Raw genomic sequence first — 112,203 nt, 5'->3', positions numbered from 1 at the left:
CGAAGGGCAGTCCGAGTCCGAGGCCGAGCGCCTTGGAGTACGCCTCCTTCAGCGTCCACAGCCGCAGCACGCGCCGGTCGCGGGTGTGGCCCGGCGCCACCCGCGCGATCCACTGCTGTTCCTCGGGCGCGAACGTGCCGGTGATGGTGTCGATGCCGCGCGCGTCGCGGTCCAGGCCCTCGACGTCCACCCCGATGCGCCGGCTGCGGACGATGCCGAGCAGGTTGTAGCCGCCGGCGTGCGAGAGGTTGAAGTCGAGGTGGGTTCCGCCGCGCGGCAGTCCGCCCGCCACCGGCCGCAGGAAGGGACGTCCGCGCCGGGAGCGCCACATGACCAGCTCGGCCTCGGCCAGTCCGGCCTCCAGCGCCAGCGCCCGCCGGACCAGGATGTGCGCGACGAGGTACTGCCGCCGGTCACGTTCGAAGAGGAACTTGCCCGCCGTGTGCCGTTCCTGCTCGTCCAGCCAGTGCGCGGCGAGCAGGTCCCGGAGGGCGGGCGTCAGGTCGTCGTTGGGACACAGCCACAGCTTGACGGGCGGGGCCTGCTGCGGGGCCGGGAGCTGCCCGGGGTTGCGCGTGACGGGCTCGATGAGGGTCATGACGGCGTCGGCCCGTCCGTTGCCGGACACCCGGCCTCCCGCAGCGGCCGGCGCAGCAGCGCGCTCGTGGGCAGCGGCAGCACCGGCGCCGCACCGGCCGTGTCGGCGGCGGTCACGTCCACCCCGGCCAGCCACAGCCGGGCCAGGGCGTCGAGCCGGCGCCCCCGCCACAGCGCCGCCAGGTACGCGCGGGTCTCGGGCAGCTCGCCGAGGAGCACGGCGGGCCCTTGGGCGCCGCGCAGATCGGCGCACCGCACGCTGCCGCGCGCACCACCGGCTCCGGCACCGTCCCGGCCACCGGCACCGTCCTGGTCGTCGGCACGGTCCCGGTCGTCGGCTCCGTCCTGGTCGTCGGCACGGTCCCGGTCGTTGGCACCGGCCTGGTCGTCGGCACGGTCCCGGTCGTTGGCACCGTCCTGGTCGTCGGCACGGTCCCGGTCGTTGGCACCGGCCTGGTCGTCGGCACGGTCCCGGCCGTCGGCACCGTCCCGGCCGTCGGCACCGTCCCGGCCGTCGGCTCCGACCAGGTCGTCGGCTCCGGCCAGGTCGTCGGCACCGTCCCGGTCGTCGGCTCCGGCCAGGTCGTCGGCACCGTCCCGGTCGTCGGCTCCGGCCAGGTCGTCGGCGAACGCCCTCAGCGCGGCGCCCAGTTCGCCGGTGTCGCGCGCGACGACGGCGAGGCGGCAGTCCCGCACGGCCCGGCCCAGCCTGAGTTCACGCGCGAGAGCGGCGAGCAGCCGCCGGCCGTCCTGCGTACCGTCCTCCACCGCGTCGGCCGGCAGCACCCGGTCGGCGAGCCGCCGGGCCGTGGCGGCGAGGTGCTCCGGCGTCGGCGCGGACAGCAGGACCAGTTCCCCGGACGCGGCGGCCGGACCGGCCGGACCGGCCGCGATCGGCTCGGGACCGCGCCGCGGCGGCTCCTCGAGGAGCACATGGGCGGCCGGGCTCCCGGCCGCCGGGCGGACGGCCACGGTGGCGCGGCGCGGCAGTTCGCGTCCCGACTGATCGTGCGGCCGTGCCCACGGCACGGCCGAGGAGTCGCCGGGAGCGGGCAGCAGCGTGCCGTGGCGCAGTTGCAGCACCGCCCGCACCAGGGCCGCCAGTCCGGTCGCCGCGCCGGTGTCGCCGGTCGTGGCGGCCACGGTGGTTTCGGTCTCCCGCAGCCCGACACCGGCCGCCGTGACACCCGCAGCGGCCAGCGCCCGGCGGGCCAGCCGGTCGGCGGCGGCCTCCCGCGCGCGCCGTCCGGGATGGGCGACGGCCGTGGCCCGCACGACCGCGTGGACGGTGTCGCCGGCGGCCCGGGCGGCGGCGAGCGGCCGGAGCAGTACGGCCCCCACGCCCTGTCCTCCTTCGGCGCCTTGGGGGTGCCGGCGGGCGGGGCCGGGCCGCAGGCCGACGGCGCCGACCAGGGCGGCGCCGCACTCCCCGGCGCGCAGCGCGGACAGCGCCTGGTGCAGGGCTACGAGGAAGGCCGCCCCGCCACCGCCGACGCAGTGGCCGGGCCCGCGCAGGTCCAGCAGGGTGGACAGGCGGGCGGGCAGGGTGACACCGGCACCGGCGGCGGCCGGGGCGTCGCCCGCCGGTGCCGGGGCGACGGCGGCTCGGCCGAGGGGGTCGTGGGCGACGTACACGCCCACCGCGCGCGGTTCGCCGTCCGCCGCGGTGAGGGTGTCCAGGCGGGCGCCGGTGCAGCCGGCCGTCTCGAGGGTCTGCCAGAGCACTTCGAGCAGGAGCCGCTCCTGCGGGTCCATCAGCGCGGCGTCCTGTGGCGTCAGCCCGAAGAAGACGGCGTCGAAGTCGCCGGCGCCTGCGGGGGAGCCTGACGTGCGCCGCCCGGCGTCGCGTCCGCCGAGCACCGCGGTGTGCCAGAAGGCGTCGAGGCCGTCCGCGTCCGGGAAGCGCCCGTGAAGGGCCGTGATCGCGTAGCCGTCCGCCGGGAGGGGAGGTCCGCCGCCCGCCGGCGCGGTCGTCAGGGCACGCGCCGGCGGGGGCTGGGACACGGCGGCACGCGGTGGGGCCACCTCCGCCGTGAGCAGCGCGTGCCTTGCCGCGGAGCCGGGGTGCGCACCGGTCAGGAGGGCCGCCGCCTGCTCACGGCCCAGGTCACCGTTCTTGAAACGGGTCAGGATGTCCCTGTGGTCCATGGTCTGCACGTGCTGTCCTCGTTCACAGGGGCCGCGGCGTCAGCAGGGTGACCGCTTCGTCGACCGTGAGCATGTCGTCGCGCACCGCGTCGAGCAGCGCGTTCACCTCGTCCTTGGTGAGGTCGCTGCGTACCTCGCTGCGTATCGGGTCCGGCGCGGCGTCCGCCCGGGCGAGGCTCCCGGCCGCCCCCGGCGCGCCCGGCGCCGCACCGGCGATGTACTGCGCCATGGCCGCGAGGCTGGGGTGGTCGTAGAGCGTGACGGGGCGCTCGCTGAGGCCGTACGCACGGTTGACGGCGGCCACGAACTCGGCGGCCATGACGGAGTCGAGCCCGAGCAGCGGGAAGGCGGTCTGCGGGTCGAGTGCGGCGGGATCGCAGTGGACGGTCGCGGCCAGGTGACCGCGCAGCTCGTCCAGGACGGCGTCCGCGCCGGACACGGTGAGCCCGGCGGACGTGCCGGGCTGGCCGGCGGGGCCCTGGACGCCGGCCGAGGCGAGGTGGCGGGCGAGGTCGGCCGGGGCAGGGTGGTCGTGGAGCGCGGCAGCGGTGACGGCGGTGCCGAAGCGGGTGTTGAGGGCCGCCACGAACTCGGCGGCGAAGATGGAGTCGACCCCCAGCACCTGGAACGGCTGTCGCGGGTCGATCCGGCCGGGTTCGACGTGCAGCGTGTCCGCCAGCACGGCCGTCAGCCCGTCGAGGATGCCGGCCGCGGGGCCGTCGGGGTCCGGTGGCGAAGCGGTCTGCGGCTGGCTGCTCAAGGCGGGCGCCTCCTGTTCGGTGCCGGTCTCCCGGCAAGTGCGGTGCCGGCTCCCCGGAAGGTGCGGTGCCGGCTGCCGGGAAGGTGCGGGTGGTACGGGTCAGCCGGCCGGGGCCAGGCTGGGCTCCGGCGGGGACTGCGGGGAGGGCCCCGGCACCACCGGTACGGGCATGCCGTCCTGGGTGGCGGCCAGGATCGAGTGCTGCAGGCGGCGCAGCCGCGGGGAGGGTTCGATGCCGAGGTCGCGCACGAGGCTGGTGCGCAGCCGCTGGTAGACGCCGAGCGCCTCGCCGCGGCGGCCCGCGCGGTGCAGCGCCACCATGAACTGGGCGTGCAGGTTCTCGTGCGTGGGGTGACGGCTGGTCAGCACCGTCAGTTCGGCGAGCAGTTCCCGGTGGCGGCCGAGCCTGAGGCCGGCCTCGATGCGCTGTTCGAGGGCGCACAGGCGGCTCTCGTCGAGCCGCGCGGCCTCCATGGTCAGCTGCGGCCCCTTCGGCACGTCCGCGAAGGCCGTGCCGTTCCACAGCTTCAGCGCGCTGCCCAGCAGGCGGCAGGCGCCGGTGAAGTCGCCCGCGTCCATGGCCCGGTAGCCCTGGCCGGCCAGCTGGTCGAACTCCCGCACGTCGCTGGTGCCGCCGTTGCAGGCCAGCAGGTATCCCCCGGGCAGGGTGATCAGGACGTCCTTGGCGGTGCGGGGCTGCTCGCCCTCACGGGCGGGGTCCTTCGCCAGGGCCGCGGCGATGAGTTCGCGCAGCTGCAGGACGTAGGTCTGCAGGGTGGTGCGGGCGCTGCGCGGCGGCCGGTGCGACCACAGCTCCTCGACGAGCGAGTCGACCGGGACGATCCGGTCGGCGTGCAGGGCCAGCAGGGCCAGGACCTGGCGGGGCTTGGGCGCGGTGGGGGCGACGGACACCCCGTTCTCTCTCACGTCGAGTGCGCCCAGTACGTCGATGTCCACGCCGTCTCCCTCGTTCGCGTGCGCTGCGGGCCCTCCGATTAAAAAACAGCACATACGGTCTGTCAATAACAAACCGCATAAGCCGTTTTTATTGGCCCCTGCAAGAAACGCCCGCCGAGGCCATGACCCTTCAACTCCCGTGCGGCAACAGCATCACAGCCGACAGAGAGCCACTCGGCCGCCGGTGGACGCCCCCTCGAGTCGCACGCGAGTACGCCATCAAACCAACCGTCGCGGCAGGTGTACGGGGCAAGGAAAAAACCATACGGTCGGTTATGGTCGCTGGTCAGCGCGGGCCGCGGGGCGACACCCGGGCGGCGCCGGGGGCCCCGCCACCGGCCGGAGACGTCCGGTGGAGCCCGGCCTGCCCGTCCGCCCGCAGCGCGAGCAGCACGGCCAGGAGCGCGGCGATGTCCTCTTCGCCGGGCTGTCCGCGCACGATGCGCAGGGCGAACTCCCCCTGGCCGGCGAGGGCCCCGCGGTCCGGATCTCCCATGCCCCCTCCTGCGGCGTCCCGGTCACCGTCGGACACCGCGCTCGACGCGCGCTCTCACCCCGCTCGAGCAGGGGCACGGCGGCAGGCCGGTGCGGCCGCGGCCCGGCGGTGCGCGTCCAGCGCCGGGCCGCACCGCACGCGCCGTCACACGCGGCGCCGGTTCACACGGCGCGCGCGGACGGACTCCAGGCCCCGCAGCAGCGCGCGGGCGCTCCCGGCGGCGTCACCGGTCCCCGTCATGATCACGGCCGCCAGCCCGCCGGTGGCGTACGGGGCGTCCCGGGCGATCTCGTAGGCGGTCCGGCCCGCGGGCCCGCACCCGCACAGCACCAGCCGGCGGCCGGTGCCCGGCGGCTGCCTCGGACCCGGTTCCCGCAGGCCCAGTTCCCGCAGGCCCAAGGGCGGCGGCAGGCCGCCCGCGTCGTCGAGGGCGAGGGAGACGATCCGCTCCGGACCGTCGTACTGGCTCAGCAGCAGGTCGTAGGCGCCGGGCGGCACGCCCGGCACCTCGACCAGGCCGATGACGTCCGCCTGGGGCTCCCCGGCGCGCAGCACCGCGAGGGCGAAGCCGCGCGGCCCGGGCTCCTGCCGCGCCGCCGGCGCTACCTCGCCCGCCCGCAGCAGGCCGAGGACCTGGGCCACCGTGACCCGTTCGTCGTGGTGGTCGGGCAGCAGGCGCAGCAGGTGCATGCACTGCGACAGCGCCTTGGAGGCGTCGGCGTCGGACAGGCCGGCCCGGTCGTGGGTGGCGGTCAGCGTCAGTCCGCCCCGGCTGTCGTGCCGGGCGACGAGGGTCACCGGCAGACTCGTGTCACTGCTCACGCTCTGCGGCAGGTCCGCCCGGATGCCCTGCGCGTTCAGTTCGCAGCGCAGGGCCTGCGGCAGTTCGGGCCGGGTGTCGAAGCGGACGAGCGTGTCGGTGAGGCGGTCACCGGGGCTGCGGCCGCTCCACTGGCGGATCAGGTCGCCGGAGACCCAGGGATAGGCGCTCAGGTCGAGCGCGGCGTCGCGCACCTGCCGCAGCAGGTCCACCAGGGGGGCGGCGGGGTCGACCGTGACGGTCACGGGCAGCGGGTTGCCGAGCAGCCCGGGGATGTCGGCCGCGCCCCGCAGCATGAGGTCGCGCCCGGACAGGTGCATGCCGAAGCTGACCGGGGCCGGGCCGGGCACGCCCGCCGCCCGGTACAGCAGCAGGGCCCAGACCGCGTGCAGGGCGCTGCTCTCGCCGGCGCCCCGGGCCGCGGCCCAGGAGCGCAGGCGGGCGGTCTGGTGCGGGCGCAGGCGGCGCTGGATGCGTCCGGGGCCGGTGGCGGGTGTGCGGGTGCCGGGCCGGCCGGGGCTGACCGCGGCGTGCGCGGGCGGGGCGGCCGTGGCCCAGAACCGCCGCGCGGCGTCGGTGTCCTGGTCGCGGAGCCACTCCACGTGGTCGCGGATGTCGGGCCGCCGTTCACCGCCCGGTACGACGCCGTCGGCGAGGTAGGCCCGGTAGAACTCCCGTACCAGCAGCTGTGCGCCGCGCTCGTCGAGCAGTGCATGGGGGTAGCTCAGCAGGATCCGGGTCGTTGCCGCCGGGCCGGTCGCGCCGGGCCGCGGCGGGCCGTCGAGCAGGGTGAGGCGGAGCAGCCCGGGGCGGTGCAGGGCGAACTGTCTGGCCCGGTCGCGCCGCAGGAGGTCGTTCCAGGACGCGGTGGTGCGGCGGTGGTGGACGACCTCGACGGCCGCCCGCCCGTGCAGGACGAGCCGGGGGGCGCCGGTCCAGTCGAAGGAGGTGCGCAGGACGGCTTCGCGGTCGGTGACGGACTGCCAGGCCGCGGTGAACCGGCCGATGTCCAGCGGGCCGGTCCAGGACCAGTGGAGCTGCTCGATGTGGCGGCCGGCCGCGCCGGGCCGGTTCACGGCGGCGAGCACAAGCTCGCGCTGGTGCCCCGTCACCGCGACGGTGCCCAGGCACGGGGGCTGGAGCAGGTCGGCCAGCAGCTCGGCGGCGAGCGGCACCGGTTCCCGGCCCGCCGGCGCGCCGGCCCGGCTCAGCCGTACCAGGTGCCGGCCCGCCTCCTCCTCCAGGGCGACGGAGTACGCGCGGTGCCGGGTGGCGACCTGGGCCGCGACCGCCTCGGCCTGGGCGGTGCCGAGCGGCCCGCACAGCTCGAAGACCAGCGCGGAGCCGGGGGCCGCGCCGTCCGGCTCGTGAACCACGGTGAGGACGGTCCCGGCCTGCGCGTCATGGGCCATGGCTGCTCATCCGCTCTCCCGGGCCGCTCAGACCACCGTCGCGGCGCGACGGTGCGGCCCTTTCGTCTCCGGCCTCTCCCCCGGTACGGCCGGCCCTGTCTCCCGCCTTCCTCTCCCCTCGCTCGCGCACCCCGCCCCCTGCCCTGTGCCGCGCGGTCCGCAGCGCTTGCCGGCTGTTGCGCCCACCGCCCCGATGCATCGCCGACCGGGGCTGCGAGCCTTCAAGACCGTACTGTTTGCGCAGGTGGGAGCCCCGTGCCCGCGAGCGGGCCTGGATCGTCACGCAAGCGGTCCTCGACCTGGCCCGCGGCCTGGCCCGCGACGTGGCCTGTGCCTTGTCCCCTGCCCCGGGCCGTGTCCCGGGCCGTGTCCCGGCCTGTGTCCCGGCAGGCCTCGCTGACCAGGTAGCGGTCCCGGACCAGGCAGGTGGTGAAGGACCAGGCGCGGGCCGCGGGCGAGTCGTCGGCGAGCACCGCGCGCCCGTCGCCGTCCCAGCAGAAGCCGACGGTGGCGAAACTGCGCCGCATCCCCTGCCCGAGCGCCTTGGTGTACGCCTCCTTCAGCGTCCACAGCCGCAAAAACCGCGCCGCCCTGCGGTCCTCGGGCAGCGCGGCGAGCAGTTCGGCCTCCTGCGGGGTGCACACCTGCCCCTGGAGCGCCTCGAAGGACACCCGTCGGGTGACCGCCTCGGCGTCCACGCCCACCGGTCCGCCGCGGCTCACGGCGACGACGATCAGCTCCTCGGTGTGGGCCAGGCTCAGCCACAGTTCGCCCCCGAAGCCGCGCAGGGCGGGCTGTCCGCCGGGCAGGTAGGCGATGTCCAGGGCGGCCGGGGCGGTGCCGAGGACCGCGGCGGCCGTGTGCTTCATGACCACGCGCGACACGGCGAAGGCCAGACGTCCGGCCGCGGCGGGGCTGTGCCGGTAGCGCGGCCGGTCCCGGCCGAGCAGGGCGCGCAGTTCCGGGTCGAGCAGGGCGGCGGTCAGCCACTCGCCCCAGGTCGTGTGGACGACGGCCCGCCCCACGGACTCGAACCGGTCGCACACCTCGTCCCAGGGCCCTTCGGGCCCGGCCACGTGCAGCGGCGCCCCGAAGGCCTGCGTACCGCTCATGTCCCGCCCCCGCCCCGCCGCCGGCCGGCCCCTGCCGTCCCCCCAGCCCCTGCCCCTGTCCCTGTCCCTGCTCCTGCTCCTGTCCCTGCCTCTGTCCCTGCCTCTGTCCCTGTCCCTGTCCACAGCAGCTCCGAGCCGTAGACGTCGCAGTCGATGCCCTGCCGCGTCCGCCCGGCGAGTTCCGCCCACACGTCACCGGCCGGGTCGAGGGAGGGCTCGGGCAGCGGGGCGCCGAGCCGCCGGGTGACACGGGTGAGCGCGAGCAGCGCCCAGTGCGGGCGGCCGAGGAACCCCCCGGCCTCCTGGCCGACGCCCAGCACCGCCGCGGCCAGCAGCAGCAGGGCCTGACGGTCCGCCAGGGCCCGGGCTGCCGCATCGGCCGGGCCGGTGTGCCCGGCCGCCGGGTACGGCAGGCGCAGCGTGCGCTGTTCGCCCGCCAGCCGGCGGGCGACGCGGATGAGCGCGGCGAGGGCCGGGTCGTCGTCGGTGCGCTCGGCTAGGCGGGCGGCGGCAGCGGGCAGGGCCGCCGCGACGTCGGCGGTGGACAGCGCGCCCACGCCCGTACCGGTGGGTGCCGTACCTGCCTGCCCGAGCCGGAACACCTCGCGTGAAGCGAGGTCCCCCTGCTCCTGCCCCGCCCGGACGGCGCGGCCGGCCGGGTCGGCCAGTGAGGGCAGCGCGCGGATGAGCCGTGCCCGGCCGTCGGCCGCGGCAGCGGGGTCCGCCCCGCTCGCCACACGGTCGGCGGCCAGCTCGGCGAGGGCCCGGCGTTCGGCGCGGTCCGGCCCCAGCCCGGCCTCGCTGAGCACGAGTTCGAGGTCGTCCAGCACCTGGCCGACGAGCTGCGGCACGACGTAACCGGCCGCGGCGGTCAGGGCCGGCGTCCCGCCCGCGGTCAGGTCCGCGGCCCGCAGCGCCACCGCGGTCAGGCTCTCGCAGGCCAGCAGGTCTGCGAAGTCCGCGGCCAGCACGGGCTGCCACCGACCTGCGCCCGGTGCGCGCGCGGCGAGGCGGTCCACGAGCCGCGCGGTCGTGTGCAGCGCGCCGCCCGCCGCCCCGACCAGCGCCGCCGGGCCGAGCAGCGCGCCCAGCTGCCTACCCGCCGCGCCCGCCTGCGCACCGGCCAGGGCTCCGGACAGCGGGCGTACGGCCCAGGCGTGGCCGAGACCCAGGCCGCGGCGGAAGAGCGGGCGCAGCACGCGCACGACCCCTTCGGCGCCCAGGCGGCGCACGTCGGCCGGCCCGGGGAGCACGGCGCCGAGGGCACCCGAGGGGGCCACAGCCTCCCGGCCGGCCGCCGACGCCGCAGGGCCGCGGGGACCTGGGGGCCGCAGGGGGTCGCCGAGCAGCACCTCCAGCCACCGCGCGCGCAGCACGACGTCGGCGGAACGCGGCCCGTCGCCGAGGGGCGGCATGCCGGCGCACGAAGGCGCCGCGGCCTGCTCCGGCCCGGGCGGACCCGGTCGGGTGAGTGTCATCGCCCGCTTCCTCCTCGTCCTTGGCGCAGCCGGCGCACGGGGCTCTCGGCATGCCACTTGGCCAGGAGCAGCGTCTGCCGGCTCTCCCGCCCCAGCCGCTCGCGCACCTGCCTGCGGGCATCCACCGGCAGGGCGCCCGCCCCCAGGGCCGCCTCGAGCGACTCCTCCCCCAGCAGCACCCGGTGCGCGCACACCACCGTCAGCCCCGACTCGTCCGGTACGAGGCTCCACTCACCGCTGTGCGCGGTGAGCGGCGCGGGCGGGGCCGTCTCCTTGAAGACGATGCGCCCGGCGTGCGGGAAGCACAGCCGTACGGTCTCAAAGCCGGCCGCCCCGTCGTCGGGGCCTGCCGTGAAACCGGCCCCGGCCGCACCCGTGTCGAGCACCACGACCTGCGTGCCCGGCCGGTCCTCGCGCACGCTGCTGCCGTCCACGTGGGGGAGCAGCTCGGGCCAGTCCTCGACGCGGTACAGGAAGTCGTAGACGAGTTCGGCGGGGCCCTCGATGCGCATCCGCTCCTCGAAGGCCAGCAGCAGTTCGTCCAGCCGGTCCCACCGCTCGGCCGCCTCCCGCAGCCGGGCCAGCCGCCCGGCCGCGTCCGCGTCGAGGCCGTCCGGCCCGGCGGGCGCGTTGGCGGGCGCGTTGGGCGTCTGCTGCCACAAGGTCACCAGCGACCGTCCGGCCCCGTCGGGTTCGACACTCCAGGAGCCGGCGACCGTGTCACCGGGCCAGGCGGGGTCGTCCTGCTCGAAGTCGACGCGGTGCGCCTGCGGCCGCAGCGTGCGCCGCAGCCGCGAGGAGCACACACGGCCGTCCTGGAACTCCCAGGCCAGCAGCGTCTCCCGGGCACCGTCGAAGTCCATCCGCTCGACGTGGACGTAGGAGGGCAGGAGTACCGGCCAGCGCGGGGCGTCGGCGAGCATGCCGTAGACGACGTGGGCGGGTGCGGCCACACGGACGGTCCGCCGGACGGAGCGCACTGGCTGGGACGGCATGAGTGACCCCCTTCTTTTCTCGCAGTGCGCCGCCAGGCTGTCCCGCGCGCCTCGAGCGCCGCTCGAGGCGCGGCCTGGTCCGGCCGCCGGAGCCGGCCGGACCAGGCCGGGGCGATGCGGACCAGGCGATGCGGACCAGGCGATGCGGACCGGGCGATGCGACCGGGCGATGCGGACCAGGCGACCCGACCGGGCGATGCGGACCGGGCGGCAGGACCAGGCGACCCGACCGGGCGATGCGGACCGGGCGGCAGGACCAAGCGACCCGACCGGGCGATGCGGACCGGGCGGCAGGATCAGCCGGCCGGGGCGAGGCGGCCGGCGGCGGACATGCCGGCGGGCGCGGGGGCGCCGGCGGCGGACATGCCGGGGGGCGCGGGGGCGCCGGCCGGACCGGACACCAGGATGGAACGCTGGAGCTTGGCCAGTGCGGCCGACGGCTCCAGGCCAAGACCGCGCACCAGCCGGGCGCGCAGCTGCCGGTAGGCGTTGAGCGCCTCGCCCCGGCGCCCCGAGCGGTGCAGGGCCAGCATGTACTGACCGCACAGGCTCTCGTGGGTGGGGTACCTGCTGACCAGCACGGTCAGTTCGGCGAGCAGCTCGCGGTGCCGGCCGAGCCTCAAGTCGGCCTCGATGCGCTGGTCGAGGGCGCACAGCCGGCTCTCCTCGAGCCGCCTGATCTCGGTGGCCAGGTGGACGCCCGCGTGCACGTCGGCCAGCGCGGGCCCGGTCCACAGCTCGAGCGCCTCGGACAGCCGGGCGGCTGCCCCGGCGTAGTCCCCCGCGTCCATGGCCCGGTAGCCGAGCCCGGCCAGCCGCTCGAAGTCCCGCAGGTCACTGGCGCCCTGCCCGCCCTTGAGCAGGTAGCCGCCGGGGACGGTCAGCAGGACGTCCTTGGCGCAGCGCTGCCCCGCCCCGCCGCCCCCGCCCTGCCGGAGCGCGCAGGCGATGTGCTCGCGCAGCTGGAGGATGTACGTCTGCAGGGTGGGCCGCGCGCTGCGGGGCGGCGCTGCGCCCCAGAGCTCCTCGGTCAGCGTGCCCACGGTCACGACCTGATCGGCGTGCAGGGCCAGCAGGGCGAGCACCTGCCGTGGTTTGGGGGCGGTCGGCGTGATCGAAACGCCCCTCTCCCCTACGGCCAGTGAGCCGAGTATGCCGATGTCCACGCTGTCTCCCCCGTCTGCTGCAGGCTTCGTGAAACGCCGTGCCAGAAGCCCGAGTAAAAAACAGCGCATGCGGTTTGTCAACGCGCTTCAGCGGCCCCACCGCACACCCCCTCCCCGCTCGAGCCGCTCTCCAGCCACCGCCGGGACCACGCCACCGCCACGCGGCCCGCCGGGGACGCGGCGGGCCCGGCGGGCCTTTAAGGCAGCCCCTCCCCCTCACCGCCGGGGGCCGGTCCGGGCGGTGCCGCCAGACGCGGCAGGACGAAGGCCCACAACCGTTGCGCACGCCCGGCCGAGAGCCAGTCCTCGTCCCACCCGGCGAGTGTCCCGGAACCGACCGTGGCGGCCACGATCACCGCCGCCGCGTCGTCGGGCGAGACGTCGCGGGCCAGTTCCCCCGCGTCCCGCGCGTGCCGGACCAGTTCACACACCGAGGCGTTCCACCACGTGAACAGCTGCGCCGGGCCCTTGCGGGAAGGGTCGCCGCTCAGCCGGAACCCGGCCCTGACCACGGGATCGGCGGCCATCGCGAGCATGAGGGCGCTGGCGGTGTCCACCAGCGACTCAAGCGCGGTCGCGGCCGCGGCCCGACAGCGGCCGGCGAGCTCCTGCGCCGAGTCCACGGCCGCGCCCTCCACCGTCGCGGCCAGGGCGTCCTTGCTGGCGAAGTGGAAATGCAGGGCCCCCGGACTCACGCCGGCCCGTCTGCAGATCAAGGGCAGGGAGGCTTTGACGTAGCCCTCGTCGGCGAAGACCTCGGCCGCCGCGACGATGAGCGCCCGGCGCGTGCGCGCCGCCCGTACCTGCATGACCATCACGCTTCACCCTCCTGGGCCGGACCGGTCCGCTCCCGCCGCGGGCACGTCCGCCGTGCACGCGCACCCCCGCAGGCCGGCCGGACGCCGAGCCCCTCTCAGAAAACAGCATGATAGGTCTGTTTTACGGGGCGGAAGTGCCCCGCTCACGCGATCAGGCCTTCCTCGAGCCGCCTTCGAGCCGCCCTCGAGCCCGGATGCGCCCTTCCCGGCGCCCGCCCGGCCGGCGCACGGCAGGCGTCCGCCCGCCCGCCCTCGCCCGCCCCCTTCGGCGCCCCGCCCCGCCGCGGCGCGGGGGAACGGGGCACCCAGGGCAGCCGCGCGCTCCCGTCGCCCGCTCCCGCGCGAACCGCCGTCCACGGCAGCGGAAAATCGTCCGGGAACCCCTGGAGAACCCCTGGGGGAACCGGCGTTGTCCGCCGGGGCCCGCACGAGCGGACGGGCCGTCACCACAATTCCCCCGGCGCGCCGCGGACACCTTCCGGACCACCCGCCCGCAGGGAGGGAGCCGGCCCGGAGCGCCTCTTCGGCCGCCGAAGCGGGCGGCCGGCAAAACGGTATAGATCACTCCGGAAAACCCGGACAGCGGAGTCCCTCATACCGCTAGAAATTAAACCGGCTGGTATGTATCTTCTCGGCCTGAGCGACCCACACAAAACCTCCGCACCACGCGGCCAAGGGGGAACAAGCGATGTCTGCGAACACGCTCCGCGTCGAGCCCGCGACACTCGGCACCCAGTACGCGGAGACCGATCACCGGGCGGCGGCGAGACCCGCCGCACCGCGCCATCCGTCTCTGACCACCACCGTCCCCAAGGAGTTCGTCCATCGCGCCGGCGTCGCCGAGGTCATGCTCACCGGCTGGGAGCGCGCGGACGAGTGCCGGTTCGCCGTGAGCGCCCAGTGGCCTCGCGGTCACATCTTCTTCACCAGCGTGAACGGCTGCCACGACCCGCTGATCGCGGCGGAGACGCTCCGCCAGATCGGTTCGCTGCTGGCCCACGCGGAGTACGGGGTTCCGCTCGGTCACCACTTCCTGATGTGGGACCTGTCGCTCACGGTGCGGCCCGAACACCTCCTCGTCGGCGGCGCGCCGGCCTCCCTCGACATCGACGTCGTCTGCGAGGACGTCAAGATGCGCCGGGAGAGCCTGGCCGGGCTGCGCTACACGACGGTGATGCGCCGCGCCGGGCAGGTGGTCGCGACCGGCGGCGCTTCCTTCACCTGCATGACGTCCAAGGTCTACCAGCGGCTGCGTGCCGACCGGCTGGACGGCGCCGGCCCCCAGCTCGCCCTCACCGCTCCGGCGGCGCCCCAGAACGTCGGCCGCGTCTCGCCGACGGACGTCGTCCTGACACCCGTGGGCCGGCCGGGCCGCTGGCAGCTGCGGGTGGACACCCGCCACCCCGTCCTCTTCGAGCACCCGGTGGACCACATACCGGGCATGATGCTGCTCGAGGCCGCCCGGCAGGCCGCGGTGGCGGCCGTCGGCGAGGACGCCATGCCCCTGTCCATCACCGGGGAGTTCAGCCGCTACGCCGAGCTGGACACGCCCTGCGTGATCGAGGCCCGCCGCCTCCCGCGCACGGATCAGGGGGACGTCGTCCAGGTGAGCGGCCGTCAGGACGGGGAGGCGGTCTTCTGCTCCACCGTGACCGTGGCGGCGCCCGGCACCTGACCCCGCCACGGCCGCGGGCCGGCCGGAAGGGCGCGGACGGCGCCTTCCGGCCGGCCCGCACGTGTGTCCGCGGCCTGGTCCGCGCGATTCCGGCCGGGGGTCCCCTCCTCCGGACGGCGGCCATCACCGGCAGACGGAGACGGGCTGTTAAAATACAGACTGGATGGTTTGCAATCGGGGGTACGCCCGGGCACGTGGAACGACTGGAGGACAGCATGGCTGAGCAAGAGCGGGCCATCCGCACACGCAGGACGATCCTGTTCGCCGCGGCCAAGGTCTTCCAGGAGCACGGGTACCAGGCGGCGACGATCTCCCAGATCCTCGCGGAGGCCGGCGTCACCAAGGGCGCGCTCTACTTCCACTTCCCCTCCAAGGAGGACCTGGCCCAGGAGGTGCTCCTCTCCCAGAACCAGGACTTCTTCGTGCCGGACCGCCCGTCCAAGATCCAGGAGATCGTGGACATGGTGCTGCTGCACACCTACCGCCTGCAGACCGACCCCCTGGTCCAGGCGGCGGTCCGGCTGTCCCTGGACGAGCTGGCCCACGGCGTCAACCGCGGCGAGTCGTTCATCCACTGGGACAACCTGCTCCAGGAACGGCTGGAAAAGGCCCAGGCCCAGGGCGAGCTGCTCCCCCACATCGTGCCGGCCGAGACCTCGGGCGTCCTCGTCGGCGCCTACACAGGCATCCAGTCCCTCTCCCAGGCCCTCAGCAAGCACCAGGACCTCAGCACAAGGGTCACCGCCCTGCTGCGCCACCTGCTGCCCAGCATCGCGGTCCCCTCCATCCTCGCCTCGGTGGACATGAGCCAGGACCGCATGCTGAAGCTGCACGCCGACATGACAGCCCAAGCCCAGGCACAGACCCAGTAGCCTCCCCCGCCCGGCCGGCGGCTCAGGCAGCCGGGCCGCCCGGCCCGGCTCCCCGCCCCGCCCGGGACCGGCCCCGGCCGGCGAGACGAGCCGCGTACCAGTGCGCCGCCTCGGCGAAGCGGGCCTCGAAACCCGGTCCCGGATCCTCGCCGATCCGGGACCACAGACGGTCGGCACGGTACCAGTGGTCCTGGGTGAGCAAGGCGTACTGGTGGTCGGAGAGCTCGGGCACCGCACGCGCGAGAAGGCCGCGGTGCTCCCCGGGCGACACATCCCCGCGGGGCACGGGAAACCCGAGGTGGCGCCCGAGCGCCGACAGGAGCCGGTCCGCCGCCACCGGCCGGGGGTGGGCCGCGTGGTACACCGCGGAACGGTCCGCGGCGCTCGGCGCGCACGCCAGACCCGCCACACCGCGCGCCAGATCACCCACCGCGATCAGGGAACTGCGCGAGGCCCGGCCGGCCGGCCACGCCGGCACCTCGGTGAGGAGCCGGGCCAGAGCCGGGATGAACCACTCGTCGCCCACGCCGTACACCAGATGCGGGCGCAGCACGGTACCGCCCGCGTCCAGCACCGCCCGCTCCGCCCGCAGCCGTGACATGCTCGCCGGAGAGGCAGGACGCGGCACCAGCGCGTGTTCGTCCGCGCCCCGGTGCGGCCCCACACCATAGACGGACGCCGTGCTGACATAAACGACGTGCCCCACACCCGCGCGCCGGGCCTCCTCCAGCAGAGCAAGAGTGCCGCCATGGTTGACCGCCTCGCACCGGGCGGCATCACGCCCCACATAGGCGGCAGCATGCACCACTACCTCCACCCCCGCCAACGCCCCCCGCAGCGACCCGGGCCGGGTCAGATCAGCACGCACATGACCCACCACGCCATCACGCGACGACGGCGCCCGGCGCGCCAGCACCCGCACCGCGGGCCCGCCGCGGGCGGCGGCGCGCGCGGCCAGCTCACCCACCACCGCGCTTCCGATGAAGCCGCTGCCGCCGACGACCAGAACGGTGCCCCTAACAGGTGACGGCCAACTCGACACGATGTTTTCCCCACTTCGCTCGAACGGCGACACCGAGGCGGGCCGGCCCGCACGAGGCAGAATATACCGGCTGGACGGTTCTTCGGGGCGGTCCGGTGTGGGCGGACGGGGGCGGGGGTGCCGAGCGGCCGGGCCTACGCGCGCCTGGCCGCCCCGGCGTGCCCGCCGCCGCAAGCGGACGGTCAAGACCGCCGGTGTCCGCGGCACGGGCCAGGCCCTGACGCACGGATCAATGGACCTCGACACACACGCCGACACGCTGGACACCCCACGGCCGGGCTCGCACGGAAACCCCGCTCAGGCCCTGACGCGCGAACAGATAGACCTCGACGCAGACGCCGACACACTGGACACACGCCACGGCCGGGCTCGGGCGGAAACCCCGCAGGGACGCTCTGCGGCGAAGAGCCGCAGCCGGAGAGCCGAACCGCGCGGCGCACAGCCCCGCCGACGACACCACACGCGTGTCCGCACCCCCTGCTCTCCCCGCCCCCCTGCGGCGGGCCGGCGCGAGAGCTGCGACCACGCCAGAGGGGAAAGCGCGGCCGCCGGCGGACAGCCGGCCACATTCGCTGCCACCGGGGGTGCCGCCCCGCTGCGGTGGAGGACAGCGTGTTCGTGCAGCCGCCTGCCGGGGCCGTTGTGAAGCCGCCGCGTCCCACCCGCTCGCCCCGGCATCTGCCGCGGCCGGCGCGTACGTGCGCTTTCCGCCCGCCGCGGCAGCACGCGGCGGCGTCGCCGGGTGTGCTCCGCCGGATCGGGCAGACCCATGGCCCTGAAGGGCACCTTCCCTTCAGTCCGCGGGCCCGTGGCCGGCGCCGGCGCCGGCCGGGGGCCCGCCTCAGTTCGCCCGGGCCCCCGGCAGCAGGCTCCTGCCGGGGCCCGCACGGGATGTGCGGGAGGCGCCCGGGCGGACCGCCACCTGCGGATCGACGGTGATCGTGGTGCACCCCAGCGGGGCGGTGAGGGCGCGGAGCGCGGTGACGGAGAGCCTGATCCACGGGTGGTCCTGACCCAGGGCCGCCAGCAGCCGTGCGCAGGAGGTGAAGGCGACGGCGGTACGGCGGCCGCCGGGAGTGCGGAAGAAGCACGTCACACAGCAGCGGCGGTGCGGCCGGACGGGTACGTACAGCAGGTCGGCCGGCGGATGTCCACCGGGCGTGGGGTCCGCGTCGCGCCGGGCATCAGCCATGGTGGTCTCCGCTCACGGCTTGCGGCCGTCACCTCACCGGGGTGAAGTCACGCGCCGCGACGAACGCGGGCCGGCGGGCCGGTGCCGCGAAGGGTTCGCCCGCGGTGTTCTCGACGCTGTTGAACACGATGAACACGTTGCTGCGCGGGTAGGGCGTGATGTTGTCGCCGGAGCCGTGCATGCAGTTGCAGTCGAACCAGGTCGCCGAACCGGCCTTGCCGGTGATCAGCCGGATGCCGCCCGCCTCGCACAGCGCGGTGACGGCCTCGTTCGACGGCGTCCCCGCGTCCTGCATCTGCAGGGACTTCTTGTAGTTGTCCTTCGGGGTGGCGCCCGCGCAGCCCAGGAACGTCCTGTGCGACCCCGGAATGATCATCAGGCTTCCGTTGGTGGCGTGGTTGTCGGTGAGCGCGATCGACACCGACACGGCGCGCATGCGGGGCAGGCCGTCCTCGGCGTGCCAGGTCTCGAAGTCGGAGTGCCAGTAGAAGCCGCTCGCCCCGAAGCCGGGTTTGACGTTGATGCGGGACTGGTGGACGTACACGTCCGAGCCGAGGATCTGGCGGGCCGTTCCCACCACGCGTTCGTCACGCACGAGCGAGGCGAACACCTCGCTGATCCGGTGCACTTCGAACACCGACCGGATGGCACGGGAGGCGGGCTCGACGACGGCGCGCTCGTCGCAGCCAACTGCCGGGTCACGGACCAGCCTGTCCAGCTCGCCGCGGAACAAGGCCACCTCGCCGGGGCTCAGCAGTGCCTCGACGGTCGTGAAGCCGGCGCGGTCGACATCCGCCAGTCCGGCCCCTCCCAGCGGGCCGGACATGCCGGGTGCGGACCACACCACGGGGTCACGGCGCGGCATCATCGCCTCGGCCGTGCCGCGGGTCGGGTACACATCGGTGGTCGGACGGTGGTGGTGCATCGTCGTCATGGTCGTCCCCATGCCTGGTCGACTTTCGGATCCCTTTTCCCGGTTCGCAGTCCCCTTTCAGGCACCCGGCCCGGGCGGCGGGTAGGCGCCGTCGGCGTCGTGATCCTCCCGGCCGGTCAGGGGCGGGTTGAACACACACACGCAGCGCACGTCGGTCTTGGGCCGCATGGTGTGCCGCTCGTGGCCGTCCAGCAGATACACCGTCCCCGGCGTGATCCAGTGCTTCTCACCACTCTCCTCATCGGTCAGCTCCGCCTCGCCCTCGACGCAGAACACCGCCTCGACGTGGTGGGTGTACCGCATCGTCGTCTGCGTACCGGCGTAGAGCGTCGTCACGTGCAAGGAGAAACCCGCCTGCTCCCGGGCCAGCACGAGCCGTTTGCTCTCCCAGGTGCCGGACGCGGCCCTGACATGCCGGACGGTGTCCTCGATCTCCTCAAGGGAACGGATGATCACAGCTCATCCCACCTTCTGTGTGCGCCCGGGGCGGCCACGCCTGCGCCCGCCTCCGTGTTCGTGTTCGTGTGCGTGTGCGTGTTCGTGTGCTCAACGGGGGCCGGCCGACCGCGTGGGCCGTTCGGTTCCCCGCACCGCGGACGCGAACAGCGCGAGGCCTTCCTCCAGTTCCTGCTCCTCGATGGTCAACGGCGGGAACAGCTTGACGACTTCGTCCCTCGGGCCGGACGTCTCCAGCAGCAGGCCCAGCTCGAAGGCACGGGCACACACGGCGGCAGCCCGCGACGGATCGGCGAACTCCATCCCCCATGCCAACCCACGGCCACGCACCTCGGGCGCGGGACCGGGCCGGCCGGCGGCGACAGCCCGCAAGCCCTGCTCCATCTGCTCCCCGCGGGCCAGGGTCTGCTTCTGCAGCCGGCCGTCGCGCCAGTACTCCTCCAGCGCGGCGGTGGCGGTGACGAAAGCCGGGTTGAAACCACGGAAAGTGCCGTTGTGCTCGCCGGGCCGCCAGATGTCCAGCTCGGGACGCAACAGGGTGAGCGCCATCGGCAGTCCGTATCCGCTGACGGACTTCGACAGCGTCACGATGTCCGGGACGATGCCGGCCTGTTCGAAGGAGAAGAACGCACCCGTGCGGCCGCACCCCATCTGGATGTCGTCGACGATCAGCAGCATGTCCCGGCGCCGGCACAGCTCGGCGAGGCCGCGCAACCACTCCGAGCGGGCCACATTGATCCCGCCCTCACCCTGCACGGTCTCCACGATCACGGCCGCCGGCGTGTCCAGCCCGGACCCCTCACCCGCCAGCAGCCGCTCCAACCAGGAAAACGCCCCCTCCCCGCCGCACGGCCCCCCGTCGTACGGCATGGGCATCGCGTGCGCCAGGGGCACACCCGCGCCCGCACGCTTGAAAGCGTTGCCGGTGACAGCCAGCGAGCCCAGCGACATGCCGTGAAAGGCGTTGGTGAAGAAGACGACGGCTTCCCTGCCCTTCACCTTACGGGCCAGTTTCAGGGCGGCCTCCACGGCGTTGGTGCCGGCCGGCCCCGGGAACATCACCTTGTACGGCAGTTCACGCGGCTGAAGCACAACCTCCTGGAAAGTCTCCAGAAAAGTACGCTTCGCGGCCGTCGACATGTCCAGAGCATGCGTGACACCGTCACCTTCGATGTAGTCGACAAGCGCACGCTTGAGCACCGGGTTGTTGTGCCCGTAATTCAGCGCCCCGGCACCGGAGAAGAAATCCAGGAAAGGGCGGCCGTCCTCACCGTACATGCGACTGCCGAGTGCACGGTCGAACACGGTGGGCCAGCCCCGGCAATAGGAACGGACCTCGGACTCGAGCCTCTCGAACACATGAGAGGCGGGATGGGGAACCGTCATGATGCTCGCTCCTCACGGCAGACCAACAAACCGTCTACGTCAGGCGTCTTCGCGGCCGCCGTCTCATCGAAGCAGCGGCCCGATACGGTACAGGAACTCGGCATCGTGCGCGTCGGGGAAGAACTCCGCCGGAAACAGAAGGTCCCTTTCGAGCGGTGCCGCGTGCCGTCGGGCGAAAGACCGGAACAGTCGGTGCGACGCGGCGTTGTCCGCGCTGATGGTGGTCTCCAGGTGCCGCAGGGTGCCGCCCGCCGCAAGCCGGGCGGTGAGATGGTCCAGCATCGCACCGGCCGTGCCCCGTCCCCGTTGCCCCCGGTCCACGGCTATCTGCCAGACGACGAGGGTGTCGGGCTGCTCGGGGCGGCGGAATCCCGTGACGAACCCCACCGGCACATCACCGGACTGGGAGGCCACCACGGAAGTACGGGCGAAATCCCTGAACCACAGCAGATAACTGTAGGAAGAATTCACATCCAGCACCCCAGAATCGCGGGCGATACGCCACACCGCAGCCCCGTCCTTAACCGTGGGAACCGCCATAACCAGTGTGTCCACCGAACACACCTCACTCTCGCTGCGCGAACCACCGCGCGCACGCGCCAACCACCACGCGCATGCGTCAACCCGCATGTGAACGGACCCCGTCCGATCCATTCTCCGCGCCCCCGAAAGACGACCGTTCAACCAGCGGATCACCGACTACGGTGTCTGCCGCTTCAGGGTTCAGTTGTCCACACGGACGTACCACCGTGACACATCGCTACGATGCTACGCCCCCCACACCACACACGCCCACACGAAAAACCCTGTTTAAAAAAGAAGAAAGGTGAAACGAACCGGCAACGTTCCCCCGCAGCCAGGCAATCCAGCAACGCGGACTCGACCCCTGCACGTCATCCCAAGCAATATCCAGCGCCGCAACCCGGGACTGCTGCAGTCCCACTCTCGTAGTTGGCGAGGGATGAGAGTCTGTCAACGCGGCTTGATGGCCCAGATCAAGCCGCGTTCACAGACCTATCTGCCGTGATCAGAGTGAACGCCTGCCCTCTTCTGCACGGCGGGCGGGCTACCACCAGCATTATCCTGACTGGAGCATCAACGGTCACGACAGGACCGCGTCTCCTGTCCTATCGATGTGGCTCCAGCCACGGGGGAGTCTCGTCATCGACCCTGATCTCCTGGCGGCTCTGTGGAGAGAACGGCATCCGTCGGCCCCTCCGGTCGCTCACACGTTTCGCACCAGGTACGCGGATCGCCGGGTTCGCTTCCACAGCCTCCCCGGCTCGAAGCGCTATCCGCAGTCCGGAGACGAGTACGCGATCGTGCTGGACCGGTACAACACGATCCTCGACGAGTTGTTCACGGACACCGATGTGTTCGCGGTGACGATGGACTGGTCAGACACACCGACCGGGCCCCCGGGCTACTCGACCCCACGACCGACACTGCACCCGGGCAGCATCCGCTGGTGGACCGAGTCGGACCAGGATGACCCTGACCCGGAATTCCACACCCACACGCGCCTGTACGCCGACCGGCGCCGGTCGAGTCACGGCTGTGCCGACGGGCTGCTGCGAGCAGTCGCGGACGAAGCGCTCGCGGAAGTCTTCATCACCGACACGAAACTACGCCATATCCACCATCCCTACGACGGCGGCGCAGACGTCATCCTTGCCACCCCCGTTCGCGGCTCGCCGTCGGCGTCGCCGAGTACGTGCCGGCCCCTCAGCCAGGACCGGCCCACCGCGTGCAGGAACGCGTCGCCGTGCTGGAGGACCTGGACCGCGATGGTCGGGTCGTTCACCGCCGAGGACAGTGCCTGGGCTGCGACGCCGGCCAGGACCCGCGGTGCGAAGGCGGGGTCCCGCTCGACGGTCCGCTCGGCGCCCAGCGCGACCGTCCCGGCCAGTCGGCGCGGTTCGGGCGGGGTGCGGGGCTCCCCGTGGACCACGAGCAGTACGGTGCTGCGAGGAAGGGGCTCGTCACGCAGCAGCCCTCAGACGACGAGCAGGCGCATGGGCCAGGTACGCGGACCCGGGAGCGCGGCGGAGGCGCAGCGCGGGCTGCGCTTCTCGAAACTGCCCGACAGGATCCGTCCGGATCGAGGGCACCGTGGAGGAGCGCTTCGCCGATACCCACCCTTCGGCGGCCGCCGCCGTCACCCCGGACTGGTGGCTCATACGCATGGGCGGCATCTGACCCCGCGCCCCGGCCCGTCCGTCCGGGGTGCGCCCGGCCGGGGTGGCCCGTCCCCGCGCCCTCACGGAAGGCCCCCCGTGCTCCACTGCAAGACACTCGACCGCCTGACATCGCTCGCGGCCGCCGGAGCGGTCACCATCGGATGCTTCCTGGGCGTGTTCCAGCCCGCCCGCCGCCGCCTCACGAGGACGCCTGGTCGTCCGCCACCATCGGACGATCGGGCGCGCCAAAGCCTTCACAGCGCACCTTTTCGGAGCCGGACGGGGAAGCGCCGGGTACGGGACGCTCGCCGACCCGGCGCTGCCGCCCCGAGAACAACGCATGAAGACCGCCGGCAGGGACGGCGTCCGGTGGCGCGCTGGAACGGAAGTGATCTCTCCGGCTGTCCGATCGGTCACGCGAACGACGCCGCGCGGAGATTGTCACGCGGAGGAGCGGGGGTGGTGCTGGTCGCGCCAGGTTCGAGGCGAGATTCCGTATGCCTGTTTGAACACTTTGCTGAAGTGGGTCGCGTCCACGAAGCCCCATCTCCGTCCTATCGCCGCGATGGTCTGCAGTCGCCCGTTCGGGCCGGCCAGTTCCCGCCTGCATGCGGCCAGGCGGCGTGCACGGACCCAGTCGCCGAGACTGATGCCCGACCGGGACAGCACAGCGTAGAGGTGGCGTACGGACATGTTGTGTGCGGCGGCGATCCGTGCCGCCGTCAGATCGGCATCAGCCAGGTGGGACAGGATGTATTGAGTGATCCGCAGGCCGAGTGTCGCTTCCAGCGGTTCCTTGGCCAGGCCGGAGTTGCCGTGCTGGGACGTCAGGACGGCACGGAGGAGTTCGATGCTGGGTTCCACGACGGCGTCGGCATGCTCGCCCTGGTGCAATTCGTCGCTGACGGCCAGCTGGGAGAAGTAGGGGAAGGCGAGGCGCGCAACGGGGTTGTCGGATCCCAGAGGGCGCGCGGTGACGTCTCGTAGTAAACGGTCGGGGAGCGCGAGTGCCGCGCGGGGGAAACGGATGAAGCGGTAGTCGACTCCCTCGTCGAAGAGATGTGTGTAGGGGGCGATCGATTGGTAGACGGCCAGTTCCCCCGGCCTCAGCAGGCACTCGCGACCGTTCTGCACCACCACGCTGCTGCCCTTCATCTGCACACCGAGAGTGACAGCCGGCTCCTCGTCCTCCCGTGCCAGCCGCTCGGTGCGACGGAGAGCGACCGCGGTCGCCCGCGCCGAACAGATCTTGATGGGCCCCACGGTGCCGAGCCCTATGCGGACGGAGATGTCCTCAGCCGCGGGACGGTGGTCTATGTCGACCGCCACCATGGATTTCCACACCGCGTTGCGGACCACTTCCTCCCGGTCCCGCGGCGGTATGAACGCTGTGTCGAGGACCGGGCTCATGAGGCCGGCCCTTCTCTGCGTCGGTCACAAGGTCGGCTTGCCAGTGCAGCGGCCCGTTCCCCCACAAGTCACCCCTCGCACGCACGGTCCCCGCCGTCAGTCTGGCTGGATTCTCTCTCGGTGCGCAACGGTTTCGAAGGGCTCGCACGCGCCTGATCCGGCGTCAGCCCGAGGCGGTGCACCACTGACAAAGTTCCCTGCACGATCGACAAAGTCGGAGACCCACGATGACCCTAGGGTCCGTGGGAGAGGCCGGGGGACGGCACCCTGGCCTGGCCGGCAGTTTGCGGATCGTCGAGAGGGCTGAGAATGTTCCTGCGCACGCGTAAAGGCGTCACATCACTTGTTACTTCCGGGCTGTTGGCTGCTTCACTGGGAGGGGCCGTCGCTGCCGCGCCCTCTGCTGCAGCCGCGGCCTATCCGTGGTGCACCTCGTCCGCCTGGACGCAGAGTGCGGACACCACCTGGACCACCAGGCCGTCGACGAGCAGCACCGACACGACGTGCGTCATGGCCCGGGGAAGCACCGGTGCGGGTGTCACCTCCCTGCAGAAGGCCTTGCGGGACTGCTACGGCAGAAACATCGCGGTTGACGGGGTGTTCGGGCCCGCCACCAAGGCGGCACTCGAATACGCGCAGGGCAGGGCCGGCGTGAACCAGGACGGCGAGTACGGTCCGGTGACACGCAACGCAATCCTCTGGGGCCGGTACAGCATCGAGACGGGTGCCAAGGTCCGTTGCGCATGAAGCTAGGCGGCGTCTGAGTGGACAGGTGATGAGTCTCTGAGGACCCGGCCACCAGAGGTTCCGACCCTGGTCGTGCCGGACACCGGAATGTCCACGCGGCCGCGGTGTCCCTCGCCGACACGGTCGGCCCGGGTCTTCTCCCCTCCAGGTAGGAACGCCTCAGCATCGCGCGGACGAGGCGTAGACATACCAAGAAATGCAAACGCCGAGATTTCTGATCAAGATCTGCTGCCTGTCCGACACCCTCCCACTAGGAGCATGATGTCTTTCCGTTCGTCCCGCAGCACGTCTCGCGTCCTTACTGCCCTGGGCGCCATGGCGGCCCTGCTCGCCTGCGGCGTCGCTGTCTCCCCCACCGCGAGCGCGGCTGTATACCCTACCTGCAACACCACCAAGGCCGTCTCCATCACCTCAGGCCACTCCGTCACCGTTCCCGCCTACGGCAGCTCCAAGACCTTGACATGCAAACTGGTCCTCAACCAGAGCACGGAGAACCCGGCCGTGAAGGCGCTGCAGCGGAGCCTGAAGAATTGCGAGGGCTACTCCTACCTTGGCGTCGACGGTTTCTACGGCCCTCAGACGTTCCTCGCCGTAGAGGCTCTCCAAAAGAAGTACGGGCTCTTCCAGGACGGCATCTACGGCCCGGACACCCGCGACAGCATGAAGCACTACAGTTCCACGCTGGGCTGCGCCCGCCTTTGACATCGCGGTTCAGCGGCGCCGGCACTCCCTGCCGCTTCGGCCGGGATCAGCCGAAGCGGCGAGGCCGCTCGACTCCCCCGCGCGAGCAAGCCGACGGTCCCCCGGCCAGCGCCGGTCCTGCCAGGGTTCTCGGCGTCGTCGGGCAGCAGGCCGGCAGGCGCGGCCGCGGTCTCGGGCAGCAACGGGGGGCACCGGCCGGTCGAAGGGGTCGTCGCCTCTCCGACCGGCCCCCTACCGGCCCCCGAAGGCGGCGCCCCCGACCGGTACTTCGACGCGCGTCACCGGCCCGCCCACCGAGGCCTGACCGCACCACCACCCCAACCGGGCGCCGCCTGCCCTGGCCTCGGCCCCGGAACCGCCCCGTCAAGTGGGCAACGCCGCTGCCGATGGGCTTCGCCACCATGCTCATGGGCGTGCTTCCCACCTACGAGGCGATCGGAGTCGTCGCCCCCGTCCTGCTGACGCTGCTACGCCTCGTTCAGGGCCTCGCGCTGGGGGGAGAGTGGGGCGGCGGCCTGCTGCTCGCGGTCGAGTATGCGCCGAGCAACCGGCGTGGCTTCTACGGCGCCGTGCCTCAGGTCGGCGCGCTCGCGGGACTGGCGCTCGGACCGTCCGCTCCCCCGCAGGCGGCCGCCACGCCCGGCGCGGTGGCGACCCGGACGGCGGAGTCCAGCAGGGCAAGCCTCTGGGGGCCGTTCTCCACAGCATCCGAAGGAAGGTGCGGGAGCGGATCGACCACAGCCGCTACTCGGACGGCTGTGCGACGGCACTCGTCCGCAGGACGGTGGTGCGGAACGAGGTCACCAGGGGCCGAAGGTCGACCCGGTGCCACGCGGCCCACAACTGGACGCTTGTCTCGTTCCAGGGAAGCTCGCGCACCGCGACCTCCTCGGTGGTGGCGCGGACCATGCTCTTTTGTACGAGTGCGAGTCCGAGCCCAGCAGCGACCAGGCCGAGCGCTGTCAGTGGCTCGGCCGCGTCGAAGCGGATGTCGGGCGTGAACCCGGCCACTGTGCATGAGGCGACGAAGGTGTCCCGCCAGGCGGGGTCCTGAGCGTTCTCGACGGCGATCCACGGCTGGCCATCGAGGTCCCCGGGGGCCACTTTTTCCTGTTCGGCGAGTGGATGACCCGCAGGGAGAACGAGCAGCAGCGGATCTTGGAGCAGGGGCGCGGCCAGTAGGTCAGGATCACCCGCGGACGGAGGTTCATGGACGAGCGCGATGTCGAGGCTGCGCTGCCGCAGGCCTTCGAACTGCTCGCTCGGCGGAAGGTTGTACAGAGCGATGTGAACGCCGGGGCGTTCACTGTGCACAGCGCGTAGCGCGCCGGGCAGGATGCCGGTGTGCATGGCGTCCGCCACGTAGCCGATACACAGTCCGCCCTCATCTCCGCGGCCCAGCCGACGGCCCAGGTTCTCCAGGCGCTCCGCATGCTGCAGCAGTGCGCGGACTTCGGCCAGGAAGACCTTGCCGTCCCGGGTCAGCCGGATTCTTTGCTGGCCGCGCTCGAACAGGGTGAGGCCGAGGTTCTGTTCGAGTTGAGCGATCTGCCGACTGAGCGGCGACTGGGACATGTGCAGCCGCTCGGCGGCTTGGCCGACGTGTTCGGTCTCGGCGACGGCTACGAAGTAACGGAGTTGCCGCAGGTCAAGCATGTAAGACCTCTAAGGACTCAAGTGCGTCCAAGTAAGTCTTGGACAGTCTCAAGTGTAGATCCTAGCCTCGAACACGTCAGTCGACGGACCGCGCACAAAGCGCGAAGAGAACACATCCGTCGCCGTCCGCCACAGCAAGGATCTGCACCATGTCCATCAAGTCCTTCCTGCCCGGCCGTCTGGGCTTCGGCACCGCACCGCTGGGCAACATGTTCCGGGCCATTCCCGACGAGGAAGCCGCGGCCACCGTGGACGCCGCCTGGGACAGCGGCATCCGTTACTTCGACACCGCGCCCTTCTACGGCGCGGGGCTCTCCGAGATCCGGCTCGGAGAAGCGCTGGCCCATCGCCCCCGCGAGGAATTCGTCCTGAGCACGAAGGTCGGCCGCGTCATCCTCGACGAGATCGAAGATCCGTCCGCCCGCGAATTGGGCGAGAAGGGCGGACTGTTCGAGCACGGACGCCCCAATAAGATCATCAACGACTACTCGGCCGACGCCACGCTGCGCTCCGTCGAGGACAGCCTCAAGCGGCTGAGGACGGACCGCCTCGACATCGTGTGGGTACACGACGTCGCACAGGACTTCTACGGCGACGAGTGGCTCGCCGCCTACGAGACGGCCCGCACCGGTGCGTTCCGGGTGCTGCAGAGGCTGCGCGACGAAGGCGTCATCAAGGCCTGGGGTCTTGGCGTCAACCGGGTCGAGCCCCTGGAGCTGACGCTCGACCTCGAGGAGCCCGAGCCGGACGCGTTCCTCCTTGCCGGCCGCTACACGCTGCTCGACCACGAGCGCGCCCTGCAGCGCCTGCTGCCCGCCGCGAAGGCCCGGAACGTCGACATCGTCGTCGGTGGACCGTACAGCTCCGGCGTGCTGGCCGGCGGACAGCACTTCGAGTACCAGAAGGCCCCCGCCTCGGTCGTCACCAAGGTGGAGCGCATCAAGGCACTCGCAGGGCAGCACGGCGTGGGCATCAAGGCGGCAGCGCTGCAGTTCTCCCTTGCTCACCCCGCGGTCGCCGCGGCCATCCCCGGCGCCTCCCGGCCCAGCCGCATCGCTGAGGACGTCGCCGCACTCGGCGAGAAGGTCCCGGCGGCCTTCTGGGCGGCTCTGCGCACGGAAGGACTGATCGCGCAGGACGCTCCCGTACCCAACGCCTGACCCCTACCTCACCCGAACAGGAGACGACCATGGCGACTACGACCGCAACCACCGACATCCCGGTGCCCGCCGACCGCGTCTGGCAGCTCATCGGCGGCTTCGACTCCCTGCCCGACTGGCTGCCCTACATTCCCGCGAGCACGCTGAGCGAAGGCGGCCGCGTCCGCAGCCTCACGAACGAGGAAGGCGGTGTCATCGTCGAACGCCTCGAAGCGTTCGACAACCAGGCGCGTAGCTACAGCTACTCCATTGTGCGGGCCCCCTTCCCTGTCACCGACTACCGCTCCACCCTCACCGTGCACGAGAAGCCCGGCGGGCAGAGCCGTGTGGAGTGGGCCGGCACCTTCACACCGGCAGGTTCGAGCGAACAAGAAGCGATCGCTCTGTTCCACGGCATCTACACCGAAGGGCTGGCCGCACTGAGGAAGACACTCGAGGCGTGAACACGGAGACGGGACGCCCGGTGGCGCCGTCCGGCTCCGCGAGGACTCTGTCCGGCGCCAACGGGCCCTGTGCTGGGAGATCTTGCAGCTTTCGGCCGCCACCTGTCGCGCTGGCCCTGCCCATCTGATGCTGCGGGTTCCCCACAGCTGACCCGCCGGCCACCGTTTCCGTCGGCCCAATCACCGATCCGCTCGCGCTGCGGCCGAGGCGGCTCGGACCCGCGAAGCCGCACGTCGACATGAGCCACGGCTCATGGCTGCGTGCGGCGTGGGCCGCGGTCTGAGACGTCCCTCAACACCCTGGATGACCAAGGAGAACCATCCGTGCAACGATGGCACCTGCAGCGGTGAGCCACGCCGTCTGCGGGGTCGGGCCGGGGGAACGTGCCCGGCCGGCCGGGCAGGCGATGGCCCCGCGTAGGGACGCCGCGCCGGTTCAGCGCGTCCCGCGCCCGCCACGCATCACGATCGCGTCTGCGGTGGTTCCCAGATCGAGCAGTCGTGGGCGAAGAGCACGCGTCGGGGATCGAAGTCCATCATCCGGTCCAGCCAGGGCCGATACGGGGGAACGGGCTCTTCCACACCGTCAAGGGCGGCGCGGCGGGCCAGTTGCTCGGAGTCGAAGTGGGAAGCGACGTCGTGTGCCTGGCCCGCGAGGACCACAGTGCCGTCGTCCTGCCGGAGGACCAGCGACTGGTGTCCTTGAGTGTGCCCAGGCGTCGGAATGATCCAGACCCCCGGCCACACTTCGGCCTCCCCGGCGGCTACTTCGTACGTCGCGCCGGGGAAGTCGATCAGGTGGTCGAAGGTATGGCCTCCCCCGCGGGCGGCCTCCAGTTCGGCCTCCTGGACGAAGACGGGCCTGCCGCCCAGGAAGGGGTTTCCGCCGCAGTGGTCGAAGTGCAGATGGCAGTTCACCACCACGGAGATGTCGTCCAGACCGACTCCGGCCGCGGACAGGGCGTCCTTCAGGGCGCGGCGTCGCGGCCGGTAGTGGGCTTCGGTTTCGGCGTCCGCGTCACCGACGCCGGTGTCGAAGAGGATCAGCCCCTTGCCGTGTCGCACGAGGTAGGCGAGGACAGGCTCCACCCGTGGCTGCGAGGTGCCCGTCTCCGACGCCGGCCGGACGAAGTACCCGAGATCCAGCCGCCGCACCGTCACGTTCCCCATCGTGTTCCCCACGGCGTCATCCTGACAGCCCGCCGCCCGACCCCCGAGCCGGCCTGCCGACAGCAGACCCCCCGGCTCACGAGCCGCAGAGGGCGGGGGCGAAAGGCGAGGCGCGGGAGGGCGGAGCGCAGTGGGGCGCAGTGGGGCGCAGGGACCTGAGGCATCGACGGATCGCCGCGCGGGGGCGACGTCACACCGTGCCCGCGCTCGCGCATGCCGCCGCCGCTCGTGCCGCGCCCGCCTGACCGCGCGCCCGTCACGCCGGTCACGCCCGTCACGCCCGTCACGCCCGTCACGCCCCAGGGTGCGGCGCCGTCAGGTAATGCTGCACGGTCGGCGCCAGCCACGCCGTGATCTCCTCCGGATGCAGGTGCACCGCGGGTGGGAAGCACAGGACGTAGCGGGTGAGGGCCAGGCCCAAAAGCTGAGAGGACACCAGCGCGGCGCGTGCCGGCGCCTGCTCGGGGTCGGGGCACAGCCGCCGGGCCAGCGGGAGAAGCTGGTCGCTGAAGATGCCCCGCATCCGCTCGGCGCCGGCGTCGTTGGTCACGCCGACCCTCAGCAGTGCGGTGAGCACCTCGTTCTCCTCCCACTGGTGCAGAAAGTGCGTCACCAGCGCACGGCCGGCCTCCCCGCGGGGCAGCGAGCCCGCATCCGGAAGCTTCAGATCGATGGCGACGGCCGCCGCGAACAGCCCCTCCTTGTTGCCGTAGTAGCGCATCACCATGGAAGGGTCGATCTTCGCCTGCTGGGCGATGGCACGGATGGTGGCGCGCTCGTAACCGTCGGCGGCGAACCGCTCGCGAGCCGCCTCCAGGATGGCCTGTCGGGTGGCATCGGAGCGACGGGCGGGGGTGGCGGACGTGCTCTTGTTCATGCCAACGATCGTAGGCCAACACGCATTGGCCAACAAGCGTTGACGCGCACGTAGGCACTCATCTACTTTTACCAGCAGACATTTGCCAACAGCCGTTGGCCCACAATCGTTGGCTACCGGAGGTCACCATGAACGGCACCAGCACGGGCAAGGGCAACGACCCCACCCCGGGCGCCACGCCCCCCGTGATCGTCGTGGGCGCCGGACCCACCGGCCTCATCCTGGCGGGCGACCTCGCCGAGGCCGGCATCGCCGTCACCCTGCTGGAGAAACGCCCCCGCCAAATCAGCAGCCTCTCCCGCGCGTTCGGCGTCCACGCCCGCACACTGGAACAGCTTGACGCCCGCGGCCTCGCCGACGACCTGCTCGCCACCGGCAGCACCATCACGCAACTGCGGCTCTTCCGCCGCCTCTCACTCGACCTGACCACGCTGCCCTCCCGCTTCCCCTTCCTGCTGATCACCCCCCAGTACGAGGTCGAGCGCCTCCTGGAGCAGCGGGCCCGGCGGCTCGGCGTCCGGTTCCGGTACGAGACCGAACTCCTCGCGCTGCGCCAGGACGCCGACGGCGTGGACATCGACGTCCGCACCGGGGAGGGGACGACCACCACCCACCGTGCCGCCTACGTCGTCGGCGCAGACGGCCATCGCAGCACCGTGCGCCAGGCGATCGGGCAGCCCTTCCCCGGCGACTCCGTCATCACCTCCCTGTTCCTCGCCGACGTCCGGCTCGGCCAGAAGCCCGACAGCGTTCTCACCGTCGACGGCACCGGTGACGTCTTCGCGATGATCGCCTCCTTCGGCGACGGCTGGTACCGCGTCATGGGCTGGAACCGCCGCAACGAAGTCCCGGACGACCACCCCCTCGACCTCGACGAGGTCAAGGACGTCACCCGTCGCGCCCTGGGCACCGACTACGGCATGCACGACGCCCGCTGGCTCTCCCGCTTCCACAGCGACGAACGCCAGGCACCCGAGTACCGGGCCGGCCGCGTCTTCCTCGCCGGCGACGCCGCCCACATCCACTCCCCCGCCGGCGGCCAGGGCATGAACACCGGGATGCAGGACGCCGCCAACCTCAGCTGGAAGCTCGCCGCCGTCGTCACAGGACAGGCCCCCGACAACCTCCTGGACACCTACCAGACCGAACGCCACCCGGTCGGCAAGGCGGTCCTGCGCAGCAGCGGCGGCCTCCTCCGGCTGGCCCGCGCCAAGAACCCGGCCCTGCGTGCCCTGCGCGCCGTCGTCTCCGCCCTCGTCAACGCCGCCGCGCCCGCCCGGACCAAGGCCCTGGCTCAGATCACCGGCATCGGCTACCGCTACCCCGCCCCACGCGGTGCCCACCCCCTCGTCGGCACCCGCGTCCAGGACGTCACCCTCAAAAGCGGCAAGCGCCTCCACGAAGCCCTCCGCGGCGGACACTTCGTCCTCATCACCCCGCCCACCGTTCAACTCCCCCACCACACCACCCCGGACGACAAGCCCGCCACACCCCCCGCCGTCGAACACTGGGCAGACGACCGGCGCACCACCATCCTCGTGCGCCCCGACGGATACACAGCCTGGGCACAGGACGACGCCGACACCACAGCCATCGAGGCCGCAGTCTCCGCGCGTTTCAACGCCCCCGGCCGACATTGACGTCCAAGGCCCTTGCCCGGCGAGCTGACTCGCTCACAGGACGCCGGTGCACGACCGTCACCGTCGGCAGTGCGAGCGCCGCGCAGACCCCCGGTACCGGCGGATGAACCCGCCACCAGCCGCCACCTGCCCAGAAGGCAGCCGACCGTATGCAAAGGCACCGTGCGAGGGTGCGGGAGGCTCGTGGGACCGTCGTCGCACCAGCCTCCGGCGCTTCGCCCGTGTGTCCCACAAGGCGCGGCGCGCCGTGACGGTCGGTCACAACGGCGGGTTGGAGCAGGCCACGAACCCGATGCTGCCGCCGGAAGGGTCGCGCCAGCAGTCCGGCCCCGGCCGCCGCTGTTACCACGGCTCCGGCACGGGAACCCGGCCACCCGGACAGCGACATCCAAGGAGGCGAGTGACATGCCGGGACGCGAGGAAATGCCGTCGACCTTGGAGCGATCGTCCAAGGACGCCCAGCGAACATGGATCAAGGCGCACGACTCGGCCGTCGAGCAGTACGGCGAAGGCGAGCGAGCGCACCGGGTGGCATACGGCGCGCTGAAACACACATACGAGAAGGTCGGTGATCACTGGGAGCGCAAGGAGGGCGGGCGCAAGGGGCCCTCGGACCCGCGGTCGGCGAAGCCCCGGCAGCAGGGCGGCCGCAGCGGGGAAGGTGTCGACGAGAACGCGTCGAAAGAGCATCTCTATGCTCTCGCTCAGCGACTGGGTATCGACGGAAGGTCACGAATGTCGAAGTCCGAGCTGCGCGACGCGATCCGCAAGGCGAACCGCTCGGAGACGCGCGCAGCCCGTTCGAGCTGACCGGACATGGGTGGTGACGGGCTCATCAGGGAATGCACAGCTGGTCATGTGAGGTGAGGCTGTGCAGGAACGTGGCCGCGTTCTTCGCGAGATTCTGGTGGACCGGCAGGTCTCCGAGCATCTCCTGCTCGTCGCAAGTCACGTGCAGCCCGGTGCCGGGCAGGGTGTCCCCCATGGCTTCAGGACGAGCGAAGACCTGGCTGTCCGCCTTGACGATGCCGGGGCTGAACGTCGCCGAACGCGAGACGACCACACTCATCCGACTGGACCGTAGCCGCGGGCCGTGACGAGGTGCACGTCGGCGAGAACGTCCAGACCGTCTTCGCCTCCATGCCCCTGGACCTCGCGGGCGACCTGCTGGCGAAGCCGCTCACGCTGGATATCACCATCGGCGAGTGGTTCGGCCACGCGTCCGTCATCCCCGCCCTCACCGAGGCCGTCACGGCGGGGATGCGGTAGGTCTGGTTCACCCGTCACAGGTGCTCGATCAGCTTGTCGAGGGTGATGGGTACGTCGCGTACCCGGATGCCGGTGGCGTTGTGGACGGCGTTCCCGATCGCGGCCGCCGAGCCGACTGTGCCGATCTCCCCGAGCCCGCGAGCGCCGAGGCTCCTGGTCCCGACCTCCTCACTGCCGTCGCCCAGCGGCCCGGTGAGGACGGGGTCGGGCCGTCCGAGCAGGTGCACGTCGATGTCGGGAACGTCGGCGCTCACGGGCACGAGATAGTCGGCGAGCGTGCTGGATGCCAGGCGCCCGGTGTCGGGCTCCAGCGGGTTCTCCTCCAGCAGGGCGTGCCCGATACCGAAGATGACACCGCCGACGAGTTGGCTCCGCGCGGCCCGGGAGTTGATGACGCGGCCGACGTCCGCGACCGTGGTGAACCGGGTGACGCGGGTTTCGCCGGTGAACCGGTTGACCCGTACCTCGCAGAAGTGGGCGCCGAAGCTGTGGTGGACATACCGCGGGTCGGGGTCGCCGGCTGACTCGGCGAGGGCCGTGATGCCTGGTGAATCGACGGCGGCCAGCAGGCTGCCGAAGGTCATCGACCGCCCTTGACCGTGCAGGACGCCGCGTTCGTAGCGCAGGTCGTCGCCGCTCGCTCCGCGCCACGGCGACCTGTCGTCGGTGACGGCGAGCCGCTTGAGCTCGTTGATCGCGTCGCGGGCGGCCCTCACGATCAACGGCACGGTGGCGTGCGTGGCGCTTGATCCTGCCGCGGGCGCGCCCTGCGGCAGCAGGGTGTCGCCGATCTCGGGCGTCACTCGCGTCAGCGGGATCCCGAGGGCGTCGGCGCCGGAGATGCCCACCATGGTCGCCCCGCCGGTGCCGAAGTCCGAGATGCCGGTCGAGACGACGGCGGTGTCGTCCTCGAGCAACCGGATCCGCACGCTCGCGGCCCGGCGGTGCGCCGGGTAGATGGCGGTGGCCATGCCGGTGCCGTACAGCCACTGCCCGTCGACGCGTGAGCGGGGCTTGGCGCTGCGGCCCGACCAGCCGAATCGCCGCGCGCCGACGCGGTAGCACTCCTCGAGGTGCTTGCTCGACCACGGCAAGCCTGTGGAAGGGCTCTTGGTGGCGTAGTTGCGCAGCCGGAGCTCCACCGGGTCTACGCCGGTGGCGACGGCCAGCTCGTCCATCGCCGTCTCCAGGGCGAAGGACCCGGGTGCCTCGTTGGGGCCGCGCATCGCCCGGCTCCCCGGGATGTCGAGGACGGCCAGCTGTGCGTCGACGTGCAGGTTCGGCGTGCGGTAGAGCGCGTCCGTGGTGGCGTGCGCCGGGGTCATGGGGAAGGTGACGGTGGTCGGGCGCTCGGAGACGCTCTGGTGGCTGATGGCGTTGAGGACGCCGTCGCGGGAGGCGCCCAGCCGGACGGTCTGTGTGAGCTGGGGCCGGTGGCCGGTGAGCGTGAACATCTGCTCGCGGGTGAGCACGAGGCGGACCGGGCGGCCGATCTCCCGGGCCGCGGCGGCGGCGAGCGGGGTGTCGCTCCACAGGATGACGCGGGCACCGAAGGCGCCGCCCACGTACTTCGTGATCAGCCGGACGTTCTGAGGCGGAACACCGATCCGCTGGGCCGTCCCGAGGGCGTACGCCGAGGGAACCTGCGCGCCGGCATGGATGGTGACCTGGTCCCCCTTCCAGACGGCGAGAACGGCGTGGGGCTCCATCGCCGCGTGGTGTTGCATCTGCTGGTGGAACTCGGCCTCCACGACGACGTCGCTGGCGGCGAGCGCGGCGTCGATGGAGGCGACGCCGGGCGCAAGGATGTTGAGGCTGCTCGGTGACCCGCTGATGGTGGGGCCGGCCGGAACGTGGGGCTCGTCCGCGAGCGAGGTGCGCGGTGGCCGGGTGTCGTAGGTCGCGGTGACCCTCGCGGCGGCGTCGCGTGCCTGTTCGGGGGTCTCGGCGACGACCATCGCGATGGCCTGGCCGTGGAAGTGGACCTCCGCGTCGCGCAGCGGGACGTAGTTCTCGACGAAGCCGGCGAGCGGACCGGTGATGGGATACAGGCCCAAGCGGGTGTCGGGCGCGGCATACACGCGCAGGACGCCGGGTGAGGCCAGTGCTGCCGCCGTGTCGATGCCGGTGAGGGTGCCTCGCGCAATGGTGCTGGTGACGAGATGGGCGTGCGCGAGGCCGGGGGCGCGGTAGTCACCGGAGTACTCGGCCGCGCCGGTGACTTTCAGCCTGCCGTCGACGCGCTCGGTCTCGCGTCCGACTGGGGAACGGGACATCGTGAATCCTTCAGCTGCTGAATGCGAGTGCGCCGGTCGACGGAGCACTGTGGTGGATGGGGACCCCGGTGCTCAGGGGTGCCCCCGAGCCGCCGTGCCGGTGGGCGACGACCTCCGCCGCGATCGACAGCGCCGTCTCCTGCGGGGTTCGTGCCCCGAGGTCGAGGCCGATGGGCGAATGCAGGCGATCGAGCTCGCCTTGGGTGAGACCGGCCTCACGGAGCCGGGTCAGGCGTTCCTCGTGGGTGCGGCGGGACCCCATGGCACCCACGTACGCGACTGGCATGCGTAGCGCGGCGGTCAGGAGGGGCAGGTCGAACTTGGGGTCGTGGGTGAGCACGCACACGACGGTGCGCCGGTCCAGCAGGCCGGCCTCGGCCTGGGACCCGAGATAGCGGTGCGGCCACTCGACGACGACCTCCGCGTCCGGGAACCGTTCCGGGGTGGCGAACGTGGCCCTGGCGTCGCAGACGGTCACCCGACAGCCGAGGAAGGAGCCGAGCCGGGCCAGCGCGGCTGCGTGGTCGATGGCGCCGAAGACCAGCATGCGAGGCGGTGGGGAGCTGCTCTCCACCAGCAAAGTCATCGGCTCCCGGCAGTAGCTGTCGGCCACCCCGAGCTCGAGCGTGCCGGTCCGCCCTGCGTGCAGGGCACCGATGGTCCGTGCCTCGGCGACCTGGTCGAGCAGTTCGTCCCCGAGCGTTCCCGCGACGGATCGCCCGGGCCTGACGACGATCGCTCGACCGAGGTGGGTCTCCGGGCCGCGCACGATCGTGGCCACGGCCACCGCCCGGCCGCCCGCGGCATCGGCCAGAGCCGATGCGAGCCATGGTTCGGTGGTCGGGTCGTGGTGGCGCAGGAGGAGTTCGATGGTGCCGCCGCAGGTAAGACCTACGTCGAACGCGTCGGCGTCGCTGTATCCGAAGCGCAGGGCGCGGGCTTGGCGGTCCCCGGCCAGCATGTCCCGACACGTGTCGTGGACCGCGGCGTCGACGCACCCGCCCGACACGTTGCCCAGCACAGTGCCGTCCGCGTCCACGACCAGGGACGAGCCGGGCTGCCGCGGAGCGCTGCCGGCGACACTCGTGACGGTGGCGGCCACGAACGGGATCCCACGACGGACAGGTCCGACCAGGTCAGCGGCGATCTCAAGCATGTGGGCCGCCAGATCCGGGGCCGCCTGCCTGGACGGAGTCAGACCGGCCGGGGCCACGTCGGCCGCTCACCTCTTGTCCCGCAGTTCGGTCAGTGCCCGTATTACGGTGCGACGCAGCAGCGCGGGCTTGAACCGGTTGTGCTCCCGTGGTCGGGCGCCGTCCGCGGCACTGGCGGCGGCCGCCTCGAACGTTGCGGACGTGGCGGGCCGGCCCGTCAGGGCGTGTTCGACGGCCGTCAGCCTCCACGGCCTGGTCCCTACCCCGCCCGCGGCGATCCGGGCGTTCACGATGGTGCGTCCACGCAGTTGGAGGGCGACGGCGGCCGACGTGAGCGCGAACTCGTACGACTGACGGTCGCGGATCTTCAGGTAGAGCGAGTGCGCCGCCCAGGGCGAACGGGGCACGGTGATCCCGGTGATGAGCTCGTCCGGCCGCAGCACGTTCTCGACGTCCGGGGTGGCACCGGGCAGGGTGTAGAACGTCTCCATGGGTACGGTGCGCGTGCCGCGTGCGGAGGCCAGGTGCACGGTCGCGCTCAACGCCACCAGCGGGACGGCGAGGTCACTGGGATGGGCGGCGATGCACGCGTCGCTGGTGCCCAGCACGGCGTGGCTGCGGTTGATCCCGTCCAGGGCTGAGCAGCCGCTGCCCGGCTCACGCTTGTTGCACGGAGTCGTGACGTCGCGGAAGTAGCTGCACCGCGTGCGCTGCAGCAGGTTGCCGCCGATGCTCGCCATGTTGCGCAGCTGGGCCGAGGCACTCAGCTCCAGCGCCTGCGCGATCATCGGGTAGTGCTGGCGCACGGCGCGTGCGGCAGCCACGTCGCTCATTCGTTCAAGCGCACCGACGTGGAGACCCTCGTGGTCCAAGGTGATGCCGTCCAGTGGCAGCCGGTTGATGTCCACGAGACGGTCGGGTGACATCACCTCGAGCTTCATGAGGTCTACCAGGGTGGTGCCACCGGCGAGGAACGCGGTGTCCGGCCCGGCGGCCCGCACGGCCTCACGGACCGTCCGCGCCTGGGCGTAGGTGTAGGGCCGCATCAGCGCATCACCCGCTGCGCGTCCCGAATGGCGTCGACGATGCGCGGGTAGGCGCTGCAGCGGCAGATGTTGCCCGACATGCGCTCACGTATCTCGTCGTCGGAGCGGGCGGGGCCCTCGTTCTCGACCATGGCGACCGCGGACATGATCTGCCCCGGGGTGCAGAAGCCGCACTGCAGACCGTCGTGGTCGACGAAGGCCTGCTGCATGGGGTGCAGCCGGTCGCCGTCGGCCAGCCCCTCGATCGTGGTGACCTGGTGGCCGCTCGCCGTGGCGGCCAGCGTGAGGCACGACAGCACGCGCCGGCCGTCGATGTGCACGGTGCAGGCGCCGCACTGTCCCCGGTCGCAGCCCTTCTTGGTGCCCTTGAGGTCGAGCCGCTCGCGGAGAGTGTCCAGCAGGGTCGCCCGCGGGTCCACCCGCAGGGTGACCGGATCGCCGTTGACGGCGGCCCGTACCGTCACCGACGTCACGCCCTCGGCATCGGCTGCCGGGGCAGCCTCTGCCGTCTCGGCCTGTCCGGTCAGCAGCGGCGCCACGGTGACGGCGACCAGGCTCCCCCCTACGAAGCTGCGCCGGGACACACCCGGACCGGCGCCTCCCACATCGTTCTGTTGGTTCATCAATGCCTCCTGGCTGTTCGCGAGTTCGGAGTGGGGAAGGCCGGCGCCGCGACCACGCGTGTGGTCTCCGGGTCAAGCGCTGCTCCAAGGCTGGCCGCCGGGAGCAGGATCATCCAGGCTCTGCCGATCCCAGGCTGAGGTCGAGCTGAAGGAGCCGGAGCGGGCATCGATCCGGGCCCGCGGGACGGTGCGGGATCCGATCGGCCGCATGTGACGCACCACGCGTCGGGACGGCAGAGGTCCGGCCGGTTCGGTGAACACAGAGGACGGCGCACGACGACCGACCGCGCGAGGTCGGGCCGGGCCGGGCCGACCGGTTTCCTCCGACGGCGACAGGCGGCACTGCAGCCGGAGGACGTCATGCCCGTACGTGGTGCGCCACGAGGACCAGCGAGCTGTGGGCGGGAGAAGGTGGCTCGGCCGTGCAGCATGTCGACCGACCACTACGACAGTCGGTGCCGGCCTCGGGCGCCGTCAGGACGGCATCCGGCGGAGTCGGTCTTCGGTTCGCCGGTTTCAGTGCAGTGTCTGCGTGCCGATCACGGACAGGACCTGCAGCTTCTCGTAGCTCTCCGTGCCCGGAACGGCGGTGTAGACCATCAAGGAATGGGCCTGGTCGGGATCGATCAGGCGCTGGCAGTTCAGCTCCAGGGCACCGACCTCGGGGTGAACGAAATGCTTGACCTCGCGCGGACGGATCCCGATCTCATGGTCGTCCCACACCCGCCGGAACTCTTCGCTGGAGTCCAGGAGCAGATCCGCCAGATATGCGGCTCGGGAGTCGGGACCCCGGAGGGTGACGATCGCGCGCAGGCCTGCGGCGTACATCCGGGTCATGAACGCGTGCTGCTCCGGAGCGTACAGGTCCCGGGCACCGGGTTCGGTGAACCACCGGTAGCCACTGCTGCGAGCAGGACCCGTGTACTGCGTCGTGTCGCCGGTGAGGGCGACGCCCATCGGTGTCTGCCGCAAGGTCTCGCCGAGCTCGGTCACGATCTCCGCGGGCGTGTCGTGCAGCCGGTCCAGAACACGCAGCAACCCCGGGCTGATGTGCTCACTGGAGCTGTCACGCGGCGGCGGGTTGTGCCCGGCCAGCCGGAACAGATGGTCACGCTCGTCTATGGACAGGTGGAGTCCCTGGGCGATCGAGGCGAGCATCTGCGGTGACGGCTGCGGACCGCGCTCGCGCTCCAGACGGGAGTAGTAGTCGGCCGACATGTTGCACAGCGTCGCCACCTCCTCCCGCCGTAGCCCGGTAGTCCGGCGGCGCCGTCCCCGAGGCATTCCGACGTCCTCCGGCTGCAGCGCCTCACGACGGTTGCGGAGAAAGCCCGCCAGCCCTGCGCGATCGATCACGGCGCTCCCCTTCCGAGAGTTCTGCCTCGTTTCCCCGTGCTGTTTCAGTTCTATCGCCCGTGCATTCGCGCATCCACGGCTTGTCGATCCCCCCTTACCGGCTCCGACAGGGGCTGGTTGACGAGCGGACGGTCTCCTGGCCGCACGGCTTCCGCCGCCCACGGATCCGCTGGGAACGACGCGACGACATCCACGAAGCCTTCCTCGGACCCGCTGTCTGCCTGATCACCCGCCGGCACGTCCTGAGGCGTTGCCCCTCCTGGACCACGCAGAGGGACGGATCGGCGAGCCCTGGACCGGTGAGTCCTGGATGCGTGGCCGACGACCGCCCAGCATGGACGCACACGCCGAACGCGGCTGACGCGTCACTGAACGAAAGAGACCACTGATGGCTCGGAACATCGACATCACCCTCCCCGATCTGTCCGGGAAGCTCGCCCTCGTCACCGGGGCGAGCGACGGGATCGGGTTCATCATCGCCTCCCGCCTCGCCCGAGCGGGCGCAGAGGTGATCATGCCGGTCCGCAACCCCGCCAAGGGTGAGCAGGCCGCCGACCGTATCCGTGACCTCGTTCCGGAGGCGAGAGTCACCACCCGGGCCCTGGACCTGGCCTCGCTCGACTCCGTGACCGCCCTCACCCAGCAGCTCGAGGGCGAGGGCCGCCCGATCAACCTGCTCATCAACAACGCCGGCGTGATGCAACCCCCGAGCCGCCTGACCACCCAGGACGGGTTCGAGCTGCAGTTCGGCACCAACCACCTCGGCCACTTCGCCCTCACCCAGGGCCTCCTGCCCCTGCTCATCAAGGGCAAGGCCCGAGTCACCCACCAGACCAGCATCGCCGCCCGCAGCGGCGCGATCAACTGGGACGACCTGAACTGGGACCGGGACTACGACGTCACGAAGGCCTACCGACAGTCCAAGATCGCCGTGGGCCTGTTCTCCCGCGAACTCGACGTCCGCAGCGCCGCGGCCGGCTGGGGCATCACCAGCAACCTCTCCCACCCCGGCATCTCCCCCACCAACCTTCTCTCCGCCCAGCCCGGCATGGGACGGAAGAAGGACACCGGCGCCGTCCGGATGATCCGCATGCTCTCCCGCGTCCGCATCCTCGGCACCCCCGCCACCGCCGCCCTCCCCGCACTCCTGGCCGCCACCGGCCCCGACGCGCGGGGAGGCCAGTTCTACGGCCCCGACCGAGCCGACGTCGGCGGCGCTCCCGCCGAGCAGATGCTGTGGCCTCCGCTGCGCGACATGGACGAGGCCCGCAAGATCTGGGAGGCGTCCGAGCGGCTGATCGGTGCCCGATTCCCCGCCTGACGTCCCGGCACCGCCGCCGTCGTCGGCGCACCTACCATGCCTGGCTCGTGTGGCACCTGGCGCAGGTGGAGGACGACGCCGCCGGTGCCGATCAGTCGTGGACGGCGGCGGGCCGGCACGGGGCGCCCGGCCTGCCTCGCGAACGCAATGGGAGCAGCCGGAACATGGAGAACGGTCAGGAACGGGGCAGCAGTCACCCGCGCGAATGTTACGACCGCGCCGCGTCGATGTCCGGCAGGTCCCGGCACGCCCCGCGCCCCTGCTCCATGCGCGACGGCGAGGAACTCGTCGGCCGGGGCATGGCCACGTCCGCCACACCGCCGGCGGCCGACCTGGCTCCGGCGCCCGGATGACCATCGGTGCCGACGGCAAGGTGCTCGTCCAGGTCGGCACCCAGGACATCGGCAGCGGCATGTACACGATCATGACGCAGTTCGCCGATGAGGTCCTCGGGATGCCTCTCTCCGCCGTCACGTGCGAACTCGGGGACAGCAACTTCCCTCAGAGCTGCACCTCATCGATCTGCTGGTGCTCGTACCGTTCCAGGCACTCAGGGGAAGCGCAAAGCCACGGCGAGTCCGCCCTCGACGCCCGGTCGCGCCGTCAGCGTGGCGTGGTGGGCCTCGGCAATGGAAGAGGCGATGGACAGTCCCAGGCCGTGGCCGGTAGTGGCGGTTCGGTCCGCGTCGAGGCGGCGGAAGGGCTCGAACAGGCCCGGGACCAGTTCGGCAGGCACACGGACGCCTGTGTTGGTCACCGTCACGGTGGCGACGTCGAGTCGCACGCAGACCTGGCCTCCGGGGTGGTTGTACTGGATGGCGTTGCGCATCAGGTTCGTCAGCAGGTGGCGCAGCAGGACGCCGTCGCCGCGAACGACCAGCGGGGTGTCCGCGCACAGGTCGATGTGCACGCCGTGGGCCGATGCCTGTGGGGTGAGCTCGGCCGTCACGAGTCGGGCGGTGACCGTGAGGTCCACGCTCTCGGTCTCGTCCAGACCGCCGTCGCTACGTGCCAGCAGCAGGAGCGCGTTGATGAGTTGTTCGGCTTCGCGGTTGGTCGTGAGCAGGTCCTCGCGGACGTCGGCGAGACTCTCGGGGAGGGGGTCGGCGAGACCGACCTGGAGGGTGGTGCGCTGGGCGGCCAGGGGGGTCTTGAGCTCGTGGGACGCGTTGGCAACGAAGCGGCGCTGACTCTCGAAGGCTCGCTCCAGCCGGTCGAGCATGGTGTCGAAGGTGTCGGCGAGGCGGTGCAGCTCGTCGTCGGGACCGGTGAGCGCCAGGCGCTGGTGCAGGTTCTGTTCGCTGATCCGGCGGGCGGCTTCGGTCATGGAGGCGACGGGACGCAATGCCCTTCCCGCGAGCCACCAGCCCAGCAGTCCCGCAAGCAGCGCCATCACGAGGATTGCGACAGCGGACCAGAGCACCATCTGACGCAGCGCTGTGTCCTGGACGGCCTGCACGGTCTGGTCGATCTTCTGGATCAGGGCGACGCCGCTCGGGGCCGAAGTCGTGCCTTCCGGCTGAGCGGGGCGCACGGGCTCAGAGGGCGTCGCAGGGCCGCTCGGTGCATCGCCGTACGTGACCGACAGTCCCTCGACCTGCTGGGCCGTCCCGTAGCGCGCGAGCAGCACCACCAAGGCGAGCAGGGCAATGCCTGCGAGCAGGAAGAGCCCGGAGATGGCCGCTGCCAGGCGGACGCGGAAGGGCAGCCTGCTCAACAGCGCCCGCCAGTTCATTCGCACAGCCGGTATCCCTCTCCTTTGTCGACGGCGATCAGGCCGGGGGCGCCGAGTTTGCCGCGCAGCCTGCTCACCGTGGCGCGCACCGCGCTGGTGCGCGGGTCGAGGTGCTCGTCCCAGACGGTGCGGACGAGCTCGTCGTGCGGCACAGGCGCACCACCGGCCACGAGCAGCAGGTGCAGGACCGCGTGCTCCTTAGGGGTGAGCTCCAGCAACCGGCCGTCCACGGACACCTCGCGCCGCGCCTCGTCCAGGGAGATGCTCCCGAAGCGCAGCACAGCGGGGGACGGCTTTGGCGCGCGACGGCTCAAGGCACGTACGCGGGCCACGAGTTCGGCGAACTCGAAGGGTTTGGCGAGGTAGTCGTCGGCGCCGAGCGTGGTGAGGCCGTAGATCTTGTCCATGAGCTCGCCGGCCGCTGTCAGCATCAGGATCCGCGGAGGGTCGTCGAGCTCCCGTAGTCGTGTGCACACCTCGTCGCCGGTCATGACCGGCATGTCCCGGTCGAGGATCAGCACGTCGTAGGCAGTGAGCTGACACATCCGCTCGGCCTCGTCCCCGCTGGCGGCGACGTCCACCGCCATCGCCTGCCGACGCAGACCGGCGGCGATCGTGCGGGCGAGAACACGATGGTCCTCGGCTACCAGAACTCTCATGTCCCCATAACACCAAGTTCACGATTGCAGCCGGATAAAGAGGTGGGGCGGTGTAAAGCCGGATGAGGTGGGGCGGTGTACGGCGAACCAGCCGGTGAAAGACGGCCACAGGCGCAGCCTGCGCCCTCGACCAAGACCAGGACCAGGACCAGGACCAGGCGGGTCTTTATGCCGCTGTAACACGCTTATCCTGCTGCAAACAGCGGGCTGCTTGTGTCTGGGGCATGAACTTCGTCAAGCGCGCCGGAATGAGCCTTGGTGCCAGAAAGTCCAAGACTGCCGCCCTGCTGGCGATTTTCATCGTCATCTGCACCCTGCTCCTTGGCGGTTTTCTGCTGCAGGCCGCCGCCGCCCGCCAGGAAGCCGACGCGCAACGCACCACCGGCGTCGACGTCACGGTCAAGCAGAAGGGCCTCACGTCGGCCTTGGCCGACCGGCTCGGCACCTCGGACATCGTGAACCGCTACACCCCACTGCTTCCGGTACGTGCCGCGGGGCATGGATTCAGACCCCTGGCATCGCATGCGTCGAAGCCTGACGGCGAAGCCAGGGACAAGGATCAGGGTCCGCTGGCGGTGAACGGCGTCCGCGACTCGGGCATGCTGCTGCCCTTCTCGTATGGCTCGACGAAGATCATGGCAGGGCGGGGCATCACCCCCGAGGACACGGACCAACGCGTCGCGCTGATCGAGCAGCGCCTGGCCGACGAGAACAACCTCGAGGTCGGCGGGACCGTCCAGGTGCGGTCGGGTGACGGCAAGCGCACAGCGCCCCTGACGATCGTCGGTGTCTTCAAGGACCCGACGCACGACCCGACAGTGTGGACGCCGCCGCACGAGCTGCCCGGCAACACGCTGTACGTACCGATGGGCACGGCGCAGGAGCTCGGTACCGGTAGCGCGACGGTCAGCGAGGCGGTGTACCGGATCGGCTCACCGGACCAGGCCGAGCAGCTGCACGCCGCCGCCGAGCGGCTGCTGGGGGCGGTCAGCTTCGGCTTCCGCGTCAACGACAAGGCGTACAACGACCAGATCCGCCCGATCCAGCAGGTCGGCACGTTCGCGGGACTGACCGTCTGGGTGATCGCTCTGGGCGGTGCGCTGATCCTCGGCCTCATCGTGACGTTGCAGATCCGCGAGCGGCGCGCCGAGCTGGGGGTGCTGCTCGCGATGGGCGAGAAGAAGTGGAAACTCATCGGCCAGCATGCCGTGGAGGTGGCGGCCGCGGCTCTGCCCGCCGCCGCGCTCGCTGCTCTGGCCGGCCAGCTTGTCGGACAGCCTGTGGGGGACGCGCTCCTTGGCCGACAGGACGACAAGCCGACCTCGGCGGCCCCTGCGCCACATGGCGAGATCGCTCCGCTCACGGTACGGGTCGAGCCGGCCACCGTCGTCGACGTCGCCGGTATCGGGCTCGGAATCTCCCTGGTCTCCACCGTCGTCCCGGGCATCGGAATTCTCCGCCTCCACCCCCGCTCCCTCCTCATCGACATCGAATAGCACCTGCCCGGCACGACTGCGAGTGCCAGAAAGTCGACCTCCATGAACTTCGTCAAACGCGCAGGGCTCAGCCTGTGGGCCCGCAAGGGCCGCACCCTGATCACCCTCGCCACATTCCTCGTCATCTCCGTGATGGTGCTGGCCGGTGTCCTGATCAGCGACCCGACGGCCCGGGCCGAGGAGAACGCCAAGCGCTCCGTGGGCGCCGAGATCAACCTCACCATGGACATGAACCAGTTGGTCGGTGGCGGCAGTATGCGAGCTCCACGTATCGACGCCGCGACCGTCGACAGGCTCGGGGCTCTGCCCCAGGTACAGAAGTACACCTACTCGATGTGGGACCGCGTCATCCTCAAGGGCAAGTTCACGCTGGTCGGCGGCGGGCCGGTCGATCCCATGGGCCCCGGCGGAACCGTGGGGACAGGCGTCCTCGACACCTCGCTGCTCCCCGACTTCCGCAGCGGCAAGTTCACCCTCCTGACCGGTGAGCACCTCACGGCCGCCGACAAGGACAGCAGGCAACTCCTGATCGAGGAACGACTGGCCGAGCAGAACGGCCTCGAGGTCGGCGACAAGGTCACCCTGGTGGGCAACGACGAAAGAACCATGGCCGACTTCACCCTGGCGGGCATCTACCGCGACCCGCGCCCCGCCACCGAACCCGACCTCCAGTACGGAATCAACCCCGCCAACATGCTGTACGGAGCGGTGGGCGGCCTCTCCGCGCTCGCCTCCGACGGGAACGGTGGGCTGCAGGTCGGCGAGGCGACCTTCCTCCTCGAGGACGCCGAGGTACAGGGTGCGTTCAAGGACGAGGCGAAGCGAGTGGCGGGCTCGGCGCTCGACGGATTCGAGCTGGACGCCAACGACAAGGCCATCCAGCAGATGACGGGTCCGCTCAAGAGCATCCGCTCCACCGCCACCCTCGCCATGTGGCTCATGGGCACCGCCGGCGCGGCCGTCCTGGCCCTCCTGGTCAACCTCGCGGTCAAGCAGCGCCGCACCGAGTACGGCGTCCTGCTGGCCATGGGCGAGAAGAAGAGCAACCTCATCGCCCAGCAGGCCCTGGAGATCGTCCTCGTCGCGGCCGTGGCCATCGGCCTGAGTTCCACGTTCGCCCCGGGTCTGACCCAGAGCGCCGCCCAGGCGCTGCTCGGCCAGGAGGCCACCGCCGCCCGGAAGAAGCTCGACTCCTGGCAGGCCCCGCCACCCGGCAGCACCGGCCTCGGTGAGGGCACCAACTGGGACGACAAGCCCGTCGAGAACGCCGATCCCATCGGCAAGATCGCGGTGGCGCTCGACCCGGCAGACCTCGCCACCGTCGGAGGCATCGGCCTCGGCATCAGCCTGCTTGCCACCGCCGTCCCGGCCGGCGCCGTGCTGCGCCTGAGCCCCCGCACCATCCTCACGAAGGGCATGTGATCCCACCATGAACGCCGTTACCGCCACACCGCCGGTCCTGCGACTGGCCGACGTCAGCCACACCTACTTCAGCCGGCGCCGCAGGACCACGGTGCTCAAGAACATCGACTACGCCTTCGAACGCGGCACCTTCTACACCGTCCTGGGCCCCTCAGGCAGCGGCAAGACCACCCTGCTCAGCCTCGCCAGCGGCCTCGACACCCCCAGCCGAGGCGCCATCAGCTTCCACGGGCGGAATCTCACCGAGATCGGCCTCGGCCGGTTCCGCAACCAGCACGTCGCCACGATCTTCCAGCAGTTCAACCTCCTCACCTACATGACCGCCCTGCAGAACGTCACCACCGCCATGGAGATCACCGGCGCAAAACCCGCCACCGGCAGCCGCCGGGCCCGCGCATTGCACCTGCTCGAACAGGTCGGTCTCGACAAGGCGACAGTCACCCGCAACGTGCTGCAGCTCTCCGGTGGCCAGCAGCAGCGCGTCGCCATCGCCCGCGCCCTCGCCTGCGACGTCGACATCCTCTTCGCCGACGAACCCACCGGAAACCTCGACGAGGACACCGCCCAGGGCATCATCGACACCTTCCGCGAACTCGCTCATGAGCAGGGCAAGTGCGTGGTCGTCGTCACCCACTCCCAGCAACTGGCCACCCAGTCCGACCGTGTTCTCCATCTACGCAAGGGCAAGCTCACGGAGCAGGTGAACGCCCGTTGAGGACCCCTGCGCAGCTGGTAGCGCCCGCTCCGGTACTTGCTCTGGCCCTGACCGCCTGCATCAGCGGCTCGTCCCCGATCACGCCGTGTCGACCCCGGCTGCGGTGCACACGAGACGCAACAGCGCCTGGGGCAGGAGCCGCCCGGTTACGCCCTTGAGCCGGGAACTGCGACGAACGACCTGGGCACCACCGACGGCAACCTCATCGCGGCCCCGTGCTGCACCAGGATCTCGCAGGCCACAGTCGCTGAACTGTTTCAGGAGGGAGGCCCGAAGCACGGATCGCAGCGCGGTGTTGAACGCACCTTCGAACTGGGGCCCGGTGCCAACGTGAGCTCGGAGATCCTCTGAGTGTTGCGCCGCAGAGCATCGTGTGCCTGACCCGTCCGCCGGCATCCGGTCCGTCCTGGCGCTCTCCGCATCCGGTGTGCTCAAGGGCGGATCGTCAGGCCCTGGATACGGACCTGCCGGACAACGAACAGGCGTGGACGGCCATGGCCAAAATGTAGCGTCTCCAAACAGATCTCACCCGGAGCAGGAACGACGCCAGCCCGACCGCCGCCTCGTAGGAGGTGGCGGTCCTGTCGTACCTGGTGGCGACGCCTCGGAAGTGCTTCAGGTCGTTGCGGCACCGCTTCACGGCGTTGCGTCGCGGTATGCCCTCGCGGTCGGAGCGATGGGCCAGACCGGCAACGCAGGAGCTGCGGATCAAGTGCGCGACGGAATACGAAGTGGATCGCATACGCGAAGTCCGGACGTTCACCGGCCCGTCCAGGCGGCGAGGGCCGCCTGGCCCTCCGCGCAGATCCTGGAGCGATGCCGTGAGCCGTACGCAGCATCGGCGTCGGCAACGCGTGCGATTTCGTCAGACTTTCACGTCTCTCCGTGATGAAACATGAGCAAGGCGCGATCAACGTGACGTGAAGTCCTCTTGAGCCGGCCCGGAGCCCGCAAAAGACTGCTGCGACAGCAAAACCGTGCTCCGGACCCGGAGCCCGCGGCACAGCAGTCGCAATCGCGATGCGAGGAGAACACCGATGCCCGACGCCGACCGTCGAGAGGACATGCACTCGATCTTGCTGAGCGACGGAACCGCCACCCGAACCCGGGAAGCGGCCCCTGTCGACCTGGCGCCAGTGCAGGAACTGCACCGCCGCTGCTCGCTGGGCAGTCGAGCCCTGCGGTACCACGCGGGCAAGAGTGGGATCTCCCCCGCCGAATGGCGCCAGTTGTCCTGTCCGGAACGCGGCACCACACTGGTGACCACACCAGCGGAACGTACGGAGCACATCATCGCCATGACGAACGTCATGCGCACCGGTCAGCGAGGAGTGGGAGAACTCGCCATCCTGATCGAGGACACATGGCAGGCCAGGGGCCTTGGCACCGCGCTGGCCGAACACGCGACTACCGTTGCCCGCCGCGACGGGCACCACGCACTGGCCGCCACCGTGACGGCGAGCAACAAGCCGATGCTCCACCTCCTCAAGAAGCTGAACGCCTCCCCCGTCGAAACCACCGGTCCCGTGCACGACCTCCGCATCCTGCTCTAGGCCTTGGCGGGCTGGTCCGGCGATCGCGCGGATGACACGGCTGCTGCGTGGGGAAGGGCTGGACCAGCTCCTCGCCGAGTACGCGACCGCGCAGGGGCGGCGCTGACGGGCGTCTGCAGTCCTTCCTCGCACTGGCCGCCGAGTGGCGGGCGATGCCATGCCCTCACGCCAGCGAGGCGACATTCGCCGACGGATACGCGCAGACCATGACGTTCACCCTGCTGCCTGCCCGCACGGAGGACATCATCGTCTTCGGCGAATCCCTGCACACCATCGGGGAGAAACTCCCGGCCGACCACTCCCTGATGGGACGGGCGCCACAGCTCCCCACCGACGTCGTGGCCGCGGACTTCAGGGCCACCCTCGATCTGCCGGCCCGCACGGTCGAAGCCGTCGACCGGAACCGGATCCGCCGCGGTGGCCGCGACACCTACCTGCACCTGTACGAGCACTCACTCGACGAGTACGACCCCGAGCCGCGCAAGCGGTCCGGCTCCTCCTGCACGCCGGTCGAGGCCGTCGAGCAGTTGGGTCGACCCACCGACGACGTCCTCGTCATCCACCTCGGCAAGCAGCGCGGATTTGCCGACCCGGGTGCCTTCACAGTCGATCCTGCCATGGGAAACGGGAACCCACCCGCACGCGGTACTCGAGCGCATCGCCGCGAACGCCGCCGCCCTGGGCGGGCCCGGCGCTGTCTCCGGCGCCGTCACCCGGGCCACCGAACGGGATCGTCGGTCTCGAACCGCAGAGGGCCCCTACGCCGTGGCCGGACTGCGGGCCGCCAAGCAGCTGAACAGCCACCAGGCCGTCCCGCCGAACGGCGGGCTCAAGCTGTTCGTCACCGGCACCCTCGAGCGGTGGTGGGAGCGCGGACGACCCCGCCGGACGCTGGGCACCGGTGGTCGGTGCGTGTGGGACTGGTCCGCTCGCTCGGCGATTCGCGCGGTACGTTCTCCTGGCCGCTCTCCGGCCTGGCCCATACCGCTGCTGGGACCGGTACTGCCCGGTTTGCTCGCGTGCGCCGCGACCGTGGTCGACCTCCGCCGACCGGACGGCGCCCGGCCGGCCGGTTGAGCCGTGGGTCAGGCAACCGGCCCGCCGCCCCGTGGGTTCACTCCCGGGCGGCGGACGGACCGGCTTTCGGCCGCATCGGACGCCACCGTCGGGGCCGGGCGTCGCCGCTCGTGGTGCCGGCGCGCCTTGAGCCGGTTGCCGCAGGTCTTCATGGAGCACCAGCGCGCGGTGTTCGCCCGGCTGCGGTCCAGCAGGAACAGGCGGCATTCGCTGTTCGCGCAGGGTCGCAGTCTGCTCGGGGACAACGTCTGGAGGCGCGCCCACTCGAGGACCAGCTCGACGGCCAGCCGGCGCTCCGCCTCGACCTCCACGGCCCATTCCAGTCGAGCGCCGACGACGCGGGGCACCTTGCGTACACCGCTCAGCAGCGGGAGGAGGGCGTCCGGGCCACTCTCACCGCGCACCACGGCCTGCAGCGTGTCACGGGTCGTCCTGAGCCACTCCCGCTCCGCAGCGGTGCCCTCTCCGCCGTGCCGTATCGCCCACCGGCTCAGCTCCGGCCCGTCCAGCCACAGGTCGACCGGAGCGCCGTCGCGCACCGGTGTGCTGTTGAGCGCCTCGAGAAGTGTTTCACCGGCTGTCATGACCCCTCCCTCCGATGTAACCCTATCAATGCCCTTGACAGGTTACACCTCGCGAGGCAGCCTTCGAAGGGAAGGATCTAACCAGCAAAACATACTGAAGGGGTTACTCATGGCCGAGGTGCGACACCGCTTCACCACCGTGCAAGGACACCGCGTCTTCTACCGGGAAGCCGGCCCCGCCGACGCTCCCACCGTCGTGCTGCTGCACGGCTACCCGACGAGTTCACGCATGTTCCGGCACTTGCTGCCCGCACTGGCCGACCGGTTCCACGTCATCGCCCCGGACCACTTGGGCTTCGGACAGTCCGCCACGCCACCGGCCACCGACTTCGACTACACCTTCGACGCTCTGGCCGAGGTGGCCGAGGACCTCCTGGGCCAGCTGGGCGTGGAGCGCTACGCGGTCTACGTGCAGGACTACGGAGCCCCGATCGGCTGGCGCCTGGCTCTCCGCAACCCCGACGCCATCACCGCGATCGTCTCCCAGAACGGCAACGCCTACGACGAGGGGTTCGTCCCCGAGTTCTGGGCTCCGGTCTGGGCATACGCGCAGTCACCGGGGCCCTCGACGGAAGCCGCTCTGCGGGGCGCCCTGAGCGAAGAGGCGATCCGCTGGCAGTACACACACGGTGTCGCCGAGCCGGAACTCGTGGACCCCGACACCTGGGCCACGGACCACCGCGAGATCTCACGCCCCGGTCTCGACCAGATTCAGCTCGACCTCTTCCGGGACTACGCCACCAATCCGCCGCTGTACCCCCGGCTGCACGAGTACTTCCGCGCCAGCCAGGTCCCGCTGCTGGCGATCTGGGGAGCGGAGGACGAGATCTTCGGTCCCGACGGGGCCCGGGCGTTCGCGAAGGACCTGGAGAACGCGCAGATCCAGCTGGTGCCGGGCGGGGGTCATTTCCTCCTGGAGAGCCACCTCGACACCGTGACCGATGCGATGCGCACCTTCCTCGGACAGCACCTGTCACCGCGAGAATGACCGCACGCACTCCGGCCTCCCCTATGCGGGTGAAGCCGGCCCGTGGGTGCTCTACCACACCGGCGTGCGCCCCACAGCCTCGAGCCCTCACGCCGCACCCAGCGCCTTGACCACGAGCCAGGCGGAAGCACAGGAGAGGTTGTCCGGCCGGCGCAGCCACTTCGGGTACCCCTAGCGTGTACTGCTGGTACACGCTAGGGGTACCGGCCCGCCGAGCGCCGGGAGTTCATCCTCGGGGTGGCGCGCCGGCACTTCGCCGAGCACGGCACCGAAGGCGCCTGCGGACGGGCACCCCACGAGACCGTCACGGACAAACCCACCACGGCCGGACCCGACGCAGTCAGCACCCTTCGCCCCTGTGCCACCACAAGGTGCGGCGCGTCGTGACCGGGTGGTCAGAACGGCGGGTTGTAGCAGGCCACGAACTCGACGCTGCCGTCGGAGGGGTCGCGCCAGTAGTCCGGCCAGAGCATCGCCGCGCGGGTGTCCGGCCCGTAGACGCCGTCCGCGCTGACGCCGAGGCGGTTGGCCTGGAGCCAGCGGACGGCTGACACCGTGCCGTCGCCGTAGACGCCGTCCGCTCCCCCGCTGGAGCGGATGCGGGAGGCGGCCGGTGTGCTGCTGTAGCAGCGCAGGATGGCCTGCTGAAGGGCCGTCACCGCGTTGGCGCTGCCCGTCTGCCACTGCATGTAGCAGCTCAGGCCGTTGCCGGTGCGGGCGGGCACCCGGTAGTAGTTGTTGACGGCCAGGCCGTCGGTGCGCTTGACGGTCGTGTTGCAGGGGCCGTAGGCGGCGTGGGCCGGTGTGGTCATCACCGGGCTGGCCGTCAGGCCGGTGGCGAAGAGGAGTGCCGCGGCTCCCAGCATGGCGAACCGGGCGCGGTGTGTCGTCCGTACTCCTTGCACTGTGCAACCCTTCTGGTCGGTGACGTCGTCTCAGCGACTGGTTCAGCCATGGACCTTAAGATCGCCGCGGTCGACGAACTGTGTCGTTCGTGCAGGGAGCTTTGTCAGTCGTGCACGGGCCGGTGCCGCCTGCGTACCCGTGCGGGCGGGCCGTGCTGCGAGACGTACGTGTCGGAGGGGCGGGCGGATGAGAGTACGGGCCGGGCTGATGCCGGGGCGCCGCAGCGGGCGGGGGGCGGCGCGGTGAGCCCTGTGCTGGACACGGCCTTCGTGTCGCCCGGGGACCGGGAGGAAGTGGTCCGCAACGCGGTGTGGGAGTCCGTGGTGGCGGTCGACATCGACCACGGGCCGCCGGCCGAGGAGATGTCCGTGCGCATCGGGCTGGGCGCCGTCGGGCCGATGCGGATCTGTTCGGCGCGGGCGACCGCCGTCACCATCCACCGCACGGCCCCCCTCGCCCGCAGGGACGACGAGGAACCGGCCGTCTTCCTCGGACTTCAAGTCTCGGGAAGCAGTCTGGTGGCGCAGCGGGGCCGTGAATGCGTGCTGCGGGCGGGCGAGTTCGCCGTCTACGAGTCGATCGCCCCGTACACGCTGCTCTTCGACGAGGGGGTCGACCACCACTTCCTGCGCTTCCCTCGCTCGACGCTCGCGCTTCCCGACCGGTTGCTGCGGGACACCGGCGCGCTCGCCCTCGGGCCGGGCAACCCCGTCGCACGGATCGCCTTCGACTACTTCTCCCGGCTGGCGACCGACGACACCCTGCACCGGGGCGCACACGCCGAGGCCGTCGTGACGCCGAGCGTCGAACTCCTGCGTGCCGTCCTCACCTCCCAACAGGGAGCGGCGGACCTGGCCAGGGGGCCCATGGAGGCGACGCTGGGTCTGCGGATCACCCGGTACATCCGTCAGCACCTGGCGGACCGCGATCTGTCGGCCGCACGGATCGCCGCCGCGCACGGCATCTCGGTACGGCACCTGTACGCCGTGCTCGCCCGCTCAGGCATCAGCCTCGGCGACCACGTCCGCGCCCAGCGCCTCGCCGAGTGCCGGCGTGAACTCGCCGGGCCACACGGCGGAGCGCAGACCATTGCCGCGATCGGCCGGCGGTGGGGATTCGTGGACGCGGCCCACTTCAGCAAGGTGTTCAAGCGGGCCTACGGGCTGACGCCCCGGGACTGGCGCGGCCTGCACCATCCGCGTTGAACACCACACCCGGGCGGTTGTGTGCCCGAGAAGAGCACGGGCACGGTCGGCGCGATCAGGTGCAGGACCGCACGCGGGCCGCACAGTGGCAGCGGCGGTGGCGCGCGGGGGGCGGCAGGCACGGGTGGGGGCTCCGTAGCGGGTCGAGAACAGGCGCCCTGGGGGCAATTGGTGCACTCATCACCCTCGCAGCGGAAGTGACGGAGAATGACGGAAAACCGACATGGCAGGTACATGACGTATCAGACTTCCTCGGCGTACCATCGCATGAGCCTGGAGGGGTGGTCGACGGCGCGTCCGGCCCCACCGGACAGCTCAGCCGCTCCTTCGTACACCCGGCCCCGCCGGGGCCGGACTCCCCACGGAACAGGAGCAGCAATGCCCCTCGCCACATGGATCAAGGCAGGCACGTCCGCGACGGCACTCGTCCTCGCCATGGCGGGCAGCGCGTCCGCCACCCCCGCCGTCGAACAGACCGACACCCAGGCGGCGGTGGTGACCCTCCGCTACGACGACAGCCGTGCCCCTGGCTGGGAAGCCGCCATCGCGGCCGGGGTCGCCTCGTGGAACGCCGGCGTCACCAACGTGAAGCTGGTGGAAGCAGCACCTGGCGGTGCCGCCGAGATCGTGATCGTCGCGACGTCGGGCTGGCCCCAGGCCACCCTCGGCCCCGTCCGCCCCGGCCGCCAGGTCCGCGTCGAACTCGGCAGCCAGGCCGTGAACCAGGGTTACAACAAGACCCGGATCGCCGCCCACGAACTGGGGCACAGCCTCGGTCTGCCGGACACCAAGCCCGGCCCCTGCTCGCAGCTGATGTCCGGCTCCAGCGCCGGGACCGCCTGCACCAGCGCCGCCCCCAACGCCACCGAACGGTCCCGCGTCCAGTCCAACTACGCCAACGCCTTCACCGCCTCCGACATCACCGGCGTCACCGGCGTCACCCACAGCAGGACCCTGGTCGACGCGCCCTGATCCAACGAGCTCAGGCGCCGGCGTTTGCCTGATCTGGTGCTCCCCCAGTCGGGTGCGACGTGGCGCCGCCGTCACGCACGGCCGCCGATGTCCGCCACGCCACGTCATGGTGAGGGACCGCAGCACACAAAGACGTCCGAAGAGACAGATCTCGTCGTTCCGGGCAGGGTAAGCACAATGGAGGACAGTTGATGCCGTCGGCTCTCGCGCCCGCCTGTGCGGGCAGCTTCTCGCAGGCCGGGGAGCCGTGCGAGCGCCGGCAGCGTGACACGGAGATCTGATGGCGAACCGCGTGTACACCATCGGGCATTCGACCCGTACCTTCGACGAGGTCCTGTCGATGCTGCAGAAACACGAGATCACCGACCTGGTGGACGTCCGTTCCTTTCCCGCATCGCGCACAAACCCGCAGTGGAACCAGGACGCGGTCGTCGACGCGCTCCCCTCGGCCATCCGATACCGGTGGATCCGGGAACTGGGCGGCAGGCGGTACACCCCCAAGGGCGTCGAGAGCGTCAACACGGCCTGGCGGGTGAAGGCTTTCCGCGACTATGCCGATCACATGATGAGCAGCGAGTTCTCGCAGGGGCTGGGCGAGCTGCTCGGCCTCGCCGCGCACGGGCGGCCGGTGATCATGTGCAGTGAGGCGGTGCCGTGGCGCTGCCACCGCAGACTGATCACGGACGCACTGATCGTCGCCGGTACGGATGTCGTGCACATCATGTCCGCCACAGCGACGAAACCGGCGTCCTTGAACGAGAACGCAGTCGTCCGCAACGGTCGCATCACCTACCCTGCCGCCTGAGGTGCGAGGGATGTGTACGGATGTCGCCGCAGGGGTCACGCGAGGCAGGGGCGTCCCTCCCCTCAAGAAGCGTCGCTTCCTCGCGGCGGCATCGCGGATCGGGGCGCGTGGTCCACGCCGACAGTACGCCCGCGACGTGCCGCCAGGTTTGGAGGGGGATTCGCTTGGGGTCAGGAGTTGGCGGCCTTGAACAGGCCGAACAGGCGTGCCGGGTCCAGCTCGTTGTCGCCGCGCATGGCCTCGATGACATCGCGAAGCCGCTGCGGTGAGGGGCTCGCGCCGAGGAAGTCGCGGGTGGCCGGTGGGCCCCACTGGGCAGCCCGCTGGTCGACATGGGGGCCCAGCCGGGCTCGACGTCGCAGGAGAACAGGTCGCCGTCGGCGAAGTGCTCCAGCATGAAGTGGTCGGGGTCGCGCCAGTAGTCGAAGAGCCGGCTGGCCTGGATGTGCCGGCCGATGCCCCAACTGCGCTTGTATCCGCGCTCCTTGAGGTACTCGCCGCCGGCGGCGATGGAGTCCAGGTCGGTGACCTGGCGGAGTGGACATAGCCCGTGCCGGGCCCCAGGTGCATCGCGAGGGTGTGGTGGTCGGCCGGCACGCTGCCCAGGTCGCAGCGGATGAATGCCATGGTCGGACCGCGGCCGCGCTGCCCGTCCAGGAACAGGAAGTCGGACACGGTCATGCCGAGGGTGTCCAGGTACCAGTCCGGGGCGCGCCCGAACACGCGGGTCTCCAGGACCAGATGGCCCAGGCGCTGGATGCGGGACGGATCGCGCGGCGGCCCCCGACGTGCTGCAGCCCCTCGCCGTGCCCGTGCCGCACGCCGGACCGGGCGAGGTACGCCTACGGGTGCACGCCGCTGCGGTCAGCCCGACCGACATCCTGCTGAGGGCGGGTCTCCTCCGGCATTCCGGCATGCAGCTGCCTTACTGTCCCGGGCAGGACGCCGCCGGAGTGGTCGACGAGGTCGGACCTGGCGTGGCGGGACTGGCCCCAGGCGATCGCGTGATGGCGATGGTCATGCCGACCAGCGCCGCTGGCGGCGCCTACCGTGAGCACATCGTCCTCCCCGCCGTCCGGGTCGCCCACTCACCGTCCGGCACCAGCCACGAAGAGGCCGCCGCCCTGCCGATGAACGGACTCACCGCCCGTCTCGGCCTCGACCTCATGGACCTCGCCGCCGGCCAACTCCTCGCCGTCACCGGCGCTGCCGGCGCGGTGGGCGGCTACCTGGTCGAGCTGGCGAAGGCCGACGGCCTCCGCGTCGTCGCCGACGCCGCCCCCGCCGACGAGGAACTCGTCCGCCGGCTCGGCGCCGACCACGTCGTCCCCCGCGGCGACGGCTTCGCGGAGGCCGTCCGCCGGATCGCGCCCGCCGGGGCCGGCGGCGTCGCCGACGCGGCGGTCCTGGGTACCGGCGCACTCGGCGCCGTACGGGACGGCGGGCAGGTGGCCGCCTTCCGAGGCACCGAGGTCTACGGTGCCCTGCAGCGCGGACTGGTCGCCCATGCGGTCTACGTACCCGACTACGTCGGCGACCGCGCCGAACTGGACGACTTGCGGCAGCTGGCCGAGCGGGGCGAACTCTCACTCCGGGTGGCCCGGATCCTGCCGGCAGCCGAGGCGGCGCACGCGCATTGCCTGATGGAGCCGGTAGGCCTACGCGGCCGGGTGGTGCTCACGTTCTGAGCGGCCGGTCGACCGGTGCGCCGCCCGTTTACCCCACCCGGTGCGCCGACGGGGCGGCAGTCCCCGTCGGACAGACTGCACGGGCTAGTCTTCCGAGGGAACGCGCCCGGTGAATTCGCAGGCGAACCACGCGGCTTTCCAGGACTGTTCAGAGTGCCACTGAAGTGGTGCGTGGGCCGTGACTGCGCTCCCCCGGACGTCGTGTCGCCCGATCACCCACCAGGGGCCTCGCTCGGTGCGACTCGCGAGCCCGGACCTCACTCTGAACAGCGCGTCCTCGATGACCAGGCAGTCTCCCGGACTGGCGCCGAGCTGCAGCTGCTCCCAGCTGGGGGACAGGAGAGGGCTTGCCCTCCTCGACCGCGGCCGCGCCCACGAGCACGCCCGGCAGCCGCAAACCCGTTCGTTGGAAACGGCCACGCACCCGGTGCTCGAAGTTCGAGGTCACCAGCACCCAGGACTTCAGGGGCAGGCCGTGCAACAGCCCCGACGCGCCGTCGAACGCCGCGTAAACGCCGAAGCGGACGTCTTCGTCTTCCAGCGCATGCAGTGCGGCCAGACACTCGCGCGGATCGTTGGTCCGCAGCGACCTGGGCTAACGTCTCCATCGGCCGCCAGCCCGAACTTCATACGGCCCTGCCGCCCGGATTCACCGGTCACGCGTCGACCATGCCAGGCAGGGGCAGGCCATTGCGGGACAGCTCTCAGCTGGGGTCGGCTGGATACGGCCCTGTCATTGACCTGGCGATCGGACATCGGATGCCCCTCCTGACCTCGTCGCCTACACGTATTCCTGTACGCGGCGGCCCAGTTGCTGTCCCTGACGGGACTGGGCCTTGAGGGATTCGGCGAGCGTTGTGAAGGACACGCCAAGAAGGACCAGGTCCTTGAGCAGAAACTGTCCGGGCTGCGCCGACAGCACGGGGACGCCGTTGGCGAACAGGGCGACGACTCCTGGAGTGGTGAAGAGGAAGCTGATGGTTCCGAGGAAGAGCACGATCGCCAAGAAGCTGCCCAGGGAGGCGAGGCGTGGCCAGAGTGGGTGAACGGCGAGGAGGACGGCCGCCACGATTTCCATGGTTCCCAGGGCGGCCGCGAGTGCATCGAAGCTGAGGAAGTTGTACATCCAGCTCATCAACGGGCTGTCCTGGATGAGCACGCGACTTTCCATCTTCACGAACTTGCCTGTGCCGATCCAGGCGAGCACGACGACCAGACCATAGCGACTGACTGTTTTGCCCACGCGCGAGAGGGCGTCGGCGCTGCGGTCAAGGTGCTCGTCGATCATGGAGATACCTGTCTGTGTGTGTGGGGGGCTGGCTGGCCGTCTGCCGTGCCGTTCGGCCGCAGAGGCAAACGGTGCTGGCCAGTGCGGTGGTTGCCGCAAGGAGGGCAGGCCGGCCGGAGTTGCCGTTCAGCGGACGTCGCGTGCGATGACGAGGTCGGCTAGCTCTTCGAGGTTGCCGGCGACGATGTCGGGCCTGGGGCCGATGGGGCTGAGGACTGCGCCGGGTCGTTGCAGGAACGCCGCCTTGCAGCCGGCCTGCAGGGCTCCCGTCACGTCCCAGGAGTGGGCGGCGATCAGGCGTACGTCGCCGGGATGGACGTTGAATGCGGTGGCGACAGCGAGGTAGGGCTCGGGCGCGGGCTTGAGTCGGCGGAGGGCATCGGCCGACATCACACGGTGGAAGACGTGCCGGATTCCGGCGTTGCGTAGTTGCTCTTCCGCCACATCCTGGACGGAGTTCGTCAGGGCCACCATGTGCAGGGGGGTGGCTGCCAGCCGTGCAAGGGCTGCGGGCACCTCGGGGTGGGGCGGCAGTGAGTTCATGAGGGCATCGGTCGCGTCGACCTGCTCACGGTTCAGCGACGATCCTTCACGTTGGGCGATCATGTGCAGGGCGGCGCGCTGGGCTGCGGTGAAGTCGACGTAGGAGCCGGTGATGCCTCCGATGAAGGACAGCTGCAGCATCTGGCTGAACCATTGCGCTCTCGATGCCGCGCTGCCGAAAAGTTCCTCGAACGGCCGGTCCAGCGCCGTCAGATCCAGCAGCGTCTCGTTGACGTCGAACGCCAATACCCGGGTCACAGGAGGCAATCCGTTTCTCGACCGTTGCGTCGGTCGGTGCGCAGGGCCACATCGCAGCCGGGCACCACGTACCGCGGCAGAACACGATGACAGCGAGGCCGGCCTGCGCACGTGTGCCGCAGGGTGGAGGGGTCGCCGTGGGCCTCGTGCAATGAGGCGTCCAGGAGGGCAGCACCTGCGCAGCGGCGCCAGCCGGCACTCCGGCGGCGTCCGGTGTCACCTGTTCGGCATGAAAGGCCTCCAAAGCATCGGTGGGCGCCTGTGTGGTCATGGCCCGTGTGAGGGCACTGTCCTTCGGCTGTAGGGCTGGTCATGTCCGTCCTTGCGGCGAGGAAGCGGTGCGATGGCCTGGGACCAGTCTTTTAGATCGACGACTCTAATCCTGCGGCGACAACGATTAGAATGTCAACTCTAAAAATGGAGGCCGGACCTGTTAACCTGGGCGGATGAGCAGCAGCACGAAGACGCGGCGATTGACGGCGAAGGGGCGTGCGACGCGCGACCGCATCGTGGCCGCAGCCGCAGCTGTCATGTACGAACAGGGTGTGGCAGGCACCAGCACGGAGGACATCCTGACGGCCGCCCAGGTGACCAGCCCTTCGCAGCTGTACCACTACTTCGCCGACAAGAAGTCCCTGGTCCAAGCCGTCATCGAGTACCAGACCGAGCACGTCCTCGGGTTCCAGCGCCCCTTGCTGCAGCGCTTGGACAGCTTCGAGGCGCTCGAGGCGTGGCGCGATGCCATCGTCCAGGCACAGCATGCGCGCAGGTGCAAGGGCGGCTGCCCCATCGGATCCTTGGCCGCCGAACTGTCAGATGCGGATCCGCAGGCCCGCACGAGGCTCGCGGCCGGCTACGCCCAGTGGGAGGGCGCCATCCGCGACGGGCTGGTGTCCATGCAGGAGCGGGGCGAACTGGATGAGGAGGCCGATGCCGACGACCTCTCCCTGGCCCTGCTCACCGCGTTGCAGGGCGGTCTTCTCATGACCCAGACGCGGCGCGACACCGTCGCCCTTGAAGCCGTCCTGAACGCGATGATCGACCGTATCCGCTGCCACGCCCCGACGTGATTCACCTCGAACAGCCAGTCGCGCTTGACCACCCGGTGTGGCAACCGCCTCACTCGGAGGCGGCCTTCGGCTGAACAAGTGCTCCGGCCAGGGGAGACACACGTTCAGCACGAAGGCCGTGAGGGTGATCTGCTGCAGCACGCCGCCCGGGGACAGCCGGGCGCAACCCCCGCCGGAACTCCGCGGCGCCGCCCTGTGGTCGGGTCTCAGCCGGGGTCGGAGACGTCCCAGATCTCGCCAGAGGCGTCGCCGGCGAGTCGGGCGACCAGAGACCGCGCCGATTCCTCTGGGGTGATCAGCCGGCCCTGGCGGTGGTTGCGCACGAAGCGCTCATGGGTGTTCTCGTCGACCCGGCCCGCGCCGGTGTCGCGGATCAGGGCCTGCATGGCGGTGTCGACCACACCGGGCCGGTACACGTTGGCGGTGACTCCCGTACCGGAGAGTTCCGCGGCGAGGTTGAGGGTGTGCGCTTCGAGGGCGGCCTTCGTGGCGACGTAGGCGTTGCCGCCGATCATCGAGGCGGGACGGGCGACGACGCCGCTCGAGACGTTCACCACGCGTCCCCATCCGGCCTGGGTCATCGCCGGCAGGAGCGCGAAGGCCAGGGCGGCGGGCGTGGTCACGTTGAGCCGGAATGACGCGGCCCAGGCGTCGGGATTGATGTCCGTGCCACGGCCGAGGGGTTCGACCGTGGCGGCGTTGTTGACAAGGACGTCCACGCGGCCGAACACGGCCGTCGTCCGCTCCGTCACGACGGCGACGGCCGCCGGGGCGGCCAGGTCGGCACGCACCGCGAGGGCCTTCGCGCCGCGTTCCTCCACCATGCGGACGGTCTCGGCGAGTTGCTCCTCACTGCGGGCCGTCAGGGCGAGGCTCGCACCCTCGTCGGCCAAGGCCAGGGCCATGGCCCGCCCGATTCCCCGGCCGGCGCCCGTCACCAGGGCCGTCTTGCCGTGCAGGGACACGATGTCGCTCCGATCGTTGCAGGGGTCGTCAGGCATGGAGTGGTGGGTGTGGGTGCGTGACTCAGACCAGGTGTTCCTTCACAGCGGCCAGGACCTGCGCGGGCTCGGTGCGCATGGTGTAGTTCGGGTGGACATCGATCCAGCGCAGCACGCCCGCCGGGTCCACGAGGGCCACGGTCGGCATGACGATGTCGGCGGTGCTGTCGGCGTTCACCTCGGTGAGGTCCAGGCCGCCCGCCTGCTGCACGCGGCGGACCGCCTCCCCGGGCCGGGTGACGATGCCGAGCGCGCTGCCGATCCGGTTGCCGGGGTCGGACAGAACGGCATAGGTCAGCTGGTTGGTCTCCGTCACGGTGAGCGATCCGTCCGGCTTCTGCGGGCTGACGGCGATCAGCGCGACGCCCCGCGCCTCCAGTTCGGCGGACAGCTCCCGCTGGTAGGTACGCAGGGCGACGTTGCAGTACGGGCACCACGCGCCCCGGTAGAACACGATGACCGCGGGCCGGCCGGCGAGGGTCCGCATGAGCGTCGTGGCGTCGCCGTAGGCGTCCAGCAGTTCCGCGTCGGGCAGGAGGGTGCCCGCTTCCGCGACACCGGACGGCACACCGGCGGCGCCCAGTCCTGCCTGTTCGGACCGGAACTCCTCCAGCACCTCTGCGGGCGCCTGCGCCGCCATGGCCTCGTTGAGCTGGGCGACTTGGTCCGCGATGGGGGTGGTGGTCATGGAGCTCCTTCCGGAGGGAGGCACGCGGGTACACCGGCCCGCACACCTCATTAGAGTGATCCCTCTAATCCTGGACCGTGAAAATTAGAGTGTCAACTCTAGAAATGGTCTGCGGAGGCAGCCGGCGCAGCCAACGCCTCGCAGCTCTACCGTCACTTCGGCGACAAGAAGACGCTGGTCCGGGCGGTCGTCCGGCACCGGACTGAGCATGTACCGGCCTTTCAGCGGCCGTTGCCGAGCCAGATGGACAGCTTCGAGGCATTGGAGGCATGGCGGGACGCCGTCGTCCGCGCCCAGCACGCCCGCGACTGCGAGGGCGGCTGCCCAGCGGGGGGCTCACTGGCGTCGGAACTGGCCGATCTGGACCCCGGGCGCGCACTCGGCTCGAACTCGTGGAGGGCTACGGGCAACGGCAGGACGCGATCCGCGACGGCCACGCCGCGATGCGAGAGCGGGGCGAACCGGGGGCCGGACACCGACCCTGAACACCTGGCACTCGCCCCGCTCCCCGCGCTCCAGGGCGGCCTGGTGATGACCCAGACCGGGCGTGACGCGCTGGCGCTGGAGACTGTCTTGGGACGCGATGATCAACCGCATCCGCTGCTGCGCAACCCCTGACCCGCGGGTCTGTGCCCACCCACGCCGTGCCCGGGTCAGGCGCCGCCACTCGCGAGGCGGAGCGTCGGGACCGGCCCGGAAGCCTGCCCCCCCCATGCCCCTCGCCCCGCCGATCGGGCCGAGATCGCCTCACCCCTCGGTTCGCCCCTGCACCAGGCGGGTCAGGCGGTGGTTCGTCTCCGTGACCGCGTCGGTCAGGTCGCGGTAGGGCTCGTCCCACGGGTCCTTCAGGCCGAAGCCCCGATGCGGATTCTCCAGCCAGCTGCACCAATGCCAGCCCAGGCACCAGGGCCGCTCCGTGAACGCCTCGGCCGAAGCCACGTATCCCGCCGCACGCTCACGCTGGTCACGGGCGGAACCGGTGCGCCACGGATTCATCACCGTAGGGCACCAGTTGCCCGTGTCGGCGATCAACACCGGCCGTGACGTCCGCTCGTGCCACCGGCCGATCAGCGCGAGAGACTCCTCCAGGGCGCGCGGTTCCGGGCCGGGAAACGTCTGCACGGACAGGACGTCGACGTACTGGGCCATCGCGTCGAGCACGGCGTCGGGCACTCCCGTGCGCGTACCGTACCGGTCGCCCAGGATCAGGTGGTGCGGGTCGTGGCGGCGGATGGCCTCGGTGGCGACTCCGTAATAGGCCTCGGCGATCCGCGGCAGGTCGGTCTCCGGGTAGCCGGCGCCTGTCGGGTGGCGGTACCAGGAGGGGACGTCGACGAGGAAGTACCCGAGCAGCAGCGGGTCGTCCGGCCGGCACAGGGTGCGCGCCAGGTGGTCACACCACTGCGCGAAGGCGGGGGCGCGCGGGTCCCGGTAGGCGGGGGTTCCGTTCCAGTGCTCGATCTCCGCAACGCGCAGCGACAGCGTGTACGGGACGCCGGCGGCAGCCAGGTCGTCGGGCGGGAGTCCGTCGGAGTGGCCCAGGTCGACGACGCCGCCATCGAGGGCCAGGCCGGTGCCGCTGACGTACTCGGAGGTCCAGCCGAGCGTGTTGAAGCCCCAGGCCGTCATGTCGTGGACGAGTCCCTCTCGCAGCCAGCGGCGGCGGGAGCCTCCGTAGCGGGAGCGGAAGAGGTCGATGTTGTGCGGGTAGCGCAAGTTGGTGTCGTCGGCGTGCACCACGCCCACGGAGAGGAAGGGTGTGCCGTCGGGCGTGCGCAGCCGCCAGCGGCCGTCGTTGCTCACGGCGAAGGCGGGGCGGGGGCCTGTCATCGGAGAAGCTCCTTTCAACGAGACGAGATAGCTCGTCTCGCCATCGAGCATCACACTGCCTTGCCCCGGAAGCAAGACGAGATATCTCGTCTCGCGTCGGGGTAGAGTGCCGCCATGCCCGCCGCAGACCCCGCCCGCCGCAACCCCGACTCCTGGCGCGCCATCCTCGACGCCACCTACGCCATCCTGGAGGAGGACGGCTACCAGGCCGTCACCATGAGCGCCGTCGTCGCCCGGGCCGGCGTGGGACGGCAGACGCTCTACCGGTGGTGGACCTCGAAGGCGGCGCTGGTCTTCGAGGCATTTCTGCACAAGGTGAACACCGGCCCGCCGCCGATGTCCGACGGAACCTTCCCGGACCGTCTGCGCACCTACGCGCACGGGTTCCTCGCGCTGTACGTCGAAGGCACCGCAGGACGCCGGCTGCGCGAGCTGATCGGGGCGGCGCAGAGCGACCCCGACCTGGCCCGCGCCCTGGAGGAGAAGTGGTTCGAACCCCGCCGGGCCCCCGTGCGGGAGGCGATGCGGGAGGCGCAGGCGGCCGGCGAGATCCGCGCGGACGTCGACCCGGACACCGCGCTCGACCTGGTCTTCGCCCCATTGCACTACCGACTGCTGGTGTCGGGCGGGCCGGTGGACGGCGCCTACGTCGACTCGGTCGTCGACCTCGCCCTGACCGCGCTGGATCCCCGCGCCCACCCCACGACGGGGCGGCCCGGGACGGGGTGACACGGGACGCCCGCGGCTTCCGTCGTGGACTCGAAAGGAAACGATCAAACGCTTCCGTCTGGTGTCACTTCGACAGCCACGTCATCACCATCAGCGTTCTCAAGCGCGCATATCCCGTACGGAAGTCGTGGTGTCGCTCTTCCGGGGAGCCGAGGAAAGTAATCGGACCGTGTGGCCGTCCGCACGGCCCGGATAGCCTTCGCGGATGAAGCGGTTTCAGCGAGCGGCCGGCGCGGTCGTCGGCTCAGCCGTTCATGCCCGTGGCGACGAGCACGGTCAGGCCCTGGAGGAGCGTCAGGAGGGTCAGGTCGACCCGGCCGGTGGTGTCCGGGTCGATGTCACCGCGGTCGCGGGCCTCTTGCAGCAGTCGCAACGGCGCGGCGAAGGCCCGGTCGTCGGCAGCCGAAAGGACATCCTCGCGCGCGCCTCACTCTTCGGGCGGTGCATCAGTCGCCCGGCCCGGTCCAGTAGCCGGCCCGCTCTGCGCTGTGTGGCCACAGGAGGGGAAGGCCGTCGCCCAGGAGTTGCCGCCTCGTGAGCAGTGACGGTGGGTTCGGGGCACCTGTCACGGTTGGCGTCGCCGCTGTCCGCCGCAAGCCGCGGGCGGCGTGCACTGCCGGAATCAGCGGCGCGTTGCTCCCAGGTACGCGGCCGAACGCGGAGCGGACTGCGGTGAAAGGGCGCTTCGCCCATGCCGGCAGCCCTGCCATCCGGGAACTGCACGGCCGCGGCCGGTAGGCGCTGTCAGGTGACTGCCAGGGCGGCGGCGCGGAGGGCAGCCGCTACGCGGTCGACGGACGGCGTGGGGCGGCGGGCGAGGCCGGCCAGGAGCAGGCGCCGTTGTTCCTGAGGCCCGCCGCGCACCGGCAGGATGCGGACGCCCTCGGGTGCGGCCGGGGCGAGCGCCGCCGACACGGTGGTCAGCCCCAAACCCGCGGCGACGAGGTGGAGTTTGGCGAGCCAGTCGCGTGCGGTGTGGGCGATCTCGGGGCGTTCGTCCAGGCCCGGCCATACGCCCATCAGGCGGTCCTCGCCGGAGGAGGGGCCCGCGATCCAGCGCTGTCCGCGGAGGTCGGCCACATCGACGAAGTCGCCCCGGGCGAGGGGATGGGAGGCCGGTACCGCCAGGCGCAGGGAACGCTCGGTGAGTGTCTCCACCACGAGCGGGGGTGTCTCGGTGTCCGGCGAGCGGAAGGGCGGCGCGGAGCCGAGCAGAACCAGGTCCAGGCTGCCGGCGCGCAGGGCGCGTACGAGGACGGGGGTGGTGCCCTCACGGCTGACCACGCGCAGACCCGGGTCGGTGCGGCCGAGTTCGGTGAGGGCCCGGGGGAGAAGGACGGCCCCCGCGCTGGGGATCCATCCCAGGCGGACCGTACCGGCCGCTAGGGGCAGGCCGGACAGTTCCCTGGCGGTCGCTTCGATCTCGTCGAGCACGACCGTCGCATGGCGCAGGACGGTGCGGCCGGCCGCGGTCAGCCGTACGCCTTCGCGCCGGCGCTGCAGCAGTTGCGTGCCCGCGGCCCGTTCGATCGCGGCCACCTGCCGGGACACGGCGGACTGGGTGTAGCCCAAAGAGGCGGCGGCCGCGGTGAAGGTCCCGTGTTCGGCGACGGCGCGGAAGACGCGCAGCGCGGTGAGGGAGACATCCTCGAAGTCCATGACGTTTACGCATACCACATGTGCTGAACTTTCGTTGGACGCATGGAGCGCCGCGTTCTTAGCGTGGCAGGCATGAACGCTTCTCGTATCGCTCTTGTCACCGGCGCCAACCAGGGGCTGGGCCGCGCCCTGGTCGAGGGACTGGCGGCCCGTATGAACGCGGACGATCTCGTCCTGCTCACCGGCCGCAGCCATCGGCGGGTGGTGAAGGCCGCCCACGAGGTCGGCCGGTTGCCCGGCACGCGTGCCCGCGTCGAGGGCCGTGTCCTGGACGTCACCGACACCGATGCCATCGCCCGTCTCGCCGGAGAGCTCCGAGCGCGCCACGGCGGGGTCGACGTCGTCGTGTCCAACGCGGTCGCCCGGTTGTCGCCCGAGGAGTCCCAGGCCGAGCGGGCCGATGAGTTCATCGACGTCTCCGACACCGCCACCCACGCGATCCTGCGGGCTTTCGGCCCCGTCCTGCGCCCGGGCGGCCGACTCCTGGTCGTGGCCAGCAGCCTGGGCACGCTCGGCCATCTCGACACCCGGCTGCACCACCTCTTCGACGGTGCGAGCCTCGACCAGGTCGAGTACGCCGTGGAGTCCTGGCGCAGCGCAATCCACAGCAGGACGGCGCAGGAGGCGGGCTGGCCCCTGTGGCTGAACGTGCCGTCCAAGGTCGCTCAGGTCGCCGCCGTCCGCGCCGTCGCCGCGGAGCGCCGTGCACGCGACCTGGCCGACGGCACCCTGATCGCGGCCGTGTGCCCGGGCATGGTCGACACGGCCACCTCGCGGGCCTGGTTCAGTGACCACAGCCGGGCCCAGACCCCTGCCCAGGCCGCCGAAGCCGTGCTCGACCTCGTCTTCGCCGAGCACGTGGATCCCGCCCTGTACGGCGAACTGGTCCGGTTCGGCAAGGTCCTGCCCTGGCACGACGGCACACCCCCGGTGGAACAGGACCGGATGCTCACCCCCTGACCCCCTGACCCCCTGAAGACGCCGAGTCGTCGCGCCGGCCTTCAGACGCGGCCGGTCGAAGGCATGGCCCGCTCCGGCCACACAGCACATCAAGGAGTTCATCCATGAGCCTCATCACCACCCCCTTCGGTTTCTCCAGCACGACGGACGAGGTGACGCGGGGCGTCGATCTCACCGGCCGTCGTGCGGTGGTCACCGGTGCCTCGTCGGGGCTAGGCGCCGAGACGGCCCGGGCCCTGGCCGCCGCAGGGGCGGAAGTCACCCTCGCCGTGCGGGACGTCGCCTCCGGGGAACGCGCAGCCAAGGACATCACCGCCTCCACCGGACGTCGCGAGGTGCACGTGGCGCACCTGGACCTTTCCGATCCCGCGTCCGTCACCGCCTTCACCGCAGCCTGGCGCGGTCCACTGCACGTCCTGGTGAACAACGCGGGCGTCATGGCCTGCCCCGAGCGGTACACCGCGCAGGGGTGGGAGTGGCAGTTCGCCACCAACCACCTGGGTCACTTCGCTCTCGCCACGGGCCTGCACGGGGCGCTGGCCGCCGCTGGCAACGCGCGTGTGGTCGCGGTGACTTCCTCCGGTCACCAGCGCTCCCCGATCGTGTGGGACGACGTGCACTTCGCCTTCCGCCCTTACGATCCGTGGCTCGCCTACGGCCAGTCCAAGACCGCGAACGTTCTCTTCGCGGTGGAAGCGACCCGCCGCTGGGCCGCGGACGGCATCACCGTCAATGCGTGCATGCCCGGAGCCATCCACACGAACCTGCAGCGGCACACCTCCGGCCGCGGCAGCGGGCTGGTGCCCGACCATCTGATCAAAACGGTCGAGCAGGGAGCGGCGGCCTCCGTCCTGCTCGCCGCCTCACCGCTCCTCGACGGAGTGGGTGGCCGCTACTTCGCCGACTGCAACGAGAGCGACGTCGTCGACCGCCGCACCGGCACCCTGCATGGCGTCGCCCGCTACGCCGTCGACCCGGACAACGCCGGGCGTCTGTGGGCGCTGTCGCGGGAACTCCTCGCACAGGCTCACTGAGCATCTCTGCCGGACACGACCGCCGGCCACCGTCAGCACGCGATCGTCACCCGGTTCCCCGGCCGGTATTCGACTGATCTCCGGCCGGTCGTCGATTGATCTCCGACGGGTCCTCAGCGCTGCGGCTGTGCGCGCAGCCCGTCGAGGATGAGCGCGAGCATGCGGGGAGCGCGGTCCTCGGGGACGGTGGTGGCACGCCAGAGCGCGCCGGTGAGCTGGAGGAAGTCAGCGGGGTCCGCGTCCACCCGGATGCTTCCGTCCTTCTTGCCGGCGTCGATGAGTTCGGTGATGGCGGTGATGACCGGGCCGTAGCTCTGTTCGCTCATCGCCTGGTGCGCGCTGGGGCTGAGGGCCTCGCCCAGGCCGTGCTTCCTGCGCATGGCCTCGACCAGGTCGAGCGTCCAGGTGCGCAGCGCCTCCAGGGGCGGCAGCTCACGGAGCAGGTCGGGCACGGTGGCGGTGATGCGGGTGACCTCGTCCTGGTAGACGGCCAGGACCAGCGCCTCGCGGGTGGGGAAGTTGCGGTACAGCGTGCCCGGGCCGACACCGGCGCGCTGGGCGATCTGGTTCATCGACGTGGCGCCGTCCTCGCCCAGCGCCTCGCGGGCGGCAGCGAGGATGCGCGCCCTGTTCTCACGGGCGTCGGATCGGACCACGAGATCTCCCCTTGCTAAGTGGAGAGCTCTCCACTACGTTATTCGGAGAGCTCTCCACTTACTTTAGAGGGGCACCATGCGCTACATCAAGCTCGGCACCACCGGCCTGGACGTGTCACCGATCGCCATCGGCGCCATGACCTACGGCGAACCCGACCGCGGACACCCCGTCTGGTCGAAGAGCGAGGAGGAGGCCCGCCCGCTCATCAAGCACGCCCTCGAGATGGGCATCAACTTCTTCGACACCGCGAACCTGTACTCCAACGGCTCCAGCGAGGAGATCCTCGGCCGGGCGCTGAAGGACTACGCCGACCGCGACGCCGTGGTCATCGCCACGAAACTGCGCCACCCGATGCGCCCGGGCCCGAACGGACGCGGACTGTCACGCAAGGCGATCATGACCGAGGTCGACCATTCCCTGCGCCGCCTCGGCACGGACTACATCGACCTCTACCAGATCCACCGCAACGACCACTCCACCCCCTGGGAGGAGACCCTCCAGGCCCTCAGCGATCTGGTGCAGGCCGGCAAGGTCCGCTACCTCGGCGCCTCCTCCATGCACGCCTGGGAGTTCGCCAAGGCGCTGCACCTGCAGAAGCAGAACGGCTGGGCGCGTTTCGTGTCGATGCAGAACCACTACAACCTCCTCGCCCGCGAAGAGGAACGGGAGATGATTCCGCTGTGCCTGGACGAAGGCGTCGGCACCGTCATCTGGTCCCCCCTGGCCCGCGGCCGTCTGGCCCGGGCCTGGGACGACGCCCGCTCCACCCAGCGCTCGGAAACCGACGCGGCCTACGCCGACCTGCTCTACTCGCCCGCACAGGAAGCCTCCAACCAGGCGATCATCGACGCGGTGGGCCAGGTGGCGGACGCGCACGGCGTGAGCCGCGCCCAGATCGCGCTGGCCTGGCTGCGCCGGCAGCCGGCCGTCACCGCGCCGCTGGTCGGCGCCGGCTCCATCCACCAGATCGACCAGGCCGTGGCCTCCCTCGACATCGACCTCACCGACGCCGAGGTGCGCACCCTGGAAGCCCCCTACACCCCGCGCCACGACTGGCAGGGCGTCTCCGACGAAGCGGAGCTGGAGGCCATCCGCCGGCGCGTCCCCGGAATGGCCCTGTCATGAACTCGATCGTCCGCTCCGGCCCGGCCGCCCGCACCGGAGGCCTCCTCATCCTGCTCGGTCCGCTGGTGTCCTGGCTGGCGGAGTTCGTCACCGCTGCCGCATGGCAGGACCCGCCGTACTCGCCCTTCCACAACTGGGTCAGCCACCTCGGCCTGACCGGCCCGCCCCAGACCGCGTTCGGGCAAGTCGCCAACTCACCCCTCGGCGCCGTCATGAACACCGGCTGGGTGATCTACGGCGTTCTCCTGGCCGTCGGCTCGTTCCTCGTGTTCGACCTGCGCAAGGGCCTCCGCCCGACCGTCATCGTGATCCTCGCCGGCCTGGCCGGCGCCGGAGTCGGCCTCGTCGGCATCTTCCAAGGCTCCAACGCCAACATCGACAACGGCCTGATCACCCTGCACACCCTCGGTGCGCAGACGGTCATGGTCGCCGGCAATCTCATGGCCATCGCCACCGGAGCCAACGGCGCCCGGATCGGCCTCAGCAGACGCCGGTCGACCGCGAGCATCGCCCTGGGCACCGCCGGTCTGATCGCCTTCCCCCTCTTCATGGCCGACGCGCTGACCGGCTGGATGTGGAACATCGGCCTGTTTGAACGCGCCGTCATCTACCCGATCATGATCAGCCACGCCCTCCTCGCCAGCAGCGTTGCCGCCCGGCGCCTGCCCGCGACGCCCACACCCACTCCGCTCCCCACCCATGCCACCAGCTGAGGAGACACCCATGACACCGGTACTGGTCACCGGAGGAACCGGCTTCATCGGAAGCTGGTGCATTCTCGCCCTGCTCGACGCCGGCCACACCGTCCGCACCACTGTCCGCGACCTGCGACGCGAACCGGACTTGCGCTCCTGGCTGCACCAGGCCGCCACCTTCGACGACGACCGCCTCACCGTCGTCCGCGCCGACCTCCAGCACCCCGACGGCTGGGACGCCGCAGTCGCCGGCTGCGACCACGTCCTCCACGTTGCCTCACCCACCCTGCGCCACACCCCGGCAACCGACGACGAACTCATCGCCCCGGCCCGAGAGGGCGTCCTGCGCGTCCTGCGCGCAGCCCGCGACGCCGGCGTCCGCCGCACCGTCCTGACCAGCTCCTTCGGCGCCATCGGCATCGGACACCCGCGCCGTTCCACCCCGTTCACGGAGGCGGACTGGACCAACACCGATGCCGACATACCGCCCTACCAACGCTCCAAGACTCTCGCCGAACGCGCCGCCTGGCAGTTCATCACCGAGGAAGGGGCAGGCATGGAACTGGCCGCCGTGCACCCCACGGGCGTCTTCGGCCCCCTCCTCGGCCCCGACGACCCGCCTTCCCTGCGCCTGATACGCAGAATGCTCGAAGGAAAAATGCCCGCCAGCCCACCCTTCGCCATGGGCTACGTCGACGTCCGTGACGTCGCCGACCTCCACCTGCGTGCCATGACCGACCCCTCGGCCGCCGGTCAGCGCTTCCTCGCTGTCGCCGGGCACAGCCTGCGCGTGGCCGACATCGCCCGCATCCTGCGCGACCGCCTTGGCGAACGCGCCGCCAAGGCCCCGACCCGCGAACTGCCCATCTGGCTCACCCGCGCCCTGGCCACCGTCAACCCCGAACTGCGCCTGCTCAGACACCAGCTCGGCCGCGACCTCGCCGCGTCCGGCGCGAAAGCGGAGAGGCTCCTCGGCTGGAAGGCGCGCCCCATCGAGGACACCGTCGCGGACACCGCCGAAAGTCTGCTCGCCCACGGCATCGGCGCATGACCTCATCGGCTAGTCATGACACAGATCGGTACCGACGTGAAGCGGCGCAATCGGCCCCGAGCAGGGCCCGCGAAGTATTGGCGACGACGCTGCCCTGCTCGTGGTACGACGCCATGAACTGACCGATAACTCGTGGACGGCGGTCGACCCATCTGCCGGCCCTGTGATGAACAAGCTCGCGACGGCGCGCCCAGTGACGGCACAGCCGTCTCGAATACAGTGGAGTCGCTGACATCGCCCGGCGCGTCCACGACAGCCAGGGCTCAAGGATGCCGCCGCAACCGAGCGCGCCCCCGCAGTAGCCTACCGACGCTCGCTCATCGCTCTCACGGCCACCGGGCTCTGCTCGCCGCGCTCGCCACCACAGATGTCACTCCCAGCGGCAACGCCCGCCTCACCGGCGGGCAGACGCTTACTGGCCCTAACGAATGTCGGGCCGACTCCGAGGCCGGCCAACGGCTCCCGCCACTGGCGGGACCTTGTCCAGCAGCGGCAGCAACTGGGTGACATTGTTGCGGTTTCCGCCGGTCAGCGACACCGCGAGCGGGATGCCCTGGCCGTCGGTGACGACGTGGTGCTTACTGCCCGGCCGTGCGCGGTCGACCGGGCTGGATCCGCTTCTGGGCCCCTGCGTGCGGCCCGGACGTGGGAAGAGTCGATCACCGCCCGGGACCAGTCCAGCTGGTTCTTCGACCGCAGCTTGTTCAGCGCCCGGTCGAGGGTGACGCCCGCATCGCCCAGTACAGGACCGCCGTCGCTGACAAGGCGCCGGGGCTCGAAACCGCGGTCGACAAAGCGCCGGGGCCGGTGGCCCGGCGCGACGGGGCCGTCGTCATCGTGGCCCCGTCGACGTGGTGGACAAGAGCGTCACCCGCGGCCGGCGCGGGCAGCTACGACGGGAGCCGACCGGACAGGCCGTGGCCGGCCGACCGGTCCAGGGGTGAGCGGGCGGACGGCGACACGCCTTCCGCGCCGATCGGGCGGACGGCGACACGCTTTTCGCACGCCTGCCCGCGACAGGGGCTTGTGCGGCACGGGGTCAGGCCGTGCCGCACAAGCGGTCAGTGGCCGACACCCACCGTCTCGCCGCGCGGCGCGGGGTCGGGCTCCGCCCGCAGAACACCGGCGCCCACAACGGTGGTCACACACAGCAGGGTCAGCAGGACGAAAGCGTGGTTCAGGTCGACGAGGTGCGTCAGCCAGCCGATGACGGCAGGGCCGGCGAGCATGCCGACGTAGCCGAGCCCCGCGACACGGGACACGTTCGCGCCCGCGGCCGCCGGGTCGGCGTGCCCGGCCGCGCTGAGCAGCTGCGGGACAGCACCGGCCAGACCCAGCCCGAACAGCGCCCACCCGGCGAACGCGGCCCACATCCACGGCCCCAGCGCCACCAGCGTGATACCGGCCGCGGCCGTGGCAGCGCCGTGACGCAGCACCGCCATCGACCCGAACCGGGCGACAAGACGGTCCGCCAGCAGACGGCCGGTGGTCATCGCCGCCGCGAACGTGCCGTAGGCGAACGCGGCGGTACTGGTGGAGGCGCCGAGGACGTCCCGCAGGTGCAGGGCGCTCCAGTCGTTGGCCGCGCCCTCGCACAGCATGACCATCAGCGCCAGGACGGCGAGCAGCCAGACACGCCGCGTCGTGCCGCGCCGCACGGCCGAGGCGCGTGATGCGCCCGTCGCGTCGCCCGACGCGTCGAACTCCTCGTCGTCGCCGCTCCCTTCATCGGCCGGGGCGACGGAAGCGGCGGGCATCAGCGCGGGGACCGAGGCCAGGGCGATCACGATGCTCACGCCTCCGATCGCGGCCATCATGGCGACCGGACCCACACCCGCGCTCGTCGCCCCCGCCGCCACCAGCGCCGCGAGGACCCCGCCGACGGAGAACGTGGCGTGGAAGCCCGACATCACGGGCCGGCCGTACGCCTTCTCCACATGCACCGCGTGGGCGTTCATGCTCACGTCCAAGGCTCCGTTGCAGGCGCCGAAGACCAGCAGGGCGCCCGCCAGCGACCACGGATCGCCGGCGAGACCCGGCAGCACCAGCGAGGCGCCGCACAGCACCGCGGTCGCCGGAACCACCACCCGCGCGCCCAGACGGTCGGTCAGCGGTCCCGCCACCTGCATCCCGGCGAACGCGCCGAGTCCCAGCAGCACCAGCAGGCCGCCCAGCGTCGCGTGACTGATGCCCACCCGCTCCTCGGCAGCCGGGATGTGCACCACCCACGCGCCCATCAACGTGCCGCACAGGACGAAATAGACATACGTCGCCACGCGGGCGCCGAGAAGCGAACGTTCCATGCCGCCCACCGTAACGAACAGTCAGACTGTGCGGAACCCTGATCAACGAACAGCTTGAGTGTTCATAGTCGGGTGGTGTTCAATTCCGGCATGAGCAACGCAGACCGGCACGCCCTGATCGCGAAGGCCGTCACAGACGCCGGCGAGGCCACGGTCCAGCAGCTCGCCGAGCTGACCGGGGCGTCGGACATGACCATCCGGCGCGACCTCGACACCCTGGCCGCCCAAGGCGTCCTCGAACGCGTCCGGGGCGGAGCACGCAGCCTGCTCCTCAGAGGCGAGGAACCCCCCTTCGCCCTGCGCGCCCACGAAGCGGTCGACATCAAACGCCGCATCGCCGCCCAGGTCTGCGCCCTCATCGCCGACGGCGAGAGCGTGGTCCTCGACAGCGGAACGACCTGTCTGGAAGTCGCCCGCCTTCTGCGCGAGAGACCCGTCACCGTGATGCCTCTGTCTCTCCAGGCCATCCAGCTGTTCGGCGCCACGCCCCGCCCCGCCGCCCTCGTCGTGCCCGGCGGCCGGCCCCGCGCCGCCGAAGGAGCCCTCACCGGCCCCCTCACCCTCGCTTCCCTCGCCGCCCTGCGCTTCGACACCGCCGTCATGGGCTGCTGCGGTCTCACCGCCGCCGACGGCCTGACCGCCTACGACCTGGACGACGCCGCGGTCAAGAAGGCGAGCATCACCTCCGCCCGCCGCACCCTCGTAGCCACCGACGGCAGCAAACTCGGCCGCACCGCCTTCGCCCACGTCGCCCCCGCAACCCGCCTGGACACCCTCGTCACCGACACCACCGCACCCACCGGCGAAATCACCGCATTGGAGAACGCCGGCACCACCGTCACCACCGTCTGACCGCCCCCGGCCACCAGGCGAGGAACGAGCGAGCGCCGAGCTCGCCCACCGGGTCGGGGCGGCCCCGGACGCCACCCGCCTCCATGAACTCATGGGCTCCAGGCGCCAAGCCGACCCACACCCGCGTCGAAGGGCCCGGTCAGCTACTCACGACGACCACGGCTTGAGCATGTCCTTCATGGTGTCCGTCAGGGCGAACTGCAACAACGGACCATAAGTGATCCGGCCCACGCCGAGGCGGCGGAAACGGTCGAGGTCGTGTGTGACGGGGTGGGCCGTGGAGTTCACGGGGACGGTGACCGCGCCGGTCACCGCCGTGAGCAGGTCGTCGTCGTCCTGGATGCCCACCGGGTAGACGCTGTCGGCGCCGGCCTCCACCAGGGCGCGCAGTCGCTCGATCGCCTCGTCGCGGACGGCGGAAGCGTCTTCCGCGTGCGCGAAGAGGTCGGTGCGCCCGTTCACCCAGACCGGGACGCCGGCGTCGTCGGCGGCTGCGCGCAGGCCGGCGACGTATTCCGCGTGTTCCTGCGTGTCGCGAAGGCGGCCACCCTCCGAGTGGAGGGTGTCCTCGATGTTGAGGCCGACGCCGCCGACCTCGATGAGTCCGGCGATGAGGTCGGAAGGCTTCTGCCCGTACCCGGCCTCCAGGTCGACGGACACGGGTACCTCGACCGCCGCGACGATCGGCCTGACGGCGGCCATCACCTCCTCGAAGGTCTGCCCCTCGTTGTCCCCGGCCCCTCGGGAGTCGGCGAGGGGGTGGCTGCCGATCGTGAGCGCCGGGAACCCTGCGGCGACGGCTGTCCGTGCGGACCAGACGTCCCAGACGGTCGGCAGCACGAGCGGCTTGTGCTGGGCGTGCAGCTGCTTGAGGCGTCGAGCGCGCTCGACGGTGATGTCGTGAGTCATGCCTGGGACGCTACCCCGGGAGCGCCGTGGACATCGCCGGGACAGGCATTGTTCGGCGGCATCATGTCTTGGGGACACACCGGTTGGAAGCAGTCCGAAGCCTGTGGTCGACGGCACCTCGGACGGTGAGTAATCATCGCCGGGTGCGGGGGACGTGGTCACTGCGGAGGGGGCGGGCACCGGCTGTGCCCGCCCCCCGCGCGCTCAAGCGCCGCGCGTCACTTCTTGCCGAGCAGCTTCCTCATCTGCTCGATCTCCGCGCTCTGTGAGGCGATGATGTCCACGGCCATCTTCCGGGCCGGGGTGTGGGCACCTTCGGACTGTTCGGTCTTCGCCATCTCGACCGCACCCTCGTGGTGCTTGATCATCATCTCCATGAAGGCGGTGTCGAACGCCCGGCCCGAGGCGTTCTCGAGCGCCGTCATCTCCTCGGCGCTCATCATGCCGTCCATGCTTCCCGTGCCGTCCACGCCGCCGTGCATGGAGTGGTCCATGGCGCCCTCGGCGGGCACCGTCTCACCCCACGAGGTCAGCCAGCCCGACAGCTTCTCGATCTCCGGCGCCTGCGCCTTCTTGATCTCGGCTGCGAGCTTCTTCACCTCGGCCGACCGAGCCCGGTCGGGTGCGAGGTCGGCCATCTCCACGGCCTGGCGGTGGTGGGGGATCATCCCCTTGGCGAAGGTCACGTCGGCCGCGTTGTGCTGCCCCTGGGAGGCCGGCGCCGAGGGTGCGGCGGAGTCGGTGGCCTGGTGGCCGCCGTGTCCGGCCGAGCCGGTGTCGTCGCCGCTGCCGCCGCAGGCGGCCAGGGCAAGTGCCGCCACCCCGGAGGCGGCGACCACGGCGGTACGGCGGACGAGTGAACGCTTGCGGTTCATGTGGTGCAACTCCTTCACGCACGCCGGTCGGGGCGTGCGGTGGTACGGATGTGAGAGCGTGCGTGAGCTCGGCACCCGGGGTGCCGGGCGGGCGGCTCTATATCCGGAGGAGTTGCAGTTCGGACAGGTCGGGCGGGGCCCGTCCGTCATGGGGTGAGCCGGTGACCGCCGGGGTGGGGGACGGCGTGGCGGGCGCGTCGAGCACCGTGCCGGCCAGCGCCGGCGGCGTGTAAGCCGTAGCCGTGCCGGCGGCAGCGCAGGTGCCGTCGGCGTGATCGAGGTGGCCCGGCGGTCCGTCCGTGTGAGCGCATTCCCCGTCCGCGTGCGGTACTCCGTCCGCCGCTGCCGGCTCCATCGCCGCCATCGGCGCCATCTCATGGACGGCCGCTGTCCGGTGCGGCGTCGGCATCCCGCCCGGGGCAAGGCCGTGCATGCCCAGCACACCGGCCAGCACCGCCAGGATCAGCAGCACGAACAGCCGCCCTGCCGGGCGGCTGCCGGAACGGCTGCTCACAGTCACGGGCCCCATCCTAGTGGGGTGTGCGGCGAGTGAGGCCGGAGGCCCGCCAGGGGTGCACGGGCTCACCCGCAGGTGTCACGTCGCCGGCCGTCCGATGCGGCGCCTCACGCCGCGCAGGTGCTGCTCCCGTGGACGGTCATCCTTCGGGCGGGGCGGTCCGCGCGGCGGCGCGGGTCGGAACCCGGCGGGCCGAGAAGTACGGCGCCCAGTCCCAGCGGCACGGCCACGACAGCGCCGACGAGGCCGTTGCCCGTACCGGGACCGCCGTCGGTGGTAACTGCGTGCAGCACCGCGAGAACCGTCCCGACCGCTCCCGTCACCATGGCCGCCAGCCAGGCCGTGCGCGGGGTGACGCTGTTGACGCGGCGGCCGGCGCGGCTCGTGGCCAGCCGGACGAGGGCCACTCCGAGCGCGCCGGCCACCAGCGCCAAATCGGCCCCCGTCCTCCCGTCACCGATGATCCCGCCCTCCTCGGCCGCCAACAGTGCTGCTGGAGCGCTCATACCGCTCCCCCTCCTCCTTCCTTCGCCGTCGCCGACACCGACGTCCGGTGTCTCTGCGTCAGGATGCCCGTCGGACCTCCGGCCGGTCGTCCAGCAGATGCGGGTATTTCACGGTGCGGACGGGGCACGGGCTGCTCGTCATGGGCGATCCGCTTCCCGCCCGACAGGCGGCGGCCGGCCGCCTCACCGCAGGCTCGAACCTGTGCGCGCCTGCCATCGCACTCGGCGTTCGTCTGCGTGCCCTGCCACCCCCACCGGACCGCACGGCGGCACCCTTCGCGTCGCCGGTCAGGGCGCGGAATGCCGGGCTGTGGTCGTACCACTCGTCGGCTAGATCCACTTCGACGTTCCTGTCGACCGCCGTGACGAGAAGCCGGGGCTGGAGCACGGTGCACCGCTCTTCGGCCGCCGCTGTCTTCGCACCCTGGATGATTCCCGTCAGCAGTGTCCGCGTGACCGACGCTGCAACCCGGACGACGGGCCGTGATACGTGCATCCACTTCACATCGCTGAACGTGGCTTTGACGACAGCGGGGTTGAACGGCGAGACATCCATCCCTGAGACGATCTCACGGTCGCTGAACTCACGGCACACGGTGGGCCGCGGCTGTCGGTGAGCACCGGTTGCAGGCGTGAAGGCTCTCAAACAGCGGCTCGGCCACCGGCGTTCGACACCGTGGACGTGGTGGCATGGCGCTGCACCCGCGCGGCGGTCGCCGGCACCCCGAGGCGGCGGAGGGCGACGCTCGCCATGACGAACAGCGCGGCGAACACGGCCAAGAGCACGACGCAGACCATCAGCTGTCGGCTTCCCGCTGCCTGCCAGCTGGTCAACGCGGCGGACCCCGCCCACAGCACCATCGCCGCGGCGTAGAAGGAGCGGATGCGGCGAAGCTGGCGCACAGCCCGCTTCAGCTGACTACGTTCACTCTTCATCGGTGCCATGCGCCCCCGTGTACCCACGAATCGCGTTGTGCATCACCGGCGGAACAAGGCGCGTGGTCGCAGCACGTCACCAACCGGGGTGTGGCGACTGAGACCGCCCTGGTTCTCCGCCAACTGGCCGTGTCGGAGTAGGGGTTCGTACGCTGCGGACGGCCACCGTTGGCGCCCCTACCTCGGCGCGCGCCCCCGCCCGCGTAAACCGCTGGTCGGCGTCGAGGGGGAGGCGGCAGGATGATCCACATGAGCCTGCCGACCCCCGAACTGCACACCGCCCGCCTGAGACTACGGCCGTTCGCCGACGACGACGCGGCGCCGCTCTACGCCCTGCACAGCGACCCTCAGGTGCTGCGCTACTGGGACTCCCCTCCGTGGACCGAGCCGGCCCGCGCGCAGCGCTTCCTCGCGACCTGCCGCCGGATCGAGGAGGAGGGCACGGGAGCGCGGCTGGCCGTCGAGCGGGACTCCGACGGCGCCTTCGTCGGCTGGTGCGGCCTCATCGAGTGGAACCCGGACTTCCGTAGCGCGGTGCTGTGTTACGTCTTCGACCGTGAGGTCTGGGGTCGCGGGTATGCCACGGAGACGGTGCGGGGCCTCCTGCGATGGGGGTTCGAGACGCTCGACCTCAACCGTGTCCGGGCCGACGTCGACACACGGAACGGGGCGTCGGCGCGGGTGCTGGAGAAGCTCGGCTTCGTCCGCGAGGGCACCCTCCGTGAGGACTGCGTCGTCGACGGCGACGTCTCCGACTCCTGGGTCTACGGCCTGCTCCGGCGTGAGTGGCGCCCGGTGGAGGGAGCTGGCGGGGGCGCTGTCAGTCAGCTGCCGTAGTGTTCCCGGCGCTCGTACCGACTGGGAGGGTCAAGAGAATTGACTGGGCTGACCGCTTTTCCGTTGCCGTTCGTGGCAAGCCGCTTCTCGATGTTCGCCACGCCTCGGACGCTGCGGGAGATCGAGATGATGCAGTGCAGCGCGCAACTGCGGGCGAAAGCCCGCTGGTTCGAGAAGTTGCGCGATGCCGGCATCGTCGCGCGGTGGGCCGAGGAGGCGGCCGCGCAGGGGCTGACCGAGGCGCAGGTGCGGTACGTGCTCGACGAGCTCGCACACTACGCGGCGCTGCGGGACCAGGGGACCGGGGCCGAGGTGTCGGCCGTGGACGGGGTGTGGCAGTCCGACACGCTCGTCGACGACGGCCTTCGGGCGCGGTTGCGGGAGGCGGTGCGGGTGCTGGAGGAGGTGCCCGAGGAGGAGTGGGACTGGCATCCCGGGTCCGGCGGCCAGGTGCTGGACCTCGTGCATCCCTCGCTGTTCTGTCTCGTGCGGGGTGTGAGCGGGGCGCCCGAGCGGGCCTGGGAGAACCCGACGGACCGCTATGCGCGGCACGAGTTCTCGGAGAAGTTCCAGTGGCTCCCCACGGATGTCGACGTGGACGCCGACGGTCGGGCGAGCTTCCGCTCGTATGTGAACAACGTGCACCCCGACGAGCACCGTGACCTCGTCGCCGTGCTGCCGGAGCTGTTCACCCGCATGCTCCCGTTGTGGGAGAACGTCCTCACCGATCTGCGTCACCCGCGTCCGCTGCGCATATCCGTCGACCCCTATGGGTGGTACGAGTCCGACGAGTACGAGGTCCCGGAGCCGGAGGAGGACGACTTCGACGACGAGGAGTCGTACCAGAAGGCTTACGAGGCGTGGGAGGAGGCGGAGGAGGCGTGGTACGACAACCGCCGGCCCGTCCTTCCCGACGCCCCGGAGTTCACCCCGCCCCAGGTGCCCGAGGACTCCGACCGGGTGAGCCTGCGCGGGCGCAAGCTGCAGGTGATCGTCAAGCTCGCCACCATCCACCTCACACCGGACAACCCCGAGTACGCGGGCGGGTCCTGGCACGTCGAGGGGATGCTCAACGAGCGGATCGTCTCCACCGGTCTCTACTACTGGGACAGCGAGAACATCACCGAGAGCCGGCTCGGTTTCCGGACGGCGCTCGACGATCCCGAGTACGCGCAGGACGACCACAACGGCCTGCGAGAGGTCTACGGCCTGGAGAACGAGGGCGCCCTCAACCAGCTGCTCGGGTCGGCGGCCACTCCGGAGGGGCGCTGCCTCGCCTTCCCGAACGTCCTGCAGCACCGGGTCAGCCCGTTCCGTCTCCAGGACCCCACGCGGCCGGGGCATCGCAAGATCCTCGCGTTCTTCCTGGTCGACCCGTCGCACACGATCGTCTCCACGTCCGACGTGCCGCCGCAGCAGCCGTGGGCCGAGACGTCGACCATGACGCTCGAGCAGGCCAAGGCCTACCGCGAGGAGCTGATGAAGGAACGGAAGTTCTTCGTCGACGAGCACAACGAGCAGATGTACGAGCGGGAGTTCTCGCTCTGCGAGCACTGAGTCGCTGCCGCGGTGCCCGGCAGGTGCAATCGCTCTGCCGGGCACCGGCCGACTGTCGGTCCCCTGTGCCGGCGTGGGCACGCCGAAGTGAGTCACGAGGTCGAGGGGGTCGCATGTCGTGACGGCGCTGTGGAAGGCCGTGGTGGACCGCCGAGCGGAGGAGGCCCGGGCGCGGGCTGTCGCCGGGGCCGATCCGTGGCAGGCGGTCCTCGGCGGCTGGTCCCACGTCGCGACCACCGGTGGACGCGATCACAGGTAGACGCGGCGCGGGAACGGACCGGGCCCGGTCGTAGGTGATCGGATCGGTTCGCTGCGGTCGGGCCCCGGTCAGGGGGCCGCTGCCAGGGTTGAAGGCGAAAGGAGGCCTCATGATCTCGGCACTCAACCAGCTCGTCGATCTCGTCGAGGAGCACCTCACCGAGGAGCTCGACCTCGACGGGCTGGCCGCGGGGCTCGGGACCACCGAGTACCACCTGCGCCGGATGTTCTCGTCGCTGGCCGGCATGCCGCTGTCGGAGTACGTGCGCAGGCGGCGGATGACCGTCGCCGCCGGTGACGTCGTCCGGGGCGAGGAGGACCTGCTGGAGATCGCCGTCCGGCACGGATACGGCTCGCGGGAGGCGTTCGGGCGTGCGTTCCGGGCGGTTCACGGTGCCGGTCCCGCGGAGGTGCGCCGCGACGGAGGCCCCTTGCGTACACAACCGCAGCTCAGGTTCCGCCTGACCGTCGAAGGGAGTACCCCCATGGACACCCGCCTCGTCGACCGCCCCCCGTTCCGCCTGGTCGGACACTCCACCCGGGTTCCGCTCATCCACCACGGGATCAACCCGCACATCCAGCAGCACATCACCGCCATCCCCCCGGAGGAGCACCGGCGTCTGAAGGCTCTCGGCGACGCCGAGCCGGCCGGTCTTCTCCAGGTCACCGACGACGCCGACCCGGACGGGCGGGAGGGCACCGAGCTGACCTACCTGCACGGGGTCGCCGTCGGCGGTGGCACGCCGGTGCCGGACGGGCTCGACGTCATCGAGGTGCCGGCGGGCATGTGGGCGGTGTTCCGTACCAGCGGGCCGCACCCCGAGGCCCTCCAGACAGCCTGGGCGGCGACCGCGACCGAGTGGTTCCCGTCCAACCCGTGGCGGCTGCGGCCGGGGCCCTCGATCGTCGCGATCCTCGAGCGGGCCGACGACTTCAGCACCGCGACCTGCGAGCTGTGGATGCCCGTCGAGTCCGCGTGACGCCCTCGTACCCGGCCCGGCGGGGGAACCGATCCCCCTGCCCCGGCGGCCGTGCGCCGAGTCGGTGCCGCTTCGCGAAGGTTGCCGCCTCCCGTCCGCGGCAACCTCGCGAAAGCGGGCGCTGTTCGATTCTTATTCGAATAGCCTGGAGGCTCATATCACCGTCGGGCGCGGCAAGCGCTCACAGACGAGGGGTCCCGGCATGGCAGAGGTCGTACTGTTCCACCACGTACAAGGGCTGACCTCCGGGGTGGTCGCCTTCGCCGACGAACTCCGCGCCGCGGGCCACACCGTCCACATGCCCGACCTGTTCGAGGGGCGCACCTTCGACTCGCTGGAGGAGGGAACGGCGTACGTGCGGCAGGTCGGGTTCGGGGAGGTCGGCGCGCGTGGCGTGCGTGCGGCCGCAGAGCTCCCCCGCGAGGTCGTCCACGTCGGCTTCTCGCTGGGGGTGGTGCCCGCGCAGGAACTGGCGCAGACCCGGGACGGGGCGCGGGGCGCACTGCTGATGCACGCCTGCATCCCGGTGTCCGAGTTCGGTGCGACCTGGCCGGCGGGTGTGCCGGTGCAGGTGCACGCGATGGAGCACGATCCCTTCTTCGCTGAGGACGCCGAGGCCGCCCGCGCGCTGGTCGCGGAGTCCTCCGACGCCGAGCTGTTCCTGTACCCCGGGGACCGGCATCTGTTCGCGGACTCCTCGCTGCCCTCGTACGACCCGGACGCCGCGGAGCTCATGACACGGCGGGCGGTCGAGTTCCTCGGCGCGCTCGACGGGGACGGCCGTAACCCGCGCTGAGCGGTCAGGGGGTGCGGAGGGTCTTGGCCGCGCACTCCCAGAGGCGGTCCGCCGCTCCCGGGTCGACGGCGTGGGCGGCGACGCCGCCCGTCGGGTTCTCGTCCGTGACGGTCGGCGCTTCCTGGTTGTCCTCGAAGTAGCGGCCCGTCACCCCCTCCAGGAGGGGCGATGCGGCCAGCAGGACCGAGGTGGCCGCTCCCTGCGCGGGCGTCTTGTAGTACGGCAGCGGTGTCACGTTGCCCTCGTCGTCCATCACGCCGAACGCGCGCATCGTGTCGTCGTCCAGGTGCCGCTGCAGATTGGTGAGGACGTAGCCGGGGTTCAGCGCGTTCGCCGTGATGCCGTCGGCGGCCCAGCGGCGGGCTCCGACCGTGAGGAGGACACCGGCGGACTTCGACTGCCCGTACGCGGCCCAGGGGTCGTACGGGCGCCGCTCGAAGTGGGGGTCGTCGAAGTCGAAGGGTGCGTTCAGGTGAGCGCCCGAGCTGACGACCACGATGCGTGCGGTGCCCGCCTCGCGCAGATACGGGTGCAGCCCGGTGGCCAGGGCGAAGTGCCCCAGGTGGTTGGTGGCGAGTTGCATCTCCCAGCCCTGCGGGGTGAGGGTGCGCTCGGGCAGAGCCATGATTCCGGCGTTGGCGACAAGGATGTCGAGCGGGCCGCGCCAGCCGCGCACGAAGGCGTCGACCGAGGCGAGGTCGGAGAGGTCGAGGGGCGCGGTGTGCACGGGACCGGCGCCGTCGACGGCGGCCAGCTCACGCAGGAGCGGTGCGGCGGTCCCGGGTCGGCGTGTGGCGACGGTGACCTCGGCGCCGGCCTCGGCCAGTGCCCGTACGGTCTCGGCGCCGAGACCCGAGGCGCCGCCGGTGACCACGGCGCGGCGGCCGGTGAGGTCCACGCCCTCGATCACCTCGCGTGCGTCGGTGCGGGCGGTGAAGGGGGTGGTCAGGAGGGGGCGGCTGGGGGTGTTCCGCGGGTTCCGGGAGGCCGGTGTGTTCGTCGTCATGCTTCGACGGTACGGCGGGCCGGCTGGACGGGCTATCGTTGAGCGTCCCGCTTCCTTTAGCCGTCGTCCGATCCAGGGAGGTCGTCATGGATCCGCTGGAGGACGTGCTGACCCTGCTGGAGACGCGCAGCCACCTGTCCACGAGCCTGGTGGCGGGCGGGCGCTGGGCGCTGCGGTTCGATGCGCCGCAGGGGGTGAAGTTCAACGCGGTCCGGCGCGGGTCCTGCCTGCTGGAGGTCGACGGGGTGGACGGGCCGATCCCCCTGGCGGAGGGCGACTGCTATCTCCTCGCGCGTCCACGGCCGTTCGTCCTGCGCAGTGATCCCGCGACCACACCGGTGGCCGCGGCGCCCGTGTTCGCCCGGGCCGAGGGCGGCGTCGCGCGGGCGGGGCCGGGCGACGAGGTGTTCCTCGTGGGCGGGCGGTTCTCCTTCGGCGCCCGTGCCCAGGAACTGCTGCTGGACCGGCTGCCCCCGGTCGTCCACGTCCCGGCCGGCAGCCCGCACGCGGAGACGGTGCGCTCGGCGCTCGACCTGATCGACCAGGAGCTGACCCGCGGGGAGCCGGCCGCCTCCCTGGTCGCCGAGCACCTCGCCGTCGTCATGCTGGTCCATGTGCTGCGGCTGCACCTCGCGCGTGACCCGCACACCGCCTCGGGATGGCTGGCAGGGCTGTCGGACCCGGTGGCCGCCGCCGCGCTGACCGCGCTGCACCGGGACCCGGCGCGGCCCTGGACCGTCGCGGAGCTGGCGCGGGAGGCCGCGGTGTCCCGATCCACGCTGGCCGCCCGTTTCAAGGCGGCTGTCGGGCAGGGGCCGTTGGAGTACCTCACCCACTGGCGTATCGAGCTGGCGGCGCGTCAGTTGCGTGAGGGGAGCGCGACGCTCGCCGTCATCGCCCGGTCGGTGGGATACGGGTCCGAGAGCGCCCTCAGTGTCGCCTTCAAGCGCGTCGTGGGCGTGACTCCCGGCGACTACCGGAGGCGTCCCGCACGGCAGGCGTCACCCTCGGTGGCGTCACCGTCCTGAGCCGGGCGAGCGCGGCGGAGCGGACCGGTCCACGCCAGACCGTTTGCGTGTTCCTGCTCGAAGTGGCGACTCTTCGAGCATCTATTGACATGCCTACGTCGCTCCGGCCAGAGTCGATGCCGCCAGTGATGCCCGGTCGTCGGATCGAAGGAGCGTTCACTCATGCCCGAACTCCCCGCTGTCTCACGCCGATTGCTCCTGGGAGGTGCGCTGGCCACCGGTGCGGCGGCCGCCGGTGTCGGTGCGGCGCAGGCGGCTCCGGCCACCGCGGCTGCCGCAGCCGGCGGTGGCGACGCGCCGCTGCCGGTGCACACTCCCCCGCGCCGTCGCGGTCAGCGCTCGATGATCGACGTGCCGTTCGACGTCCACGGGACCGTCCGCGTGGGCCTCATCGGTCTCGGGAACCGTGGGTCCGGCATGGCCGAGGGCTGGGCGGCCGTCCCCGGGTGCCGGGTGACCGCCGTCTGCGACATCCGCGCCGACCGCGCGACCTCCGTGGCGAACCGGCTCGTCGCCCGGGGCAGACCGCGTCCCGCCGAGTACGGCGGCTCCGCGGACGCCTACGCGCGGATGCTGAAGCGGGACGACATCGACCTCGTGTACATCGCCACGCCCTGGGAGTTCCACCACCGGCAGGGCAAGGCCGCCCTGGAGGCCGGCAAGCACGCGATCGTCGAACTGCCCGTCGCCACCGAGCTGAACGAGCTGTGGGACCTCGTCGACACCTCCGAACGGACCCGCCGGCATCTGATGCTGTCGGAGAACTGCTCCTACGGCCGTAACGAGCTGGCCATGCTGAAGATGGCGCACGACGGGCTGTTCGGCGACGTCACCAACGGCCACGGCGGCTATCTGCACGACCTGCGGGAGCTGTTGTTCTCCGACACGTACTACACGGATTCCTGGCGGCGGCTGTGGCACACGCGCAGCACCGCGTCGTTCTACCCGATGCACGGGCTGGCGCCGATCGCCGCCGCGATGGACATCAACCGCGGCGACCGCATGACCGTGCTGCGGGCGACGGCCACCGAGCCGAAAGGGCTCGCCGACTACCGGGAGCGTTTCATCGACCGGTCCCATCCCTCGTGGAAGGAGACCTACGTCAACGGCGACCTCGTCACCTGTCTGATCGACACCGCCATGGGGCGGGTCATCCGGGCGGAGCACGACGTGAGTTCGCCCCGGCCGTACAGCAGGATCAACAGTCTCGCGGGCAGCCGCGGGATCTTCGAGGACTACGCGGGCACGTCGGCGACCGGCGGCCGGATCTACGTCGAACCGGACCACGGCGGGCACTCCTGGCGCGACTTCGACTCCTACCGCAAGGAGTTCGACCACTGGCTGTGGAAGAAGATCGGCGACGACGCGGAGAACAACGGCGGCCACGGTGGCATGGACTACATCCTCCAGTGGCGCACCGTGCAGGCGATGCGGGCCGGTCTGGTGCCGGACATCGACGTGTACGACTCCGCCGCGTGGTGCGCGCCGGTGCCGCTGAGCGTCAAGTCCCTCGCGGCGGGCGGGCGTCCTGTGGCGTACCCGGACTTCACCCGCGGTTCCTGGGTCAACCTCCGCATGGGTCTGGACTCCCGTGAGTCGGACATGCCTCCCGTCGCGTGAGCGGCGTTCTGGACCGTCGACCGAAGGAGCAGGACGTATGAGCGTTTCCCGATGGCTCAGACCCCTCGGACCGTTGCGAGCGGTGAGAGCGCTGGCCGTCGCAGCCTCGCTGGGGCTCGTCGCCGCGCCCGCCGCCTCCGCCGCCGAGCCTCAGGCGGACCCGGCGGCCGCGCGGACGGAGGTGACCGTCTCGCCCGTCGGCCTGGACGGGCCGGCGATCTCGACCGTGACCGTGCGCGTGAAGAACGCCGGGCCGCAGCGGATGCGGTCGCTGAAGGTGGCGTTCGCCGGGCCCGTCGGCTGGGCGGTGCAGCCGTCCGTGGCCGCCGTGTCCGGTTCGCTCGGCGTGGGCGACTCCGCCCGGGCCGAGTTCCGGATACGGGTGCCGGAGAAGCGGCCGGGGTTCGCGCTGCGGACGTTCACCGCCACGGCGACGTACAGCGGTGGTGACGGGGCCGGTGCGGCGGCCGGCACCCGTACCGAGGTCGTCGGCAGTCCGCTGCCCGATCTCGCCGCCGCCTACGACAACGTCGGCGTCACCGACGAGAGCGACACGGCGCCCGGCGACTACGACGGGGACGGCAACAGCTTCTCCGCGCAGAAGCTCGCCGCCGCCGGACTGACGCCGGGAGCCACCGTCCGCGCCCTGGGCGCCGAACTCACCTGGCCCGACGCGGAACCGGGCACCCCGGGCAACGTCTCGTCCGCCGGTCAGGCGATCACCCTGAGCGGCCAGGGCAGCAGGCTGGTGTTCCTCGGGTCGGGCGTCGGCAGCGCGGCCACCGGCACGGCCACCGTCCACTACACCGACGGCACCAGCAGCCGCGGCCAGTTCGGCTTCCCCAACTGGTCGTTCGATCCGGCCGACCTGCACGGCGCCACGCTGGTGGCGTCCGCCGACGGCCGCAACCGGCCGGACGGGTACGGCAACGCGGGGATCGCCTACCGGATCTTCGCCCACTCGGTGCCGCTGGACGCGTCGAAGCAGGTGGCGTTCGTGGTGCTGCCGTCCAACGGGAACGTCCACGTGTTCGCGATGGCCGTCGCTCCGTAGGACGCGGGACCGTCAGACGGCGTGGACCTTGATGCCCGCGTCGGTGAGGCGGGCGGCCGTGTCGGCGGGCAGGCCGGAGTCGGTCACCAGCACGTCGACGCGGTCCAGGCCGCAGATACGGGCGAAGGCGCGCCGGCCCATCTTGGAGGAGTCGGTGACCACGATGACGCGGCGCGCCCGTTCGGCGAAGAGGCGGCTGACACTGGCCTCGTCCTCCTGGTGGGTCATCAGCCCCAGCTGCGGGTCCACGCCGTCGACCCCGAGGACCGCCACGTCGAGGACGACCTCGTTGAGGACGCCCACGGTGAGCGGTCCGACGAGCTCGTACGTCTGGGGGCGGGCGACTCCGCCGGTGACCACGATCTTCACCTGGGGGCGTACCGCGAGCTCGCCGGCGATGTTGAGGGCGTTGGTGACGACCGTGAAGGCGGGCGCCGACGTCTCGGCCGGCTCGCGGCGCCCCCGCCCCTCTCGGCTGCCGCCCGCCCTGAGGGCGAGGGCGCGGGCCACCTCGGTGGTGGTGGTGCCGCCGTTGAGGCCCACCACGTCACCGTCGGCGATCATCCCGGCGACGGCGGTGGCGATGCGCTGTTTCTCCGGGGCGTGCCGGGAGGACTTGTAGCGCAGGGGCAGTTCGTAGGAGACGCCGTGCGCGATGGCGCCGCCGCGGGTACGGACGAGCATCTGCTGCTCGGCGAGTTCGTCGAGGTCGCGTCGGATGGTGGCCGGGGAGACGTCGAGTGCGGCGGCCGCGTCGTCGACCTCGATCCTGCCCTCGCCGGCCAGCAGTTCCAGCAGCTTGCTCCAGCGATCGTGCTTGGACATGTGTCGGACTCCCTCGGCCTCGGTACTGCGCTCCGGACACGGTAAGGGACGCGCCGGGCTGCGGTGCCCCGGAGCAGCACCGTGCGTGATTCTGCTCGGAACATCGTCACTCAGCGCACATCAGTTCCGTCAAAGCGCTCGTTTTTGGCAACAGTCGCATAACGGCGTATGGACCCGACCTGCAGGTCACCTGAATACTTCCCGACACGACAGATGCTCATTACTGCTCGCAAGGCTCACAGATTGAGCATGTTCACGCATTGTTTTATGGAGACAAGGCGGTAGACGGCAGTGAAGAAGAGAATGCTCGTCCTCTCGGCGGCCTGCGCGGCCGGCGCCCTGGTCCTGACCGCGTGCGGCGGCGGTGGCGCCGGGGAGTCCGCGGACGGATCGGTGACCCTGAAGCTCGTCGCGGCCGACTACGGCGACAAGGCGTCCAACAGCTCCACCGTCTACTGGGAAGACGTGGCGAAGCGCTTCGAGGCCGCCAACCCGGACATCAGGGTCGACGTGCAGGTCGTCAACTGGAACGACATCGACACGCAGGTCAAGACGATGATCCAGAGCGGCAACGTGCCGGACGTCCTGCAGACCGGCGGCTACGCCGACAAGGTCGCCGACGACCTCCTCCACACGGCCGAGGAGGTGCTGTCCCCGGCCACCCAGGACAACCTCGTCGACACGTTCGCGAAGGCGGGCGAGGTGGACGGCGTGCAGTACGGCATCCCCTTCGTCTCCTCCGCCCGCGCCCTGTTCTACAACAAGAAGCTCCTCGCCGACGCCGGCGTCACCGAACCGCCGAAGAGCTGGGCGGACCTCAAGGCGGCCGCCGAGGCCGTCAAGAAGAAGCACCCGGACGTCATCCCCTACGCGCTGCCGCTCGGCCCCGAGGAGGCGCAGGGCGAGACGCTGATCTGGGAGCTCGGCAACGGCGGCGGCTACACCGGCGGCGACGGGAAGTACACCCTCGACAGCGAGGCCAACGTCGAGACGTTCCAGTGGCTGCGCGCCAACCTCGTCGAACCGGGCCTGACCTACAGCAACCCCGCCGCCACCGACCGCAGGACGGCGTTCGCCGACTTCGCCGCGGGCAAGGCGGGCATGCTCAACGGCCACCCGTCGCTGATCCAGATGTCGAAGGACGGCGGCGTCGACTACGGCGTGGCACCCATCCCCGGCAAGGACGGCGCGCTCGACTCCACGCTCGGCGTGGCCGACTGGGTGATGGCGTTCAAGGACAGCGGTCACCAGGAGGAGATCAAGAAGTTCCTCGACTTCGCGTACTCCAAGGAGAACACGCTGAAGTTCGACGAGATGTACAACCTGATGCCCGTCACCGAGGACACGCTGACGGAGATGACCTCGAACGGCAAGCACAAGGACCTCGAGCCGTTCTTCGAGCTGCTGCCGAAGGCGTCCTTCTACCCCCTGGGCGACACCAGCTGGGACGCCGTCTCCGCGGAGATCAAGAAGAGCGGCGGCACGGCCGTCGGGGAGGACCCGGCCAAGGTGCTCGGCGATCTGCAGAAGAAGGCCGAACAGATCGCGGCGAACCAGTAGTTCCGCACGGCACCGACACACGGAAGGCGCTCCCCGTGTCCAGCAATGTCACCTCCGGCGGCCGCAGGCCGCCCCGCTCGGGCCGGAGCGGCGGGCGCCGCTCCGGCCTCGGCCGGCTGGGGCCACTGCCCTGGATCGGCCCCGCCGTCCTGCTCATCGTGGTCGTCGTGCTGTGGCCGGTCTACGAGATGGTCCGCACGTCGTTCCTGAAGATCAGCGTCAGCGGCTTCGTCCGGGGCTGGGCGGGCCTGGACAAGTACCGGCAGCTGTTCGACGAGCCGGACCTCGGCTCCGTCGTCACCGCCACCGTGGTGTGGACCGTCGGCGTGGTCGCGCTGACCATGGTGATCTCCCTGGGCCTCGCCCAACTGTTCGACCAGCGGTTTCCGGGGCGCCGGCTGACCCGGTGGGCGCTCATCGCCCCGTGGGCGGCGTCCGTGCTGATGACCGCCATCGGCTTCAAGTGGATGCTCGACCGGACCGCCGGCGTGCTGAACACGGTGATGACCGACCTCGGCGTCGTCGACTCCCCCAAGGACTGGCTGGGTGACCCGTCGACCGCCTGGCCCTGGATGATGTTCGTCGCGGTCTTCGTCTCCCTGCCGTTCACCACGTACACGCTGCTCGCGGGGCTGCAGACCGTGCCCGGCGAGGTGTACGAGGCAGCGCGGGTGGACGGGGCCGGCGTGTGGCAGGCGTACCGCCGGATCACGCTGCCGCTGCTGCGGCCGGCGTTCCTGGTCGGCGTGGTCATCAACCTGATCAACGTCTTCAACTCGTTCCCCGTGATCTGGGGCATGACCCGCGGCGGCCCGGACAGCGACACGGCGACCACCACGGTGTTCATGTACCAGCTCAAGAGCTCCGACATCGGGGAGTCCGCGGCCATGTCGGTCGTCAACTTCGCCCTGGTCGTCGTGATGGTGGCCGCCTTCCTCAAGGTCAGCCGCTGGAACCAGGAGGAGGCGTGATGGCCCAGCAGACGATCCCCGCCGCCGTCGGCACCCACAGATCCGCCCCGACGGACGGCAGTGGCCGTCCTGTACGCCCCCGGCGCACGCTGCGGCCCCGCACGGTGGTCGTGGCCGCCGTCGCCTGGCTGATCGCCGCCGTGTTCCTGCTGCCGTACCTGCAGATGGTGATCACGGCGCTGCGGCCCGCCTCCGAGCTGCGCGACGCCACCTATCTGCCGGACCACTTCGCCTGGTCCAACTTCGTCGACGTGTGGCGGGAGTCGAACCTCGGCAGCAATCTGCGCGTCACCCTCCTCGTGGCCGGCGGCTCCACGCTGCTGGTGCTGCTCGTCGCGATCCCGGCCGCCTACTACACGGCCCGCGTCAAGTACCGCGGGCGCAAGGTGTTCCTGCTGCTGGTGCTGGTCACCCAGATGTTCCAGCCGACGTCACTGCTGGTGGGCCTCTACCGCGAGTTCTACCAACTGGGCATGCTCAACTCGGTGTGGACCCTGGTGCTGTGCAACGCCGCGTTCAACCTGGCGTTCGCGATCTGGATCCTCACCGCCTATTTCTCCGCCATACCGGTGCAGTTGGAGGAGGCAGCGATGATCGACGGCCTCGGCAGGGGCGGCGCGCTGCTCCGGGTGACGCTGCCGCTGGCCATGCCCGGCGTCGTCACCGCGGTCATCTTCACCTTCATCGCCGCGTGGAACGAGTTCGTCATGGGACTGACCCTGTCCACCGTCCCGGAGAGCCAGCCCCTGACGGTCGGCATCAACAGCTTCATCGGCAACTACACCGTCCAGTGGAACTACCTGTTCGCCGCGTCGGTGATCGCGATCGTGCCCGTCGTGGTGCTCTTCGCCTTCATCGAACGCCATGTGGTGTCCGGGCTGACCGCCGGCTCGGTGAAGTGACCGGCCGGCCGCGCCGTATCCCCCCTCCCCCGTTGCTGAAGGAGCACATCGCCTTGTCCTACATCAGTTCGTCCCGCACCTCGGCCGAGATCGCCTCCCAGCCCGCCGTGTGGCGCCAGGCCGCCGCGTCCCTGCCGCGTCAGACGGCGGCCCTGCCGAGGCGGGGCGAGCGCGTCGCCGTCGTCGGCTGCGGCACCTCATGGTTCATGGCCCAGTCGTACGCCGTGCTCCGCGAGACCGGCGGCCACGGGGAGACCGACGCCTTCGCCGCCTCGGAGTTCCCCGTCGGCCGGCACTACGACCGGGTGCTCGCCATCACCCGGTCGGGCACCACCACCGAGGTGCTCGGCCTGCTGAACCGGCTCAAGGGGAGCGTGGCGACGGGCGCCGTCACCGCCGACCCGGACACGCCCGTCATGCAGGCCGCCGACGCCGTCGCCGTCCTGGACTTCGCGGACGAGGAGTCGGTCGTGCAGACCCGCTTCGCCACCGCCAACCTGGCACTCCTGCGCGCCCACCTGGAGGCGGAGAACGCCCTGCCCGCCGGAGTCCTGCCGCTGGACACGGCCGTCGAGGACGCCGAACGGGCGGTGCGCGAGCCCCTCGACAGGGCGGTGCTGGGCGCGGAGCAGTTCACGTTCCTCGGCACGGGCTGGACATGCGGGCTCGCGCTGGAGGCGGCGCTGAAGATGCGGGAGGCGGCGGGCGCCTGGACGGAGGCGTACCCGGCGATGGAGTACCGCCACGGGCCCATCAGCATCACCGGTCCCGGGCGTGTGACGTGGGCGTTCGGTCGGCTTCCTGAAGGGCTGGCGGACGACGTCGCCCGCGTCGGCGGCACCCTGGTCGCGGAGTCCGCAGGCCTGGCCGGCGGACTGGATCCGCTCGCCGACCTGGTCCGCGCCCAGCGGCTGGCGGTGGCCTGCGCGGAGGCGCGCGGCAACGACCCGGACCGGCCCCGCAACCTCACGCGGTCCGTCGTCCTCCAGGACGGTCATGTCTGAGGTCGCAGGCTCCGGTTCCCGGGCGGAAGGGCGGCGGCCGTGATCCTCACCGTCACGCTCAACGCCGCCCTCGACGTCACGTACGGCGTCGACAGCCTGCGCCCGCGCGCCTCGCACCGGGTCGGGGCCGTCCACCGGAGGGCCGGAGGCAAGGGCGTCAACGTGGCCCGGGTGCTGGCCGGGCGGGGGCGGGCCGTCACCGTGACCGGTCTCGTCGGCGGCCCCACCGGCGCGCTGGTGCGCGAGGACCTGCGCGCCGTTCGCGGGCTGCGTGACGCACTCGTCCCGGTCTCCGGCGAGTCGCGGCGGACCGTGACCGTCGTGTCCGGTGACGACGGCGACGCCACCGTCTTCAACGAGCGGGGGCCGCAGGTGAGTCCGTCGGAGTGGCGGGCGTTCGCCGGCCGCTTCGCGGAGCTGGTGCGCGAGGCGTCGGTGGTCGCGCTCTGCGGGAGCCTGCCGCCAGGGCTGCCGTCCGACGCGTACGCCCAACTCGTCGCCCGGGCCGCGGAGACGGGGGTGCCGACGGTGCTGGACACCAGCGGCGCCCCGCTGCTCGACGCGCTGGGCGCACGGCCCGACGTCGTGAAGCCCAACGCGGCCGAACTCGCGTCGGCCACCGGGTGCGAGGACGCCGCGGCGGGCGCGGAGCGGCTGCGAGGCCTCGGCGCCCGGTCCGTCGTGGTGTCCTCAGGCCCCGGCGGTCTCCTCGCCGTCACGCCCGGAGGCCGCCGGCGTGCCGTGCCGCCCGAGCGGCTGGCCGGCAACCCCACCGGGGCGGGCGACGCCTGTGTCGCCGCCCTCGCGGCGGGGCTCGCCGACGGCGCGCACTGGGGCGACGTCCTGAGCGACGCCGTCGCCCTCTCGGCCGCCGCCGTCGCCTGTCCCGTGGCCGGTGACGTCGACGCCGCCACCTACGAACGCTTCCGGACCACCGTGACCGTGGAGGACCTCCATGCCCCTCAGCCCCACTGACGAGATCGTCGGCCCCGCCGCCCGCGCCGGCGCCGGCGCGGGGGCGTTCAACGTGGTGCAGCTCGAACACGCCGAGGCGATCGTCGCCGGTGCGGAGGCCGCGGGCCGTCCGGTGATCCTGCAGATCAGTGAGAACACCGCCCGCTACCACGGCGGTCTGGAACCGATCGGACTGGCGGCCCTCGCCGTGGCACGCGCCGCGCTCGTCCCCGTCGCCGTGCACCTCGACCACGCCGAGTCGGTGGACCTCGTGCACGAGGCCGCCCGGCTCGGCTTCTCGTCCGTGATGTTCGACGCCTCCACGCTCCCCTACAAGGAGAACCTGCGCGAGACGCGGGAGATCGCCGCGTACTGCCACGCCCGGGACGTGTGGGTGGAGGCCGAGCTCGGCGAGGTGGGCGGGAAGGACGGGGCGCACGCGCCCGGGGTGCGGACCGACCCGGCGGAGGCGCGGGACTTCGTCGCCGCCACCGGGGTCGACGCGCTGGCCGTGGCGGTGGGCAGCTCGCACGCCATGACCACCCGGGACGCCGTGCTGGACTTCGCCCTCATCTCGGCGCTGCGTGACGCGGTCGGCGTGCCGCTGGTGCTGCACGGCTCGTCGGGGGTGGCGGACGCGGAACTGGCGCGGGCGGTGGCGGCCGGGATGACGAAGGTGAACGTCTCCACGTACCTGAACAAGCAGTTCACGCGGGCCGCGCGGACGTACTTGGAGGCACACCCGTCGGCGGTGGATCCGCGCACGTACCTCGGACCGGCCCGGGACGCCGTCGCGGACGCGGTGGCGCATCTGCTGGGGGTGCTGCACGGCGGGCGCGGCTGAGCCGGGAGGGTGACAAGGAGTCGCGCCGGTCCCGGACGGGGTGGTCGCGCCGGTCCCGTACGAGGTGGTGGCGCCGCCCGGTTTCCTCACCCGTGGGGTGATCTGGCAGGCTGGTGCACGCGGCAACCACGCCCGGACGACGAGGACCGGCGCCGGACCGCCCCCACCGACCCAGGCACACCGCTGCCGCCGGACGCCGTCCGGTGCCGCGGTGTGAAGCGGTGGGCGCCCTCGCCCGGCTCCTGCTCGGAAGGTTTTCCCTCGCCATGCCCTTGGCTTTGTTCGCCCTGGCCGTCGTCGCGTTCGGCATCGGCACGACCGAGTTCGTCTCCATGGGGCTGCTCCCCCAGATCGCCGACGGGCTGGCGGTGTCCGTGCCGACCGCGGGCAACGTTGTCTCCGCCTACGCGCTGGGCGTGGTGATCGGCGCGCCGCTGCTCACGGCGATCGGCGCCCGGGTGCCGCACAAGCGGCTGCTGCTGATGCTGACGGGCGTGTTCGTCGTGGGGAACGTGGCCTCGGCTCTCGCGCCGAACTTCGAGCTGCTGTTCGCGGCGCGTGTACTGGCGGGGCTCCCGCACGGTGCGCTGTTCGGCGTCGGCGCGGTGGTCGCCTCCAAGCTGGTCGCGCCGGACCGGGCGGCCCGTGCGGTGTCGATGATGTTCCTCGGTCTGACGGTCGCGAACATCGTCGGCGTCCCGGCCGGGACGGCGCTCGGACAGCAGCTCGGCTGGCGGTTCGCGTACGCGGCGGTGGCGGTCATCGGCGTCCTCGCCCTGGCGGCGCTGGTGCGGCTCGTCCCGCACCAGCCGCGCGGCGAGCAGGCCGGCGTGATGCACGAGCTGCGCGCGATGAAGAACAAGCAGGTGCTGCTGGGGCTGGTCACGGCGGTCGTCGGGTTCGGCGGCTTCTTCGCGATGTACAGCTACCTGGTGCCGATGCTGACCAACCTGACGGGGATCTCGGACTCGTCCACGACCCTGGTGCTCGCGCTGTTCGGCGTCGGCATGACGCTCGGCACGCTCGTCGCGGGCCCGCTGACCGACCGGGCGCTGCGGCCCACGATGTACGGCGGTTTCGCGCTGCTCGCGGCGGCGCTGGTGACGCTGCACTTCGTCATCGGGCATCTGGTGCCCGCGCTGATCGTCATCACGATCACGGGCGGTCTCAGCTCGCTGATCACCACGCCGGTGCAGATGCTGCTGATGGCCAAGGCGCACGAGGCGCCGACGATGGCGGCCGCGTCCAACCACTCCGCCTTCAACCTCGCCAACGCGGGCGGCGCGTGGCTGGGCGGCCTGGTCATCGCGGCCGGCTGGGGCTGGTCCTCGCCCACGCTGGTCGGCGCCGCCCTGGCGGTCGTGGGCCTCGCCCTCGCGGCGACGGGCGGGTACCTGGACCGGGACCGCCGTGCGTCGAAGGTCGTCCTGTCGTCGACGGGCGCCGGTGACCGGTCGCCGGGGCAGGAGGCGCCTGCCGCCGCCTGCCCGAAGGATCAGTCGATGTGACGGAGCAGGGCCGGACGCGTCGGGCCGTCGACCGCCGGGTCAGCGGTCGACGGCCCTTGGTGCGTCCGGCGGGCGGGGAGCCAGGTGGCTGCCCGCCCGCTTCGGCATCACCTCACGCGCGCTCCGGCGCCGCGGTGTCCTCGCTCTTCACCGGCGTGGTGCGGGAGAGGGAGCCCGGCCACCAGGCCTTGGGGCCGATGTCGATCACCAGGGCCGGGACCAGCAGGGACCGGACGACCAGGGTGTCGAGGAGGACCCCGAAGGCGACGATGAAGGCGATCTGGACCAGGAAGGCCAGGGGGATCACCATCAGCGCGGCGAACGTCGCGGCGAGGACCACGCCGGCCGAGGTGATGACCCCGCCGGTGGTGGTGAGGCCGCGCAGGACGCCCTGGCGGGTGCCGTGGGTCAGCGCCTCCTCGCGGACACGGGACATCAGGAAGATGTTGTAGTCGACGCCCAGGGCGACCAGGAACACGAAGCCGTACAGCGGGACCGACGCGTCCGTTCCGCTGAAGCCGAAGAGGTGCTCGAAGACCAGCGCGGACACGCCGAGCGTGGCGAGGAAGTTGAGCGCCACGGTCGCGACCAGCAGCACGGGCACGAGCACGGACCGCAGCAGCAGGACGAGGATCAGCAGGATGACGACGAGGACGATCGGCACGATGAGCGTGCGGTCGTCGGAGGCGGTCTGCTGGGTGTCGACCTGCTGGGCGGTGTAGCCGCCGACGAGCGCGTCGGCGCCGGAGATGTCGTGCACGTTGTCGCGGAGCCGCTCGACGGCCCGCTTCGCGGCGTCACTGTCTGCCGCGGCCTCCAGCGTGGCGTCGACGCGCACCCGCCCGTCGACGACCAGCGGCTCCCCGCCCCCGGGCCGTCCGGAGGCGGAGACAGGGGCGGCGGAGGCCACTCCCTCGGTCTTGTTCGCGGCGGCGGTGACCTCGTCCAGCCGGTCGGCGTTCGCGAGGATGACGGCAGGATTGCCGGACCCTCCGGGGAAGTGCTCGCCGAGCGTCTTCTGCGCGGCGACCGACGGCGCGTCGTTGACGAAGATCTCGTCGAGCGGGGTGCCCTTGGCTGACAGGGACGGGGAGAAGGCCGCGAAGACGGCGAGGATCAGCGCGGTCACCGCCCACACGCGGCGCGGCCTGCGGTCGACGGTCGCGGCGACGCGGCGCCACACGCTGTGTCCCTCGACGGTGGCGTCGGACGCCTTGGGCTTGGCGGGCCAGTAGGCGCTGCGGCCCAGGAGGGCGAGGGCGGCCGGCAGGAAGGTGAGCGCGGAGAGCACCGAGCACACGATGCCGATGGCGCCGACCGGGCCCAGGGCGCGGTTGTTGGTGAGGTCACTGGCGAGCAGCGTCAGCAGGCCGAGGGCGACGGTGGCGGCGCTGGCGGTGATGGCGCCGAACGACCGGCGTACGGCTGCGTGCGCGGCGGCGAACCGGTCGCCGCGAACGGCGAGTTCCTCGCGGAAGCGGGCGGCGAGGAGCAGGGCGTAGTCGGTGGCCGCGCCGATCACGAGGATGGACAGGATGCCCTGGACCTGGCCGTCGACGCGCACCACGTCGTGGTCGGCGAGGACGTACACGACCGCGCAGGCCAGGCCCAGCGCGAAGACGGAGCCGAGGATGATGACGAAGGGCAGCAGGACGCTGCGGTAGACCAGCAGCAGGATGAGCAGCACGGCGGCGAGGGCGACGCCGAGCAGCAGTCCGTCGATGCCGGAGAAGGCGTCCGACAGGTCGACCTGGCTGGCCGCCGGGCCCGCCACCTCGGCGGTGGTTCCGTCGACGGTGCCCGCCGCTTCGCGCACCTCGTCGACGACGTCGGCCAGCTTGTCACCGAGGTCGGGTTCCACCTGCACCACCGACTGCAGGGCCTTGCCGTCCTCGGAGGGGAAGGCGGGTGAAGGAGCGCCCACGACGCCCGGGTTGCCGGCGAGCCCGGCGACCGCGCGGGTGGCGGCCTCGGTCTGGGCGCCGGTGATCCGCTCCCCGTCGGCGGTCCACACGACGATCGCGGGCAGCGTCTCCTGCTGGTCGAACGCCTTCCGCTGGTCGAGGACCTGCGTGGACTCGGCGCTCCGGGGCAGGAAGGAGGCCTGGTCGTTGGTGGCCACCTCGCCCAGCTTCCCCGCGTACGGGCCGAGCATCCCGCCCACGCCGAGCCAGACGATCAACAGAGCGAGCGGGACGAGCCACCGGGCCCGGCGTGGTGCGGATGTCATGTGGGTTCCTATGGCGCGAAGCGATTATGTCAGTGGTCGATTATCTCAACCATCGAGTGATCTTATACTGGCCGCATGAGCGGCTCACAAACCTCCGCACCTCCCCCGCCGGGGGAGTGCCCGACCGACCTGCAGTCATTCGCGGTGCAACTGCGCCGCATGACCGGCGAGTTCAACCGCATCGTCCAGGAGTTCGCTCAGGCGCACGGTCTGCACCACACCGACATGCTCGCCCTGATCGCGATCCTCGACGGCGGCGGTCCTGACGCGCCCATGACGCCCGGCCGCCTGCGCAGACAGCTCAACCTCACGTCCGGCGCGATGACAGCATGCCTGGACCGACTGGAGCGGGCGGGGCACATCCGGCGTGTCCGGGCGTCCGACGACCGCCGTGTGGTGCATCTGGAGTACGAGGACCGGGCCAAGGGCCTGGCCCGGGAGTACTTCCGGCCGCTCGCCCGCGGCACCGACACGGCCCGTGAGCGGTTCACGGCCGAGGAGCTGCGTGTGGTGATCCGATTCCTCACCGAGCTGAACCACGAGCTCGCGCTGCTGCGCGGACGCACCGACTGATCCACCCGACGTGATCCACCCGACGGCGGACGGCCGGGGCAGGGCGACCCCCTGACCCGGCCGTCTCCCGTTTCCCGGCGTCACGGGCACCCTGGCTCGACGCGCGGTCGGCGCGAACGCGCCCCTCGACGACTGGAATTGCGACGCCGCGGCCCAGGCACGCGCGCTCACGTCGAGCGGCTTCGAGGACGGCCCACGGCGTCGTCCTCGGCGTGCGCGCCCTGAGCCGGCAGGGGTTGTTCGTGGTCGGGGGTTCGGCCGCCGACCGGCTCGGCGCGCGGGGCCGTCATCATCGTCGGATGCACGCTGCGCGCCTTCGGGTTCGGCCTGTTCGCGTTCGGGGACGACCTGGTGGTGCTGACGGCCGCGTCCGTGCTCAGCGGCTTCGCGGGGACGCTGCCAACCGGCGGAACCCGCCGCGCGTACGTGAGCGCGGAGGTGTCGCCGGTCAGCCGTCCGTCACCGGGCGGCGGTCGTCCAGAACCGGGTGGAGCAGCGGGCGCTTGGCCGAGCGGCCGTCGCCGGAGGAGCGGCCCCTCAGCCGGCGGAGCAGCCATGGCCCCAAAAAGCCCGCCAGCCATCGGAGTTCGGTGCCGACGGCGCGCAGGCCGGTGGGCAGGGTGTGGGGAGGGAGGGGGTGGGTCCAGGTGTCGTCGCTGTCGGGCAGCCGTAGCGCGTGGGCGAGGGCGGCGGCGATGCGCTCATGGCCCAGGGGGCCGGCGTGAAGGCGGTCGGGGCTCCACAGGCGCGGGTCGCCCGCGACCGGGTGGAGGGCCGTCTCCGCGACGACGGCTCCGTGGCGGCGCGCGATGCGGCGTATGCCCTCGTTGAGGGCCGTGACGCGTGGGGTCAGCGGGCGGGCGACGGGGCAGACGCGGGAGAGGTCCGGGATGGTGATCGTGGCGACCAGGGCGCCCTGCTCGGTGAGCGCCCCGAACATCGCGTCCAGGTGGGTGCACACCTCGTCGGCGTCGAAGCCGGGTCTCAGCAGGTCGTTGACGCCGGCGACGACGGTGGCGACGTCGGGCCGCAGGGCGAGGGCGGGGGCGAGCTGCTCGGTGTGGATCTGGGCGGCGAGGCGGCCGCGTACGGCCAGGTTGGCGTACTGCAGGGCGGGTTCGTGCCGGGCCAGGTGCTCGGCGAGGCGGTCGGCGAAGCCCCGCAGGCCCGTGGCGTCGTCGCCGTCGCCGACGCCCTCGGTCTGGCTGTCGCCGAGGGCGACGTAGCGGAGGTAGGGCGTCTCAGTTCCGGGCGTCTCAGTTCCGGGCACGGGTGTGCCGCCTCTCTTCCAGTACGGCGACGGTCCGCAGGCACCAGTCGCGGTTCTCCTGCTCGAAGGCCACGCCGCGCAGGCAGGTCAGGTAGGGGCCGATGCGGTCGCCGTGGCGGAGGAAGTCCTCCTCGTCGCGGTCGCCTCGCAGCCGCCGCAGCAGCGCCTCGAACAGCTCGATGCGGGCGCGGGCGATGTCGGCGCGCTCGGTCAGCTGGCCGATCAGGGTGGCGGTGTCGACGCTGTCGGCCGCCTGGACCTTGACCATGAGGTCGTCACGGACGAAGGCCGGCCTGGCGGAGGCGGCGGTGAAAGCCTCCAGCTCGGCCAGCCCGGCGTCGGTGACGTGGAACAGCCGCTTGTTGGGGCGGCTTTCCTGCACCACCTCGCGGCCCGCGACGAGGCCCTGTTGCTCCAGCCTGGTCAGCTCGGCGTAGAGCTGCTGCGGCTGGGCGTACCAGAAGTTGGCCACGCCGACGTCGAACGCCTTGGCCAGCTGGTAACCGCTGAGTTCGCCGTCGAGCAGCGCGGCCAGTACGGCGTGCCGGAGTGCCATGCGATCCCTTTCCGCGTGCCGGTGTCCTGCCCGTGCTCTGCCTCTGTCGCCCTGCGGGCACCTCATGATAGTCATTTTTCTGACTACTCACACCCCTGACTACTGAGGTGGTGGCGTCCGTGGACACCGTGGAGCGTTTCCGTGCAGCCGTCGACGCGCGTGATCTGGCCGCGCTGGACGATCTGTTCACCGACGACGTGCGGCTGTACAGCCCGGTGAAGTTCACGCCCTTCGAGGGCAAGGCGATGGTCATGGGGCTGTTCGGCGTGCTGCTGCGGACGTTCGAGGACTTCCGGTACGTCGGCGAGTACAGCGGGGCGGCGCAGACCAGTGCGGAGGGGGTGACGTTGCCGTCGGCCGTGCTGGTCTTCCGGGCGACCGTGGGTGGGAAGGAGATCCACGGGATCGATCTGCTGCACTTCGAGGAGGGCGGGCGGATCAAGGAGTTCACCGTGATGGTGCGGCCTCGCTCCGCGGTGGAGGCGTTGGGGGAGGCCGTGTTGAAAGGGCTGGTGGCGGAGGGGCTTGCCTGAGGGGCGGCCACCGGGGTTCCGGGTGCGCCCGGTCGCCGTGTGCGGGTGCGGTGGGGCTGATCGCGCAGTTCCCCGCGCCCCTGGGGGGTGGCCTCGGCGGTGGCGCGGGGGCGGGTTTCATCGGGGCTTGTCGCGCAGTTCCCCGCGCCCCCTGAGGCTGTCGGCCTCAGCGGTGCAGTGCGTGCCGGTGGGGGCGTAGTCTGCGGGTGTGGGGCTGCGGTTCGAGATTCGTGCGTCCGACTCGCCATGGGTCGACAGCGTGTGGACGTGCACCAGCGAGCGCGTCACCACCATGACATCCGTCGCCGGGGCGCGGCTGGGCCTGGTCTTCTGGGAGCAGGACGGGGCGGCGCACGCTGCGGTCACGGGTCCCGAGACCCGTACCGGCACGGCGCCCGTGCCGGAGGGGGCCGTCTTCACGGGCATCGACCTCGCCGTGGGCACCACCCTGCGGATGGCGCCCACGGCGGACCTGCTCGACGGCGGGGTCACGCTCCCCGACACCTCGCGCCGGACGTTCCGGCTGGACGGGGCGCGCTGGCAGACGCCCGGTCCGGACGACGCGGAGGCCCTGGTCGAGCGGCTGGTGCGGGCCGGGGTGCTCGACCGGGAGCCGCTCGTCGCCGACGTGCTCCGCGGCCACCGCGCCGCCTTCTCGCAGCGGACCGTCGAGCGGCGCTTCCGGGCAGCGACGGGACTCACGCGGGGTGCCGTACGGCAGATCGAGCGGGCACGCACCGCGGCGCTCCTGCTGGCCGCCGGCGCTCAGGCCGCCGACGTCGCCGCCGAGCTCGAGTACTTCGACGAGCCGCATCTGGCCCGCGCCCTGCGCAGGTACGTCGGGCGCACCGCGCGTCAGCTGCGCGAGGGCGCAAGAGGAGCGATCGCGCTCGACGTCGCTCAGCGCCGGACGTCGTAGACGAGCTTGGCGATGCCGTTCGAGTAGGTCGCCGACTCCCGCAGGGCCAGCATCTGCTTGTCCCGGTCCGCGCGGCCGAACAGGCTCTTCCCGGCACCGAGCAGCACGGGGAACATCAGCAGGTTGTACTGGTCGATCAGGCCGGCGTCGGACAGCCGCCGGGCCAGTTCCGCACTGCCGTGGATGAAGACGGAGCCGCCTTCGCCCTCCTTGAGCGCCGCGACGTCCTCGGTGGAGCGCAGGATCGTGGTCGGGCCCCATCCGTCGACCAGGGCGTCCTCGGAGAGCGTCGACGACACCACGTACTTCGGCAGGTCGCGGTAGTCGGCGTGGTCCTCCGAACCGGGCCACACCGACGCGAACGCCTCGTAGCTGCGGCGGCCGAACATCAGCGCCGTCGTGTCGGCCAGTTCCTCCCCCTTCAGCGACCAGGCCTCCTCGACGAACTCCAGGTCCTTGAACACCCAGCCCCCGCTGCGGTGCTCCTCCCCCGGCCCGCCGCCGGGCGAGTCGACGACGCCGTCCAGGGACATGAACCCCGTGTACACCAGTTTCCGCATGATGCGCCTCTCCTCCGGCCCGACGCGGGCCGCCGAACGGTTGCCCTCACGCTAGAGGGGAACGGGCACGACCGTCTTGGACAGAAACGACAACGCGCCTCGGCCCGACCGCTCCCGGTCAGCGGCCCCGCTGTGTGGCGTAGGGCTGGAGGAGCTGGTCGACGGGGGCGTAGTCGTCGGTGAGGACAGAGGCGTCGGCTGTCCACGTCGTGAGGGGCTTGCCCGTGACCGTCCGCCATCCTGTGCCGCGGGCGTCCAGTGCCTTCTGGATCGCGGACAGGTCGGCCGGGCGGTCGGAGGCGACGGCGACCAGGTTGCCGCCCACGGGCGCACCGGTGCGGGCCAGGCCGATGTCGACGGGTTCACCCAGGAGCGCCACATGCGCGAACACCTGGCGGAGCGTGGCCAGTTCCGCCTTGGCGAAGGCCTGCTCGCCGTGGTCGATGAGGTTGACGACGTAGAGGCCGTCGGGGACGAGGGCGCGCCGCACCTCCGTGAGCGCCTCCACCGTGGTGAGGTGCCAGGGCACGCTGACTCCGCCGAAGGCGTCGCCCACGACCAGGTCGAGCGAGTCCGTGTCCAGCCGACGCAGCCCCAGTCTGCCGTCCTCGGTACGGACGTCGATGCCGGGCCGCGGCCGCAGTCCGAGCCGCTCACGGTCGATGCGTACGACGCCGTCGTCGATCTCGGACACCACGCTGCGCGTGCCGGGACGGGTGGCCGCGAGGTAGCGGGGCAGGGTGAGGCCTCCGCCGCCCAGGTGGTGGGCCGTGAGCGGTCTGCCCTCGGGGAAGGCGGCGTCGGTCACCGACGCGACGGCCTTGACGTAGGTGAACTCCAGGTGGGCCGGGTCGCCGGCGTCGACGTAGGAGTGCCGTACGCCGTCCAGCACGAGGGTGCGACCACCCGGGCGTGCGGGGTCGGCGACCACGTCGGCGCAGTGGTACCGGGTCTCGACGTCGCAGCCGCCCGGCGCGACCGAGGCGGCCAGGCCTCCCGCCGCCAGGACGAGCGCCAGGGCGGGAGCGGTGCCGCTCCGGCCGCGCAGCCCCCGGCCGACCAGCACCGACGCGACCACCAGCAGCGCACCGAGCCCGAACAGGATGCCGCTGACCGGCAGCCGCGACAGCAGCACGAAGCCCGTCAGGACCGTGCCGGCGATCGACCCCACCGTGCCGACGCCGGACAGCCGGCCGACGACCGTGCCGGTCTCGGCGAGGCTGGTGAGCCGCACCTTCGTCACCAGGGGCGTCACGGCGGACAGCAGCGCGCCCGGCACCAGGATCGTCAGCGCCGCGACCAGGATCAGCAGCGGCCGCGCCCACTCCGCGACGCCGCGCAGGACGGCCGGTGTCAGGGCCACGACCGCGCCCGAGACGCCCAGCGCGGGGGCGAGCAGCCGCAACGGGTCGACCTGGTCGGCGATGCGCCCGCCCAGCCACGAGCCGAGGGCGATCGCCGTGAGGGCGATGCCGATCACCATGGTGCTGGTCTCGAGGGTGAGGCCCAGGTACGGGGCCAGCAGGCGCAGGGCGACGATCTCGACGACGAGCACCGCGGCCGAGGCCCCGAAGACCAGGACGGCTGCGGCACGGGGACCCAGAACGGGGCGGCTGCGCACGCCCTCGGCCACGGGCGAGGAAGACAATCCGGTCACAGACGACATCCTTGCACGCGGGCGGGCGCCGACGTGCCGCCTTGCTCGTGGCCGGCGCGGAAGCCGTCGGCCGGTCGGCGTCCACCCGGTAACTCACCGCCGGGCCAAGGCAGTCGGCGTCGAGGTCGGCGGAGAGCGCGGTGCCGCTCTGCCGGGAGCCGGCACAGAGGGGCGGAACCGGTCACACCGCCCTCGGTCGTGTCCCTGACGGCGGGTAAGTCGCGTGCGCCGGCCTCCGCGGCGGCCCCATCATGACGGGATGAGGACATACTTTCCCGGCATCGCCGAGGTGACGGACGTACCGGACGTGGCCGTGGTCGTGGACGTCATGCGGGCGTACACGGTGGCCGCCTGGGCGTTCGCCCGGGGCGCCGAACGGGTCGTCCTCGCCGAGTCCCTGGAGGACGCGCTGGCGCAGAAGGCGCGGCACCCCGACTGGGTGACCTTGAAGGACGGCCCGCCCGCGCCCGGCTTCGACCTGATCAACTCCCCCGCCCTGCTGCGGAACACGGACCTGTCGGGGCGCACCGTCGTCCAGAAGACCACGGCGGGCACCGTCGGCGCCCTCGCGGTGAAGGACGCGCCGCTGGTGCTGTGCGCGAGCTTCGTGGTGGCGGAGGCGACGGCCGGACTGCTGCGGGAGCGCGCGCCCCGCGAGGTGACGTTCGTCGTCACCGGCGGGAGCGGTCGCGCCGAGGAGGACCTGGCGTGCGCCGAGTACATCGCCGGGCGGGCCGGCGGGGACGCGGTGAACGCCGGCCCGTATCTGCGGCGGGCCGCCGCCTCACGTTCCGCCGCCGAGCTGACGCAGGGCGTGCGTGAGGGATCCAGCCCCGAAGACGTCGCGCTCTGCCTGGAGTTGGACCGGTTTCCCTTCGCGATGGCCGCCACCGTGGAGGGCTCGCTGATGGTGCTCCGGCAGGTCACGCCGACGGACTCCCCCTCGGCCTGACTGCCCGCCACGGCCGCCGAACAGCGGTCTCCGTCAGGGGTATTGACAACGATGTCAGCACCGTGATCTAGTCCGCTTCCGTCCAGCCCGGTGCGACAGGTGAGCAACAGGAGCCACTTCCATGGATTCACCCCTCCACAGATGGCGCCGCAGAGCGTCGACCGTCCTCGCCGCGCTCGTCGTCACCGGGGCCGGTCTCGCGCCCGCCCCGGCCCTCGCCCAGTCTTCACCGTCCGCGTCCGGTGACCGACTGACCTCCCTGGTCAATCCGTTCATCGGCACGCAGAACTTCGGCAACACCTTCCCCGGCGCCAGCGCCCCCTTCGGGATGGTGCAGGTCAGCCCGGACACCGGCGGGCAGGGCGGGTACGACTACCAGCAGGACAAGATCCACGGTTTCAGCCAGACCCACCTCTCCGGCGTCGGCTGCTCCGTCATGGGCGAGCTGCCGCTGATGCCGACCACCGGCGCGGTCGACACCGTGGACCCGGACGCGTACCGCTCGACGTACTCGCACGACGACGAGAAGGCCGAACCCGGCTACTACCGCGTCGGGTTGAAGACGTACGACATCGACGCCGAGCTGACCGCCACCCCGCGCACCGGGTGGCAGCGCTACACCTTCCCGGCGACCGACCGGGCCAACGTGCTGTTCAACACCGGCAAGGCCAACCAGCGGGTGTACAGCTCGGAGGTGCACGTCGTCGGGGACCGGACGGTCGAGGGCCGGGTCGAGGCCGGCAACTTCTGCGCGGGCAAGGACCGGCACACGGTCTACTTCACCGCCACCTTCGACCGGCCGTTCGCCTCGCACGGCACCTGGCGGGGCTCCACTCCCCGTCCGGGCGAGCGGGACGCGGCCGGTGAGGGCGGCAACGGCGCCTGGGTGACGTTCGACGCCGGGGAGGACCGCGACGTCGTCATCAAGGTCGGGCTGTCGTACACGGGTCTCGAAGGCGCCCGGAAGAACCTCGAGGCGGAGACGGCGGACTCGTACGACTTCGACGCCACGCGGGAGGCCCTGCGCACCACCTGGGAGCGGCAGTTGGCCGGCGTGAAGGTGGACGGCGGGCCGGCCGAGCGGCGGCGCGCGTTCTACACGGCGCTCTACCACGCGCAGTTGCACCCGAACCTCGCCGGGGACGTCGACGGACGGTACGCGGGCTTCGACGGGAAGGTGCACACGGCGGACGGGTTCACGCCGTACCAGAACCTGTCGTTGTGGGACACGCACCGGCCGCAGAACCAGCTGCTGCAGCTGCTGGAGCCGAAGGTGGCGCGGGACGTGGCGCTGTCGGTCGTGGCGATCGGGCGGGACGGCGGCTGGCTGCCGCGCTGGTCGCTCGCCAACAGCGAGACCAACATCATGACGGGCGACCCGGTGACGCCGTTCCTGGTGGAGGCGTGGTCGAAGGGGCTGCTCGCCGGACATGAGCAGGAGGCGTACGCGCTGCTGCGGAAGAACGCGATGCGGACGCCGCCGGACGAGTCCCCGTACAACGGGCGTGCGGGCATCGAGGCCTATCTGGAGCGCGGGTACGTCCCCAGCGGGCTGGAGCTGGGGAAGGACTGTCCGGACAAGGGCGGTGACAACGACTGCGCGCACCCGGCGTCGGCGACCCTGGAGTACGCGGCGGCGGACGCGTCTCTGGCGCTGATGGCGAAGGGGCTGGGCCGCACGGCGGACGCGCGGATGTTCGCGGCGCGCGGGCAGTGGTACCGGAACCTGTGGGACTCCTCCCTCCAGCAGTTCCGGCCGCGCACCACCGAGGGCACCTGGGTGACGCCGTACGACCCGGTCGAGGCGGGGCACCAGTTCCACGAGGGCGGCGCCTACCAGTACCAGTGGCTGGTTCCGCAGGACCCTGCCGGACTGGTGTCGCTGATGGGCGGCCGGAAGAGGACGGAACAGCGGCTCGACGCCTTCTTCGCCTACGACAAGCTGCTCAAGGACCCCGCCAGGACCGCCCGCGAGGACTGGATCTCGGCGCCGTACGACTACTACGGCAAGCCGACCTACAACCCGAACAACGAACCCGACCTGCACGCGCCGTACATGTACCTGTGGGCGGGCGCGCCCGCGAAGACGGCGACCGTGACCCGCGCGGCGATGACGCTGTTCACGGACGGGCCGGACGGGATGACGGGCAATGACGACCTGGGCACCATGTCGGCCTGGTACGTCTTCTCGTCGCTGGGTCTGTACCCGGTGACGAACGGCGGTGACTTCCTCGCCGTGTCCTCCCCGCAGTTCCCCTCGGCGGAGATCCGCATCGGCGCCTACGGGAAGCTGCAGGGCGGCACCCTGACCGTGAAGGCGCCCGGGGCGAGCGACACCCGGCGGTATGTGAAGCGTGCGCAGTTCGGCGGGAAGGACCTGCGCACCACCTGGCTGGACTGGGACGCGGTCGCCGAGGGCGGGCGGCTCTCCTTCGAGATGAGCGACAAGCCGTCGGCGTGGGGCACCGGCAAGGGCGCCGAACCGCCGTCGGTGAACCGAGCGGCCGCCGACTCCCGCCGTCACCTCGACGCGTCGCTGCGCACGTCCGCCGACGTGGTGCCCGCGTCGGACAAGGCCGAGGACGTGCGACTGCGGATGGACGTGCTGGGCCAGGCGCCGGGCTCGCTGCGGGTGACGGTGGCGGCGGAGGCGCCGCGCGGGTGGACGGTGCGGACGTCCGGGCCGTTGACGCTGGCCTCGCACCGGCTGCCGGTGCAGCGGACCGCGACGGTGGACCTGCGCGTGCCGGCCGGGACCGAGCCGGGCACGTACACCGTGCGGATCACGGCGGGCGCCGGCGGGGTGCGGACGGTGGAGCGGGTGGCCACGATCCAGGTGCGCGAGGCCGCGCGCTGCGCCGGAGGCGGCGGTGAGTGGTGCGCCGTCGACCTCGGCACGGAGCTGAACCACGACGGGACCGCGACCGTCACGGCGTCCGCCGAGGGCGACTTCGACGGCGGCGGGTGGAGCTACGACGGCGACCTGCTGCCGGCGGCGGGACCGGTGGTGTGGGGCGGCGTGACCTACCAGGCGCCCGACCCGTCCGGCACGGCCGCGAACTTCGTCGAGGCGCGCGGACAGGCCCTGCTGCTGCCGACCGGTTCGTACGGCACGCTGCGACTGGTCGGCGCGTCCCACCACGGGCCGGTGACGACGGACCTCACCGTCCGCTACACCGACGGCACCACCGCCGAACTGCCGGTCACCGTCGGCGACTGGGCGGGCTCCACGCCCGCAGGCGGCTCCGTGGCGCTGGAGATGCCGCACCGGATCAAACGGGGACAGGGCGTGGACGGACCGCCGGTGCGTCTGTTCGCCGCGTCCGTCACCCTCGATCCGTCGAAGGCGGTGCGCTCGCTCGGGCTGCGGAACGACCCACGGGTGCAGATCTACGCCCTCACGCTCGGGTAGCCCCCACCCGAGGCCGGGCGTCCGTGTCCCGTGACACGGACGCCCGGCTTGTCACGTCCCGCCCGGTGTGCGCGGTAGCGTGCGGCACGAACCGAGGCGTCGTGACCTGCGGGCCCCTGGCCGCGCGGGCCAGTGAATCGAGGTGGCCGCCGATGGGCGTGGAGAGCGTCCTGCATCCGAGCCTGATCGTCCCCGTGGGGCATGTGGAACCCGTGCCGCGCCGTGTGCGCGGAATGGTGGACGGGCACGTCGTGTTCGACACCCGCCGTGCCCTGTACGTGTGGGAATGGGCCGGCTATCCGCAGTACTGCGTGCCGCGGGACGACCTGGTCGAGGCGTCGCTGATCGACGACGACCGGACGGAGCACCTCGGCGCGGGCCCCGCGCGGCGCCACTCGCTGCGGGTGCGGGACGCCGTGCGGGAGGGTGCGGCCTGGGTGTGGCACGACGGCGCCCCGGAGGCCGTGCGGGGCACGGTCCGCTTCCGCTGGAGCGCGCTCGACGCGTGGCTGGAGGAGGACGAGCCGGTGTACGTCCATCCGCGCAGCCCGTACGCCCGCGTGGACGCGCTGCGGTCCTCCAGCCGGGTGCGGGTGGAGATCGACGGGGTGGTCCTCGCGGACGCGCCGCACTGCGTGAAGCTGTTCGAGACGGGTCTGCCGACCCGCTACTACCTGGACCGCGCCCACATCAACTGGCCGCTGCTGCGCCGCACGGACCATGTCACCCAGTGCCCGTACAAGGGAACGACGAGCGGCTACTGGTCCTTCGACGGCGGCACCGGCCCGCACGAGGACATCCTCTGGGCGTACGACTTCCCGACCGTCCAGGCCTCCCGCATCGCGGGCCTGGCGGCGTTCTACAACGAGTACGTCGACCTGTACGTGGACGGCACGCTCCTCCCCCGCCCGACGGGCACACCGGGGGTACCGGCGCGGGCGGGCGGCAGGCGCGGCTGAGACGGCAGCCCGTCGTCGCCCTGGCGGAGCAGCGGGAAGGTAGGGGGCGACGGCTCAGGCGAGCGGCCGGCAGTACAGCGCCGCCGGCGTCCGGGCGGAGCCGATACGGCCCGTCCAGGCCATCCCCGCCGCGTACTCGTCGTCCGCGCACTGGCCCTTGTGGTGGCCCCGTGCGAAGTCGCCGCCCTTGGGGGACGTGCCGCGGTTGTCGCCACGGTCGAACCAGACCGTGCGGCCGCCCGGGGCGGTGAGGGTGCCGGGTGTGGCCTCGCGGCACAGGGCGGCCGAGACGGCGGCGCCGCGCACGCTGTAGCCGGTGAGGAAGTGGCCGTCGGCGCACTGGAGTTTGGTGTAGCCGGACGCCCAGTCGCGGCCGGGTGCGACGTGCCGTTCGTCCTTGACGACCTCGTGTCCGCCGCCCGGTTCGTCGAGCGCGCCAGCGCGCACGTCGGTGCACAGGCCCCGGTTGCCCGTGTGGCTCAGACCCGCGAGGCGCAGTCCGTCGGGGCAGGCCGCCTTGCGGGCGCCCGGATCCCAGTCGGGCAGCGCGCGCATCCGGCGTGACGCGACGAAGTCGCCGTGGTCGGGGCCGAGCATCGCCCACTCGGTCACCGGCGGGACGTGACCGGTGCGGGCGGGGGCCTCGACGAGGCGCCGCCAGGCGTCCGACCGCCAGTCGTCGCCGTCGTGGACGGCCATGCGCCGACCGGCGGCGTCCCAGTGGAGCAGGGCCCAGCCGTTGCCACGGCGGTTCTCATGCCATCCGACGAGGGGCCAGTACGCGAAGTCCGCGTCGGCTGCGATCAGTTGGTCGACGAAGTTCTCGAACCAGGCGCGCGGGGCCGCACCGCTCTCCTCACGTCCGCCGACGCCGAACTCGGAGATCCATACGGGAGCCGTGTAGTGGCGGTCCGCGTCGCCGGCGACGTAGAACGCCTGGCGGTCGAGGACGTCGGAGAGTTCGGCGGGGGTGAGGTCCTGGTAGCGGGGGTCGCTGGTCTCGCCGATGCCCGTCGCGCCGGTGTGGCGGGGACCGGTGTAGCCGTAGAAGTGGGCGGAGTAGACGAGTTTGCCGGAGTCGACGAGGGTGTGCGACAGATCGCGTACGGGTTCGAGGGTGGGGCGTCCGTGCGGGAGGCCGTCGACCGGCAGGCCGGTCCAGTTGATGCCCTCGACGATGATCAGCAGGTCGGGGTCGGCCTCGGTGAGGATGCGGTCGCCGGCCCTCTGGCTCGCGGCGAACCAGTCGTGCCGGTCGCCGAGGCCCCAGTTGGGGTCGTCCCAGACGCTGCGCCGGACCTCGTTGTAGAGGTCGGCGCCCACGACGCGCGGGTTGTCGCGGTAGCGGCGGGCCATGAACAGCCAGTCGTTCTCCCAGGTCCCGGCGGACCGGCTCGCGTTCCAGCGTTCGTTGCCCTCCACGCCGCAGCACCAACGGGTGGTGTTGGTGTGGTTGTTGAGGATCACGGCGAGACCGGCGTCGGTCAGTGCGCGCACCGCGGCGTCGTACACCTCCAGCGGTGTCCTCCCCTCCAGTCGGGGGTTGGCGGTGACGGCGTCGGCGGTGACCGGGCGGGTGTCGTGGATCATCTCGTTGGAGAAGGGCAGCCGGACGCTGTTGATCCCGATCTCCCGGAAACTCGCGACGATCTCGGCCATCGGGGCGCGGTCCAGGCCGAGCGGGACGCGGTGGGCGTTCTCACCGGCGTGGTGGTTGGCGTCGTCGTCCGCGCTGCCGCTGCCGTTCCATGTGCCGCTGGCGCCGTGCCAGTTGCCGGAGCGCAGTTTGACGCGATCGCCGTTCGCGTCGACGATCCAGCGCCCCCGCGTGCTGAGCGGAGGGGTCCAGTCGGCGGGCGCCGCAGCGGTCGCGTCGGCGCGGTCCGGTGGGCGGGCCGCCGCGGGGACGGGCACCGACAGGACCAGCAGGAGAAGGGCGGACGTGATCTTCGGTACCCAGGAACCTCGCACTGCCGCCGCTCCCTCCACAAAGGTCACCTTCATGATGCGGCCATGACACATGGATGCGCCATACCTGGTGGGCGCCGCGCTCACCCGGGCCGGGACAGCGCCGTCATTCTCCGTACGGCCCCCGCTCCGGCCATCCGCATGCGGCATCCGGGGCACGTCCGCGCCCGACGGGCGTGTGGCGTGGCGGGCCCGTCCGGTCCCGCCCAGCATGAGGAGGTGCCCTGCCGGACGCGAGCTGAACGTGGACACCATCGACGCGGACCGCTGCGA

104 protein-coding genes and 7 pseudogenes (1 of these 111 only partly in view) are annotated in these 112,203 nt (G+C 71.5%); 52 read left to right on the top strand and 59 right to left on the bottom strand.

What is annotated here, in order from left to right:
* From MTR79_RS16055 to MTR79_RS16005, 11 genes are all read right to left on the bottom strand, one after another.
* Window positions 1–628, bottom strand: partial view of a 4'-phosphopantetheinyl transferase superfamily protein gene (locus MTR79_RS16055; protein ID WP_244790830.1) — the 5' portion only. Its footprint begins 242 nt before the window's first position; only the first 628 of its 870 coding nucleotides appear in the window; it begins with the start codon at window positions 626–628; its stop codon lies beyond the left edge, outside the window.
* Window positions 595–2,745 (bottom strand): beta-ketoacyl synthase N-terminal-like domain-containing protein, encoded by a 2,151-nt coding sequence (locus MTR79_RS16050; RefSeq protein WP_244793188.1) that lies wholly within the window; start codon window positions 2,743–2,745, stop codon window positions 595–597. Before MTR79_RS16050 ends, MTR79_RS16055 begins: the two co-directional genes overlap by 34 nt.
* Window positions 2,746–2,767: 22 nt before the next feature.
* Entirely contained in the window at window positions 2,768–3,505 is a 738-nt protein-coding gene (locus tag MTR79_RS16045; RefSeq protein ID WP_244790828.1) for an acyl carrier protein, read from the bottom strand.
* 99 nt (window positions 3,506–3,604) lie between these two features.
* Complete coding sequence (locus MTR79_RS16040; protein WP_048460365.1) at window positions 3,605–4,462, bottom strand: AfsR/SARP family transcriptional regulator; 858 nt, start codon at window positions 4,460–4,462, stop codon at window positions 3,605–3,607.
* 286 nt (window positions 4,463–4,748) lie between these two features.
* Complete coding sequence (locus MTR79_RS16035) at window positions 4,749–4,958, bottom strand: acyl-CoA carboxylase epsilon subunit (RefSeq protein ID WP_244790826.1); 210 nt, start codon at window positions 4,956–4,958, stop codon at window positions 4,749–4,751.
* Between the two features lie 144 nt (window positions 4,959–5,102).
* Window positions 5,103–7,190: a condensation domain-containing protein gene (locus MTR79_RS16030; RefSeq protein ID WP_244790824.1), complete on the bottom strand. Its 2,088-nt coding sequence runs from the start codon at window positions 7,188–7,190 to the stop codon at window positions 5,103–5,105.
* A 221-nt stretch (window positions 7,191–7,411) separates the two neighbouring features.
* Window positions 7,412–8,302, bottom strand: a complete 891-nt coding sequence (locus MTR79_RS16025; RefSeq protein WP_244790822.1) for a 4'-phosphopantetheinyl transferase superfamily protein — start codon at window positions 8,300–8,302, stop codon at window positions 7,412–7,414.
* Entirely contained in the window at window positions 8,299–9,780 is a 1,482-nt protein-coding gene (locus MTR79_RS16020; RefSeq protein ID WP_244790820.1) for a hypothetical protein, read from the bottom strand. Before MTR79_RS16020 ends, MTR79_RS16025 begins: the two co-directional genes overlap by 4 nt.
* Window positions 9,777–10,775 carry an SRPBCC family protein gene (locus MTR79_RS16015; protein WP_244790818.1) on the bottom strand — a complete coding sequence of 333 codons (999 nt, stop codon included), beginning with the start codon at window positions 10,773–10,775 and terminating at the stop codon, window positions 9,777–9,779. The genes MTR79_RS16020 and MTR79_RS16015 overlap by 4 nt, the downstream gene beginning before the upstream one ends.
* 296 nt (window positions 10,776–11,071) lie before the next feature.
* Window positions 11,072–11,941, bottom strand: a complete 870-nt coding sequence (locus MTR79_RS16010) for an AfsR/SARP family transcriptional regulator (protein WP_244790816.1) — start codon at window positions 11,939–11,941, stop codon at window positions 11,072–11,074.
* Between the two features lie 197 nt (window positions 11,942–12,138).
* Window positions 12,139–12,756: a ScbR family autoregulator-binding transcription factor gene (locus MTR79_RS16005; protein WP_189366871.1), complete on the bottom strand. Its 618-nt coding sequence runs from the start codon at window positions 12,754–12,756 to the stop codon at window positions 12,139–12,141.
* 691 nt (window positions 12,757–13,447) lie between these two features.
* Here MTR79_RS16005 and MTR79_RS16000 point away from each other — a divergent pair.
* On the top strand, window positions 13,448–14,434 hold the full coding sequence (locus tag MTR79_RS16000; RefSeq protein WP_244790814.1) for a ScbA/BarX family gamma-butyrolactone biosynthesis protein: 987 nt from the start codon (window positions 13,448–13,450) through the stop codon (window positions 14,432–14,434).
* A 215-nt stretch (window positions 14,435–14,649) separates the two neighbouring features.
* Window positions 14,650–15,306 carry a ScbR family autoregulator-binding transcription factor gene (locus tag MTR79_RS15995; protein WP_244790812.1) on the top strand — a complete coding sequence of 219 codons (657 nt, stop codon included), beginning with the start codon at window positions 14,650–14,652 and terminating at the stop codon, window positions 15,304–15,306.
* Window positions 15,307–15,328: 22 nt separating this feature from the next.
* On the opposite strand, the gene MTR79_RS15990 is transcribed toward MTR79_RS15995, so the two are convergent.
* The 8 genes from MTR79_RS15990 to MTR79_RS15955 form a co-directional block, all read right to left on the bottom strand.
* Window positions 15,329–16,348, bottom strand: a complete 1,020-nt coding sequence (locus MTR79_RS15990) for an NAD(P)-dependent oxidoreductase (protein ID WP_244790810.1) — start codon at window positions 16,346–16,348, stop codon at window positions 15,329–15,331.
* Window positions 16,349–17,189: 841 nt separating this feature from the next.
* A complete protein-coding gene (locus tag MTR79_RS15985; RefSeq protein ID WP_244790808.1) occupies window positions 17,190–17,540 on the bottom strand; it encodes an SAV_915 family protein in 351 nt (116 codons plus the stop codon).
* Between the two features lie 28 nt (window positions 17,541–17,568).
* The gene (gene thpD, locus MTR79_RS15980; protein ID WP_244790806.1) at window positions 17,569–18,474 is read right to left on the bottom strand and encodes an ectoine hydroxylase; all 906 of its coding nucleotides are present in this window, start codon (window positions 18,472–18,474) and stop codon (window positions 17,569–17,571) included.
* 57 nt (window positions 18,475–18,531) lie between these two features.
* A complete protein-coding gene (locus tag MTR79_RS15975; protein ID WP_086698782.1) occupies window positions 18,532–18,930 on the bottom strand; it encodes an ectoine synthase in 399 nt (132 codons plus the stop codon).
* Between the two features lie 90 nt (window positions 18,931–19,020).
* Window positions 19,021–20,316, bottom strand: a complete 1,296-nt coding sequence (gene ectB, locus MTR79_RS15970) for a diaminobutyrate--2-oxoglutarate transaminase (RefSeq protein ID WP_244790804.1) — start codon at window positions 20,314–20,316, stop codon at window positions 19,021–19,023.
* Between the two features lie 63 nt (window positions 20,317–20,379).
* Window positions 20,380–20,856 carry a diaminobutyrate acetyltransferase gene (gene ectA, locus MTR79_RS15965; RefSeq protein WP_244793186.1) on the bottom strand — a complete coding sequence of 159 codons (477 nt, stop codon included), beginning with the start codon at window positions 20,854–20,856 and terminating at the stop codon, window positions 20,380–20,382.
* A 1,105-nt stretch (window positions 20,857–21,961) separates the two neighbouring features.
* Window positions 21,962–22,267 (bottom strand): DUF2254 family protein, encoded by a 306-nt coding sequence (locus tag MTR79_RS15960; RefSeq protein WP_244790802.1) that lies wholly within the window; start codon window positions 22,265–22,267, stop codon window positions 21,962–21,964.
* Window positions 22,268–22,937: 670 nt separating this feature from the next.
* On the bottom strand, window positions 22,938–23,906 hold the full coding sequence (locus MTR79_RS15955) for a helix-turn-helix domain-containing protein (RefSeq protein WP_086698785.1): 969 nt from the start codon (window positions 23,904–23,906) through the stop codon (window positions 22,938–22,940).
* A gap of 510 nt (window positions 23,907–24,416) precedes the next feature.
* On the opposite strand from MTR79_RS15955, the gene MTR79_RS15950 reads away from it, so the two are divergent.
* Together MTR79_RS15950 and MTR79_RS15945 are read left to right on the top strand one after the other, a co-directional pair.
* On the top strand, window positions 24,417–24,653 hold the full coding sequence (locus tag MTR79_RS15950; RefSeq protein ID WP_107500386.1) for a peptidoglycan-binding domain-containing protein: 237 nt from the start codon (window positions 24,417–24,419) through the stop codon (window positions 24,651–24,653).
* A gap of 315 nt (window positions 24,654–24,968) precedes the next feature.
* Entirely contained in the window at window positions 24,969–25,355 is a 387-nt protein-coding gene (locus tag MTR79_RS15945; RefSeq protein WP_189364354.1) for a peptidoglycan-binding domain-containing protein, read from the top strand.
* A gap of 744 nt (window positions 25,356–26,099) precedes the next feature.
* Here MTR79_RS15945 and MTR79_RS15940 read toward each other — a convergent pair.
* Complete coding sequence (locus MTR79_RS15940; protein WP_086704914.1) at window positions 26,100–27,011, bottom strand: LysR substrate-binding domain-containing protein; 912 nt, start codon at window positions 27,009–27,011, stop codon at window positions 26,100–26,102.
* A 149-nt stretch (window positions 27,012–27,160) separates the two neighbouring features.
* On the opposite strand from MTR79_RS15940, the gene MTR79_RS15935 reads away from it, so the two are divergent.
* The gene (locus tag MTR79_RS15935; protein ID WP_086704913.1) at window positions 27,161–28,171 is read left to right on the top strand and encodes an aldo/keto reductase; all 1,011 of its coding nucleotides are present in this window, start codon (window positions 27,161–27,163) and stop codon (window positions 28,169–28,171) included.
* Window positions 28,172–28,200: 29 nt separating this feature from the next.
* On the top strand, window positions 28,201–28,614 hold the full coding sequence (locus MTR79_RS15930) for an SRPBCC family protein (protein WP_189364357.1): 414 nt from the start codon (window positions 28,201–28,203) through the stop codon (window positions 28,612–28,614).
* Between the two features lie 462 nt (window positions 28,615–29,076).
* Here the strand turns inward: MTR79_RS15930 and MTR79_RS15925 are convergent, their stop codons facing one another.
* Together MTR79_RS15925 and MTR79_RS15920 are read right to left on the bottom strand one after the other, a co-directional pair.
* Window positions 29,077–29,784, bottom strand: a complete 708-nt coding sequence (locus MTR79_RS15925) for an N-acyl homoserine lactonase family protein (RefSeq protein WP_244793184.1) — start codon at window positions 29,782–29,784, stop codon at window positions 29,077–29,079.
* A gap of 292 nt (window positions 29,785–30,076) precedes the next feature.
* Window positions 30,077–30,661 (bottom strand): TetR family transcriptional regulator, encoded by a 585-nt coding sequence (locus MTR79_RS15920; RefSeq protein WP_086704911.1) that lies wholly within the window; start codon window positions 30,659–30,661, stop codon window positions 30,077–30,079.
* Between the two features lie 128 nt (window positions 30,662–30,789).
* Here MTR79_RS15920 and MTR79_RS15915 point away from each other — a divergent pair, with 128 nt between their 5' ends.
* The gene (locus MTR79_RS15915; RefSeq protein WP_244790800.1) at window positions 30,790–32,301 is read left to right on the top strand and encodes an FAD-dependent monooxygenase; all 1,512 of its coding nucleotides are present in this window, start codon (window positions 30,790–30,792) and stop codon (window positions 32,299–32,301) included.
* A gap of 405 nt (window positions 32,302–32,706) precedes the next feature.
* Window positions 32,707–33,111, top strand: coding sequence for a ChaB family protein (locus tag MTR79_RS15910; RefSeq protein ID WP_086699781.1), 405 nt, complete (start codon window positions 32,707–32,709; stop codon window positions 33,109–33,111).
* Window positions 33,112–33,136: 25 nt separating this feature from the next.
* On the opposite strand, the gene MTR79_RS15905 is transcribed toward MTR79_RS15910, so the two are convergent.
* Complete coding sequence (locus MTR79_RS15905; RefSeq protein WP_244790798.1) at window positions 33,137–33,370, bottom strand: hypothetical protein; 234 nt, start codon at window positions 33,368–33,370, stop codon at window positions 33,137–33,139.
* A 32-nt stretch (window positions 33,371–33,402) separates the two neighbouring features.
* Between MTR79_RS15905 and MTR79_RS15900 the strand changes: the two genes are divergently transcribed.
* Window positions 33,403–33,570 carry a hypothetical protein gene (locus MTR79_RS15900; RefSeq protein WP_189364360.1) on the top strand — a complete coding sequence of 56 codons (168 nt, stop codon included), beginning with the start codon at window positions 33,403–33,405 and terminating at the stop codon, window positions 33,568–33,570.
* 14 nt (window positions 33,571–33,584) lie between these two features.
* Here the strand turns inward: MTR79_RS15900 and MTR79_RS15895 are convergent, their stop codons facing one another.
* The 5 genes from MTR79_RS15895 to MTR79_RS15875 form a co-directional block, all read right to left on the bottom strand.
* Window positions 33,585–35,846 (bottom strand): xanthine dehydrogenase family protein molybdopterin-binding subunit, encoded by a 2,262-nt coding sequence (locus tag MTR79_RS15895; protein ID WP_244790796.1) that lies wholly within the window; start codon window positions 35,844–35,846, stop codon window positions 33,585–33,587.
* A gap of 10 nt (window positions 35,847–35,856) precedes the next feature.
* A complete protein-coding gene (locus tag MTR79_RS15890) occupies window positions 35,857–37,002 on the bottom strand; it encodes an XdhC/CoxI family protein (protein WP_086699782.1) in 1,146 nt (381 codons plus the stop codon).
* A 66-nt stretch (window positions 37,003–37,068) separates the two neighbouring features.
* Complete coding sequence (locus tag MTR79_RS15885; RefSeq protein ID WP_244790794.1) at window positions 37,069–38,046, bottom strand: xanthine dehydrogenase family protein subunit M; 978 nt, start codon at window positions 38,044–38,046, stop codon at window positions 37,069–37,071.
* Window positions 38,046–38,669 carry a (2Fe-2S)-binding protein gene (locus tag MTR79_RS15880; protein WP_086699775.1) on the bottom strand — a complete coding sequence of 208 codons (624 nt, stop codon included), beginning with the start codon at window positions 38,667–38,669 and terminating at the stop codon, window positions 38,046–38,048. Before MTR79_RS15880 ends, MTR79_RS15885 begins: the two co-directional genes overlap by 1 nt.
* 516 nt (window positions 38,670–39,185) lie before the next feature.
* The gene (locus tag MTR79_RS15875; RefSeq protein WP_086699774.1) at window positions 39,186–40,025 is read right to left on the bottom strand and encodes a helix-turn-helix transcriptional regulator; all 840 of its coding nucleotides are present in this window, start codon (window positions 40,023–40,025) and stop codon (window positions 39,186–39,188) included.
* A gap of 116 nt (window positions 40,026–40,141) precedes the next feature.
* Here MTR79_RS15875 and MTR79_RS15870 point away from each other — a divergent pair.
* A pseudogene (locus tag MTR79_RS15870) lies at window positions 40,142–40,231 on the top strand (IS5/IS1182 family transposase); the annotation flags it as partial.
* A 182-nt stretch (window positions 40,232–40,413) separates the two neighbouring features.
* Window positions 40,414–41,346, top strand: coding sequence for an SDR family oxidoreductase (locus tag MTR79_RS15865; protein WP_244790792.1), 933 nt, complete (start codon window positions 40,414–40,416; stop codon window positions 41,344–41,346).
* A gap of 550 nt (window positions 41,347–41,896) precedes the next feature.
* Here MTR79_RS15865 and MTR79_RS15860 read toward each other — a convergent pair.
* Window positions 41,897–43,081 carry a HAMP domain-containing sensor histidine kinase gene (locus MTR79_RS15860; protein ID WP_244793182.1) on the bottom strand — a complete coding sequence of 395 codons (1,185 nt, stop codon included), beginning with the start codon at window positions 43,079–43,081 and terminating at the stop codon, window positions 41,897–41,899.
* Window positions 43,078–43,740 carry a response regulator transcription factor gene (locus tag MTR79_RS15855; protein ID WP_086699768.1) on the bottom strand — a complete coding sequence of 221 codons (663 nt, stop codon included), beginning with the start codon at window positions 43,738–43,740 and terminating at the stop codon, window positions 43,078–43,080. The genes MTR79_RS15860 and MTR79_RS15855 overlap by 4 nt, the downstream gene beginning before the upstream one ends.
* 224 nt (window positions 43,741–43,964) lie before the next feature.
* Between MTR79_RS15855 and MTR79_RS15850 the strand changes: the two genes are divergently transcribed.
* The 3 genes from MTR79_RS15850 to MTR79_RS15840 are packed head-to-tail and all read left to right on the top strand — an operon-like array spanning window position 43,965 to window position 47,373.
* Window positions 43,965–45,236, top strand: a complete 1,272-nt coding sequence (locus MTR79_RS15850) for an ABC transporter permease (RefSeq protein ID WP_244790790.1) — start codon at window positions 43,965–43,967, stop codon at window positions 45,234–45,236.
* 42 nt (window positions 45,237–45,278) lie between these two features.
* A complete protein-coding gene (locus MTR79_RS15845) occupies window positions 45,279–46,658 on the top strand; it encodes an ABC transporter permease (RefSeq protein WP_244790789.1) in 1,380 nt (459 codons plus the stop codon).
* Window positions 46,659–46,665: 7 nt separating this feature from the next.
* Window positions 46,666–47,373, top strand: coding sequence for an ABC transporter ATP-binding protein (locus MTR79_RS15840; protein ID WP_244790786.1), 708 nt, complete (start codon window positions 46,666–46,668; stop codon window positions 47,371–47,373).
* A gap of 541 nt (window positions 47,374–47,914) precedes the next feature.
* Here MTR79_RS15840 and MTR79_RS15835 read toward each other — a convergent pair.
* A pseudogene (locus MTR79_RS15835) lies at window positions 47,915–48,030 on the bottom strand (IS5/IS1182 family transposase); the annotation flags it as partial.
* A gap of 380 nt (window positions 48,031–48,410) precedes the next feature.
* On the opposite strand from MTR79_RS15835, the gene MTR79_RS15830 reads away from it, so the two are divergent.
* Window positions 48,411–48,926 (top strand): GNAT family N-acetyltransferase, encoded by a 516-nt coding sequence (locus MTR79_RS15830; RefSeq protein WP_086699760.1) that lies wholly within the window; start codon window positions 48,411–48,413, stop codon window positions 48,924–48,926.
* Between the two features lie 765 nt (window positions 48,927–49,691).
* Window positions 49,692–50,003 carry a hypothetical protein gene (locus tag MTR79_RS15825; RefSeq protein ID WP_086699757.1) on the top strand — a complete coding sequence of 104 codons (312 nt, stop codon included), beginning with the start codon at window positions 49,692–49,694 and terminating at the stop codon, window positions 50,001–50,003.
* Window positions 50,004–50,011: 8 nt separating this feature from the next.
* Here MTR79_RS15825 and MTR79_RS15820 read toward each other — a convergent pair whose 3' ends face one another.
* Window positions 50,012–50,587 carry a CGNR zinc finger domain-containing protein gene (locus MTR79_RS15820; RefSeq protein ID WP_244790784.1) on the bottom strand — a complete coding sequence of 192 codons (576 nt, stop codon included), beginning with the start codon at window positions 50,585–50,587 and terminating at the stop codon, window positions 50,012–50,014.
* Between the two features lie 109 nt (window positions 50,588–50,696).
* On the opposite strand from MTR79_RS15820, the gene MTR79_RS15815 reads away from it, so the two are divergent.
* Window positions 50,697–51,575, top strand: a complete 879-nt coding sequence (locus tag MTR79_RS15815; protein WP_244790782.1) for an alpha/beta hydrolase — start codon at window positions 50,697–50,699, stop codon at window positions 51,573–51,575.
* A gap of 395 nt (window positions 51,576–51,970) precedes the next feature.
* Here the strand turns inward: MTR79_RS15815 and MTR79_RS15810 are convergent, their stop codons facing one another.
* Window positions 51,971–52,480 (bottom strand): peptidoglycan-binding domain-containing protein, encoded by a 510-nt coding sequence (locus MTR79_RS15810; protein ID WP_086699751.1) that lies wholly within the window; start codon window positions 52,478–52,480, stop codon window positions 51,971–51,973.
* A gap of 243 nt (window positions 52,481–52,723) precedes the next feature.
* On the opposite strand from MTR79_RS15810, the gene MTR79_RS15805 reads away from it, so the two are divergent.
* From MTR79_RS15805 to MTR79_RS15795, 3 genes are all read left to right on the top strand, one after another.
* Window positions 52,724–53,686 (top strand): helix-turn-helix domain-containing protein, encoded by a 963-nt coding sequence (locus tag MTR79_RS15805; RefSeq protein WP_086699750.1) that lies wholly within the window; start codon window positions 52,724–52,726, stop codon window positions 53,684–53,686.
* Between the two features lie 378 nt (window positions 53,687–54,064).
* Entirely contained in the window at window positions 54,065–54,658 is a 594-nt protein-coding gene (locus tag MTR79_RS15800; RefSeq protein ID WP_244790780.1) for a snapalysin family zinc-dependent metalloprotease, read from the top strand.
* Window positions 54,659–54,938: 280 nt separating this feature from the next.
* Window positions 54,939–55,463 carry a DUF488 domain-containing protein gene (locus MTR79_RS15795; protein ID WP_244790778.1) on the top strand — a complete coding sequence of 175 codons (525 nt, stop codon included), beginning with the start codon at window positions 54,939–54,941 and terminating at the stop codon, window positions 55,461–55,463.
* 170 nt (window positions 55,464–55,633) lie between these two features.
* Here MTR79_RS15795 and MTR79_RS15790 read toward each other — a convergent pair.
* A pseudogene (locus MTR79_RS15790) lies at window positions 55,634–56,252 on the bottom strand (VOC family protein); the annotation flags it as partial.
* Here MTR79_RS15790 and MTR79_RS15785 point away from each other — a divergent pair.
* Window positions 56,252–57,151 (top strand): NADP-dependent oxidoreductase, encoded by a 900-nt coding sequence (locus MTR79_RS15785; protein ID WP_244790776.1) that lies wholly within the window; start codon window positions 56,252–56,254, stop codon window positions 57,149–57,151. The pseudogene MTR79_RS15790 and the gene MTR79_RS15785 overlap by 1 nt on opposite strands.
* 246 nt (window positions 57,152–57,397) lie before the next feature.
* On the opposite strand, the pseudogene MTR79_RS15780 reads toward MTR79_RS15785, so the two are convergent.
* The 3 genes and pseudogenes from MTR79_RS15780 to MTR79_RS15770 all read right to left on the bottom strand — a co-directional run.
* Window positions 57,398–57,765: pseudogene (locus MTR79_RS15780) on the bottom strand (phosphatase); the annotation flags it as partial.
* A 167-nt stretch (window positions 57,766–57,932) separates the two neighbouring features.
* Window positions 57,933–58,439 (bottom strand): DUF417 family protein, encoded by a 507-nt coding sequence (locus tag MTR79_RS15775; RefSeq protein WP_244790774.1) that lies wholly within the window; start codon window positions 58,437–58,439, stop codon window positions 57,933–57,935.
* 126 nt (window positions 58,440–58,565) lie between these two features.
* Complete coding sequence (locus MTR79_RS15770; RefSeq protein WP_244790772.1) at window positions 58,566–59,240, bottom strand: haloacid dehalogenase type II; 675 nt, start codon at window positions 59,238–59,240, stop codon at window positions 58,566–58,568.
* Window positions 59,241–59,686: 446 nt separating this feature from the next.
* Between MTR79_RS15770 and MTR79_RS15765 the strand changes: the two genes are divergently transcribed.
* Window positions 59,687–60,310, top strand: coding sequence for a TetR/AcrR family transcriptional regulator (locus MTR79_RS15765; RefSeq protein ID WP_244790770.1), 624 nt, complete (start codon window positions 59,687–59,689; stop codon window positions 60,308–60,310).
* A gap of 206 nt (window positions 60,311–60,516) precedes the next feature.
* On the opposite strand, the gene MTR79_RS15760 is transcribed toward MTR79_RS15765, so the two are convergent.
* A complete protein-coding gene (locus tag MTR79_RS15760) occupies window positions 60,517–61,311 on the bottom strand; it encodes an SDR family oxidoreductase (RefSeq protein WP_244790768.1) in 795 nt (264 codons plus the stop codon).
* Between the two features lie 25 nt (window positions 61,312–61,336).
* The gene (locus MTR79_RS15755) at window positions 61,337–61,999 is read right to left on the bottom strand and encodes a peroxiredoxin-like family protein (protein WP_244790766.1); all 663 of its coding nucleotides are present in this window, start codon (window positions 61,997–61,999) and stop codon (window positions 61,337–61,339) included.
* Between the two features lie 231 nt (window positions 62,000–62,230).
* Here MTR79_RS15755 and MTR79_RS15750 point away from each other — a divergent pair, with 231 nt between their 5' ends.
* A complete protein-coding gene (locus tag MTR79_RS15750) occupies window positions 62,231–62,617 on the top strand; it encodes a hypothetical protein (RefSeq protein ID WP_244790764.1) in 387 nt (128 codons plus the stop codon).
* Window positions 62,618–62,746: 129 nt separating this feature from the next.
* Here MTR79_RS15750 and MTR79_RS15745 read toward each other — a convergent pair whose 3' ends face one another.
* Window positions 62,747–63,829 (bottom strand): hypothetical protein, encoded by a 1,083-nt coding sequence (locus MTR79_RS15745; RefSeq protein WP_244790762.1) that lies wholly within the window; start codon window positions 63,827–63,829, stop codon window positions 62,747–62,749.
* A 114-nt stretch (window positions 63,830–63,943) separates the two neighbouring features.
* On the opposite strand from MTR79_RS15745, the gene MTR79_RS15740 reads away from it, so the two are divergent.
* Window positions 63,944–64,558, top strand: a complete 615-nt coding sequence (locus tag MTR79_RS15740; RefSeq protein WP_244790760.1) for a TetR/AcrR family transcriptional regulator — start codon at window positions 63,944–63,946, stop codon at window positions 64,556–64,558.
* A 244-nt stretch (window positions 64,559–64,802) separates the two neighbouring features.
* Here the strand turns inward: MTR79_RS15740 and MTR79_RS33610 are convergent, their stop codons facing one another.
* Both MTR79_RS33610 and MTR79_RS15735 read right to left on the bottom strand, forming a co-directional pair.
* Window positions 64,803–64,931, bottom strand: a complete 129-nt coding sequence (locus tag MTR79_RS33610; protein WP_280518329.1) for a hypothetical protein — start codon at window positions 64,929–64,931, stop codon at window positions 64,803–64,805.
* A 371-nt stretch (window positions 64,932–65,302) separates the two neighbouring features.
* Window positions 65,303–66,217: a LysR family transcriptional regulator gene (locus MTR79_RS15735; protein WP_086699732.1), complete on the bottom strand. Its 915-nt coding sequence runs from the start codon at window positions 66,215–66,217 to the stop codon at window positions 65,303–65,305.
* A 72-nt stretch (window positions 66,218–66,289) separates the two neighbouring features.
* On the opposite strand from MTR79_RS15735, the gene MTR79_RS15730 reads away from it, so the two are divergent.
* On the top strand, window positions 66,290–67,177 hold the full coding sequence (locus MTR79_RS15730) for an SDR family NAD(P)-dependent oxidoreductase (RefSeq protein ID WP_244790758.1): 888 nt from the start codon (window positions 66,290–66,292) through the stop codon (window positions 67,175–67,177).
* A gap of 104 nt (window positions 67,178–67,281) precedes the next feature.
* Window positions 67,282–68,211, top strand: coding sequence for an SDR family NAD(P)-dependent oxidoreductase (locus MTR79_RS15725; protein ID WP_086699730.1), 930 nt, complete (start codon window positions 67,282–67,284; stop codon window positions 68,209–68,211).
* A 113-nt stretch (window positions 68,212–68,324) separates the two neighbouring features.
* Here MTR79_RS15725 and MTR79_RS15720 read toward each other — a convergent pair whose 3' ends face one another.
* Window positions 68,325–68,867 (bottom strand): TetR/AcrR family transcriptional regulator, encoded by a 543-nt coding sequence (locus tag MTR79_RS15720; protein ID WP_086699728.1) that lies wholly within the window; start codon window positions 68,865–68,867, stop codon window positions 68,325–68,327.
* A gap of 76 nt (window positions 68,868–68,943) precedes the next feature.
* Between MTR79_RS15720 and MTR79_RS15715 the strand changes: the two genes are divergently transcribed.
* The 3 genes from MTR79_RS15715 to MTR79_RS15705 are packed head-to-tail and all read left to right on the top strand — an operon-like array spanning window position 68,944 to window position 71,739.
* Window positions 68,944–69,993 carry an aldo/keto reductase gene (locus MTR79_RS15715; protein WP_244790756.1) on the top strand — a complete coding sequence of 350 codons (1,050 nt, stop codon included), beginning with the start codon at window positions 68,944–68,946 and terminating at the stop codon, window positions 69,991–69,993.
* The gene (locus MTR79_RS15710; RefSeq protein ID WP_244790742.1) at window positions 69,990–70,706 is read left to right on the top strand and encodes a DUF998 domain-containing protein; all 717 of its coding nucleotides are present in this window, start codon (window positions 69,990–69,992) and stop codon (window positions 70,704–70,706) included. Before MTR79_RS15715 ends, MTR79_RS15710 begins: the two co-directional genes overlap by 4 nt.
* A gap of 10 nt (window positions 70,707–70,716) precedes the next feature.
* Entirely contained in the window at window positions 70,717–71,739 is a 1,023-nt protein-coding gene (locus MTR79_RS15705) for an aldehyde reductase (protein ID WP_244790740.1), read from the top strand.
* 433 nt (window positions 71,740–72,172) lie between these two features.
* Here the strand turns inward: MTR79_RS15705 and MTR79_RS15700 are convergent.
* Window positions 72,173–72,447, bottom strand: a pseudogene (locus MTR79_RS15700) (transposase); the annotation flags it as partial.
* On the opposite strand from MTR79_RS15700, the pseudogene MTR79_RS15695 reads away from it, so the two are divergent.
* A pseudogene (locus MTR79_RS15695) lies at window positions 72,448–72,582 on the top strand (RNA polymerase subunit sigma-24); the annotation flags it as partial.
* 218 nt (window positions 72,583–72,800) lie between these two features.
* Here the strand turns inward: MTR79_RS15695 and MTR79_RS15690 are convergent.
* Window positions 72,801–74,042, bottom strand: a complete 1,242-nt coding sequence (locus tag MTR79_RS15690; protein WP_244790738.1) for an MFS transporter — start codon at window positions 74,040–74,042, stop codon at window positions 72,801–72,803.
* Window positions 74,043–74,132: 90 nt separating this feature from the next.
* Between MTR79_RS15690 and MTR79_RS15685 the strand changes: the two genes are divergently transcribed.
* Window positions 74,133–74,894 (top strand): DeoR/GlpR family DNA-binding transcription regulator, encoded by a 762-nt coding sequence (locus MTR79_RS15685; protein ID WP_244790736.1) that lies wholly within the window; start codon window positions 74,133–74,135, stop codon window positions 74,892–74,894.
* Between the two features lie 147 nt (window positions 74,895–75,041).
* On the opposite strand, the gene MTR79_RS15680 is transcribed toward MTR79_RS15685, so the two are convergent.
* The 6 genes from MTR79_RS15680 to MTR79_RS15655 all read right to left on the bottom strand — a co-directional run bounded on the left by MTR79_RS15680 (window position 75,042) and on the right by MTR79_RS15655 (window position 78,646).
* Entirely contained in the window at window positions 75,042–75,803 is a 762-nt protein-coding gene (locus tag MTR79_RS15680) for an isocitrate lyase/phosphoenolpyruvate mutase family protein (RefSeq protein WP_244790734.1), read from the bottom strand.
* Between the two features lie 218 nt (window positions 75,804–76,021).
* Window positions 76,022–76,678: a DUF305 domain-containing protein gene (locus tag MTR79_RS15675; protein WP_244790732.1), complete on the bottom strand. Its 657-nt coding sequence runs from the start codon at window positions 76,676–76,678 to the stop codon at window positions 76,022–76,024.
* Between the two features lie 97 nt (window positions 76,679–76,775).
* Window positions 76,776–77,198 carry a DUF6153 family protein gene (locus MTR79_RS15670; protein WP_086704173.1) on the bottom strand — a complete coding sequence of 141 codons (423 nt, stop codon included), beginning with the start codon at window positions 77,196–77,198 and terminating at the stop codon, window positions 76,776–76,778.
* A gap of 104 nt (window positions 77,199–77,302) precedes the next feature.
* On the bottom strand, window positions 77,303–77,701 hold the full coding sequence (locus MTR79_RS15665; protein ID WP_244790730.1) for a DUF6223 family protein: 399 nt from the start codon (window positions 77,699–77,701) through the stop codon (window positions 77,303–77,305).
* A 58-nt stretch (window positions 77,702–77,759) separates the two neighbouring features.
* Complete coding sequence (locus MTR79_RS15660) at window positions 77,760–78,257, bottom strand: hypothetical protein (RefSeq protein ID WP_244790728.1); 498 nt, start codon at window positions 78,255–78,257, stop codon at window positions 77,760–77,762.
* An 86-nt stretch (window positions 78,258–78,343) separates the two neighbouring features.
* Complete coding sequence (locus MTR79_RS15655) at window positions 78,344–78,646, bottom strand: hypothetical protein (RefSeq protein ID WP_244790726.1); 303 nt, start codon at window positions 78,644–78,646, stop codon at window positions 78,344–78,346.
* Between the two features lie 240 nt (window positions 78,647–78,886).
* Here MTR79_RS15655 and MTR79_RS15650 point away from each other — a divergent pair, with 240 nt between their 5' ends.
* From MTR79_RS15650 to MTR79_RS15630, 4 genes are all read left to right on the top strand, one after another.
* Window positions 78,887–79,474: a GNAT family N-acetyltransferase gene (locus MTR79_RS15650; RefSeq protein ID WP_086704177.1), complete on the top strand. Its 588-nt coding sequence runs from the start codon at window positions 78,887–78,889 to the stop codon at window positions 79,472–79,474.
* Window positions 79,475–79,513: 39 nt separating this feature from the next.
* A complete protein-coding gene (locus MTR79_RS15645; RefSeq protein WP_244790724.1) occupies window positions 79,514–81,031 on the top strand; it encodes a DUF4246 domain-containing protein in 1,518 nt (505 codons plus the stop codon).
* A gap of 368 nt (window positions 81,032–81,399) precedes the next feature.
* Entirely contained in the window at window positions 81,400–82,269 is an 870-nt protein-coding gene (locus MTR79_RS15635) for an AraC family transcriptional regulator (RefSeq protein ID WP_189364379.1), read from the top strand.
* 202 nt (window positions 82,270–82,471) lie between these two features.
* Window positions 82,472–83,065 (top strand): dienelactone hydrolase family protein, encoded by a 594-nt coding sequence (locus tag MTR79_RS15630; RefSeq protein ID WP_244790721.1) that lies wholly within the window; start codon window positions 82,472–82,474, stop codon window positions 83,063–83,065.
* A 4-nt stretch (window positions 83,066–83,069) separates the two neighbouring features.
* Here the strand turns inward: MTR79_RS15630 and MTR79_RS15625 are convergent, their stop codons facing one another.
* Entirely contained in the window at window positions 83,070–84,071 is a 1,002-nt protein-coding gene (locus MTR79_RS15625) for an SDR family NAD(P)-dependent oxidoreductase (RefSeq protein ID WP_244790719.1), read from the bottom strand.
* An 86-nt stretch (window positions 84,072–84,157) separates the two neighbouring features.
* Between MTR79_RS15625 and MTR79_RS15620 the strand changes: the two genes are divergently transcribed.
* The 3 genes from MTR79_RS15620 (at window position 84,158) to MTR79_RS15610 (ending at window position 87,773) form a co-directional block, all read left to right on the top strand.
* On the top strand, window positions 84,158–85,099 hold the full coding sequence (locus MTR79_RS15620; RefSeq protein ID WP_244790717.1) for an AraC family transcriptional regulator: 942 nt from the start codon (window positions 84,158–84,160) through the stop codon (window positions 85,097–85,099).
* A gap of 162 nt (window positions 85,100–85,261) precedes the next feature.
* Window positions 85,262–86,719 carry a Gfo/Idh/MocA family oxidoreductase gene (locus tag MTR79_RS15615; protein WP_244790716.1) on the top strand — a complete coding sequence of 486 codons (1,458 nt, stop codon included), beginning with the start codon at window positions 85,262–85,264 and terminating at the stop codon, window positions 86,717–86,719.
* Between the two features lie 37 nt (window positions 86,720–86,756).
* Window positions 86,757–87,773, top strand: a complete 1,017-nt coding sequence (locus tag MTR79_RS15610; protein WP_244790714.1) for an NEW3 domain-containing protein — start codon at window positions 86,757–86,759, stop codon at window positions 87,771–87,773.
* Window positions 87,774–87,785: 12 nt separating this feature from the next.
* On the opposite strand, the gene MTR79_RS15605 is transcribed toward MTR79_RS15610, so the two are convergent.
* A complete protein-coding gene (locus MTR79_RS15605) occupies window positions 87,786–88,598 on the bottom strand; it encodes a DeoR/GlpR family DNA-binding transcription regulator (RefSeq protein WP_048459903.1) in 813 nt (270 codons plus the stop codon).
* Window positions 88,599–88,901: 303 nt separating this feature from the next.
* On the opposite strand from MTR79_RS15605, the gene MTR79_RS15600 reads away from it, so the two are divergent.
* From MTR79_RS15600 to MTR79_RS15570, 7 genes are all read left to right on the top strand, one after another.
* The gene (locus tag MTR79_RS15600; protein WP_244793180.1) at window positions 88,902–90,158 is read left to right on the top strand and encodes an extracellular solute-binding protein; all 1,257 of its coding nucleotides are present in this window, start codon (window positions 88,902–88,904) and stop codon (window positions 90,156–90,158) included.
* 35 nt (window positions 90,159–90,193) lie between these two features.
* Window positions 90,194–91,129 (top strand): sugar ABC transporter permease, encoded by a 936-nt coding sequence (locus tag MTR79_RS15595; RefSeq protein ID WP_244790712.1) that lies wholly within the window; start codon window positions 90,194–90,196, stop codon window positions 91,127–91,129.
* Entirely contained in the window at window positions 91,129–92,031 is a 903-nt protein-coding gene (locus MTR79_RS15590; RefSeq protein WP_189364385.1) for a carbohydrate ABC transporter permease, read from the top strand. The genes MTR79_RS15595 and MTR79_RS15590 overlap by 1 nt, the downstream gene beginning before the upstream one ends.
* A 53-nt stretch (window positions 92,032–92,084) precedes the next feature.
* On the top strand, window positions 92,085–93,035 hold the full coding sequence (locus MTR79_RS15585; protein ID WP_086701114.1) for a sugar isomerase: 951 nt from the start codon (window positions 92,085–92,087) through the stop codon (window positions 93,033–93,035).
* Between the two features lie 39 nt (window positions 93,036–93,074).
* Entirely contained in the window at window positions 93,075–94,010 is a 936-nt protein-coding gene (locus tag MTR79_RS15580; protein ID WP_244790710.1) for a 1-phosphofructokinase family hexose kinase, read from the top strand.
* A complete protein-coding gene (locus MTR79_RS15575) occupies window positions 93,991–94,833 on the top strand; it encodes a class II fructose-bisphosphate aldolase (RefSeq protein ID WP_086701107.1) in 843 nt (280 codons plus the stop codon). Before MTR79_RS15580 ends, MTR79_RS15575 begins: the two co-directional genes overlap by 20 nt.
* Window positions 94,834–95,099: 266 nt before the next feature.
* Window positions 95,100–96,341 carry an MFS transporter gene (locus MTR79_RS15570; protein WP_048459909.1) on the top strand — a complete coding sequence of 414 codons (1,242 nt, stop codon included), beginning with the start codon at window positions 95,100–95,102 and terminating at the stop codon, window positions 96,339–96,341.
* Between the two features lie 112 nt (window positions 96,342–96,453).
* On the opposite strand, the gene MTR79_RS15565 is transcribed toward MTR79_RS15570, so the two are convergent.
* Window positions 96,454–98,571: an MMPL family transporter gene (locus MTR79_RS15565; RefSeq protein WP_244790708.1), complete on the bottom strand. Its 2,118-nt coding sequence runs from the start codon at window positions 98,569–98,571 to the stop codon at window positions 96,454–96,456.
* Between the two features lie 75 nt (window positions 98,572–98,646).
* Here MTR79_RS15565 and MTR79_RS15560 point away from each other — a divergent pair, with 75 nt between their 5' ends.
* Window positions 98,647–99,144: a MarR family winged helix-turn-helix transcriptional regulator gene (locus tag MTR79_RS15560; RefSeq protein WP_048459912.1), complete on the top strand. Its 498-nt coding sequence runs from the start codon at window positions 98,647–98,649 to the stop codon at window positions 99,142–99,144.
* Between the two features lie 197 nt (window positions 99,145–99,341).
* Window positions 99,342–99,543 (top strand): annotated as a pseudogene (locus MTR79_RS15555) (MFS transporter); the annotation flags it as partial.
* 49 nt (window positions 99,544–99,592) lie between these two features.
* Here MTR79_RS15555 and MTR79_RS15550 read toward each other — a convergent pair.
* Both MTR79_RS15550 and MTR79_RS15545 read right to left on the bottom strand, forming a co-directional pair.
* Complete coding sequence (locus MTR79_RS15550; RefSeq protein ID WP_244790706.1) at window positions 99,593–100,414, bottom strand: SGNH/GDSL hydrolase family protein; 822 nt, start codon at window positions 100,412–100,414, stop codon at window positions 99,593–99,595.
* Entirely contained in the window at window positions 100,401–100,970 is a 570-nt protein-coding gene (locus MTR79_RS15545) for a PadR family transcriptional regulator (protein WP_244790704.1), read from the bottom strand. The genes MTR79_RS15550 and MTR79_RS15545 overlap by 14 nt, the downstream gene beginning before the upstream one ends.
* Window positions 100,971–101,089: 119 nt before the next feature.
* Between MTR79_RS15545 and MTR79_RS15540 the strand changes: the two genes are divergently transcribed.
* Complete coding sequence (locus tag MTR79_RS15540) at window positions 101,090–101,503, top strand: nuclear transport factor 2 family protein (RefSeq protein WP_048459968.1); 414 nt, start codon at window positions 101,090–101,092, stop codon at window positions 101,501–101,503.
* 208 nt (window positions 101,504–101,711) lie between these two features.
* A complete protein-coding gene (locus tag MTR79_RS15535) occupies window positions 101,712–102,422 on the top strand; it encodes a helix-turn-helix domain-containing protein (RefSeq protein ID WP_244790703.1) in 711 nt (236 codons plus the stop codon).
* Here the strand turns inward: MTR79_RS15535 and MTR79_RS15530 are convergent.
* On the bottom strand, window positions 102,404–102,982 hold the full coding sequence (locus MTR79_RS15530) for a dihydrofolate reductase family protein (protein WP_048459916.1): 579 nt from the start codon (window positions 102,980–102,982) through the stop codon (window positions 102,404–102,406). The genes MTR79_RS15535 and MTR79_RS15530 overlap by 19 nt on opposite strands.
* Before the next feature lie 118 nt (window positions 102,983–103,100).
* A complete protein-coding gene (locus MTR79_RS15525) occupies window positions 103,101–104,639 on the bottom strand; it encodes a fused MFS/spermidine synthase (protein WP_086700565.1) in 1,539 nt (512 codons plus the stop codon).
* A 259-nt stretch (window positions 104,640–104,898) separates the two neighbouring features.
* On the opposite strand from MTR79_RS15525, the gene MTR79_RS15520 reads away from it, so the two are divergent.
* From MTR79_RS15520 to MTR79_RS15510, 3 genes are all read left to right on the top strand, one after another.
* Complete coding sequence (locus tag MTR79_RS15520) at window positions 104,899–105,591, top strand: 2-phosphosulfolactate phosphatase (RefSeq protein ID WP_189364392.1); 693 nt, start codon at window positions 104,899–104,901, stop codon at window positions 105,589–105,591.
* Window positions 105,592–105,712: 121 nt separating this feature from the next.
* Complete coding sequence (locus MTR79_RS15515; RefSeq protein WP_244790702.1) at window positions 105,713–109,003, top strand: GH92 family glycosyl hydrolase; 3,291 nt, start codon at window positions 105,713–105,715, stop codon at window positions 109,001–109,003.
* 152 nt (window positions 109,004–109,155) lie between these two features.
* A complete protein-coding gene (locus MTR79_RS15510; RefSeq protein WP_086700570.1) occupies window positions 109,156–109,962 on the top strand; it encodes a DUF427 domain-containing protein in 807 nt (268 codons plus the stop codon).
* A 54-nt stretch (window positions 109,963–110,016) separates the two neighbouring features.
* On the opposite strand, the gene MTR79_RS15505 is transcribed toward MTR79_RS15510, so the two are convergent.
* Entirely contained in the window at window positions 110,017–111,966 is a 1,950-nt protein-coding gene (locus MTR79_RS15505) for a cellulase family glycosylhydrolase (protein ID WP_244790700.1), read from the bottom strand.
* Window positions 111,967–112,203: the final 237 nt, after the last annotated feature.

Source organism: Streptomyces sp. BJ20 (genome assembly GCF_022869105.1).
In the GTDB taxonomy this organism is placed as follows: Bacteria; Actinomycetota; Actinomycetes; order Streptomycetales; family Streptomycetaceae; genus Streptomyces; species Streptomyces griseoincarnatus.
Note: the sequence above shows the minus strand (reverse complement) of the source record. Positions and strands in the feature narration are given on the sequence as shown.

Excerpts from the sequence above, each read along its gene's own strand:
- MTR79_RS16050 (WP_244793188.1), bottom strand. The coding sequence starts at position 2,745 with ATGGACCACAGGGACATCCTGACCCGTTTCAAGAACGGTGACCTGGGC.
- MTR79_RS16035 (WP_244790826.1), bottom strand. The coding sequence starts at position 4,958 with ATGGGAGATCCGGACCGCGGGGCCCTCGCCGGCCAGGGGGAGTTCGCC.
- MTR79_RS16030 (WP_244790824.1), bottom strand. The coding sequence starts at position 7,190 with ATGGCCCATGACGCGCAGGCCGGGACCGTCCTCACCGTGGTTCACGAG.
- MTR79_RS16025 (WP_244790822.1), bottom strand. The coding sequence starts at position 8,302 with ATGAGCGGTACGCAGGCCTTCGGGGCGCCGCTGCACGTGGCCGGGCCC.
- MTR79_RS16020 (WP_244790820.1), bottom strand. The coding sequence starts at position 9,780 with ATGACACTCACCCGACCGGGTCCGCCCGGGCCGGAGCAGGCCGCGGCG.
- MTR79_RS16015 (WP_244790818.1), bottom strand. The coding sequence starts at position 10,775 with ATGCCGTCCCAGCCAGTGCGCTCCGTCCGGCGGACCGTCCGTGTGGCC.
- MTR79_RS16005 (WP_189366871.1), bottom strand. The coding sequence starts at position 12,756 with ATGGTCATGCAGGTACGGGCGGCGCGCACGCGCCGGGCGCTCATCGTC.
- MTR79_RS16000 (WP_244790814.1), top strand. The coding sequence starts at position 13,448 with ATGTCTGCGAACACGCTCCGCGTCGAGCCCGCGACACTCGGCACCCAG.
- MTR79_RS15995 (WP_244790812.1), top strand. The coding sequence starts at position 14,650 with ATGGCTGAGCAAGAGCGGGCCATCCGCACACGCAGGACGATCCTGTTC.
- MTR79_RS15985 (WP_244790808.1), bottom strand. The coding sequence starts at position 17,540 with ATGGCTGATGCCCGGCGCGACGCGGACCCCACGCCCGGTGGACATCCG.
- thpD (WP_244790806.1), bottom strand. The coding sequence starts at position 18,474 with ATGACGACGATGCACCACCACCGTCCGACCACCGATGTGTACCCGACC.
- ectB (WP_244790804.1), bottom strand. The coding sequence starts at position 20,316 with ATGACGGTTCCCCATCCCGCCTCTCATGTGTTCGAGAGGCTCGAGTCC.
- ectA (WP_244793186.1), bottom strand. The coding sequence starts at position 20,856 with ATGGCGGTTCCCACGGTTAAGGACGGGGCTGCGGTGTGGCGTATCGCC.
- MTR79_RS15955 (WP_086698785.1), bottom strand. The coding sequence starts at position 23,906 with ATGAGCCCGGTCCTCGACACAGCGTTCATACCGCCGCGGGACCGGGAG.
- MTR79_RS15950 (WP_107500386.1), top strand. The coding sequence starts at position 24,417 with ATGGCCCGGGGAAGCACCGGTGCGGGTGTCACCTCCCTGCAGAAGGCC.
- MTR79_RS15945 (WP_189364354.1), top strand. The coding sequence starts at position 24,969 with ATGGCGGCCCTGCTCGCCTGCGGCGTCGCTGTCTCCCCCACCGCGAGC.
- MTR79_RS15940 (WP_086704914.1), bottom strand. The coding sequence starts at position 27,011 with ATGCTTGACCTGCGGCAACTCCGTTACTTCGTAGCCGTCGCCGAGACC.
- MTR79_RS15935 (WP_086704913.1), top strand. The coding sequence starts at position 27,161 with ATGTCCATCAAGTCCTTCCTGCCCGGCCGTCTGGGCTTCGGCACCGCA.
- MTR79_RS15930 (WP_189364357.1), top strand. The coding sequence starts at position 28,201 with ATGGCGACTACGACCGCAACCACCGACATCCCGGTGCCCGCCGACCGC.
- MTR79_RS15925 (WP_244793184.1), bottom strand. The coding sequence starts at position 29,784 with ATGGGGAACGTGACGGTGCGGCGGCTGGATCTCGGGTACTTCGTCCGG.
- MTR79_RS15920 (WP_086704911.1), bottom strand. The coding sequence starts at position 30,661 with ATGAACAAGAGCACGTCCGCCACCCCCGCCCGTCGCTCCGATGCCACC.
- MTR79_RS15915 (WP_244790800.1), top strand. The coding sequence starts at position 30,790 with ATGAACGGCACCAGCACGGGCAAGGGCAACGACCCCACCCCGGGCGCC.
- MTR79_RS15910 (WP_086699781.1), top strand. The coding sequence starts at position 32,707 with ATGCCGGGACGCGAGGAAATGCCGTCGACCTTGGAGCGATCGTCCAAG.
- MTR79_RS15905 (WP_244790798.1), bottom strand. The coding sequence starts at position 33,370 with ATGAGTGTGGTCGTCTCGCGTTCGGCGACGTTCAGCCCCGGCATCGTC.
- MTR79_RS15895 (WP_244790796.1), bottom strand. The coding sequence starts at position 35,846 with ATGTCCCGTTCCCCAGTCGGACGCGAGACCGAGCGCGTCGACGGCAGG.
- MTR79_RS15890 (WP_086699782.1), bottom strand. The coding sequence starts at position 37,002 with ATGCTTGAGATCGCCGCTGACCTGGTCGGACCTGTCCGTCGTGGGATC.
- MTR79_RS15885 (WP_244790794.1), bottom strand. The coding sequence starts at position 38,046 with ATGCGGCCCTACACCTACGCCCAGGCGCGGACGGTCCGTGAGGCCGTG.
- MTR79_RS15880 (WP_086699775.1), bottom strand. The coding sequence starts at position 38,669 with ATGAACCAACAGAACGATGTGGGAGGCGCCGGTCCGGGTGTGTCCCGG.
- MTR79_RS15865 (WP_244790792.1), top strand. The coding sequence starts at position 40,414 with ATGGCTCGGAACATCGACATCACCCTCCCCGATCTGTCCGGGAAGCTC.
- MTR79_RS15860 (WP_244793182.1), bottom strand. The coding sequence starts at position 43,081 with ATGAACTGGCGGGCGCTGTTGAGCAGGCTGCCCTTCCGCGTCCGCCTG.
- MTR79_RS15855 (WP_086699768.1), bottom strand. The coding sequence starts at position 43,740 with ATGAGAGTTCTGGTAGCCGAGGACCATCGTGTTCTCGCCCGCACGATC.
- MTR79_RS15850 (WP_244790790.1), top strand. The coding sequence starts at position 43,965 with ATGAACTTCGTCAAGCGCGCCGGAATGAGCCTTGGTGCCAGAAAGTCC.
- MTR79_RS15845 (WP_244790789.1), top strand. The coding sequence starts at position 45,279 with ATGAACTTCGTCAAACGCGCAGGGCTCAGCCTGTGGGCCCGCAAGGGC.
- MTR79_RS15840 (WP_244790786.1), top strand. The coding sequence starts at position 46,666 with ATGAACGCCGTTACCGCCACACCGCCGGTCCTGCGACTGGCCGACGTC.
- MTR79_RS15830 (WP_086699760.1), top strand. The coding sequence starts at position 48,411 with ATGCCCGACGCCGACCGTCGAGAGGACATGCACTCGATCTTGCTGAGC.
- MTR79_RS15820 (WP_244790784.1), bottom strand. The coding sequence starts at position 50,587 with ATGACAGCCGGTGAAACACTTCTCGAGGCGCTCAACAGCACACCGGTG.
- MTR79_RS15815 (WP_244790782.1), top strand. The coding sequence starts at position 50,697 with ATGGCCGAGGTGCGACACCGCTTCACCACCGTGCAAGGACACCGCGTC.
- MTR79_RS15800 (WP_244790780.1), top strand. The coding sequence starts at position 54,065 with ATGCCCCTCGCCACATGGATCAAGGCAGGCACGTCCGCGACGGCACTC.
- MTR79_RS15795 (WP_244790778.1), top strand. The coding sequence starts at position 54,939 with ATGGCGAACCGCGTGTACACCATCGGGCATTCGACCCGTACCTTCGAC.
- MTR79_RS15775 (WP_244790774.1), bottom strand. The coding sequence starts at position 58,439 with ATGATCGACGAGCACCTTGACCGCAGCGCCGACGCCCTCTCGCGCGTG.
- MTR79_RS15765 (WP_244790770.1), top strand. The coding sequence starts at position 59,687 with ATGAGCAGCAGCACGAAGACGCGGCGATTGACGGCGAAGGGGCGTGCG.
- MTR79_RS15760 (WP_244790768.1), bottom strand. The coding sequence starts at position 61,311 with ATGCCTGACGACCCCTGCAACGATCGGAGCGACATCGTGTCCCTGCAC.
- MTR79_RS15755 (WP_244790766.1), bottom strand. The coding sequence starts at position 61,999 with ATGACCACCACCCCCATCGCGGACCAAGTCGCCCAGCTCAACGAGGCC.
- MTR79_RS15745 (WP_244790762.1), bottom strand. The coding sequence starts at position 63,829 with ATGACAGGCCCCCGCCCCGCCTTCGCCGTGAGCAACGACGGCCGCTGG.
- MTR79_RS15740 (WP_244790760.1), top strand. The coding sequence starts at position 63,944 with ATGCCCGCCGCAGACCCCGCCCGCCGCAACCCCGACTCCTGGCGCGCC.
- MTR79_RS15735 (WP_086699732.1), bottom strand. The coding sequence starts at position 66,217 with ATGGACTTCGAGGATGTCTCCCTCACCGCGCTGCGCGTCTTCCGCGCC.
- MTR79_RS15730 (WP_244790758.1), top strand. The coding sequence starts at position 66,290 with ATGAACGCTTCTCGTATCGCTCTTGTCACCGGCGCCAACCAGGGGCTG.
- MTR79_RS15725 (WP_086699730.1), top strand. The coding sequence starts at position 67,282 with ATGAGCCTCATCACCACCCCCTTCGGTTTCTCCAGCACGACGGACGAG.
- MTR79_RS15715 (WP_244790756.1), top strand. The coding sequence starts at position 68,944 with ATGCGCTACATCAAGCTCGGCACCACCGGCCTGGACGTGTCACCGATC.
- MTR79_RS15710 (WP_244790742.1), top strand. The coding sequence starts at position 69,990 with ATGAACTCGATCGTCCGCTCCGGCCCGGCCGCCCGCACCGGAGGCCTC.
- MTR79_RS15705 (WP_244790740.1), top strand. The coding sequence starts at position 70,717 with ATGACACCGGTACTGGTCACCGGAGGAACCGGCTTCATCGGAAGCTGG.
- MTR79_RS15690 (WP_244790738.1), bottom strand. The coding sequence starts at position 74,042 with ATGGAACGTTCGCTTCTCGGCGCCCGCGTGGCGACGTATGTCTATTTC.
- MTR79_RS15685 (WP_244790736.1), top strand. The coding sequence starts at position 74,133 with ATGAGCAACGCAGACCGGCACGCCCTGATCGCGAAGGCCGTCACAGAC.
- MTR79_RS15680 (WP_244790734.1), bottom strand. The coding sequence starts at position 75,803 with ATGACTCACGACATCACCGTCGAGCGCGCTCGACGCCTCAAGCAGCTG.
- MTR79_RS15675 (WP_244790732.1), bottom strand. The coding sequence starts at position 76,678 with ATGAACCGCAAGCGTTCACTCGTCCGCCGTACCGCCGTGGTCGCCGCC.
- MTR79_RS15665 (WP_244790730.1), bottom strand. The coding sequence starts at position 77,701 with ATGAGCGCTCCAGCAGCACTGTTGGCGGCCGAGGAGGGCGGGATCATC.
- MTR79_RS15660 (WP_244790728.1), bottom strand. The coding sequence starts at position 78,257 with ATGGATGTCTCGCCGTTCAACCCCGCTGTCGTCAAAGCCACGTTCAGC.
- MTR79_RS15655 (WP_244790726.1), bottom strand. The coding sequence starts at position 78,646 with ATGGCACCGATGAAGAGTGAACGTAGTCAGCTGAAGCGGGCTGTGCGC.
- MTR79_RS15650 (WP_086704177.1), top strand. The coding sequence starts at position 78,887 with ATGAGCCTGCCGACCCCCGAACTGCACACCGCCCGCCTGAGACTACGG.
- MTR79_RS15635 (WP_189364379.1), top strand. The coding sequence starts at position 81,400 with ATGATCTCGGCACTCAACCAGCTCGTCGATCTCGTCGAGGAGCACCTC.
- MTR79_RS15630 (WP_244790721.1), top strand. The coding sequence starts at position 82,472 with ATGGCAGAGGTCGTACTGTTCCACCACGTACAAGGGCTGACCTCCGGG.
- MTR79_RS15625 (WP_244790719.1), bottom strand. The coding sequence starts at position 84,071 with ATGACGACGAACACACCGGCCTCCCGGAACCCGCGGAACACCCCCAGC.
- MTR79_RS15620 (WP_244790717.1), top strand. The coding sequence starts at position 84,158 with ATGGATCCGCTGGAGGACGTGCTGACCCTGCTGGAGACGCGCAGCCAC.
- MTR79_RS15615 (WP_244790716.1), top strand. The coding sequence starts at position 85,262 with ATGCCCGAACTCCCCGCTGTCTCACGCCGATTGCTCCTGGGAGGTGCG.
- MTR79_RS15610 (WP_244790714.1), top strand. The coding sequence starts at position 86,757 with ATGAGCGTTTCCCGATGGCTCAGACCCCTCGGACCGTTGCGAGCGGTG.
- MTR79_RS15605 (WP_048459903.1), bottom strand. The coding sequence starts at position 88,598 with ATGTCCAAGCACGATCGCTGGAGCAAGCTGCTGGAACTGCTGGCCGGC.
- MTR79_RS15600 (WP_244793180.1), top strand. The coding sequence starts at position 88,902 with ATGCTCGTCCTCTCGGCGGCCTGCGCGGCCGGCGCCCTGGTCCTGACC.
- MTR79_RS15590 (WP_189364385.1), top strand. The coding sequence starts at position 91,129 with ATGGCCCAGCAGACGATCCCCGCCGCCGTCGGCACCCACAGATCCGCC.
- MTR79_RS15575 (WP_086701107.1), top strand. The coding sequence starts at position 93,991 with ATGCCCCTCAGCCCCACTGACGAGATCGTCGGCCCCGCCGCCCGCGCC.
- MTR79_RS15570 (WP_048459909.1), top strand. The coding sequence starts at position 95,100 with ATGCCCTTGGCTTTGTTCGCCCTGGCCGTCGTCGCGTTCGGCATCGGC.
- MTR79_RS15565 (WP_244790708.1), bottom strand. The coding sequence starts at position 98,571 with ATGACATCCGCACCACGCCGGGCCCGGTGGCTCGTCCCGCTCGCTCTG.
- MTR79_RS15560 (WP_048459912.1), top strand. The coding sequence starts at position 98,647 with ATGAGCGGCTCACAAACCTCCGCACCTCCCCCGCCGGGGGAGTGCCCG.
- MTR79_RS15545 (WP_244790704.1), bottom strand. The coding sequence starts at position 100,970 with ATGGCACTCCGGCACGCCGTACTGGCCGCGCTGCTCGACGGCGAACTC.
- MTR79_RS15530 (WP_048459916.1), bottom strand. The coding sequence starts at position 102,982 with ATGCGGAAACTGGTGTACACGGGGTTCATGTCCCTGGACGGCGTCGTC.
- MTR79_RS15520 (WP_189364392.1), top strand. The coding sequence starts at position 104,899 with ATGAGGACATACTTTCCCGGCATCGCCGAGGTGACGGACGTACCGGAC.
- MTR79_RS15515 (WP_244790702.1), top strand. The coding sequence starts at position 105,713 with ATGGATTCACCCCTCCACAGATGGCGCCGCAGAGCGTCGACCGTCCTC.
- MTR79_RS15510 (WP_086700570.1), top strand. The coding sequence starts at position 109,156 with ATGGGCGTGGAGAGCGTCCTGCATCCGAGCCTGATCGTCCCCGTGGGG.
- MTR79_RS15505 (WP_244790700.1), bottom strand. The coding sequence starts at position 111,966 with ATGAAGGTGACCTTTGTGGAGGGAGCGGCGGCAGTGCGAGGTTCCTGG.